Here is a 115,343-nt window from a genome sequence, read left to right as displayed (position 1 = left end):
AATTTCAATATATGCGATAAATTCTGTAATTTTGCCACGCTTTCAATACATGAATAATAAAATACAAAATAATAATGGCAAAAACAAATGAACAGAAGAGCTCTCTGAATGTTGATGACGCTCTTAACAATTCACAGGCTTTCTTCTTGAAACATCAGAGAGGTCTTTTATACGTAATAGCAGCAATCATCATATTTATTGCAGGCTTAATACTTTACGAAAATTATGTTGCTGCACCACGTGAAGACAAGGCCAGCACAATATTGGCCAAAGGTCAGGAATATTTTGATGGTGGCGCATTCGACAAAGCCCTCAATGGAGACGGAGCCGGATTCCCTGGCTTCACAAGAGTAGCAAGCGATTATAGTAGCACAAAGGCAGGCAACTTAGCTAACCTTTATTCAGGTTTATGCTATGCCCAGATGGGTAAATGGCAGGACGCTGTGAAATATCTTGACGAATTTGATGGCAGCAGCGATCAGATGATTACTCCGGCAGCCGAAGGAGCTCTGGGCAATGCATATGCACATGTAAATCAGCTTGACAAAGCTGTAAAATATCTTAAGAAGGCAGCTAAGGATGCTGACAACAACAGTCTTTCACCTACATTTTTGATTCAGGCCGGTGAGATTCTTGAGAGTCAGGGTAAGAAAGACGATGCTCTCGTATTGTACAAAGAGATAAAGCAGAAATACTTTAACTCTATGCAGTATCAGGAAATAGACAAATATATAGAACGTGCTTCGACAAAATAATGGCAACAGAATTACATCATTTATCAGATTACGACCTAAAGAGTGTTCCTGACGCTAGCAACATGTGCTTCGGTATTGTTGTAAGCGAGTGGAATGATGAGATAACAGGAGCTTTGCTTGATGGTGCACTAAATACACTTAAGAAGCATGGTGCCATCCCTGAGAATATTCATGTAAAGACAGTACCGGGAAGTTTTGAACTTGTTTACGGTGCTCATCAGATGATATTAAATGGCGGTTACGATGCAATCATTATCTTAGGTTGCGTAATTCGCGGAGGCACTCCACATTTCGATTATATATGCCAAGGCGTCACATCCGGCATATCACGTCTTAATGCCACAAGTGAGATACCTATCATTTATGGTCTTCTCACTACCGAAAATCTGCAACAGGCCAAAGACAGAAGTGGCGGTTGCCTAGGAAACAAAGGTGACGAATGTGCTGTAGTTGCTATCAAAATGGCTAAATTCTAATAGACATAATATATTATGAAAGAAGGTCTCATACTTTTTGTATGGGACCTTTTCTTTTATATCAATGCTTCTTTCGTATTTTCTTTGGCGCTGACGGTAAAGTGAACCAGAACGTCGAGCCTTCCCCTAGTTTAGATTCTACCCCGATACTTCCGTTCAGTTTTTCAATTATCATCTTACTGATAGCCAGTCCTAGTCCTGTACCGGGTTTGAACGAGTCAAGTTTCTCAAAACGTTCAAATACCAGACTCTGTTTAGACTCATCTATACCAATGCCTGTATCCTTTACATAGCAGTATAAACTATCCTTTTCTATTTTATACCCTATATTGATAAAGCCCTCTTTAGTAAATTTTATCGCATTATTCAAGAAGTTCACTATCACCTGCTGCACCCTTATTGCATCTGTGCGAATAAGAAAAGATTCTGGTATGTCATCAATCACAAGCTTCACCACATTCTTCTTATCCATATTAAACTTAGCCGCCGCCACCGCGTTATTTATCACTTCAGACATATTTACCATGTTACAATTAAAGTCAAGCACCCCTGCCTCTATTTTAGATAAATCAAGTATATCATTAAATAACTGCATGAGCAGTTCCTTGTTAGTCTGAATATTCTGATTGAAGAATTCTCTATCCTCTTTACTTAAATAATCCGAAGATACTAACAGATCAGCATATCCCACGATAGCATTTAGAGGAGTACGTATCTCATGACTCATATTAGCTAGAAAGGCTGTCTTCAGATTATTCGATTCTATAGCCTTCTCCCTCGTTTCTACGAGATTCTGTTCAATTTGTTTCTGTTTATCAATATTCTCTGCCGACCCAATAATATAAGTAGGTTTACCGGCAGCGTTTCTCTTGTCCACTATACCACGCATCTTATACCAGATATAACCTGTCTTTAGTATATTAAAACGCGCCTTGTTCTCTTTCAGTGTCTGCCTACTATAATCCTCCATCAAGTAATGCATGTTGTCATAATATGTATTGATATCATCAGGATGGATAAATTTATGAATATCTTCAATATCATATGTTTTACCAAACACATGCAGTTCATTCTTCACCAGATCCAATGCCCACGGGAACACATCCGAAGCCTCCAGCACCACATGCAGTATATGGTTCAAATGCTCAAGTTCAGAATTAGTGATATCATTCACTATTCTTAGTTTTCTCTGCGCCCATGCATATCCCAAAAGCAATATAAATACTATTATACCTAAAGATGTGCCTAGTATTATACGCACACGGTATATTTCATAAAATGTTTTCGGTTTGCCATACACCACTGCATCAACAGGTATCAAGTCTACATCAACCTGCTTCTCCAGTAAAGCCGGATAACTAAGATAAGCCTTTGCGTTCCTAATCTTTATGATACTTCCCCACGGTATATACTTATTATTATCATACTTATTAACGACATCCACAGCTTCGGCTGCGATGTCCTCTGCAGAATTATAAAAGCCTCCACTAAGCAACGACTCCTCAACATCATTATAATCAGACATAGTAAACACCGGAACTGACGAGTAAGCACATATCATTTTCTTTATATAATTGGCATTTTCCGCATTCATATCGCATCCGCTCCAGCCATAAAAAATTATTCCAGTTCTCTTGTCAAGTCTCTGAAGAGTGTCAAGCAGTTGTCTGGTAGTATGCTTATCCCTTTCAAAAGAGATGAACTTAAGTTTGGGAAAATAGCGTTCTGCATTTTTTTGCATATCATATCTTGCGAAAGTCGATGCTAGACACCTGTCAGATATAAAAAGAATCTGTTTCATTCCTGGCTGTAGCTTCTTTAGAAGTTGGATAGTCTCTTTTGCATAATATACATAGCTCAACCCTAATACCTTAAACCCCTTTATAGTCTCTGAAAACGGTATCTGATTGTTATCAGCAACATCCGTACTGTCCATAAACACATTAAAGGGAAGCACCCTGTTACGTGCCGGTACAACTATGCATGGTATCTTTCTCCATCCTGTCGGCATATAGTGTCTGTATAATATCCATCCGGCATCACCTAGTATAATAACTATCTTAGGTTTTTCTTTTGGTATATCCCCTAAGAATAAATTCCACCAGTCAGTCCTGCTCCTATTTTTTTTAGACGCAGCCTCTGACATATTCTTCAGATAAAATCTCTTTTTGTTATAATCGAGATATTTTATAATGTTTCCATCTATACCATTAGCCCACTCATTAGTAGCACGATAAAAATTAAGAAAGAGCACATAACCATGCTTATTATATCCTACCTTATCCTCTTTCTCATGGGGCAAAGCTGTTGCCTCGAGAGTAAAAAGCAAAGATATTGTAAGTAAAATAAATGATTTTTCCATGATCTCGTAATTAGAAGTTAACTCCACAAATATACACTATTTTTTCATTTTAAGCAATATTACGCCCTTTTTTTTCCGTTAAACGTTGATTTCCGGGATTTAATAATTATCTTTGCGTATTAATTAAATACAAATAATATGAAGCTAGTTTCATGGAATGTAAACGGACTACGTGCATGTGTAGGCAAAAATTTCAATGACACATTCGCACAACTTGACGCAGACTTTTTTTGTCTTCAGGAGACAAAGATGCAAGCAGGGCAGTTGGATATATCCTTCCCCGGGTATGAGTCTTTTTGGAACTATGCCGACAAGAAAGGCTATTCCGGCACAGCGATATTTACTAAGCACAAACCTGTTAGCGTAAGTTACGGCATTGGCATAGATAATCATGATCACGAGGGGCGTGTTATCACCCTTGAGTCGGAAATGTTCTATCTGGTATGCGTATATACGCCAAACTCTCAGGATGAACTGCGCCGTCTGGATTACCGCATGCAATGGGAGGACGATTTCCAGGCATATATTAAGTCGTTAGATGCCAAGAAGCCCGTCATAGTATGTGGCGATATGAATGTAGCTCACAACGAGATAGACATCAAGAACCCAAAGACAAACAGGATGAATGCCGGTTTCACAGACCAAGAGCGTGAAAAGTTCACTACCTTCCTAGGCAGAGGATTTGTTGATACCTTCAGGCGCTTATATCCTGAGCAGGTAACATATTCATGGTGGTCATACAGATTCCATGCGCGCGAGAATAATACAGGATGGCGACTCGATTATTTTGTTGTCTCAGAACGTCTAATGAAGTGTGTGGCTGATTCTAAGATTCATTCTGAAATTATGGGGTCTGACCATTGCCCAATAGAACTGGATCTCCTTTAATTGAAGGGATGTAGTTATTGACTTGTGAAAGCATATCTCATATTCCACATCGAAAATTTGATGAGGGTTGAATGATTCTGGAAATCTGATTAAAAACCACTAAGAAAAGCGCCGTTGAGTTTTTAACCAATAATATCAATGGTGTATAATTAATGAGACCTTTGTAATATAATATTATTTATGCGTGAAGACGAATCGCATAGATAATGGTGTTTTTGCGTTTTTTCTTTTGGTTCTGTTTCCTTTTGTACACACAAAAGAAAATGAACTATAATAAAGAAAAAGAACAATATAGCATCAAAAAAAGCAATGTCCTGCCATTTGCAGGAAAAAAAGTATCACTTTACCACTATATAAGTTAAAAGGCTGAATATCAATATGATAACATCTATATAATACCCACATAAATGTCACAAAATACCACTGTAATACCACCTAGAAGTGACTTAATACAGAAAAGGTTTACATCGTTTTAACAAAAAATCGATGGAAAAGAAGAAGAAAAAACGTGAATATCGTAGCTATTCGAAAGAATTCAAGCTGCATGTATTAAAAGACAAGTATGAGTATGATTTGTCCTATCAATTTACTGCGCGTAAATATGATATATTATCTCCTCATACATTAACTTTATGGGAAAAAGAGTTTCCTTTAGATGATAATACTGTTGTAATGACTATATTTCATTACTCAAATCTGTTAATGCCAATATAAGTATGACTCAGGATTACAAGCCAACAGACAATGCTATTGCAGAACGTGTCAATGGCATCATAAAGCAGGAATGGATTTATCGTATGAAAAGGCCCAAGAACATGGACGGGGCCATGCATATATTAAAAGATATCATATACTTCTATAACAATAAGAGGCCACATATGAGTAACATGATGAAGACACCGGCAGAGAAAAGGAGAAATTATGTTGGGTGTTAACGCTCTTTGGAGGCTTCACGCCTCCAGCCGCTTGACAAACCACCGTGGTGTTTTTCATAGTTCTTATGTTGGATATATGGTATTTTTATTTAACTTTGTAAGCAACAAAACATACATAGAACAATATGTAAAACATTTTCTTTGTGTTAAGCAAATCAGGAAGGCTTTTATATTTCTGTAAAGTGTTTCAGTAAGGCTTTTAATAATTTGTATAGTAATTCAGTAAGTATAACAACAAAGATGTATACCTAATTCAGGCATAGTCAGAGCATAGCTTTTGCATTATAGGAGTTATCCTTCAATATCTTAAGAACATAGCTTTTGCATTACAGAAGCTATCCTTTGACAAGGTAAAAGCTATGCTCTAAATAAAGTTACTCAAGAGTGGTATTGTAGTGGTATTATAGTGGTATTTTAGAACACGTAAAAGTCCGATAAACACAGGGCGAGTGGTATAGTGACATTTATTTAAAAAAATCTAAAATTAGAAATGACCAATCTACCTATTAAGAGTATATCGAGGTCGTGAAATTCTTATTTTGTTTGATAATTTTTTGTACTTTTCTTAAAAAGTTTTATCTTTGTCCGGAATTATAATTCATTTTCGCAGTTTTCCATTTAAAAATATACTATGACAATAGTGCTAAGACGTAAATTTGTATTGATTATATTACTTCTAGTATGTTCAATCGCATGGAGTGCGGATGGGCGGATAGACAGACATATGTTTATGCTTTCCAATCTGAATACAGATAATGGATTGAGTAGCTCTCGAATATATTCTGTGCTTGAAGCGTCTGACGGAGCAATGTGGTTCAGTTCGAAAAGCGGAATAGATCGTTTTAATGGTCATGACGTGAAGAACTATTATCTCTCAACTGAAAATAAATTAAGTGATGCCAGCGGAAGAACTATACGTATGGTAAAAGACTTTAATAATAATATATTTGCCTATGATAACAAGGGCAAAATATTTGTATATGATTATAAACAGGATGATTTCAGACTCAAGTATAATCTAAACAATGTAATTCCAGGTAGCGTAATCCTTAATGATGTCTATATTGGAAAGGATGGGACATTATGGGTAGCTCTCAATAGAGGGCTATTTAGACTGTCTGCCCGTGGAACTGGTAACTGGATAATTAAAGGTGTATACGCTAACCATGTAAATTCTATTGGCGACAGATTGATTATAGGTACAACGAATGGGGTATATGTGCACAACTTTATACGCCATTCTACAACGATGCTTATAAAGTCATTGTCGGTACAGACATCTTTTTTGGATAAGAAAACACACTACCTGTGGCTAGGTACATTTCATGAAGGGGTGAAAGTATTTGATACACGTTCATTACATTTAGTACCTATGCCAGGACTTGCCAAGGTACCGCAGACACCTGTACGTTCTATAGAACTAATGAACTCTACAACCATGCTTCTAGGTATAGACGGTGCGGGGATATATGCCGCATCGCGAGATGGGGCAGACTCATGGTTACTGTTCGACTCTGATGACAATACCGGTAGCGCACTGCATGGCAATGGCATATATGATATATGCAAGGATAGATTTGGCAATATTTGGATTTGTTCATACTCAGGAGGTATTGATATGGCAATCCCGGTTGGGAAGGTAATGGAAATAATTCAACACGAATATCTTAACCAACAATCATTATTAAACAATAGTGTAAATGATGTATTGCAACTCCCAGACGGCAATGTTTGGTATGCTACCGACCGTGGTGTGAGTGTGTATAATAAATCTACTCATAAATGGATGCATACACTTTATAATAAAGTAGCACTGACATTATGTAGAGGTGCTGATGGTAAAGTCTTGGTAGGCACTTATGGCAATGGGGTGTATTCGGTGTCGGAAAGTGGAAATGCAAAACAAATTTATTCGACAGTGAACGGTGTACTGAAGACCGACTATGTCTATAGTTTGCTGACCGACCGTGAAGGCGACTTATGGATAGGCTGTCTGGACGGTCCGCTTGTGCACATTGGCAAACGTGGAACAGAATATTATCCTATTCAGGTAGTGCAGTGTATGACAGAAATGCCTGACAGAAGGATTGCTATTGGTACTGCAAATGGTTTTTATACAGTAGACAAGAGGACTAAAAAGATGCATTTGTACTTTACATCGAAAGAGTTTCCTCACAAAGATATCAACTATTATATACAGTCGATGCTTTTTACCGGTAATAGTGAGGTATGGCTGGCTACTGATGGTGGAGGTATATACATATATAATATGCGTACGCACAGTGTGAAGAATATCAATACCAAAGAGGGGCTCCCGTCTAATACTGTATATTCATTATGTTTTGACAGGTTGGGTAGGGTGCTTGTAAGTACCGATCTTGGATTGGCCCTTGTATTCCCAAAAAATAAAGAAGTGGTCAATATCAATTTTCTAAAGGGACTAGAGCGTGAATATAAAAGAATGTCGATAGCTTCGCTTATGGATGGCAGGGTAATTTTTGGCAGTAGCAGCGGTGCCGTTATTATTGACCCCGGACAAATAGACCGTTTAAGTTACCGTGCCCTGCTCAATTTTACAAGGGTAAAATTGCTCGGTCAGAATAATAATAATTCTGCAGAATCTAGAATGCATATGTATAAGATGCTGAAAGAAGGAGAGATAAGAGTAGCATACGATCAGAACGCCTTGGAATTTGACTTTGAAAGTATAAACTTCAAGTATCAACATGATATAGTCTATAAATATATACTAGAAGGCTTTGACAAAGAATGGAGTCTACCTACTTCGGAGCAGAGCATACACTATACCAATCTGCCTCCTGGAGATTATATTCTACACGTTAAGAGCTTCAGTAGAAATGATGGCCGTATACTTGGTCAGAAAAGCTTGAAAGTGGTAGTAGCCCAACCATGGTGGAACACATGGTATTCATGGGCATTCTATATCTGTATATTAGGCACCATTGTATATTTTGGATGGAATCTTTATCACGACCGTCTGCAGCGCAAATATTTTGATGAAAAGATTAACTTCTTTGTTAATACCGCCCATGACATACGTACACCGTTAAGTCTTGTGCTTGCGCCACTTGGAGATATAGCAGAAGATAAAAATTTGAGTGAAGAAAGTCGTAATTTCTTGGAGATAGCACGAAATAACGGTAAGAAATTGCTGAATATGATAACGCAATTGTTAGACTTTCAGAAGTCTGATCGTTCAGAAACACCTATTTATGTAAATAAGATTGATCTGAAAGTACTACTTGAGGCACAAATGGATAAATTTCGCTTGATAGCCAACCAGAAACACATTGATTTCTCATTAGCAATTTGTTCTGAAAGTCTTTTTGTATGGTTAGATGTATCAATGGCAGACAAAATATTCGAAAATTTACTTTCGAATGCCTTTAAGTACACCCACGAAGGCGATAAAATCAAACTGGAGGCATGGGAGGATGACAATTACATACATATAAAAGTATCAGATACAGGTATAGGTATACCCAAATATGCCCAAAAACATATATTCCAGAACTTTTACCGTGCAGATAACGCAATAAATTCAAAAGAAACAGGTAGCGGATTAGGTTTGATGCTCACCAAACGTCTTGTAAATAAGTTGAAGGGTAAACTTTCATTTGAGAGTGAAGAGGGTAATGGTACATCATTCTTCTTGACATTCCATAAAGGGTATAACCATTTTTCAAAGTCGGTAAGTGCAGTAGAGTCACCAATAGATACCAATAATATAGTAGTAGCTCCCGAAACTATCGATGATGGGCACAATATAAAACCGTCTGCCGACAAAGACACCGTACTCTTTGTAGACGACAACGATGAGTTAAGGCGATATATCCGTATCTCATTCAGCGGATATTATAATATAGTAGATGTACCAAGTGCCGAAGACGCATTGCTATACTTGAAAGACGGCTTATGTGATATAGTAATTTCAGACATAATGATGCCTGGGATGAATGGCGATGAACTGTGCAAGACAATAAAAGAGAACGAAGATATGTCATGGTTGCCGGTTATACTTCTCACTGCAAAATCGGGCCGTAATTTTATGATAGACGGATTAGGACTTGGTGCCGACGATTATATTACCAAACCCTTTGATACCGTAATACTAAGAAGCAAAATAGACAGTATGCTGCAAAACCGCCGCCGACTTGGCAAGTACTATTTAAAACATTCAGTAGAACTCGCAAGAACAGCAGATGGCGAAGTAACAGATATGTCGGATGATAATGACATAAGCGAATCACAACAGATAAATGAATGCGATCGTGAGTTTGTGGATAAAGCAACACGCATAGTACTAGAAAATATTTCGGATACAGCTTTTAATATTGATAAGCTGTGTTGTGAAATGGCCATGAGCCGTACTCTATTCTATGGCAAATTGAAGGCATTGACATCACAACCTCCACAAGACTTTATACGACTTATACGATTAGAACATGCTGCGGCACTAATTAAACAAGGAGAAACTATACTTGACGTTTCGGTTATGACAGGATTTATAAATTCTAAATACTTTAGCACAGTATTTAAAAAACATTTTGGAGTGTCGCCAAGCAAATATAAATAGAATTTACTGTAAAAATAGACCATTTAAAGGTTTTAAAACTGAATACTGTCAGTTTTGAAACCTTTTCTGTTTGTATTCAAACCTATAATATTTTGTTAATATTTACTTTTGTAGCCTAAATCCAATAACGAAAAATATATAAATGAAGTACTTTTTTACACTTATTCTATTATCGCTATTATCTATTCCTATTTATGCCCAGGATTATCAGCTGGTGTGGAGTGATGAGTTTAATAGCAATACACTAGGTAAAAACTGGAACACAGAAGTTGTTCCTACACCTTCTAATAATGAACTGCAGTATTATACATCTCGTAAATCTAATGTGAAAATAGAAGATGGTAATCTGGTAATATCAGCCAGACGTGAGAACTATAAAGGACGTTACTTTACGTCCGGTCGTGTGAATTCTAATCTGAAAGTGAGTTTCAAGTATGGAAAGATAGAAGCACGCATCAAATTACCTAAATTGGCAAATGGACTTTGGCCGGCCTTTTGGATGATGGGTGAAGACATAGGTAAAGTGGGATGGCCGGCTTGCGGCGAAATAGACATTATGGAAGCTGGTTTTTCTGACGGCATTAAAAAAGGTACACAAGAAAAACTATATTCTGGTTGCATACATTGGGGACCGAGCATTCCTGAACACAAGATGTGGACATCGGGTGCAGTGACAGATAGTACCGGTATTACAGGAGACTATCATATATTCACTGTCGTTTGGGATGAAGACAGTCTTAAGTTCTATCTTGATAATTCCAAAGAACCATATTATCATGCTACAATAAGCAAAGGTACTGACCAGAGCGCATACTTTCATAAACCATTCCATATACTATTCAATCTGGCTGTGGGTGGAGATTATCCAAATATACTAAATCCCGAGGGTATAACAGCGCTCCCTATGGCTGGGAGCGAAGCTAAGATGTATATAGATTATGTACGTGTATATAAGATTAAAAATAATTAGAATCTAAATATTAACAATTAACTTAATATAAGCCTAAATTTATAAATATGAAGAAAAGTAATCGAAAAGTCTTTTGTATGTTATGTCTATGCTCCATGATCCTGCCTACTCAGGTTCAGAAGATGTGGGCAGCAGAGGTGCCTGGCATCTCAGTATTACAGCAAAATCAAAAGGTGTCTGGTATAGTAACAGACGGAAAAGAACCAATAATCGGTGCCAGTGTAGTGGTTAAGGGTCGCGGACAGGGCACAGTTACCGACTTGAACGGACGTTTCAGCCTGGATGTAAAACCGGGTACTGAATTAGTAATAAGTTATGTGGGTTTCAGATCAATGACAGTAAAAGCTTCTAATGATATGAATATATCACTTAAGGAAGATAGCAAGGTGATAGACGAAGTTGTAGTAACAGCTTTGGGTATTAAGCGCGACCGTAAAGCACTTGGATATGGTATAGGAGAAGTCAAAGGCGAAGAGTTGACCAAGGCTAAAGAAACAAATGTGATAAATTCGCTGGCAGGAAAGATTCCAGGCCTTGTTGTCAGTCAGACAGCCGGTGGAGCATCCGGTTCTACCCGCGTTATTCTTCGTGGTAGTACCGAAATGACCGGAAATAACCAGCCACTTTATGTTATAGATGGTGTGCCATTGGACAATACAAACTTTGCTAGTGCAGGCACTAACGGAGGTTTTGACTTAGGTGACGGAATATCAAGCGTGAACCCGGATGATATTGAAACAATGTCAGTATTAAAAGGTCCGGCTGCTTCTGCTTTATATGGAAGTCGTGCTTCGCATGGTGTGATTCTTATTACGACTAAGAAGGCAAGCAAGGATAGATACAGTGTAGAATATAACGGTTCTTTGACCTTCGACACCCAACTCGCAAAGTGGAATAATGTGCAACAGACATACGGTATGGGTAGTAACGGAACATATAGCATAGATGCAGTATCCAACACTAATAAAAGTTGGGGACCTAAAGCTGACGGTACTAATATGCTGAAATACTTTGATGGCGTATCACGTCCATATAATATAATACCGGATAATACATCTGATTTCTTCCGTACCGGACTTACAGCTACTAACTCAGCCATTATCGGAATGAACAGTGGTAAGACTGGTTTGCGTTTCACATATACAGATATGCGCAACAAAGATATAGTACCGAAAACTCATATGAGTCGCGATATCTTTAATCTTCGTGCTAATACATCAATGGGGAAAGTTGACTTTGACTTCAGTGCCAATTATACACGTGAGTATGTAAAGAACCGTCCTGCTTTAGGTGACAGCAAATCGAATATCGGAAAAAACTTGATGACTCTCGCTACAACATACGATCAGGCTTGGTTGAAAACATATCAGAATGCCAACGGCGAATACTCTAACTGGAATGGCATGGACCCATATAATGTGAATCCATACTGGGATGTATACAAAAATTCTAATACATCAAAGAAAGATCAGTTCAGAATGACAGGAAAGGCTGTATGGAATATTGATAAGCACTTAAAACTGCAAGGTACTGTTGGAGCCGACCTTAACTGGTTCTCTTTTCAGGACTTCAAAGCACCAACAACACCAGGTTTCGAAGCCGGTAGAATGCAGATTAGCGATTATTGCAATCGTATGTACAACTTTGAAGTGTTAGCACTTTACAATAATACATGGGGCAACTTTGACTTCAATGCGACTCTTGGTGGTAATGTATATAAGGTTAACAATCTTACAACAATAACCACAGCTCAGGATATGCAGATACCAGATGTCGTGGCGCTTATGAGTTTCAACGAGATTAGTCTGGAACAGAATAGTTACCGTAAACAGATAAATTCACTGTACGGTTCTGTAAATGTGGGATGGAAGCACCTATTATATTTAGATGCAACTCTGAGAGGTGACCAATCTTCTACTTTGCCAACAAGCAATAACGTATATGTCTATCCATCTTTCTCAGGAAGTTTTGTATTCTCTGAATTACTCAAGTTAGGTAATATTCTACCTTATGGAAAGCTACGTATGTCTTTTGCTCAAGTAGGTAGCGATACAGATCCATATCAGTTGGGATTAGTTTATACAAAGTCAAAATTTACTTATCCCGGTTATACTATAGGATCTATCAATAATAACACTATTCCAAACAAAGACTTGGAACCAACAAAAACAAACTCTTTTGAAGTAGGTCTTGAAACTAAGTTCCTGAACAACCGTATCGGACTAGATGTTACATATTATACCCAGAAGAGCAAAAACCAGATTATGGGTATGGCCTCTTCATGGACAACCGGTTATACATACCGTCTTATAAATGCAGGTGAAATAGACAATACCGGTCTTGAGATAGCACTTAACACACGTCCTATTCAGACTAAGGATTTCTCTTGGGATGTAAATATCAACTTCTCAAAGAATACCAATAAAGTTAAAAAGCTTGTTGACGGCATGGACATGTTCGAACTAGAGAAAGCAACATGGCTTGATGTACAGGTAGCTGCAAAGGTGGGCGAGAACTTCGGTTCCATCGTAGGTCCGGACTTTAAACGCAACACTGCCGGACAAGTGCTTATAGACCCTCAGACCGGTCTTCCTGAATATGATAAGAGTAATCATGTGTTAGGTAATGCATCATGGGATTGGACAGGAGGTCTTACGACAACACTTGCATATAAGAGTTTCTCACTATCAGCTATATTTGATGTGAAAGTAGGAGCCGACCTTTACTCTATGTCAGCACGTGCTGCTTATGAATCAGGCAAGAGTCCTGAAACATTAGTTGGTCGTGACGCATGGTATAAATCAGAAGAGGCCCGTCAGGCAGCAGGTATTGCCAAAGGTTCTCCTAGCTGGAAGCCGACAGGCGGATATGTTGCACCTGGTGTGATAGACAATGGCGATGGTACATACCGCGATAATAATATCTATATCAATCCTGAAGATTACTGGATGAGCGTATGCCGTAATGCACCTTCTATGTTCATTTACGATAACTCGTATATAAAATGCCGTGAATTGACATTCAGTTACAATGTACCACAAAGATGGCTAAAGAATGTCGTTAAAGGTCTTACTGTATCTCTTGTAGCCCGTAATCCATTCATCGTATGGAAGAATATTCCTAACATTGATCCGGATTCAAACTATAATAACACTACAGGTATGGGATTGGAATATGGTTCATTGCCATCACGTAAGAGTTATGGATTTAACGTTAACTTGAAATTCTAATGCAATCATTAAAGTAGATTAAGGAGAAATAACAATGAGAAAATATCAATTATATTTAGCAACAATATTGACAGCCTTTACCATGATTTTCACTTCTTGTAGCAATGATTACATGGAAAATATGAATACAGATCCTTCAAAGGCTTCAACTATAGATCCGAATGCTCAGCTTACCACTGGCGAGTTACAGACTTATGGAGACTTGGGTATGGTAGAGCTTTACCGTAACTACCTGTACGCTTTCGACCAACAACTTATGGGATGCTGGAATACAACTAACTTCGGTGGCCGACATACTGTTGACAATAGTGAAATGAGCAGAATATGGACTTCGTTCTATCCTTCTGCAATTAAGAACATAACAGATGCGGAATATAGAACAGAGAAAGATGAGCATAAAGTGAATGTCAATTCTGCTCTGCGCATATATCGTGTATATCTGATGTCTATAATCACCGATATTTATGGTGATGTTCCTTATAGCGAGGCCGGAAAGGGATTTATCAGTGGTATATCCAATCCTAAGTACGACACCCAAGAAAGTATCTATAATGATTTTTTCCTTGAGTTGGATTCGGCTGCTAGCAAATTTGACGCGACAAAAGATAAAATAACAGGCGATGTCATTTATAATGGTGATGTAAATAAATGGAAAAAATTAGCTAACTCTTTGAGATTGAGATTCGCAATGCGTATTTCTAAAGTCAATCCTGAAAAAGCACAGAAAGAATTTGAAAATGCGTTGCAGGCTGATGGTGGAATTATGAGCAGTAGCAGTGATGATGCTCTTATTAAGTATATGGCAATATCATTCAGTTTTGGTCAGGAGGCTTACACTGATTACCGTGGAAATGCAATGTCACAGTTGCTCTTTGGTAACGACCCGGCCAATAATCCAAGTTATCTGTGCTCTACATTGTTTAATAAACTATACAATACCGGCGACCCTCGTACATTTATGATAGCACGTTGCTATTATGATGGACTTATGAGTTCTACCAGTCCTGATAATCGTGTAGATCTTACCGATGAGATGATATCCAAAAACATCGCATTCAAGCCTCGTGATCCGGGTGCTTTCTCATGGGATCCATGGCCATCAGGTTATGATAGTGATATTCTAAAAGAATTGTCTAAGACCAATCCTTCAGTATCTTCAAGTGTAGCTCGTGAAGTAGAACCAAAATTGGCTAACAACTTTCTTAAGGGTAATAATCCTGGTGTAGTTATGACTTCGTCAGAGGTTAAATTCTTATTGGCCGAAGCTAAGTTGAATGGCTGGAATGTAGGTGGTGTTACTGCAGACGACATGTACAGACAAGGTGTTCGTGCAGCAATGGATTTCTTAACAAACAATTATGGTTGTGCACAGGTATCAGATGATGCATTCAATACTTATATGACAAACAACGGAATAGGACATACAGACGATCAGAAGAGAGAATCTATCAATACTCAGGCATGGATACTCCATCTTACTAACCCGGCTGAATGCTGGTCAAATGTTCGTCGTTCAGGATATCCTAAACTGAAATCTCCTAATGATTATGGATTTGGACAATATCTTACAGGTGGTGTAGATATTCCTGTTCGTCTTTGCTATCCGGTATTGGAATCTTCTTACAACAAGTCCGGCTACGATGATGCCTTGAGCCGTATGGGTGGAAAGGATGATTGGCATACTAATGTATGGTGGGACAAGTAATTACGAATTAACAATTAAAATTTAATAGCAATCAATATGAAAAAAATATATTTTATGCTGTTGGCAATCATGGCGATGAGTTTTACTTTCACGGCATGTAGTGATCAGGATCCCTTCTCAACGGCTACCGTCAATGATGACCCGAGAATACTCGATCCTATATTCCCCGATCGGGTAAACGGTGCATTGCCTGTTATCTCCAACATCAATCGTGATGGTAAACTTAATATCAAGTTGACAGTTACTCCTGCAGATTATACTACAGAAGACTGGTTGCTTGATAGTGTGAAAGTGCAAACAGGAACAACGATAGACACTACTCTGTTGGCAGGTACCTATAATCTTAAAGTGATAGTTTCTACTACAGCAGGGAAGTCAACCTCACGCGAAGGTCTTGTACAAGTAAATCCTCTAGATGGTGATCCATATAGTGCTCAAGTAGGATACGAAAGAATTATCGCTCCCGGAACAACAGCCCGACTTTTGGGTAATAACCTGAATAAGGTAAAAAGTATTGCCATTGGTGGTAAGGTAATAACAGATATTAATTATGTACCTAATGATAAAGGTAATTATATTGAATATAGTGTACCTGCAGATCTGACTGAAGGTGATTATCGCGTAATATTAGTAGGTAATGACAATAATCAGTATGGCGCAAATACTGTAAAAGTAAGTAAGGCAGCGCTCATTACTTCAGGAGCTTCGCGTGCTAATGCAGGAATGGATTGTACTATAAGTGGTATCAATCTTGATAACATAGTATCACTCACAATAGGCGATCAGACTATAACAACGTTTACTAGTCAGTCGGCAACATCTCTTACCTTCCTTTGCCCATCGTTAACAGATGGTGACTATACAATAACAGGAAAGACTAAAGGTGGAACTCCTGTTCAGTTCTATGGCAGCAATGGCATTTCCGCACAACAGACACTGACAATCTCTTCTGAGATAACACTATGGCAAGGGCATCATTATGTATCATGGGATTTGCCTGATGGTGATCCTCACAAGACATTTAACCTGATAGGACAAGATGTATTTGCCAAAATAAAGGCCGGATCTATTCTACGTATCTCATATTCAATAGCCCCTGATGCAGCATACCATAAGATGGGCACTGATTCAGGTTGGTGGGGTGACTTACCTGGAACATCACAATTTGAAATGTCTTCAGATGGAGTAAAAGAAGTAGTTCTTACACAGGCTGTTCTGGATATGATTCAACAACAGAGCGGATTCTTATGCGTAGGTTCTGGCTACTATGTAGATAGAGTTTCGGTACAGTAATTATTCTAATAAGATATTATGTTAATCAAAAAAAGTATATTCTTATTTATAACAATAGCAACGGCTGCCTGTAAAGTACAGGCAACCGTTCCTGTAATAGCGAAAGATGCTAAACTTGAAGCAAAGGTTGAGAACCAATTAGGCAAAATGACACTAGAAGAAAAAATAGGTCAGATGACAGAACTGGTACTTGATCTTTTCGGTAGTAACAAAAATGGTGTATTCCAAATCAACGAACAGCGTATGGACTCTCTGTTCAACCGCTATAAGATAGGGTCTATACTTAATGCTCCAAATACAGTAGCACCTACAGCAAAACAATGGGAACAATATCTGGCAATCATTCAGAAACATTCGTTGAAGCAAATCGGTATTCCATGTATCTATGGATTAGATCAAAATCATGGCTCTACTTATACTCAGGGTGGCACTTTATTTCCGCAGAACATCAATGTAGCGGCTACATTCAATAGAGATATAGCACGCAGATGCGCAGAAGCCACAGCCTACGAGGCACGTGCAGTGAGTGTGCCATGGAGCTATAGTCCTACGGTAGATTTGGGGCGCGATCCACGTTGGCCGCGTATATGGGAGAATTTCGGAGAAGATTGTTATCTTAACTCGGAAATGTGCAAGAATATGGTATTAGGTTTTCAGGGCGAAAATCCAAATAATATAGACCAAAGGCATATTGCTGTTTCGTTAAAGCATTATTTGGGTTACAGTGTGCCATGGACAGGCAAAGACCGTACACCGGCATATATCTCTCCGGCCGACCTTCGCGAGAAGTTTTTCGCTCCTTTTCTAACGGGTTTGGAAAATGGCGCGTTGTCTGTTATGGTAAATTCAGCATCAGTAAACGGACTGCCAGTACATGCCAATCATGAACTTCTTACCACATGGTTGAAGGATGAGACTGGCTGGGATGGTGTGCTTGTTACAGACTGGGCTGACGTAAATAACTTATGGCAGCGCGAGATGGTGGCAAAGGATAAGAAAGACGCTCTTCGAATTGCTGTCAATGCAGGCATAGATATGATAATGGAACCTTATAATCCTGATGCGTGCGATCTCCTCAAAGAGTTGGTAGTAGAAGGTAAGGTGCCTATGAGCAGAATAGACGATGCCGTAAGACGAGTATTAAGAATGAAATATCGTCTTGGACTTTTCGACAATCCTACCCATAAATTAAAAGACTATCCCAAATTTGGTGGCAAGGAATTTGCAAAACTAGCTTTCGACGGTGCTACAGAGAGTATCGTACTGCTTAAGAATGAAAAAAATGTACTGCCATTATCTACAGGCAAGAAAATTCTGCTTACCGGTCCTAATGCCAATCAGATGCGTTGTCTTGATGGTGGATGGAGCTATACATGGCAGGGCAATCTTACAGATCAATTTGCCCAACAGTATAATACTATATATGAAGCCTTCTGTAATAAGTATGGTAAACAGAATGTTATTCTGCAACAAGGTGTAACATATAATGAAGGCGGAAAGTATTATGAAGAAAATACGCCTGACATAGATAGTGCCGTAAAAGCTGCCGCAGATGCAGATGTGATTGTAGCCTGCATAGGTGAAAATTCGTACACAGAAACCCCCGGTAATCTTACAGACCTGACACTATCAAAAAATCAAAGAGACTTAGTTAAGGCACTTGCTGTTACCGGCAAACCAATTCTGTTGGTGCTTAATGAAGGCAGACCACGTATCATTTCAGATATAGTGCCTTTGGCAGATGGAGTAGTTGATATATTCCTTCCGGGCAACTATGGCGCAGATGCTTTGGTAAGTCTGATTTCGGCAGAATCTAACTTCAGTGGCAAGTTACCCTATACCTATCCAAGCGAGATAAATTCGCTTGCAAATTATGACTTTAAAAAGAGTCAGGAAGTGGGTACTATGAATGGTGCTTATGATTATGATGCTAAGATCACTCAGCAATGGGGCTTTGGTTATGGCAAGAGTTATACTACATATTCATATAGTAACATGCATACTGATAAAAGTCATTTTAAGAATGGTGATGTTATAAATGTATCAGTAGATGTTACAAATAAAGGTAAAATGTCAGGAAAGGAAAGCGTGCTTCTTTATAGCAGTGATATTATAGCCAGCATGACTCCTGACGGCCGTAGGCTTCGCGGCTTTGATAAAGTGGAATTGCTGCCGGGCGAAACAAAAACCGTAACAATTCCATTAAAGGCAAGCGATCTTGCATTTGTCGGTTATGATGGCAAATGGGTTCTTGAACAGGGCGATTTCCGTCTTCAGATTGGCGATCAGACTGTTCCAATTACTTGTGATGCTACTTATCAATGGTCAAACCCCAATAGAGACTAATATATTTTGTTATTTTCAAATCCGGTATGTTCTATTAAGAGCTTATCCGGTTTTGAAAATACATTCTTAATTCCTTGCTTGTCATCCGTCGCTTCGTATCACTTCCCTAAATAAGCTGGCTTTGAACTGAACCGCAGCAGTTATACATTGAATCTAATGTAATACTAATAAAAACCTTTGAGACTGATACTTTTGAGACATTTCTCCCTCTGTCTCCCAGTTTTCGCAGTACAGCAAACATTATGTGATAACTTCTATTTCTTCTTTTTTAGTCTTGCCCTGTATTCACGTGGCGACATTCCTAATATTGACTTTACAAACCTACCGAAAAATGATATGTTGGGGAAGTCCATATCCACTACAATATCCTTGATAGACATGTCTGTATACTTCAACCGATATATGATAGCCTCGATAGTATAATCGTGAATATACTGCATAGCCGTCTTTCCCCCCGCCTTACTTATTACTTTAGATAGATATTTGGGAGATACATTCAGCATATCACCGGCCTTTTGTACTGTCCTGATCTTACCATCATTGGCAGAAAGCAACTCGATGAAACGACGGAATAATACTCCATTCTGAGTTTTGTCTGCAGTCACATTGGGTAGTTCAGACATCTTTATATTATCGTCAGTCATCTTGAAAAACTCCATTACAATGGCTTGGAAAAGTAATCTTATTATATCGTTATTATATTGTTGATTGCCTTCTTTGTTGAGGTGAAATTTAGTCAACTCATAATAATGTTCTATTATCTCACATTCTTTATCTGATAGATGCCGTTTTGGCGATTTATCCAGAAATCCAGAGATATTCCATATCGCATCTTTTAGAAATAGTGAACTGTCTATTACAGCAGTGGCAAAAACCAATATTTTGAATTTCACATCCTGACTCATCATATAGTCTTTAATGTGATGCCCCGCCTGACATAATATGTAGTCTTGTGATTTTAAGAGATACACCTTATCATTAAGTGTAAGCTGAAGTCGGCCTTCTTCGCAGTATACAAAGACATTGAATTCGAGATTGATATCCTCGTAATCGGCCAGTGATGTCTGTGTAATATTGTCTATCAATATGATACCATCATCGTTGTATTGCAGTCCGTCTTCTTGTTGTACTCTTCCGAAAGTTATTTTATTCATACCTTTACTTTGTTGATTACTTTGCAAAGTAAATATTTTTTTTGTAATTATCACTGTCTTGTTTTCTCCTTTTACTGTTTTATTATGATATTTTCTTTATCTATTGCACTATTTGCACAATTAAAGAATATTTTAGAACACTAAATAGTGTCTTGTTTGCTCTATTTTTGCAGCCGAAATAAAAAAGGAAATTTATGAAAACAAAATTCAATGTAGTATTACTTTTTATGTTACTTGTCTTGAACTCATGCAAAAATCAGAACAATAACAATGGCGAAACGCCTGTAAGGGTAAAGGTTGAGACAGTAGGAGATTTTGTGGATAACAATTCTCAGTTCTATTCAGGGACAGTAAAAGAGGAAAATGGAGTAGCTTTGAGTTTCGTCAATGGCGGCACTATTGAGCGAATGGCTGTAGACGAGGGACAAGAGGTGAAAAGAGGACAGCTTATTGCTGTATCAAATGCCTCGCAGGCATATTATCAATGGCAGGCGGCGCATACACAGACATTACAGGCTCGGGACTACTACAACAGACTGATGCAGTTGAAAGCTACAAACAGCGTACCTGCAGTGCAGTTGGTCGATGCTCAGAGCAAACTGCGCGAGGCAAAGTCGCAAGAGGCTATTGCCGGCAAGATGATAAGAGATTGTCGCATCAAGGCTCCCTTTGCAGGTTATATATCAGAGAAGACAGGCGAGGCGGGGTTGAATGCTGCTCCGGGTATGAGTATAGCGAAACTTGTGAAGATAGATCATGTGAAAATTAGTATATCCGTGTCCGAAAAAGAAATGGCTTACATGAAAGTTGGCAAGTTGGTAAAGTTACAGGTTGATGTATTGTCAGGCCAAGTATTTTCGGGTCGTATTTCTCAGATTGGTGTTGAGGCTGATATTCTTTCACACTCATATCCTGTAAGTATCACCATTAATAATCCGGGTCATAAACTACTGCCGGGTATGATATGTAAGGTGTATGTAGGCGCATCGCATAATACAGGTATTACCATTCCTTTTAAGTCAGCTCAGATGGACAACGACAATAGATATTATGTATGGATAGTGAAGAATGGCGAGGCCAGGCGTAGAGGTATCATGATATGCGATGAAAATGAAAAGGGCATCGTTGTTACTGGCGGATTGTCGGCAGGCGAAGAGCTTATCGTAGAAGGAATGCAGAAAGTAAGTGAAGGTTCGAAGGTAACAATTATCAAGTAAGAAAGGTCGCTATTATGAAAAAAACGATGCAAGAATGGGCTATGCGTTATCACAAGATTGTGATACTGATTGTTAGTTGCCTTATGGCACTGGGTATCTGTGGACTAGATAATATGAAAAAGAATGAGTTCCCTAATTTCACCATCCGCCAGGGCTTGGTTATTGCTTCATATCCGGGTGCAACATCAGAGGATGTTGAGCAACAGGTTACCAAACCTCTTGAGAATTATATATTCTCGTATAACGAAGTGAAACGTAAAAATACGATATCCACAAGTCGCGATGGTGTAAGCATTATCCAGGTGGAGCTGAATGATGATGTCAAAGACAAAGATGCCTTTTGGAGTAAGTTCCGCCATGGTTTGGATGCATATGGCCGGCAGTTGCCTCAGGGTGTTGTAGGTACAGAGGTTATAGATGATTTTGGCGAGACATCCGCCATGCTTATTGCCATGGAGAGCAAGGGCAAGACTTACCGTCAACTGAATGACTACATGAAACAGCTAGAGGATAGTCTGCGTACAATCGATTATATTGGTCGGGTGCAGGTTTACGGCATGCAGAAAGAGCAGATAAGTGTAACTGTGGATAACGACAGACTCTCTCACTACGGTTTGACCACCGAACAGGTAGCCGACGCACTCATGAAGAAAGGGTTCGTATCAGGTTTGGGCCGCATTAAAGACGGCTCTACCGAGTATCCACTCTATGTAGACCTTCGAATGCAGAAGGTATCTGAACTGAAGAATGTACAGATTATCAACAATCCTGTAACCCATTCGTCTGTAAGACTGATGGATGTTGCCGATGTAAAAAAGAGTTATCCACAACCCGATTCGTATATAACTTATAATGGTACAAAGACTCTTCTTCTGAGTATAGAGATGAAGAAAGGTTCGGATATTACATCGATGGGCGAGGAGGTGAATGAGAAACTGTCTACAATTAAAAAGGTATTACCTAAAGATGTAAAGATAGAGAAAATCACCGATCAGAGCAAAGTGGTGGAAGATAGCATCTATTCATTCTTTGAAGAACTGCTCATAGCCGTAGTTGCTGTCATCGCAGTAGTGCTGTTGCTTATGCCTCTACGTGTGGCCCTTGTCGCATCTGCCACTATTCCGGTTACAATTGCCATATCCCTAGGCGCATTATATGCTTTTGGTATAGAACTCAACACTGTGACTCTGGCGGCATTGATAGTCACACTTGGCATGATTGTTGACGACTCGATAGTGATAATAGACAATTATATCGAACTGCTTATTTCGGGCATGTCCCGCTGGCATGCTGCGGTAGAGAGCGCACGGCATTTCTTTAAGTCCATCCTCTCGGCCACACTGTCTATCAGCATTACTTTCTTCCCTCTTATAATATTTATGAACGGCGGACTGACTGAATTCTTTGAGAGTTTTCCGTGGGGTATCACCATCATACTTTTCATATCTATGTATGTAGCCCAATTGGTAGTACCTATATTCCAGTATTATTTTATCAAACCCGAAAAACTTTCGTTGATAAACAAGAGCGACCGTAAAAATAAATTTTCAGTTTTAGAGTGGTTGCAGGCTAAATATAAGTTATTACTCGACCAGTGTTTCCGCCATCCTGTCATTACAATAAGTTCGGCGGTGTTAAGCGTCGTGGTTGGTTGTGTGATGCTGTCTGAAGTGCCGCAACAGTTGATGCCCGATGCAGAGCGTAATCAGCTTGCTGTAGAGATCTGTCTGCCCACAGGTACAGCTCTTAGTCGCACAGCTGCCATATCAGACAGCGTCAGTAATATGATGCGCCGTGATAGTGGCGTGGTTTCAATTACTTCGTTTGTTGGTACATCATCGCCCCGCTTTCATATAGATTACGCACCACAGTTGGGTGGTAGCAATTTCGCACAGTTTATCGTCAACACCACCGACAATAAGATGACAGAGACACTCGTGGATAAGTACAAGGCCAAGTATGCAGGCTATTTCCCGGATGCTAATATCCGCATCGTAAAACTTACATTCAATGATGATGCACACCCGGTAGAAGTGCGACTCAAAGGCGATAATCTTGATTCTCTTTCTAAGGCAGCCGACATTATTGCCGCGCGAATGCGTAAGATGCCTGAATTACAACTGGTACGTACAGGCTTTGAAGAACCATTACACTCGCTACATATCCAACCGGATGATCAGCAGATGCATATGTTGGATCTGACCAATGCGGCACTCGAACAGACTATGATGATGCGTTATAGCAGTGGATTAAAGGTCTCTACACTCTGGGAGGGCGACTATGGCATAGATGTAGTGCTGAAGTCACAACGTTCAGACAGTGCTACTGTCAATGATGTAAAAAACGAACTTATACCCGTACATTATGGCTTTGGCAATGCACCCCTAAGACAGATGGCCGGCATTAAGAGCAAGTTGGAATATGGACAGATTACCCATCGCGGCGGTTTGCGTTGCCTAACAGTATCGTCAGAGGTTGCCGGTGAAAACAATGTGATAACAACCACCGAGCATCTTATCAAAAAACTTGAGAACGTACATTTGCCAGCCTGGGTAAGTCTTTCATACGGAGGACGTTATGCCGGAGACGGTGATCAGATGCCCGGCATAATAATGGCCTTGATTACATCCGTGGTGATCATCTTCTTTATACTGTTATGGCATTTCAAGCGTATTGGCATCTCCCTGCTTATGATGTCATGTCTGTCGTTATGTGTTTTTGGCGCGGCGGTAGGTCTTATAATTCAAGGTGTAAACTTCAGTATAACTAGTGTGCTTGGCATAGTCAGTCTTATGGGCATTCTGGTGCGTAATGGGATAATACTTTTTGATTACGCACACGAAATCCAACAGAAAGAGCATCTCACTACAGCCGATGCAATCTATTATGCCGCACTCAGACGTATGCGCCCTATATTCCTTACATCTGCAGCAGCCTCAATGGGCGTAGTTCCAATGGTTATCAGTGGCAGTTATATGTGGGCGCCAATGGGAGCTGTAATCTGCTATGGCACAATGGTCACAATGTTGTTCATACTCACAGTGATGCCGGTAGCTTATAAAATGGTAGTAAAATGAAAACAATGAGAAATATCGCTTTGGCTTTGGCATTGATAATGCCATTAGCCTTGCTCGCACAGCGGAGTTATACAGCTGATGAAATTAGTAAGATGGCTATCAAACATAATATATCTGTTCGTACTGCGGATAATCAGATTCAGCAGGCAGCCGAAACCCGTAAAGACACTTATACAGGCTTTTTGCCCAAGGTAAGTGGTTCGGCTATAGGATTTGCAGCAGACAAGCATCTGTTAGACCTTGATCTTGGTCTTGCAAGTTATTCAGCACTTAAGAATGGTGTTTCGGCAGGCATATCTGTTATGCAGCCTATTTATGCGGGCGGACGTATAAGCAACAGTTATAAACTATCTAAGTATGGTGAGGATGCTGCAGAAATTCAGAAAAATATTTCTATACGGCAGGTAGGATATAATGCACAGAGATATTTCTGGCAGGTAGTAAACTGTAAGGAAGCTCTTCGCACACTTGATGTCTCTGATTCACTTTTGAGCAAACTGCATATCGATGTATCTTCGGCAGTTAAGGCGGGACTAAAGAACCGCAATGACTTGTTGAGAGTAGAATTAGAGCAGAATAAGAATGAAAGTGCCCGTATAAAACTTAATAATGGTCTGAAGCAGTGTCTTCTGTTATTGGCCCAGTATATTGGCAAGTCACAGACAGACATTGACGTATCTTCTGTAATAGAGATTGGCAAACTGCCCGTATTGTTCCCTATGGACATATCGTCATTGAGCAAGGTGGAGCAGCGGCCAGAATATAAACTGTTAGAAAAGAATGTGGAAATCAGTCATACCAATCTGAATATAGAAAAGGGCAAGTCTTTACCAACCTTTAGTATAGGAGCGACATATTCGTATGATAACTTTTTTGATAAAGATAATTTATCGGGTGCAGTGTTTGCAACAGTATCTATCCCAATATCCAACTTGTGGGAAGGCGGTCATAATGAGAAGAAAGCGAACTTGCAACTACAGAATGCAAGAGAAACATTGCAGGACAGCAAAGAATTGCTTGCCATAGATATACAAAAGGCACACGATGACGTAATAGAATCATGGCAGCAGATCAAAGTGGCTTCAAAGTCAATAGTGCAGGCAGAAGAGAACTTGCGTCTGAATTATAATACATATCGTGTGGGAACAACCACAATGACAGATATGCTTGAGGCCCAGGCAGCATTACAGAGTGCAAAAAACGAATACATACAGGCATATGCTGCCTATCAATTATGTATCGTCGACTATAAAAATAAGACAGAATGAAAATGTTGTATCTATTCAGTATTTTTACATAATGTGTATCTTTGCTTTGAAAGCCGTTGAATATTTAACGGCTTTTTTTATATATTGATATTGAAATATATTTATTTATTATTTAATATCTTTTGTAATATCAAATTTAAATATTACTTTTGCGACTTGTTTACGAATGGCAAAGACAATATATCTTAATAGTTAAAAATGAATAAAGATTATTGCAACTTCCATTATTTATAGACCTTTTATACTGTTTAATACAGAAGAAAAGCAATGTTTGTTGACGATAATTCTGAAAAATCATTAATCAGAGAACTGAAAGAAGGCTCATATCGTGCATTTAATTCGATATACGAATTATATTCACGTAGATTATTCGCATACTGCCTCTCATTTTCTAAATCAAGAGAAATAGCCGAAGAAATAGTACAAGATGTTTTTGTAAGACTATGGACTTGTAGAGAAAATATAAGACAGGATGAGACTCTGTGCTCATTACTTTTTGTAATGTCAAGAAACAAGTTGATTAATTCTTACAAGGCTAGAATTAATTCTCCAATGTTTGAAGATTATGTATATTGCAATACCATATCATTTGAAGATAAAGGTTTTCGGAAAATAGAATTTGATGAATTCGAGAATTATGTTAAGAGGAAAATAGAAGAATTGCCAACTACTCAAAGGCGAATTATTGAAATGTCGCGTATAAGGCAGATGAATAATAAGGAAATAGCCAAAGAACTTGGTCTTAGTGAGCAAACTGTAAAGAATCAAATGTCTTTAGGCTTAAAAACGTTGCGTAAAGAACTGAGCCGACACAGTTATTTGCTGCTCTTGTTATTATTAGTTAATTAACCAACTTATTATGGTATTTTAGAATAGATATATGGTCATACATTATATATAGGACAAATGGATGAATTACAAAAAAAATATCTGGAAGATAATTTAGATCTTGATTCTCTCAAAGAATTGAAAGAGAAAGTTGCGGAACAGACAGATTCGCAACTAGAAGACTCTATGTATCAATATTGGATGAACGATTACATTGATGAGGATAAAGTAGACAATAGCGATATTTTAAGGCTAAAAAAGAGAATAGACAATATTAATGGGTATAATAAATCGACCAAAACAATAATATTACGTGTTATTTCAGTAGCAGCAGCGATACTTCTTCCTATATTTATATTTTTCACTATCTATTTATATAATAATAAAACCACAAAAACAGATTCCACGATGGTAGTAGCTACTGCTTCAGGCGAAAAAGCTTCTATTACTCTTCCTGATGGAACCAAAGTGGCATTAAACGAAGATACAAAATTGGAGTATAAACCAGGAACATATAATACTAGCGAGAGAAATATAAAGTTTAATGGCGAGGCTTACTTTGAAGTTGCCAAAAACAAAGATTGTCCTTTTATAATCAATACAGGCCGTCTAATAGTAAAAGTACTTGGTACAAAATTTAATCTCTCAGCACGTAAAAACAGTAAAGAAGCAGAACTGACGCTGAAAGAAGGTCGTGTGGAGTTTTGTTCTGTCATGACATCACGTAATGTTATCTTACATCCTATACAGCAAGCTATTCTTAATTATCAGAATGGTCATATTACTGTAAAAGAACTTGATGCTATTGATAATGTAGTAGCATGGAAATCCAATGAAAAGATCTTTGATAATGAAAGTCTTAGCAATGTTATACGCTATATTAATAAGCAGTATAATGTAAATATTATAATAAAGAGTAATTATAATTCAAAAGATTTATTTACAGGCACAATACCTACCAACGACCTATATAGTGCCATAGGGATAATAAAAGAATCGTATCATTTGAAGAGTTTTACTGATGGTAAAAATATACTAATGACCGGGAAATAGATTTTTATGTTGCATAACATAAAAATTTATTGGTACTTTTACACTTAAACTTTGTCTATAATATAAACCGCCCCCAAAAACATAATGGGGGTGGGCCTAACATTATATCTATTAACTAATAAAACCATTACATGAAAAAGCATTTTAGAATTAAACAATTCATTATTGTAATGTTTCTGTTCTTATTCTGCTGTGTTGGAGTGCAAGCTCAACAGCAGAGGGTCAGTCTCAATCTGAAAAATGTTTCGCTTAAAAAAGTCTTTAGCGAAATAGAAAAGCGTACAGATTATCGTTTTTCTTACAGAAATGCTGTTGTTGATAATCAGAAAAATGTTACCATCAACAAGACCAATTCTTCCGTTTCTGACATCCTGGAGGAAGTATTACAGGGGCATAATCTGGAGTATTCTGTCATTTCTCCTAAGTCGATTGTAATATCAGACAAACAGCACAAAAGAATTGCCAATGGGGCAGTTCGTAAGGTTACCGGTACTGTGAAAGACGACAAAGGTGAACCTATAATAGGAGCAAGTATAATAATTAAGAATACAAGTAAAGGTTCTATCTCGGATATGGATGGAAATTTCTCTCTTGAGGTTCCTGACAATGCAACTATTGTATGCTCATATTTGGGATATACGACAAAAGAAATTTCTGTCAATAACCGTTACAATTTTAATATTGTAATGACCGAAAGTAATAAGATCCTTAATGAAGTTGTCGTCGTAGGATATGGTACTCTTCGCAAGGGCGATGTTACAAGTTCTGTAGGTAGTGTTAAAAGTGATGCCTTTATCAAAGGTTCTGTCAACGATGCAGGCCAACTTATTCAAGGAAAAATTGCCGGTCTGGCAGTAACAAATTCGAGTGGCGATCCAACATCACAGACCACTATATCATTGCGTGGTAATACGACAATCCTAGGAGCAACCACATCTCCTTTGGTATTAGTAGATGGAGTGCCGGGCGACCTTAACACAGTAGCTCCTGAAGATATTGAGAGTGTAGATGTATTGAAAGATGGTTCTGCAGCCGCTATTTATGGCTCTCGTGGAACAAATGGAGTAATCATGATTACCACCAAGAAAGCTTCAGGAGATAATATAAACCAGATTGAATATAGCGGTTATGTAAGTACATCAACTATAACTAAAAAACTTGATATGTGTACGGCTGCCGACTATCGCCAACAGATAGCAGACGGATTGCGTGATGCCTCTTGGGATAAGGGTTCTGATACAGATTGGCTTGATCAAATAACTCGTACGCCATTCAGTCATGTTCATAACTTATCTTATAAGGGTGGAAACAGAACTACTAATTATATATTCAATCTCAATTACCGTAGCCTTGAAGGAATTTTCAAACGCTCTAACAAGAATGAATTCCAGGGCCGTGCAGAAGTTAATCATAGTATGCTGGACAATAAACTTAAATTTAATTTTACCCTTATTGGTAATCAGACAAACTATATCTCTACATCAGATGGAGGCAGCTTCAATACATATTGCTATCGGCAGGCTCTGATACATAACCCTACAGAGGCAGTTACCAATCCTGATGGCAGTTGGAATGAAAATACCGGTATATTCGAATACGACAATCCTGTATCTCGTATATATGAAAGTGATGGACGTCAGGATATTACGCAGACCAGATTTAATGCTAGTGTAACTTACAATCCAATTCCTGATTTTACTTTCAAGGCTCTGTTCTCTTATGACAAGATACATCAGTATGGTGGATATTATGAGACAAAGAAACATATATCGAATCTTAGAGATGGAAAGAATGGATATGCATCAGTTGGTGCAAATACAAATCTTACAAAACTGATGGAGCTAACGGCCCAATATCGTAAGACTATCGGCGATCATACTATATCAGCATTGGTTGGATATAGTTATCAGGCTACAGACTACAGCAATCAGTATGAACAGAATTATGATTTCCCTACCGACTTATATAGTTATAATAATATAGGTGCCGGCAACGCTCTCAAAGAAGGTCTGGCAACTATGTACAGTTACCGGCTGGAAACTAATCTGATTGGCTTCTTCGGTCGCCTTAACTACAATTATAAAAACCGTTATCTACTAATGGCAAGCCTCCGTCATGAGGCAGCAAGTCAGTTGGCCGGCACAAAGCAACCATGGGGTAATTTCCCTTCTATATCTCTGGGATGGCGTATTACGGAAGAGTCTTTTATGAAAGAGCAGAAAATATTCAACGACATAAAGTTGCGTGCAGGTTATGGAGTTACCGGTTCACAGCCTAACGAATCTTTCTTAGGCAAGTCAATGCTTGGATATGGTGATTATTATCTTTATGATGGTAAATGGGTAAAAGCTTTACAACCTACACAGAATGCCAATCCTGAACTGAAATGGGAAGAGAAACATGAGTGGGATATAGGTGTGGATTTCAGTATGCTCGATTTCCGTATTAATGGTTCGATTGACTGGTACAACCGTCAGATTAAAGGTCTTCTGTATGATTATACAGTACCTTCACCACCTAATCTTTATACTACTACGCGTGCAAATGTAGGCACAATGAGCAATACAGGTCTTGAAGTTATGCTTAATGTTATTCCAATCAAAAATAACAATATGCAGTGGAGTAGTACTGTTACATTCTCAACCAATAAGAATAAGTTGAAGAGTCTTTCAAATGATTTATATAAGGCTTCTACAGATTATTTCTTGACAGGATGGATTCAGGAACCTGTAAAGACAGAATCCCATATAGTGAAAGTAGGCGAGCCTATTGGCGAGATCTTTGGATTCAAAGTCGTCGATGTAGATGAAAAAGGAAAATGGATTTATGAAGATAAAGATGGAAATCATGTAGGTTATGATAAATTTACCCATTCTTTTGAAGATAAGAAAGTCCTAGGAAATGGACTTCCTAAGTGGTATCTTGGATTCAGCAACAGTTTGACGTATAAAAATTGGGATTTTGCTGTAAGTATGCGTGGAGCTTTCAAATTCCAGATAATCAACTGTGCACGAATGTTCTACGAAAATCGTAGTCGTCAGGACTGGAACAGATTGAAATCAGCTTACGACAAAGTATTCGGCAAAGCCGTATTAAGCCCATCTTGTTCAGAAGAGTTCAATAGTTATTATGTTGAGAATGGTGATTATTGGAAGATAGATAATATCACCTTAGGATATAAATTTGGCAACATATGCAAGTACATAAAGAGTCTTAGAATATACGGATCTGTAAACAATGCCTTGACAATTACCGGTTATAAAGGTGTAGACCCGGAAGTATCAACATCAGGACTGAACCCGGGATATGACAACCGTGATCAATATCCACATATACGTTCATTTACGGTAGGTGCAAACATAGTATTCTAATAAAAAAAATGAGTCATGAAAAATAAAATATTTATAATCAGCCTTGTGGCTGCTTCATTGATCAGTTCTATATCATGTACAGAACTTGATGATAAAAGTTATAATAGTATAATTGCTGATGGCTTTCAGCCTACCAGCTCAGATATAGGTTCTTTATTGTCATCAGCATATGTTCCATGGCGAAAGACATTCCTTCTTTGGAATGGAGTGGCAAGAGCTGAGATGTTATCAGCCGACGAAGATGTCATACCTGCAAGACCTAACGGTTGGGTAGATGGTGGCGTATACAAACGTATGCATCAGCATAAATGGACTAGTGAAGATGATATTCCTCTTGAGTCGTGGGTACGAACATACGATGGTATAAATTCATGCAACAGGGTTTTATATCAGATAGAGTCGGGGCAGATTCAACTGGGCGACAAGCAGACCTCTGTAGTCTCTGAATTGAAAGTGTTAAGAGCATCTTATTATTATCTCTTAGACGACTTGTTTGGCAATGTTCCTATAATAACAAAATTTGATGTACCCGCAGGATTCTTGCCAGAGCAGAGTTCACGTAAAGAAGTTTACGAGTTTATTATAAAGGAGATAACAGATAACATACCAAATCTTAGTGAAGAAGTGAACACTGAGTATTATGGCAGATTCAACAAATGGGCTGCGTATACACTTCTTGCAAAGATGTATCTTAATGCTCAGGTATTTTCGGATGGTAATTATACAGAATGGCAGAAGTGTATTGATGCATGCGACAAGGTAATAGGTTGTGGCAAATATACGCTCGAAACAAAGCAAAGGAATGTATTTGTAACTGACAATGAAAATTCAAAGGAGATAATATTTGCACTTCCTTTTGATGCTACATATGTAACAGACTGGAATGCATTTGATTTCCATATGTACACTCTGCAACCGGCCAATCAGAAGACGTATAATTTTCAGTCCACACCATGGGGCGGCGTATGTACAATTCCTCAGTATATCAGCAGCTTTGACAAAGATGATGAGCGTCTTGCCAACTGTTTCATAAAAGGGCAGCAATACGATACTTCAGGTAATCCTTTGAATTGTACAATGGGAGATATGGCAGGTAAGCCTCTTAATTATGTTAATGAAGTGCCCAGTATTGATGCATCACAGGAGACAAGTGGCTATCGTTGGGGAAAGTTCGAATATGCTAAAGGTATAACAAACCGTCTTAGCAATGATTTCCCTATATTGAGATATGCTGATGTCTTGTTGATGAAAGCTGAGGCATTGCTGAGATTAGGAAAGTCGGACGAAGCAGCTGATTTAGTAACACAAGTAAGACAAAGAGACTTTACCGATCATCCCGAAAAAGCTGTTGTGACAGGCGATCAACTTAATGGTCCATGTGTATATGATTATGGTCGTAGAGATACTGAAAAGACCACACATGATAACACTCAGATAAAGTATGGCCGTATGTTAGACGAACTTGGATGGGAGTTTACACAAGAAGGTAGAAGAAGACAGGATATGGTCAGATTTGATGCATTTACTACGCTTTCATGGTTCTCTCATGATGCTAGTGATAAGACAAAAAATCTTTATCCTATTCCTAACAAACAGATATTAGCAAATGGTAACTTGAAGCAGAATCCAGGTTATTAGTGTTCAGGTTAATAATTTAATACAAGTGTTTATATGAACCTCGAAAGTATGAAATCGCTTTTGAGGTTCATTTTTATTTCCCCCAAAAATTCCTTACTTATCCTCTGTCACTTCGTGTCACCTACCTAATCAAGAGAGATAGTAATAAGTTAGACTTCTCATTATATTTTTTGCATTTTATTAATTACTAGTTAGTGTTATATTAATAGTTTGAGACTGAGACTTTTTACTTTAATAATTGCATGTAATCCAACTATATTAATATATCTCAATTAAAATTACTATAACTTATTATTAAGTTAGTCTCACAATTTTTAATTTTAGCCCTATTGCGTGATATTTAATTTATCACTATCTTTGCCACATAAATATATCTATGTAAATGAAAAAAACAATATTACTATTTCTGCTGACTGTTGTTTCGCTCAGTTCTTCAGCATACGATTTTCTTCGACCTGTTAAAGGACAGATACCCGGAGGATATAATTTCTGGGTATATACGCCACAAGATTATTTTTATTCACTCGAAAAAACTCCGGTAGTAATATTTCTGCATGGTGCCAGCCTTTGCGGACATGATCTTAATAGAGTGCGCCGCTATGGTCCGCTTGATGCAATCGTGAGAGGGCGGGATATAGAAGCTATAACCATCGTTCCTCAAAACCCCGGTGGGGCATGGAGTCCTAAAAAAGTAATGCAGGTTTTAGATTGGGTAAAGTCTAATTATCAGTGTGATAGCACTCGCGTATATGTGTTGGGTATGAGTCTTGGCGGCTTTGGCACAATGGATGTTTGTGGCACTTATCCTGACAGGATAGCGGCCGGTATTGCCATGTGTGGTGGTACATCTCTAAAAGATGTAAGTGGATTGGGTGAGTTACCCTTTTGGATAATTCATGGTACAGCCGATAGGGCAGTCCCTATCAGACAGTCTAAAGTCGTAGTAGAGAAGTTGCAAGAGTCTCATAATGACAGTCGTCTGCGTTATGAGTGGTTAGAAGGCGGCAATCACGGTACACCGGCCCGTATCTTCTATCTCAAAAAGACTTACGAATGGTTGTTCTCGCATAGTTTGGTGGATAAAGACCGCCCCGTCAATAAAGATATCAACATTGGGATGTCTGATATTCAGAGGGCTTATGGTGATATACATTCGGGTACTGATGATCCTGAAATAATAGATGGCCCGAGTATAACGACCGGACATGAATACTAATGTTTGACACCTGAAGTGAACCCGGAAAGTTGGACAAACCCAACTAAACATTATAAATATGTCAATCAAACATTCATTTCCCCTTTATTCCTCATTTTTGATTAGGGAGGTGCAACGAAGTGACAGAGAATAGGTAACTATCAAGAGATAAGTAACTATCAAGAGATAAGTAACTGCCAAGAGGATAAGTAACTATCAAGAGATAAATAACTGCCAAGAGATAAGTAATCAACGAACTATTAATCGAATAGTAGTATATCTTTGCATGTACTAAGTTGCCCATACACTATATATAATGTATAAATAAACATCTTATATATATTATAATATCTGTTATTATTATAAGCATCAATAATAATATTAGAATTATGAAAACAAACAAAATGCTGAGTAATAATCTGTTGTTAGATAAAAACATCTATACTGAAAAGCACAGAAATAAGAATTTGCATGAATTCATCGCCCCCAAATCTGTTGCGCAGTAGAGATATCATTTTAGATTTCCTCTTGTTGAAATTGTCTATTGATATATCAAGCATTGCAGCTGCCTCAGCATTCTTTAGACCCTGTTGAAAATTCAGTTCAAAGATCTGCCTGTATTTATCCGGCAATTCGTTAATAGCATTAAGTAACATATCAATTGTTTCCTGCTCAATGATCGCTGTTGAGACCTCAGGTTCTATTGTTTCTAACTGATTAAGATATTTATTCTGAGTATTACCTTTTCGTAATACAGAAACACATTTGTTATGAAGACAAGTGAAAAGAAAAGCTTTCAGTTGAGACGGTGAGACAAGAGTAGGTAAGGAATGATATACCGTAAGTATAGATTCCTGAACACAGTCCTCAGTCATCATGGCATATTTTTTGCCAAGTATTCTGGCTGCATAAGACATGAGCGAAGGCCACGCTTCGCGATAAAGACTGTCTAGATTATTTTCCTTAAAATCATCGAATACCTGTTGGCTAATATTCATATTGGTTTCTATCTTATACAAAATTACATCTTTTTCTCCTTAAATCAAAAGAAAAACGAAAAAAAAGCTTATTTTTGTTACATAAATCTTCATTCTTTGCGTATTAGCTTTCAAAGTGACAACTTTATCATTAAAAATTAAAATTGTATGAGAGACAAAAGAAAAATTAGGATTCTTACCTTGGGAGCTATGCTATTGGCTATGCCATTAATGAGTCATGCTCAGTTGCTCAAGGGAGTAATCAAAGGTTTTACTGTTGATGAAGCAGGAGTCAACTACTCACCTGATGGCTATGCAATCAATGCGAAGATGAATGATCTGAAAATCCAGAAGGATGGAACTTTCACCTTCGACATGGATTTTCAAGGACCGACGGCAGATGTAGGTATTGATTTAGGGGCCAATGGTTATTTCGGTGCACATTTGGTTAAGGGCAAGACAGTAGAAATTGCTATCGAAAAAAAAGGTGCTGAATACGACGTAAAGTTCAGCGGTGCTGACGTCAAGATCAACTATTTGGTTAATCAAATAACCAGATCGTTTGATAGCATGAAGTATTGGGCTCCTGATCCATCTGAAGACAAACCAAATGCAACTTATCGTGCTCTTTTGGAGACTGAGTATGCTAAGGTAAAAGCTCTCCTACCTACAATTAAAGATAATAAGGTTCGAGATTATTATACCAGATTGTCTGAAGGCAACTATAAGTGGACCAAGATACGCCTTATCATGGATGCATCCGAAGATGGGGCAAAATATCAGGATAATGAAGAATTTAAGCAGGCCATAGCCGGCATAGATATAAACGACCCAATAAACTACCAGACCAACCTGTCACTGACAGCTCTCAATAATATGGTGAAAGCTCCGTTAGAAGGAAATAATGAGGCATTCTGCCGTGAGCAAATGGCTCTTGTAGATAAGATTGTAACTCTACCGGGATTGCGCACATCAATGGTAAGTATGATAGGTCAGCAGTATTTTTTATACGGCAATGGTGTTGGCGGTGATCAAGAGTCTTTCATACGTGATTATCTGAAGTTTGCCGGCAATGACTCTATCGTGGCTAAGGGTATGATTCAGCAGTTCAAAGACAAACAAGAGTCAAAAAGACTCACAAAGTCAGGCAAAGCTGCCCCAGATATCACTCTTAATACACCCGACGGCAAGTCAGTGCAACTATCCTCATTGCTAAAGGGCAAGTTTACATATATAGATGTTTGGGCCACATGGTGCGGACCTTGCGTAAAAGAGATTCCACATTTGGAGCAACTTGTCAAGAGATTTGCAGGCAATGATAAACTACAGTTTATAAGTATATCTGTAGATGAAAATACCAAGGCATGGAAAGATAAACTAGCCAAAGACAAACCTCAGTGGGCACAATTTGTATTGACACCCCAAAACAACCAGATATTCTCAAAAGACTGGGGCATAACAGGCATCCCTCGTTTTATCATGATAGATTCGAAAGGCAACATCTTCAGTGGAGATGCTTCACGGCCTTCTGACGAGAAAACAGCAAAGACCCTTGAAGAAGAGTCTAAATAACTTTAATATAAAATATGAGTCAACCTTTAGAGCAAGAAAGAATTCCTTATCTCATCTGTAAGTATCTTATAGGTACTATCACAGATGAGGAGGGCAAAATGCTTACTGCATGGCGTTCGAAAAACGCATGCAATGAAGAAACGTTTCAGCATCTGATGAATATGGAGAACTTCTCTATGGAGTTGCGAAATAGAAATCAGGTAGACTATCACGGTCCACTCGAAAGCATGAAATACCAGTTGGGCATTAACGAAGGAGTCATTAGCCAAGAAACCATTAACGAAGGAATTATTAGCCAAGGAATCGTTAACGAAGAAACCTTTTCATCCGAAGTCACTGTTAAGAAGCCTTCGCGCTTATATCGTGTGATGACTGCAGCGGCAATTCTCCTCCTGTTGATAGGTTCTGTATTGTTTTGGCAGAACAGAGCGCATGAGGATAAAAACGTGAAAAAGGTGGCTGTTATGTCCAATCAAATAATTCCCGGACATACGCAGGCCAGACTTACTCTTGATGATGGCACAACGGTATTTCTTACCGATAATACTATCCTGAACAAGAGGAAAATATCGATGGCCGATAACAAGTCCCGCAGTAAGATGAACAATCTTTCTACTCCTCGTGGTGGCGAATTTAAAGTTAAACTTGAGGATGGCACTGAAGTCTGGCTTAATGCAGAATCAAAACTGTGTTATCCTAAGAAATTCTCTGCCAAAGAGCGTAGGGTAGAAGTATCCGGAGAAGCCTATTTCAAAGTTGCACATATCAACGACAGACCGTTCTATGTAGTGAGCGGCGGTCAGGAGGTCAGAGTATACGGCACTGAGTTTAATATTCATGCCTACAATGATGAATCGATCGTTTACACCACACTCGTAAAAGGAAGTATCTCATTGAGAACCTTTGGTGGCAGCAATAACAAAATTATGCTTACTCCGGGCAATCAGGTCATCTTTGACAAGGTAGATGCATCTGCACAAGTGCACGAAGTTGACCCCGATGTGGTTACAAGTTGGCGCAGGGGCGCATTTGTGTTCCAAGAGCAGACCATGGAGCAGATAATGAAAACTCTGAGCAGATGGTATAACTTCAAGTATGCCTTTACCGACAAGAAATTAGCAACCACCGTATTTATGGGAAGTATTCCCAAATATGGCAGTTTCAAAGAAGTTACAGATATATTCAAGAAGATAGGTGGAGTTCGCCTCCGCCAGAAAGGTGATATTGTCTTGATATCGCCTGAAGATAATTCTAAATGATTATTGTATGAAAAGAGAGATTATAATTTTTTCGTTGTTCCTGATCTTTTTGGTGGCTTTGCCATCGGGGATAAAGGCGCAAACGTTCAGCGTCAGTTATAAAGAACAGACGATAGAGCAAATTACTAATGACCTGCGAAAGAAGACAGGTTATCAGTTTGTGTACAAGAAGGAGGTTGCTGATCGAGTCGGACCTATTACTTGTCATTACAAGAATGCGACTTTCAAGGAGTTGCTTAACCGTATCTTCAATGAAGAAGCCGGACTGGATTATGAGATATCCAATGGCACTGTTATCATCAAGCAGGGCAAGGCAGATCAACCTTATTACAAGAAGTTGATTTATGGTGATGTTTCCGATTCTCATGATGAACCGCTGGCCGGCGTCACAGTCATGGTAAAAGGTACAGGCACTGGAGCAACAACCGATTTGGACGGACATTTCTCTATCATCGTGGAAGGTAAAAATGCGCAGTTGGATTTTTCATATATAGGTATGAAAAACAAGACAGTGGCTATTAATCAGCACACAGACAAGTTGCTGATGGTTAAACTTGACACAGACGATAATCTTCTGAACGAAGTACTTGTCACCGGATATCAGAATATAAAGCGCGAAAATGCCACAGGTTCATATCAGATTATCAGTGCCAAAAATTTGGACGAGAGATACACGAAGGATGTTACAAGTCGTCTGGAAGGACAGATACCCGGACTTACCATTTACAATAATGGCAATACCGATGATGGCCTTGCATCTATGGTGATACGTGGTGCAGGATCATTCCAGGCCAAGACCTCACCTCTGATTGTCGTAGACGGATTACCTATCGAGGGATCTATTGAGACTGTCAATCCTTATAACATCGAAAATATCACTGTGTTAAAGGATGCATCGGCAGCCGCCATCTATGGTGCTCGCGCTTCTAATGGCGTGATCGTTATTACAACCAAGAGAGCACATGATGAAAGATTGTCGGTCGACTTCAATGCCGACCTTATCATCTCTGATAAGCAAAACTATGATAATAGAAGATGGGCCAGTGCCAGTCAGGCGTTGGATTTGGAAGAAAACAATTTCAACTATGTAGCAGGACATGACGAACTGTACAACGATTTAAAAGGCAGATTTGCCGTTAACCCCTACGCTCTGTCAATGGCTTCGCGTGTAATGTTGCAGCACAAAATGGGCACTATGGATGATAAGACATACAACAATATCATGAGCACATGGCGTCAAAACGACTATCGTAAAGAGTGGGAGAATGTAATGCTCCGCTCACAGGTACAACAGCAGTATAATGTGTCTATACGCAATAAGGGCAAACTTCTTAATTCAAATATTGTTTTGAATTATTCGGGAGATAATATGGGTAAAACTCTTGAAAACGATAACACCTACCAACTTAGTTATCTTGGTGATTTGTCGGCTGCCAAATGGTTAGACCTTACTTTTGGCGTAAATCTTATCAGCGAGCGTTCTAAAGTACATGCTTCCAGTCAGTATAACGATATCAACTCCTTTGCCCCATACATGAGTATGTATAATGCAGACGGATCTCATTCAGCCATGGAGGCAGGCACTTATCTTGGCGAACCAAGTCTGCGCGATCCGTCTTTGGGATTGGAGTCAGAGACATTCAACCTGTTGGACGAATCGAAACTTAATTTTACAAAATCTCGTAGAAACAATATCCGAACCTTTGTAGATGCCAATTTCAAGATTCTTCCTGAGTTCAGCATTTCCACAAAGTTCCAGTATGAGGACATCATCTATAAAGGAGAGACCTATCTTGAAGGCAATTCTTATGTGATGAGACATCTTTACAACCTCACTACAAGCGGAGGCAAGCACTATCTGCCCGAAGGTGGAATGTTGCGCAGCACCAATGATAATGGTGATTTCTATACATTCCGAATTCAGGGCAACTATTCTAAAGTATTTGCCGAAAAACATTCATTCGAAGCTATCGCAGGTATGGAGTACCGCCAGTCGCACGACCGCTCTACTAATAACCTTTTGGTGGGCTACGACGACCAGTCGCAGACCAATCTGAACTATCTCGTAAACTTCTATGATCTCAACCAACTCACCTCTTCTGATTTAGGTGCCAATTATAGCCCTGCAGGTTCTTTACCTACAGCCGCCGACTATGCCACTACCGATATTCTGCATCGTTTCTATTCGATGTATCTCAATGCCAATTACACTTACGACAGCCGTTATTGCGCATCATTCTCTTATCGTGTGGATAAAGCCGATTTGTTTGGTGCAGATCCTAAGTTCCGCGGTCGTCCGCTGTGGTCGGTTGGTGCCAGTTGGAACATCGACCATGAACCCTTCATGAAGTCTGTAACTTGGGTAAATGCACTGAAACTCAGAGCCAGTTATGGTCTGACGGGTAACATAGACCAAAATGTATCTTCTTATCTTACAGCAGCCATCGCCGTCAATGATATTAACGGCAAGAAGGGAGCTACACTCAACACACCTCCAAATGATCAGTTGCGTTGGGAGAAGACAGCTTCTTGGAATATCGGCCTTGACTTCTCGCTCTTCGATCATCGCCTTAGCGGTTCGCTCGACGGATATAGCAAGACCAGCAGCGACCTCTTGGCTCTTACCGATGTTGACCCTACTACCGGATGGTCATCGTTGAATATCAACAATGGTAAGGCTCGCAATACGGGTATAGAACTACAGTTAGACGGTGCGATAATTGCCCCGCAGAATATGAATGATCTTGGCATATCAGCTTCGTTCAACATCGCTTACAACAACAATAAGGTTCTGCATGTAGACCATCTGCCGTCATCCGGCATGGAAGCCTTGACCACCTTGCATGAGGGCCGACCTATAAATTCGCTCTATTCTTATCGCTTTGCCGGAATGAAGACCGACGACAGTGGTGTTCAGTCTTATGGTTGGTATGATAAGACAGGCAACGTACATACCACAGATATTGGTTCAGGCGAGTTTGGCGTAGACGATATAGTCTTCTCAGGTGGATTAGACCCTCGTGTAACAGCAAGTTTTGTACCTGAGATCACATGGAAAGGATTCTCACTTTCAGGCATGTTCGCCCTCTACGGAGGTCACTATATGCGTGCAGCTATGGAGGATTGGGGGCACGGCGGTACACAGTATGGCTATAATTCAATGGACGAACCTTTACCTGCTGCCTATCTCAACTACTGGAATGCAACTGATAAGAGCTCTGCCATCGCCAATGGATATCTTGGCTTCAAGACTATTGGAACGCCCGGATACATAGACCAGACCGTAATGCATGCCGACTATCTTAAACTTAGAAATGTAGTTTTGGGTTATCAATTCTCTAAACGTATATGCGATGTTATAGGTGTCAGGGGCATGCGTCTGCGTGTTCAGATCAACAACGTCGCTACTTGGGTGCGCAACAGTCAGGGCATCGACCCCGAGGCTGTAAATCCTGTTACCGGCTATGCCACCGCTAAGGCGCGTAAAAGTTATACAATGAGTGTCGGCATTAATTTATAATATAATAAACAGAATATGATGAAACATATTAATCATAAAATTATATACGCATCCCTGGTTTGCCTGATGACATTGTCATTCAGCAGTTGCAACGACAAGTTGGATATTACACCAAAAGGGAAGAGCACGCTTGGTTCGGTAGACGACCTGGAGATGCTGTTCAATCAGCAGTACGACTTTGGTCTGCCTTTTACCGATCTGGGCTTGATATGTAATGAAAGTTATGGTCAGACGGTCAACGTGCCTACGGCGCTGAGTCAAAAGAGTACGATGCTCTACTCTATGATAGCATGGGATGAGTCGGTAGATCGCGCATCCCTGACCCTTACCGATAGCCGATATAACAATGCCTACAAGTACATCAACTATATGAATACCATCATAAATAAGATGCCGGGCGCAAGTGGCGATGAAAACAAGAAGAAAGCTCTTGAGGCTGAGGCTCACATTATGAGAGCTTATATCCATTGGCTTCTGGTCAATATCTATGCACCTCAGTATGATGAGGCTACAGCCGCTAAAGATGGCGGAATAGCTTATGTCACCGACCTGAATGTTACAGACGTAAAGAGCAAGGAGACTGTTGCGCAGGTATACGATAAGATTCTGGCAGACTGCAGCGATGAGTATATCAATGCCCTGCCTTTACACTCCAACGATGTGCTCCGCGGCGATCAGGCTTGGGCCAATGCCGTAAGGGCCAAGGTTCTTATGCAGATGAAAAGATATGCCGACGCTATTCCTTATGCAACTAAGGCTTTGGACATAAACCCTACAATCGAAGACCGTTCGTCGGTACTTACCAAACTTGATTGGATTTTGCCTAAACAATCCAAGTCCAACCTTCTTTATATGGGAGGACTTCTATTCACCGAAACAATTTCGCCCGAAACAATATCACTCTTCGAAAGGGGCGACTATGTAAAGGACTACGCTTTCATGAATGGCCAGACTTCTCCAGGCGGTGGCGGCGATGATGATTCTGACGCAAAGATGCAGGCATGTGCCAAGATCCTCAAGAAGAACGCTACACGAACAGGTTTTCAAGATGGAGATCCCGACGACGATTATGTTCCTGTCAATTCGGCCAATCCGAGCTGGAGTCCGCTTTACGGCATGATGCTGTCGGGTGTGATGGGCGCAGATACATATTTCAGTATGCAGTCTTTTGTCAACGGCTACGGTATCACTAGCGACAGGATGTACTATACCTTGGCAGAGTGCCTTATCCGTACGGGTAAATATAAAGAAGGCATCGACTTAGTCAATAAGGTACGCAAAAATCGTATTGGCGAGTCTTACTATACAGATCTCTCGGCTACAAACGAAGCCGACGCCATGGCCCAACTGCAAAAGTGCAAGTGGATAGAATGCCTTGCTACGTACGAGAACTTCTTCGACTGCAGGCGTTGGAATACCGAACCTGCCTACAAGAGAACTATCACTCGCAATATGACCGACCTTAACGGTAATACCTATTCGTTCTCTATCGCTCCAAATTCAAAATTGTGGATATTCCCATTCCCACAAGATGCTGTACGCAAAAATCCTACACTAACACAAAACTATTAATATATGAAGTACGTTAAATTTTTATCCTTATTATTTATCGGATTGGCGTGCACGTTGTCTTCCAAGGCTCAGATGCTGAAGGTCTGCGTAAGAGATAATTCTCTTAAGGCAGGCGCCATGATGATTAATAATAAGGATATTTCACCCATTAAGTTTGATTCAAAAGGTGTGTGGACCTATCAAAACGATTCTATACATACACCCCGTCAGATTACTATCATGTGTGGAAAGGGAGGCCTTGCACCAGTCGTAATACAGACAGGCAAGTCGCAAACAGTAACGTTATCTCTCAAGAACGGACGTACCGAAGTTTCTTATAGTGGAGATTTTCAGGTAGAGTCACAATTTTATTATCTCTTCATGAATTTCGAACCCGAAAAGAACGAACGTGATGGTCATAATTTTTCTGATATGGACGACGACGAACTCAGAAAGATGGCCGAGAAGACTAAGCAAGAGCAGATTACCTACGATGAAGCCTACCGCCGTTTAGATCGTAGATATAACGAAATCTTAAAGTGTATCAGCAAGGTATCAGATGCCGAATCACGTGATAAATTTACGAAGATGGCAAATACCCATCGCCTTACCAACCTGTTGACTCTTACCGAAGATAAAGCATGGTCTGAGAAACGCGACATCCATAAAGATGCCTACTATCAGAAGCTGCTCAGTCAGATTGATGTCAACGACACCTTTGGCCTCGACGAGATTTACAGATTGCCTCAGACGTTTGTCAACTTCTATCTTACCACCTCTGCCACGGCAGATAATCTTACAGCCTATGGCTTGGATTATATTAGTGTTGTAAATCAGTATGTCAAAAATCAAGAAGTTAAAGACCGCCTACTTTTCAATATGGCTGTTGATCTGTTTTCCACATCATCCGATTCGCCTGCTAAGAGTTTTGAGATCGACACCTTCTGGTCTGCCTTCAGCAAGGCGGCAAGTAAGAAGATCGTGAGCAACTTGCAGTATATCGTAGATTCACGTAAGAATGCCATTGCGGGCGCAAAGTGTCCTGATGTTACATTAAACGACATAAAGGGTGCTCGTCATCAGTTATCCGATTATTTTGGCACCTATATATTTATCGACATCTGGGCTACGTGGTGTGGACCTTGTTGTGCTGAGATTCCATTCATAGAGAAGTGGGTAGAGCATTACAAGGATAATCCAAAGATTCGTTTTATCAGTATCAGTGTTGATGCCAGTTATGCGGCATGGAAGACCAAACTGGAGCGTGATAAACCTCAGTGGTTGCAGTTCAATTGCGATAAAGAGGAAAACAAGGCCATCACTGAGCAGTGGGGCATTGTAGGCATACCTCGTTTCATCATTATTAATCCTGACGGAACAATCAGACAGGCAGATGCCTTCCGCCCAAGCGACAGTGAATTCCAACAGAAACTGGATAAGATCATTTCTGAGTAAAAAAAATAAGGTACTTTCCTGACAGACGGATAAGCTATTTTTGTTATAGCACTTCTCTCTCTCCGTGTCTTGGAAAGTACCTTTTCTTCGTTTTTAGTTCATTCTAAAACGGTCCGTGCCCTGTGCACGAAGTCACTCCAATTGTAGTGGCAATGGCCGTAAGAACCGTAATAAGCAGTCGGAGCATTTTACCCCATGGCATCTTTACTTTCATCTTTACTTTAGTTTTTGTGGTTTATGGTGCTTTTTTATTAGCACCATCGTAGTTTTGTTTCTTAGGAATAGACAGTGTGGGTTCAAACCACACCGTCTTTGGTTCACTCAGTGCATTGCTATTTAGTGACTCCGCCTGCGTTAGGAGCGCCCTTGGCTTTTGCAGCCTCTTTCTCGCCGATATTCTCATTGCGAGGTGCCTCCTGCACCTTAGCGCCGCCCAACATCGCTCTTTGGCGTAAACCTGTGGCATCCCTTTTAGTCTCAGGCTGGAAGTTGATGTGCAGATCTCTCACATTCTTAGCCACCGAATATTCGTCGATAGTCTTGCTTCCAACTCCGCGGATGCCAATCTTGAACGAACCCAGTCCGTCAAGTTTCACACGCATGGAGTTCTGCAACTGAGTGGCCATCGTCTCGACCAACTCTGTTAGAACCGCCTTGATATCGGCAGCCTTGATGGTACAGTTGGCCTGCATTATCTTGGCCAAGCCCTCGGTGTCAATTACTCCCACGTGTACGGCACGGGCGAAGTATAATCCTGCAGTGCGGCTGTTTTTTCTTTTGTCTTTGTTTAATTTGTAAAGTACCGGCATAATTTGTTGTGTTTTTTTTGATTGTGATGAATGAACTTCTTAATGTCGATTTTCGACCCTCAGCTTCTTTCATTCCGTTTTGGGATCTTCATCCCATGTTTGTGTTGTTGTCTTGTTTTTATTCTCCCCTCTGCGAGTAAGGGGAGTCCCCCGAAGGGGGGAGGGATACGTACAACAGAAGAGTAATCATTTACCTTTCCGTCTTCCCTTGGCAGGATTATCAGGTGCTCTGACCAGTTGCGCCCCATCCAGCAGCATCGTCTCGTGACTTCCGTCAGCCGCCAAAGTATATTCAGGCCAGAAAATAATCCTCAGCGACCTCACGTTGCGTTTCGGGTCAAAGTCCTCGGGCGAGGAAACAGGTTCGTTGGTGATGCTGATTTTGAACGTTCCGAAACCGTCCAACTGCACACGCTGTGAGTCCTGTAACAGCAATTTCATTGTGCACACCAATTCGGAAATTACTCCGAGCACGTCGCTCTCTTTCAGCGAACAGTTAGCCTGTATCAGTCGTGCAACCTCTCGAGTTCGCCAAGTCCCCGTGTGTTGTGCCAGGGCGTAATATTTGCCTGAGGCAGAAGTGTTTGGCGCGGTGATGCGCTTCATCTTGTAAATTATTGGCATTATGAAATTTCTTGAATATTGCTTCGTGTATTGAAGCCTGTGGCTTTCTTCTGTATCAGAAGCGTTTTCCTCATCGTGAGGAGCGTTTAATGTGTTTTCCATAGGTCGGCAGTATTGTCCGGCGAAGGCGGTGTCAGCGAGCGTTTGGAAAACTGTCTGCGGCAGTTGATCAGTCTGTCCGACGGCGTCGTCGCCCCTTGTTCTCATTGACGGTTGCAAAGGTACGGCAAATCTGTGAAACCTCAAAACTTTTAGGGCACAAAAATGATTTGTAAAGAAAGTAGAGCATAAAAAATGGCTCTGAAATGCCTATAAACAAAGGCGTTGTAGCGGATAGCATAAATTTCGTTTTGCAGAATCCTAATCATGGCCCCGTCTTATTGGCTTGATTCCAAACGGTAAAAAAAGTCTCGGTCTCAAGTCTCAAACATGTGGTTTCAAATCCCATTAATAATCCTCCTGTAGCTTAATTATAATATATAATATTATTATATATTATAATTATATTATTATTACATTATTATTACATATAATATTTTTTAGAAGCAAGAAATTCAAATATAGTTTTTTGAGACTTGAGACCGAGACTTTTATAACTTTTCATTTCAATGAATGAGGAAAATAATTAACATTAAGTGTAAAAATAATGTCAAATAATTATGCATCCTAATACTTTTTCTGCAATAAAAAGTCTCAGTCTCAAGTCTCAATATTATGAATTGACAGTGTCTTTTTTTTGATTTCAGTAGATGTTTTACTTTTTTCACTGAATTGCTAGACTGAAGTTCTTCTGACAAAATAGGTAATTATGAAGACGCTGCGGAGTTTGCCTGGCGGTAATAAGGCGTTTTTATTCTATTTAACGTGAGTTAGACGAATTATAAGTACTCAAAAAGTTGGTGATCAGCGAAAAAAGTTGTACCTTTATAGTATTGAAAGACAAAGGATTACAAACAATATTCGCTATGATCACCGAGGATAAAGTTACTGAAATATTTTGTATTGCAGATGATTTGGCTTCGCCGATTTTCAATTCTGCAAGTTTGTTGGTGACAAAGGCTATATCAGCAGGAACTTGTTTGAGAGGCTTTTCGTTGACGGCATACAACTCATTACTAAGTTGAAGAATAACATGAAAGGAGCTATTATGAAAGTCTCAGACAAGTTACTCTTAAGAAAAAGGCTATCATTGAGACTATTAATGATGAACTTAAGAACATTGCACAAGTGGAACATTCAAGACATCGGTCTTTTGATAATTTTATTGTCAATACACTTGGAGCATTGGCTGCATACTGCCTTTTCCCTAAGAAGCCTACAATCAATGTTGAAAGAACTGTTGACAGACAATTAACTTTGTTCTAAATTCGTCGAACTCACGTTAAATTGGTCATCCATCCAATCAAACATCACCTGATGGAATAGTTCATGATTTCCTTCTTGGCAATGCTCTTCTGCCCCATCTTCTCTTGTAAATCTATATACTGTCTTTGGTGATTGTATTGAATCTGTCAATTGTTGTAATTGGTCTTCTGACACAAAGTGATCAGCTTCACCTATTGTCAGCAATACAGGACATTTAATTTTATCAGCAACACCACGCAGAGTGTATTTCTTCATCTCATCAAACACCTCATAGCGATGTTTTTTTCCCATCACCCATATACCGTTGTTGAGCAACCATCTTAGGCTAGGATTCTTTTCTTCAGCCATAGCCAGTAATGCTTCTTTCTTTTCGTTAGGCAAAGTTTCAAGCACCTTCAATTGTGGGTTCTGATTTAGTGTAGACTCGTATGTATCATAAAACACATTGAAAGTAACAACAGCCTTTATTCTTTCATCAAATGCAGCTGCTCTTGGAGCAAAATATCCACCAAGGCTCATACCAAATAGAGCCACAGCATCCTTATCCACATCTGCGCGTTTTGAAATAAAGTCTACAGCTGCTCCTACAGGAACTTCCGTGTCGTGGCGCATAATGAGGTTTTGAGTGCGCAAAGCTTGTCCCTGACCTGGGAGTTCGAATATCAGACAATTATATCCTCGGTCTATTGCTGGAGCTGCAGCGCAGAAATAAAGTTCCTGCAATGTAGAGTCATATCCGCCAATAGCCATCAATGTTGGTTTTGGTGTCTTTGGATCATAATCGTGCGAGCCAAAGAAATAGCCTTTCAGATATGTATCCTGATAAGGTATCTCCACTATTTCATAATATGTTTTGAATAACTTCATCGCCTTTTCAAAAGTAGCCACACTCTTTTCAAAGTTCAGCATTCGTCGTGGGTCTGTTCCGTCAAGGAAGAATTCTGCTGTACGATAATAATTATGTGCTCTTAAAAAAGCTTCTTTAGCACTAGTCTTATGTTTTCCCTCCAAACACTTCTCGGCTCTTAATGCAGTCTTATCAGCTGTTTTTGAAAACTCCTCATACCAACTATTAAAGTCACCTTCTTTTATGCGTGCTGCTGTAGCCAATGCTTCACCAATACTGGCGCCGTGATAGCGCGAATAACTAACTGCTCTCAATAACTCGAATGAGAATGCCTGATCATTAAAATATAGTTTCATAGCGTTCCTAATTAAAAATAATTATTTGATGTTATCTGAATGTGCATTGCACAATCTACATCTGCAAATTAAATACATTTTTCTTATTTATGTACATTTCCTTAACTTAATTTAGAAATGATGCTACGTAAAGAACATCGAATATAGCAAAAGTAACATCATTTTTTCACGCTCAGATATGGAATATTGATTATACATTAATGATTAATTTTGTAAGACATAGTGAACCTGAAATTGAAGTCAGTACCAAGTACTACGTTTTTTTGTGAATCAATTTGTTTTTAATATTGACATACACTTTTATTTGTTTTTTTAGTAATTCCGCAAATATTTTAGTAACTTTGTAACACATTAAAGAAAACATACTATGGCTAAGAAACAAAATTTGAGCTATCAAGATATAGAGACTTCATTGGAAGTTCTCAAAGAGCGTCGTATACATTCATCAGAAGTGGGGTATGTAATACTCAAAGCCTTCGGAAAAAGTGATGCAGATATACGCCGATACCGTGAAGGCAAGGGCATACTATCTACCTATAAAGGGTTACTTATAAAGGGACTATTCGGTTATAAACCGGTTAATTCTACTGAGCTAACATCTGCATTAGAGGGTATGAAACTTGATCCTAAAGTAATAAAAGCTGCTCCAAAGATCGTTGCTGTAAGTGATGGCGAAACAATTCTGGCTTATGATATGCGCGAAAAAGAATCTTATGAGAATCCTTTGGCTCGCCTTTATTGTGATTTTGCTTTTTTCTATCCGCTATGTGGAGTGGAACGTTTCGTGTCTGTGGGTGAAAATCCGGCCGATGTAAAAGCTGCTGAGAAACTTGCCAAGTTGCATGATGAACTGCGTGCTTACAATGAATTCAGCAGCAAGAGCGAACTACATGATTTGAATATATTCATAGCCAGACTGCTTTTTTGTTTCTTTGCTGAAGATACAGGCATATTCGAGAATAATCTTTTCACAGGCTCTATAGTAAGATACACCAAAGAGAATGGCAGTGACCTTGCCGATTATCTTGATGCAGCATTTAACGTGATGGACATTAAGGAACGCAATGAGGATACAATGAAGATTATATCGCAGTTCCCTTATGTCAATGGCGGACTTTTCTCAAAGCATATCCAAATACCGAAGATGGGATATAAGGCTCGGAAGATTATCATTGAATGTGGCGAACTGGACTGGCAAAATATCAATCCTGATATTTTTGGTTCAATGATTCAGGCGGTGGTAGACCCAAGTGTGCGTGCCAACCAAGGCATGCATTACACCAGTGTACCTAACATCATGAAGGTGATTAATCCTTTGTTCATGGACGAATTGAGAGAGGAATATAATAAAGAAAATGAGGAGTACCGCCAGAACAAACAACTGAAGGAGATGGGGGCATTGAGTAACAAGGATTTTGCCACTAAATGTCAGTCGATAGTGAAGAAAAGTAATGCTCTGCTAAGCCGTATGAGCAAGATGAAATTTTTTGACCCTGCCTGTGGTAGTGGTAATTTTCTTATTATCACCTATAAGTCATTGCGATTCCTCGAAATGGATATTCTTAAACTTCAACAGGAGTGTGAAGGTGAGGGTAACATCAGTGCAATAATGGGCTCTTGCATCAATTTGCGACAGTTTTACGGCATAGAGTTGCTTGATTTCCCTCACGAAGTTGCTATGCTGTCTTTGTGGTTGGCTCAACATCAGATGGACAACAAGCTCTTTGAGACGTTTGGTGTTAATACGCAAGCTTTGCCTTTGCATAATATTACACAGATACAGTGTGGCAATGCCTGTAGGCTGGATTGGAATGTAGTTTGTCCACATGAGAAGGATGATGAAGTGTTTGTGTTTGGTAATCCACCGTATCTGGGAAGTAGAAATCAAGGAGTTGATCAAAAAAGCGATATCAAATATGTTATTGGAGATAAAGGCAAAAGCCTAGATTATATTTCATGTTGGTTCTATTTGGCTAATAAGTTTATTGAAGGATATAATGCCAAATATGCATTTGTGAGTACTAACTCAATTTGCCAAGGAGAACAAGTCGCAATACTTTGGGAAGATTTACTAAAAACATCACAAATATTCTTTGCATATCAGTCTTTTAAGTGGTCAAATAATGCCAAATATAATGCGGGGGTTACTGTCGTTGTTATAGGTGTTGAACCTAAAGAAATTCATTCTACAAAAACCATATATAACGATAGTAATAAAGTTGAAGTAGAAAAAATAAATCCATATTTATTACCAGGATCTTCTTCGTATATTCACAGAAACTCTAGTCCATTAAGCGCTGATTTTCCGGTACTTAGATTTGGTAGTATGGCAAATGATGGAGGACAATTAGTTTTAGATACTTTCGAAAAAAATGATTTATTACAAAAATATCCACAATTAAAATTCATAATACATAGTTTTATTGGTTCGCAAGAATTCATTAATGGACAGGAAAGATGGTGCTTATATATGAATGATGATCAAGCTCGCATATTTTCAAATATAGAAGAAATAAGTAAAAAATTAGATTTAGTTCGTGAACATAGAAATAAAAGTTCTGAAAAAAGCACACGTCTATTAGCTGCATATCCTAATCGTTTCTACTTTTCAGCCTATAAAGAGACAGAATCAATTATTATTCCTCGTGTTTCTTCTGAACGGCGTGAATATATTCCAATAGGATATTTAAATAAAGATACAATAGCTTCAGATTCAGCTTTCGCCATTTATGATGCTGAGACATGGCTATTCGGTATTCTTGAAAGCAAAATGCACATGGCATGGGTACGCACAGTTGGAGGAAAATTGAAAACCGATTATCGTTATTCTGCACAATTATGTTACAACACTTTCCCCTTCCCTAAGATTACAGACGAGAAGCGTGCGGAACTTACAAATGCTGCTGAAGAGGTACTTATCACCCGTGCAGGTTATCCGGAAAAAACACTTGCCGAGATGTACGACCCAGATAAAATGCCACAAGATCTCAGAGAAGCGCACAATGCTCTTGACGATATTGTGGATAGCTGCTATCCGGGTTATCCATTTGCCAATGACGAAGCTCGACTGGAGTGCCTATTTAGGCTTTACGAAAAGATGACCTCTAAATAAATCATGCTATGACAAAGAAAGAAGCAATCAAACTATTTGAGGAAAAGAAAGTCCGCATGGTGTGGGACGACAAAGAAGAGAAATGGTATTTCTCCATTGTAGATGTGGTGGCTGTGCTGACCGAGAGTAAAGACTATCTCACTGCACGTAAATATTGGAACAAGTTAAAGCAACGCTTGAAAGAGGAAGGAAATGAAACGGTGACAAATTGTCACCAGTTGAAAATGCATGCTGCCGACGGCAAGATGCGACTTACCGATGTTGCTGATACAGAACAACTGTTTCGTCTTATACAGTCTATTCCTTCGCCCAAAGCTGAACCATTCAAACTGTGGATGGCAGAGGTAGCACGCCAACGTCTTGACCAGTTGCAAGACCCAGAACTCTCAATCCATCAAGCACTCGAAGATTACCGGCGGTTGGGTTATTCAGATAATTGGATAAACCAACGTCTGAAGTCAATAGAGATACGCAAAGGCCTTACCGACCAATGGAAAAGCCACGAAGTGAAGGAAGGTCAGGAATTTGCTACACTGACAGACATTATTTATAATTCGTGGGTCGGATTGTCAGCCAAAGAATACAAACAGCTAAAAGGATTGAAGAAAGAGAATCTACGCGATAATATGACCAACGAAGAGTTGGTATTGAATATGCTTGCCGAATTGTCAACCACAAGCATCACCAAAGTAAAGAATCCACAAGGCTTAGCGGAAAATTCAAAGTGTGCTGCTGAGGGAGGAAATGTAGCTGCTGTGGCACGTAAGGAATTGGAGTCGAAGACAGGACGTAGTGTGATATCGCCCCTTAGCGCAAAACGTTTTTTTGAGAGTCAACTGCCTAATAAGGATAAAGAAAATGAAGAAGACAATGGAGAATGAACAAAATATAATATTCTATAACACCGCCGATGGTAAGGTAAAGGTGGCATTGATGGCTAAAGACGGTCAGGTGTGGATGAACCAAAATCAGATGGCTGAACTTTTTGCCACCTCAGTTCCGAACATCAACATCCATATTAATAACATATTGAAAGATAAAGAGTTATATGAAAACTCAGTTATTAAGAATTACTTAATAACTGCCACAGACGGTAAAAAATATAACGTAAAATTCTACTCTCTTGATATGATATTGGCTGTCGGATTCAGAGTAAGAAGTAAGCGAGGTACTCAATTTAGGATTTGGGCAAACCAGCACCTGAAAGAATATATGATTAAAGGATTTACCATGGATGATGAACGACTGAAAAATCCGGATGGTAGACCAGACTACTTTGATGAATTGCTGGAAAGAATCAGAGAAATACGCGCTTCTGAAAAGAGATTCTATCAAAAAGTAAAAGACTTACTGAAACTAAGCAGTGATTATGATGCAACCGACAAAGCTACAGAGATGTTTTTTGCTGAAACTCAAAATAAACTTTTATATGCTGTTACTCACCAAACTGCTGCCGAGATAATAGTTTCGAGAGCTGATTCATCTGCCCCCAACATGTCATTGACATCATGGAAAGGTAAAATAGTGAGAAAGGGAGATGTAGTTATCGCCAAAAACTATTTGAACTCAGATGAGATAGACTCACTGAACAGACTCACTGTGCTATTTTTGGATTCAGCAGAAATGAGGGTGAAAGAGCGTAAAGACCTTACGTTAGATTTCTGGCGGGAAAATGTAAACGGCTTATTATCATTTCAAGGTAAGGATATACTTAAATCGAAAGGGAGTATTTCTAACGCAGAAATGGAAAAGATTGCCGCCACCAGATTTGACGAGTTCGACAAAAGACGGAAAATCGAGGATGCAAAGAAAGCTGATCAAGATGATTTGGATGAACTGAACAATTTACTAGAGAATATAAAGGACCATGCAGAATAATAACAATTTCGTAGATATCAAATATGCTCAGACCGGGCGGTCTGCCAATGTAGATGCTTTAGGTATGCGCGAAATGCAAGCTAAGGCATATCAATTTAGAGATAAACGATTCTTGCTTATAAAAGCTCCTCCGGCAAGTGGAAAGAGTCGCGCATTGATGTTTATTGCACTTGACAAATTAGCTAATCAGGGTATTAAGAAAATTGTTGTGGCTGTACCCGAAAAGAGTATTGGCCGGTCATTCAGAAATACCAATCTGATCAAATCAGGATTCTTCGCCGATTGGAAAGTTGCACCTTATTTTGACTTGTGTTCGTCGGGTGTAAACGAAAATGATAAGGCCGGCAGATTCTGTGAATTCATGTATGGTTCTGAAAGTAAGATTCTGGTTTGTGCTCATGCCACACTCCGCAATGCCATGAAACAGCTTGATGACGCTGACTGGAATGATTGCCTGCTAGCTATTGATGAGTTCCACCATACGAGTGCTGATGCGAATAGTGGATTGGGCGATATTGTGCGCCGTGTGATGAACAGCTCTACAGGACATATTGTAGCTATGACAGGCAGTTACTTTCGTGGAGACGGAATACCTGTATTAAGAGCCGAAGACGAAGCAAAGTTTTATCCCGTCACTTATAACTATTATCAACAGTTGAACGGATACAATTATTTGAAAAATCTTGTACTTGGCTATCATTTTTATAAAGGGGTATATCTCGATCATCTCACAGAAGTGCTGGACACACACCATAAGACCATCATACACATACCTTCTGTTAATAGTAGAGCATCTACGGCAAGAGGCAAGTACTCTGAAGTGGCAGAGATAATGCACCTGATAGGTGAAGAAGTGAAGCACGACTACAATAATGGTATATATACGCTTCGTACAAAGGATGGGCGACTGCTGAAGGTGGCAGACTTGGTGGATGATGATGCCAAAACACGTGATAGAGTTTATGCTTATCTAGATAAGATTAAGAAGGCAGATGATATGGATATCATAATTGCTCTCGGTACTGCCAAAGAAGGTTTCGACTGGGAATGGTGTGACACCTGTCTTACTATTGGTGTAAGAGGTTCACTGACAGAGGTAGTGCAGATTATTGGTAGATGCACTCGCGATAGTGAAGGCAAGGAAACAGCGCGTTTTATCAATATGATAGCCATGCCTGATGCAGATCAGCCTGACGTAAAGGTGGCAGTAAACGATTTTCTGAAGGCCATAACAGCTTCTTTGTTAATGGAGCAGGTTATGGCTCCAAGTTGGCATTTTAAAACTACTAAAGAGGATAAAACAGACCAAGATGACGACACTGTCCATACAATAGTTGTTGAGGGACTTAAACCTCTCTCAAGTGTTAAAACCAAGCAGATAGTAGCAGAACAGCTAGACGACCTAAAAGCTAGCATACTGCAAGATGACTTGGTGGTGAAAGCTATCAGCGGAAGCACTACAGCTGAAGCTATCACACAACATCTGATTCCGAAAGTGATACGTGAAAAATATCCTGACCTGACAGAATCTGAAGTGGAGGAGGTTCGTCAACGTGTACTACTTGATACAATAATAAAGGGTAATGATATTGTGGATGAAAAGGGTAATCCTATAGACATTACTGATATTAAAGTCAATGATGATGAACAGGAGAGCGAAGGAAATCGTCTGCTTAAACTGACCAACCGTTTTATTAATATAGACAAATTAAGTATCAATCTGATAGATACCATCAATCCGTTCCAGCGTGCTTATCAGGTACTGTCGAAAACAGTGGATGCGCCTACACTTAAGATTATTCAAGATACGATTGCTGAACAGAAATTTGATATGCCAATAGAAATGGCTATCAAGCTTTTTAAAGGTCCATTGAGAAGGTGGATGGCAGAGCATGATGGCCAACAGCCTTCGGTTAATGATCCTAATCCGAAAACATGTGAATTAGCTTGTGCGTTGCAAATAATTAAGAATCTCAAAATACGTAAGATGATGGGATTGGATTATGAACCTGAAAAAGAAGAATAACTATGGAATGGCCTAATGAATTATTGAAATTATTTGATGATCCAATTCTGGATAATGTCCGCCCTAAGGCAGCCGCAATCACAGCAGATGACAGAAGGGTTAAAACTCTTCTGGAGATAGCAGATTGGTCGGAGGCTAACGGCAATCGAATACCGCAAAACGACGGTGATTTAAAAGAGAAAATTATGGCTCGCTCTTTAGCAGCATTGAGACGAGATAAAAGTGCCGGATTGGAAGCTTATGACCGTTTAAACCTATTGAAGGAGGACTAAAATGGATATTGATAAAGAACTTGATGAAATATTGAATGATCCAATATTGGATATATCAGACAAAGAGAAATCGCTCTTTGATATACCTGCCGATATGAAAAGGGTCCAGGTTGAGAAAAGTAAACCTGATTATGTTGCTCAACGAAAAGTTTGCGAAAACTTCGGAAATTATCAGGATCTATTCAATCAAGTACATGCCGATCTGAAAGCAGGTAGACGCAGCTTGATTAAGGTGACAAAAACTTATAATTTTAGTGCCGGACATTTCTATGTGATTGAAGGACAAATACTATTGCTGGAGCAAACAGGTGAATTGAGTAAGTCAACAAATGGCTTGATGGATGGCCGTACTCGTTGTATATTCGAAAATGGAACTGAATCTGATATATTACTTCAGACACTTCGTAAAAGTGTGGTAGGTAATGGCTATGCCATCACTGAAACGCAAGAGGAAACTGACCAATCAATGATGGCTGATTGCCGTCTATCTACTGAAGATAAAGTGACCGGATATATCTATGTGTTGAGTTCACTTTCACAGGTTCCTGAGATTGCTAATCAGAAATATCTTTATAAGATAGGTTTCACCGTAAATACTGTAGAAGAAAGAATCACAGATGCAGCAAAAGACCCTACTTATCTTATGGCACCTGTAAAAATAGAAGCTTCTTACAAGATAGTAAACTTGAACAGTCATGTATTTGAAACATTGATTCATCAAGTGCTTGATACTGTTCAGATGCAAATAAGTATAACAGATAACGCCGGTAATGTATGTCATCCAAAAGAATGGTATGTGGTACCTCTGCCTGTAATTGATACAATTATCAAGAAAATATTGGATGGGAGTATTACTAAATATTCATATAATTCGCAGATGATGTGTTTGGAAAAGACAATTGTCAAGTCAGAGTCTGTATTTGACACAACGGGTATGAAGGTTTTGACGCTGAACATTAAGAAAGTATTCTTTGATGAGATTATGAAAGGCGAAAAGAAAATAGAATACCGTGAATTGAAGCAAACGAAACTTAATAAGTATACTTATATAGATGAAACAGATGGCAAGCGGTATCTTAGACGTTATGATGTCATTCGTCTACACGTGGGATATAATAAAAATAGCGAGAGTGCAATAGTAGAAGTGACTGATATCACTTATAACGAAGGGATGGTGGAATATCATTTAGGTAGCATTCTTGAACATTTAATTAATGAGGTATAACTCTTGTGAATGCAATTCTTAATATTTTGGTAAATACCGAAGTGAATGTATTAATTTATATATTGTGATTATTTCTCAATAAATATTAGGTTTTTAAATATTTTTTCGTTAATTTTGTGCTTCATTTTGAAAATGAAATTGCAAAATGCTTTTGTGTATTGTAATTCGTGTAGTAGAAATGCAATAACAATAATAAACAAATAAACTCTTTATAGATGCCAATATTTGCGATATATAAATACAAATTAACTGTATTAGAGGGCAGAAAAGATATCTTTGAGGATGCAGAAGTTAAAGCAAGAGCTAAACGAGCCCCTTATAAAACTCCGGAAGAATGCTTCGGGAGTTTTTTCGTAGCAAAAAGCAACGTAAAAATGACGGTGGTGAAGTCGTCGGGTAATGGTGATAATATGACTAGCGAGTTAGAATCTTACGATAATGAGATTTTGGCTCTTTGGAATAATGTGATCCTTATGACAATAGAAAATAATAAGGTGAAACACACGATCAACCATAAACAAGATTTTACGCATGAGCATCATCCTTTTTGCCACATAGTTATAGATAATCGCCCGGGCAGGCAGTTTATCGCAATTGAGAAATCATCGGCTTTCGACAGCAATCCGGATAAAGTTAAAACAATATTCGAGAGAGCTTTTTGCATTAATCTTAGTTCATATGGTATTGGACTAGAATTGCACAAGGAACATAAGGACAAAAACCAGTTTTGGACGGTTGTAAATGATGTAAGAAGTAAGTTTAAGGATGTAGTGAAACAAGTTCGTTTAGATTTTTCATCAGAAGATGAACTTCGAGAACCTAATCCATCGGATATAATTACTGTAGTTTCGGCTTTGGCAAAGAAGTCTGAAAGTCAGGCTGCTGTTACTCTGAATGCGGAAGGGGAGGGCGAAGTAAAACTGGATGACTTGTATGATGACCTTACTAATATGGCTAATATATGTATGACACAGAAGGGTTATGACCTGACTGTGAAATTTAGAAAATTCGGCGTATATAAGTATGGAATGGATATAATGGCACAGTTTGGTGTAGAAGATGGCGTGATAGAAAAATTTGAGATTGGAGAAAAAGATTTTAACTATGAGAGCGTGGATGGAAACTTTGCGCTTACGGTATGGTTAGATCGTATACACGAACTACTGAAAGACTATAATGATGAAGAACCAATTCAGCAAAAACGAAATAAAGGCCATAGAAGGTAGGTATGAAGACAATATAATCTATAAGGCTTTTCGTGGTCCGTGTCTTCATCTAGGTCAGAGGGCTAAAACTTTTACCTTGTCTCCCTGTGAACTTTTTTATCATTGTATGTTCACAATAGATAGTATTATTGGTTATACAGATCTGGAGGCAAGGAGTTATTGTGACTGTCTTTGGGAGGATTTACAACTCTATTTTAACGATAAGTTAGATGGTGCTGAAGATGCTGACATCTGCCTAGCTGTAAGTTCTATTATACAAGGTGTGGTAGAAATTCTGGTGAGAGGTGAAAACGTTAAATATTCTACGGCGGTAGGATTGCTTAAGCGCTCTATAGAGAAACATGATAATAAGATAAACACAATCCTTGACAAAGAATTCAGAAAAGGGTTCGGATATGTAGAAAGTCGTAAAGTAAAAGACTTTATCACAGATTATTTCGTAGGCAGCGTATCTATATCTAGTGATATAGACGAGTTGCTGGATACTGTGGATGGAGATACAATGTCTGGAACAGAACCTCTTGCTAAGTCGCCAATAAGAATAGCAGATGGTAAGAAAGAATATGTAATTGCGGTGTTAGAAGCTATGTTCTATAACGGATATTTTAAACTGGAAAGTGGAAATATAAACCGTGACATGGCAATAAAAAATATCATGAAGTACGGACTAGGAACTGAAGCAAAGGCTATATCACAGGCTATTAATAAATTTAATATCAAGCACAGTCTTAATGAAATCTTTAGTGACTTGGAAAACACTATGGATAGCAGACATAAAAAATAACCTGAATTCTATAAATTCAGAATAGTGTTAATAGTATATTATACAGAAAAGGTAGGTTTCTTCTGAAAAAAAATAAGCATCTAAAGCCCCAAAAGTATTTACTATGAGGCTCTCAATTGTTTTATGCCTTGAGTTTACAATTTATGCTGTTTCCTTAAGTTTGTAATTGAGAGTCTCTATAACGCTTATTTCCTTAAAATATTCTGTTAACTACCTTGATGATGTCGTTTTTTATGTTGATAACCTTTGAAATATATTTTTTCATCAGGGTATAAAAAACTTTTTATAAATCATACATTGTACAGAATTTTTCAGTAACTTTGTTCTCTGCAAACATAGTGATATTTATTTGTTATATTTGTTTGTTAATTAATGCAAGATGGCATCAAATATCTATATTTGTCGAATAGTAGAATGATTAAAATATATTAATTAAAATATTAAAATAGATGAAATCAAGTTTTAAAATATTAGGTGTTAGAGCCGATCTTCCTGTTGATCATCTATCGGAGAAAGAAATAGAAAGAGTAAAAAGAATACAAAAGCGTTTTTTTGGAAATACCAATTGGCAATACTTCTATGATGGAGTAACGTATGGTGCTGATATTATCAGGGTGTCTAATACTATTAATGATGATGAAGTATTATATGGCTCTAATAATATGTCCGTTTCTGTATCTTCTATTGTTGGCAAGAATGGGGCAGGTAAGAGTACTATACTAGACCTTATAATTAGAATAATTAATAATGTAGGAGCTTCCATTATCGGCGAAAATTATGTATACTCGTCTGCCGAGCATTTACATTATGTTGATTATTTATATGCAGACCTAATGATTTTACAGAGCGAAAAAATTAAAGTAATAAAGTCGCGTGGTCGTTTGCTTAGTATTGATATATACGAAAAAAAAGAAAATGACAATAAAAATACAAATTTTATCAAAACAGCTGAAAGTGTACAGCTGATTATTTCAAATAAAAAAGACGTAGACCAGCCTTTGAATCCCAAGCCAGACCTGCGGACTGAATTGTCGGAGTTGTTCTACACCTGTATTTTTAATTATTCCATTTATGCCTACAACTACCGCGACTATATGAGTGAGGAAACCGAAGGCAAAAGACTTTCACATATTATGGGAGAGAATGAATATAAAAAATTACCAGCCAAGTCACAATACAGATTCTGGCATACTGGTCTTTTCCATAAGAACGATGGCTACCAAACACCTATTGTGCTGAACCCAATGCGTGAAGAAGGTGTATTGAACGGCGCTAATGAAAATGAAAGAGCAAGAGACCGTTTGCTTTCCATGATTTTTTATCAAGATAGCGATGGCAAATTTCCGTTTCGTGACATTAACAAAAGCTTAAAGATCGTAGGCTTATCTTTATCATTCTGCAAATATGACTGGAATAAAAAAAATATTGAGTCAAATCTAAATATAAGACCAAATACTAACCTTTATGCTAATTTGGAAACTATATGCAATGATATCAAAGAATATTTTATTAATTTAATAGGACCAGAAACTAACAAAAACAAAAGAGCTTACAACTATTTAGCTTATAAGACAATTAAAATTTTCCGCACGTATAATATATACAAAAGCGCAAAACGTTTTCTGGATATGAAACTGTATGACAAGACAAAATTAAAAGGTTATCTTGACAACTTAATACTTGATGAAAGTCATATAACAGTCAAACTCAGACGGACTGTAAATTATCTCAGGTCTGGTATGTACTTTCCTTATAAAAAAGGGAGCGTTTACGATTTTGCTGTATTGGATAATATGACCAATGAAGCCTTGGAGAAACTTAAAAAAATATTCCCTAAAGCGACAAAGTCAGATTTGGTTCCACCACCAATCTTTGAAACAGCTTTTCGTTTAGTCAAGAATGAAGATATCAAAGATGATGGAACATACGATGACAAAAATGTTATACCATTTGAAGGGTTGAGTTCTGGTGAAAGACAGCTGACTTATACCATTAGTAACTTTGTCTATCATCTAGTGAATGTTAATTCAGTTTGGGATAGGGATGTTAAGCAAGGTAAGGAAGTAAATTCAGATATAAAATACCGTTACATCAATGCAATATTTGATGAAGTGGAGTTATATTATCATCCAGACTTGCAACGATGTTTTTTATCGTATCTTATTAATGCACTAAAGAACATCTCGCTGAACCACATTGAAGGTGTGAATATACTAATAGTGACGCACTCACCTTTTATTATAAGCGACATACCAAAGTCAAATATTATGTTTTTAAAACTTCCAGAAGATGGTGGTGATGAAGATTTTGGAGAAACACTTTGTTCAAATATATATGATATGCTTAACAAAAGTTTTTTTATGAAGTATACTGTCGGTCAGCTGGCACAAGAAAAAATTACGGATTTTTTTAACAAATATAGAGAACTAAAGAACAATTCTAAGTTAGTTTTGAGCAAAGAAGATTTAAAGGCGTATCAGTATCTTGTTGATCACATTGGAGATGAACATATACAAAAGAAAGCAAAACAGGCTCTGCTGAAAATGTGGCTAGTATCAGTTAAAAAAGAAGAACTACAGAAACGTATAAATGAGATCGATTCAGAAAAAAGTCAGATTGAGAAAAAACTGAAAAATCTAAATGAAGATGAGAAAGATTGAGTATAAAGACAGAGACACTCTTGCCGACGAGTATATCAAAATATTCGACAAACTTGTTGAAAAGCAAACTAAGTGGACAGAACTTCTTGGGGAAATGGAGAAGAAGCACATTATAAAACAAGGGGACTTCGATTCTGACATTAAGAAAATTATCAAGGCTGATTTCAGAACACTTGCCAAGATTTACTTGAAATATATTAGCTTAGGGGTGGATGCAAAAATGGAAAAGAAATTGAAGAATCTATTCAATTATAAAACAAACCAGCCTAAAATAGCGAAATTCTTCATGCAGCATAAGGATGATTTAGACCTTAGCACATGCTATTATTGTGACATGTCGTATGTAAATAGCTACGGTCTAGATATTTCTGATGAAGCCACCTTGTTGGATTTCCTAAATACAGCGAGCGAGCAGATGTTGCACCAGCGCTTGGGCGGGAATAAGAAGACCCCAATATCAATCGTGAGTAAAAGAGATGAACGTAAATTTGTAGATGCGAAGGATTTTGAAAGCAGGGGCGTTTATTTTAAGCCTAAGTTTAATAATATGTTGAAGAAATTTGCAAACGAAGAGAAAAACCACTTCGATCTTGACCATGTCCTTAATAAGAGTTCTTGTCCTATTGTAGCTTTGTCTCTCTTTAACTTTGTTCCGTCTTGCCAAGTCTGCAATGGGAAGTTAAAAGGTAGCAAAGTTCTTGGCATAAAAGATATTGATGAAATGTGTTTATTTAGTCCAACTTGTGATGATTACAAGTTTGACGAGAGTGTTTCAATAACCGTTGCTCCCCTCACCCCAACGACTTCTTATGTTGACAATAAGAATGACTATTCAATTGAATTTGACTGTTCAAGAGAAAAGAAGTACGAGGAAGAGGTTGACTTTTTCAAACTGAAAGATCGCTATAATTACCATAAGATAGAAGCTCTGAGATTGATGGATTTAAAACAGAGATTTACCGATACCCACATTAAAGAGATAGCCAAATTGGTATACGGCAACGATGATGAGAAGACTATCAGACAAACGAAAGATGACATTTTTCAGTATTACTTTAAGCAGAAATATCACCGTACATTCAGCAAAATGTACAAGGATATACTGAGTTGAGGTTATTTCAAGTATGTTGATAAAAACAGCAGATATTAATTTTTAGGGCATATAGTAAACTATTGAGTATGTCCGGTAATTAGGATAGGACACATCCACAAGGCATTCAAGAAAGAAACTGTTATAAAAAATGTCAATGATGCAATTAAGAAGATAATACAAATTGCAAATACAAGGTATAAAAACAATTGAAAGCCTTATATAGAATACGTTTAGTACTTTAGGCGCTTGTCTTTTATTTCATAAGAAATAAGCCTTTTTCTGTAGAACATACTATTCACACAGTATTGAATTCGTCGAACTCAAATTAAATAATAGATTAGGTAATCCCGATAGTAAGGTTACCTAATCTTCATTAAAAATATATCATTGTAATTTTGCCGGTGCAATCTCGAAAGAGGTTGTACCGGTTTTTTATTTGTCAACGGGATCACAATCCTCAAGACATCGTCCAAGGGATGCGGATGACTGGCCAGCTCCAAATCTCGGACAAACATTCTAACATAAATAATATAATTATGAAGGAAATACAAATTTTCAAGAATGAAGACTTCGGTCAAATTCGCATTATTCTTGATGACAACGGCGAACCGCTATTCTGTCTGTCGGATGTATGCAAAGCTCTGGATTTGGAAGCTCCTAATGTAAAACGTCGTATTAGCGACGGTATGTTTTCAAAACATAGCGTGAAAGATATACGAGGAAGAAAAAACTTGCTGATCTTCGTAAATGAGGATGGGCTTTACGACACTATTTTTGATTCGCGAAAACCTGAGGCTAGAAAGTTTCGAAAGTGGGTAACTTCAGATGTTCTTCCGTCCATCCGTAAGCATGGAGCGTATGCAACGGATGATACTATAGAACGCATAATGAAGAATCCTGATTTTGGCATCTCTCTACTCTCTGCTCTGAAACAGGAACGGATAGCCCGACAGAATGCAGAAGGCGAACGACTGATGCTGACACGTAAGATAGATGAGATAAAACCGATGGCAGACTATTGTGCTATGGTGCTCACTTCGAAGCAGACGGTTACAATAACTCAGATTGCTCAGGATTATGGATACAGTGCCCGTGCGTTTAACGAACTGTTGAGAGATATGAATGTTCAATTCCGCCAGAATGAGCAGTGGATTCTGTATGCGAGTTTTAAGACAATGGGCTATGTACAGAGTAATACTGTAACATATTTAAAGTTTGATGGTTCGCAAGGAGCCAAAATGTACACACGCTGGACGCAACAGGGACGACTATTCATCTATCATAAACTGAAAAAAGAGGGAATACTTCCACTTATAGAGCGGGATAATTATTCAGCACCTCTATAATATTTATTGGGGTGAAAATTGAAAGAGAAAGTAAATTTAAAATAATAATAAAATGATTACAACAGTAATTGCAAGAATTGCGGGTGCTACTCCCGCTGAGAGTTTTCAGGGACGTGACGGACAGTGTATTACAAAATGTACGATTATTATCAAAACCATTGAGGCTTATCCGCAGACTTTGGCGCTGACTGCATTTGGCGAACTTGTACCTTGGGCGCAACAAACAGGGCGCACGGTTGAGGTTGGCGTCGGGATGTCGAGCCGCGAATATGAGGGACGTTGGTTCTCTGAACTGAGGGCTATCGGCATGAAGTATGCACAGTTGCCTGTGCCTGAGGCAGTGCACTGAATGACTGATGAGGAGATAATAGATAGAGTATAATGTTGTATTTATATTTACACAAGTAGAATTATCATGATGAAGATATTAGGAAAGAACGAAAAAACTGTGTTCGCGGCTTATTTTACGACCATGGATTTGAACGAACGTGATGTGGTAGTGAACTTTAGATTTCCAATGGAATTTGGAATGCTGAGGGCTGCCGACCGGGCGGAAAAAGAGATGCGCATGGCCGGTGAATGGTTGGCCGGTAGTTTTGATTGTTACAACATGGCTGAAAGACTACGGTATATGATGCCGCTACACGAGGGTAAACGTAAGGTGTTGCACCGCACTCGTATTGCGGAACTTACACTTGGTGGTGGCTGCTTCCGGATAGAAATGGTGTTGAAGAGGATGGATGACTTTATTTTAATGGCTGATTCAGTAGATAAGGCTGTTGATGAAATAGTTGGTTGGATGAGGATGAATGCTTATTCGGTTAGGCTACAATAAAGGGCTCTACTCTTTAATTAATCTTCCGGTTGTTACTTATCCTCCGTCACTTCGTGACACCTCCCTAATCAAAAGGGAGGAATAGGAGAGACCAGAAGGGGGAGAAATACGTACATCCGAATTACTATTACTGCGGGCAAAAAGCCTGATAACGTTCTAAAAAAAATAAACAAATGGACGAAATAAAAATCGAGACTGATAGCATAAGTCTCTGTGGTACGACCACAATAAATAAAGAGGGAATAGTGAAATTTAAGGCTGACGAAGCGCAAGCCGACAAACCTAATCTGCCAAAAAAAGTGCAGAGAATGGGACGCATGGAATATCTGATTGACGGCGGACTGACGTTCACCCCCTCGCAGATGCTGAAACATATGCAGATGGCGCCTATGAGGGAGAAAATACACGACAATGGTACTCTGAGAGTGGAGATGACGAGTCGTTCGTTTCTGGTACACGTAAAAATGCCTTTGACCATGGAAAACATTGAAATAGAGGATGCTCTGGATGACGAGATGGATAGCGCTGTGGAGGTAATCATGAAGAAAAGAGAGGAGTTGAAATGTTCGATATTGTAAGTAGATTTAATAGCAAACCTATTCTTTGTACAAAAGAAATATTACACAATACCTTGTGTTCGCAAGTGGTGGTGCAGACGTGCAGGGAGATAGCTGATATTGTAAAGACGAAGATAGAAGAGGTGGAGCGGCAGATAGCCGCTACCACCGAACCGGGCGACCTTGCGGCTCTCGAAAAGGACGAGAAGGCGCTGTGGGATGAGGTGGCCCGGTTGAAGAAACGCTTGCCTGCGTTCTGTTTTCAAGCGCACTATACCGACGGCAAGAGGCACAACACAAGTGCCGAGGAGAGCGGATTCTGCATGTTTGATGTGGATGATCTGGACGACCCCAAGGCCACATTTGGTGAGACGGCCGAGAAGATAAAAGGCATCGGTGTGGTGCTGGCTCACATCACCCCGTCGACCCGCGGACTGAGATATGTGTTTCGCACACCTAAAGGCATGACTATCGCACAGGCGCAACTGTGGTTTGCCGGTCAACTGGGCATCGAACAATACGACGGGTGCACGAAAGATCTTGCAAGGATTTCGTTTGCAGTGCCCGAGGCGTATGTGCTGATGATAGACGAGGAGAGGCTGTTTGGTGAAAACGAAAATCAGCATACAGAGACTAAAACTGTGGATGAACGAGCTGAAGCAAAGCAACAGAAAAACGATGTAAAACCGAAAAAAAGTCTCAAGTCTCAGGTCTCAACAGAAAAAACAGCAAGTGAGTGTGTGGAATCAGCAAAAGAAATGGTAGACGAACCCAACTTCAAAGGCATACCTTTTAAGTTGATCATTGACAGACTGCTATTGGCACAGGGTGTAGACGGCGAACCTGCTGAGGGTGAGCGTAATACCACACTTTACAATCTGGTGCGTCAATTACGATATATCTGCGACTTCTCACAATCAAGATTAATGCAGGTAGTGCCAAGATGGGGAATGAGCGAAGAAGAGGTGGCGCAAACGGTACAATCGGCTCTGTCGACTGTGCGTCGCACAGAACTGCCGCCACATCTGGGACAGACGCTACGCCTGCTTACATCACAGCAAATGGAGATGAATGCGGCTACAGCTGATGCTGCGGCAGGTATAGAACAGGCCGACGCAAAAATCATAGTCCCATCATCTGCCAATGATAAGACACCCCCTTTACCAGAGCATCTGCCGCGATTGTTAGACCTGCTTACCAAGAGTTATCCGCAAGAATACCGCGCCGCCATCCTGATGTCTGCTATGCCTATCCTCGGCACTCTGGCCACACGTGCAAGGGCAAGATATTTTGACGGAGCTGAGCATTTGCTGTCGTTCTTAACGTGTATCGTTGCGCCACAGGCGAGCGGAAAGAGTTGTACACGAAAGTTGGTCGATATGTTGCTCGGACGACTGCAAAAGCAAGACAACGACGAGCGCGAGAAGGAGCGCCGATGGATGGAAGAGAAGAAGGCGCGCAAAAACTCCAAGCAACAGCCCGAAGACCCTCGCGCAAAGATCCGCATAGTGCCTGCCACCATATCCAACGCCATGCTGTTCAAACGGTTGGACTGTTCTGAGAGCGAGCATCTCTTTACTTATGCGGAGGAAATAGACACGCTATCCAAAGGCAGAAAGAGTGGGGCATGGAGTCAGAAAGACGACATCATGCGACAGGCATTCGACAACTCTATCTGCGGTCAGGACTATATGAGCGACAACTCGTGGAGCGCAATGGTCAAGGTGTTTTACAACACGCTGACGTGCGGTACTCCTGTGGCGGTACACCGATATTATAACGACGTGGAGGGCGGACTGGTGAGCCGTGTGTGCTTCTCGCAACTGCCTGATATGCTAGGCGCTCAGATGCCTATATTCGGTAGACTGACGAAAGACGAAGAGGCAGAAGTGGCAAAATGGGTGGAGAAGTTGATGGCTCTTGGTCGGGAAACTCCCGAAAAAGAATCGGAGGCCATAGGCAATGCGGATGAACCGGACAATGCATCGGGCAAACTGCCTCAATCAGACCCCGTGGAGTTCGACATCCCCCGTGTAAAACAGGCCATATGGGGCTGGCTCGAAGCTCGTCGTCTGGAGTATCTGGAGACACAAGAGAACCCCGCGCTCGACATCTTCCGCCGCCGCTCGGCTGTAATCGGATTTAGGGCAGGACTACTGGCCGTGCTGCTTTCTGATGAAGAAGAGACCGACGAGGCCATAGAATTCGCCACATGGGTGGCAAGTTATGCGCTTGCAGAGCAGTTGGACCTGTTCGGCGAAGAGATGAACCACCTGATGATGGAAGGTGAAAGTCTTTGTTCGGCGAAGGAAAAAACTACTTATTATCAACCCTTATTGGGTTCACTGCCTGATGAGTTCACGGTAGAGCAACTTGTGCTTCTGCGCATGCAGGCGGGCTATAAGAGTCCTGTAAAACAGGTACTATGGAGATGGAAACAAAACGGACTGGTAGAAAAAATCGGTAAAAACAAATTTAAGAAACTACAATGGAAATAATAATTACAAGAATAGCCAAGAAGGCTGAGTACACGATAGGCAGGTTGACAATAAACGGCCACAGGATATGCGACACGCTAGAGCCGCACTGCATAGACTGGAACAAGGATGAAAAGGTGCTAGGCAAGACGGCCATACCCGAGGGGCGATACAGAATACTGATGAAGCTATCGAGAAAATTCGGTATGAAAATGCCATATCTTATGGATGTGCCTAACTTTGAGGGTGTAATGATACATCAGGGCAATACGCCCAAGAACACTCAGGGCTGCATTCTCGTAGGTTATAACACCATCCGCGGTTTGGTATTGAGGAGTAGGCAGGCGATGGAAAATATCCAAGACTATCTTGATACTGCCATTGAGACTAAGCAGGAAATTTGGTGTGTGATTAAGTAATCAGACATTGCTTGGATAGCGACTTTAATGAATGAAGTAGGCACATTATTTATAAATGTGTCTACTTCTTTTTAATGTATTTGGGTTGATTTGTAAATCACAAAATCCATATGAAATGAATATTATTGTTGTTCTTTTGTTATATAATCTTGAAATAGTTTATAAATTATCAACCTTATATTTTAATACTATCTAATATTTGCATTTTTTCGATTGTTATTCCATTAATTTATTTTAGTTAGACAATGCTTTTAAAAACTATTTTTAATTAGATACCGTACTATTAAATGAATTTGAATTGAAACATACTATGTTTTATGTGAAATTTATTTTTCTTGGTATGACCATAAATAAAAGTAGGGTTTCAATAATGACAGATTTAAAACTTTTATTTAACTTTGCAGCCGATCCATCAAAGGCATCTCTACAGATATTCATCTATTGGTTAAGTGCTCTTGATATTCCCATGTTTAACTAATGGGTAGAAAACATAAAGTTACTGAAAATCAGTCACTTGATCAAATTTTACATACTAAGCTTTGTTGATGTATTCCATTGATATAAGATAGTTAAGTAATTATTTAACGAAGTATTGATATTAGTGAGCTTTATGGAAAAAGATGTATTAAATATAGACAGGGACATCACAGACTGAGAATACACAAACATTACTATACAATAAATAAATGAAAACGGAACTCGAAATTGCACGTGAATGCAAATTGGAACGCATTGAAAAGATTGCGGAAAGGATTGAATTACCAAGTGAGGATCTGGAAAACTATGGCAAGTATATTGCCAAAGTACCATTGAAACTTATTGACGCTGACAAAGTTGCCAAAAGTAATCTTATTCTTGTTACTGCTATAAGCCCTACTAAGGCCGGCATCGGAAAAACCACAGTATGCATTGGCTTATCAATGGCAATGAACAGACTGGGCAAAAAATCAGTATTGGCTCTTCGTGAGCCAAGTCTTGGTCCTTGCTTCGGCATGAAGGGCGGTGCTACCGGTGGAGGTTATTCACAGGTGTTGCCAATGGATAGAATTAATCTGCATTTCACAGGTGATTTCCATGCAATTACTTCTGCTCATAACATGATTGCGGCATTGCTTGATAATTACATTTATCAACACCGCGAGGAAGGTTTCGCTCTAAAAGAGGTGCTCTGGAAAAGAGTTCTTGATATCAACGACCGCAATTTGAGATGTATCACTACAGGTCTTGGCCCCAAGACTAACGGCGTTGTTGCAGAAAGCGGATTTGATATCACTCCTGCAAGTGAGATCATGGCTATACTTTGCTTGGCTAAAGACGAAGAAGACCTGAGACTTAGAATTGAGAATATTTTACTTGGAGTGACATTCGACAACAAACCATTCAAAGTGAAAGATCTTGGTGTTGGTGGAGCTATCACTGTTTTACTGAGAGACGCTTTATCACCAAACCTTGTACAGACAATAGAAGGAACAGCAGCATTTATTCACGGTGGTCCTTTTGCTAATATCGCCCATGGATGCAACAGTATTCTAGCAACAAAAATGGCAATGACATTCGGTGACTATGTTGTAACAGAAGCCGGATTCGGTGCAGATCTTGGTGCAGAGAAGTTCCTTGATATTAAATGCAGAAAAGCAGGAATACAGCCTAAACTTACTATTATTGTGGCTACTATTATGGGACTGAAAATGCACGGAGGTATGCTGGTTGGAGATTCTAACAACGGAAATATCGACAACGTAAAAGCCGGACTTGAAAATCTGGATAAGCACATCAGTAACATGCGCAATATGGGACAAAGCGTAGTTGTTACCTTAAACAGATTCAGCAACGATAAGGAGGAAGAAATAAATATCGTGAGGCAACACTGTAAAGCATGTGGAGTAGGATTCGCTATGAATGAGGCTTACATGAAAGGCGGTGAAGGATGTTTGGAACTTGCACAGTTAGCCATAGACACAATATCAAACAATCCTTCTGGAGATATTAAATTCACATATAGCGAAACTGATAGCATAAAAGACAAGATTACCAGTGTCGCAAAGAATGTATATGGTGCTAGCAACGTGGTATTCAAAAAGTCGGCAAAGAAAGCTCTTGAGCGCGTTGATGAATGGGGCCTAAGCAATTATCCTGTATGTATTGCTAAGACACAATATTCACTAAGCGACGATGCAAAGAGATATGGTGTGCCAAAGGACTTCACATTCACTATTCGTGACCTTGTCATAAACACCGGTGCCGAAATGATTGTGGCTGTAGCTGGAGACATTATGCGCATGCCCGGATTACCAAAGCATCCACAAGCAGAAAGAATTGATATTCAAGACGGTCTCCTTGTGGGACTTGAATAATATGCTAATCCGGGAAATAAATAAGTCCAACTCATGTGTTTCAATGGGTTGGACTTATTCATTATGGTTTAGCGGACGGCGATTAAGAAATCGCCCCCGATAATACTTTCTGTCTACTGTAATGAAAGAGTCTTAGCACTTTCATTGCCGAAAAGGTAGGATGGTTGATAACCTCCCCAGTCTATTACTATCTTCTCTATAACGATGCCCGGATCTAACGGACTGATAGTGAAAGAATGCACGTCGCCGGCGGTGTCGCTGATTGGCAAATCTACTACACTCTCTACAACTCTGCCTACTACAACAGGGTAGTACTTGGAATTTATGTTTTGAGGCTTCTCGTTCATGTCTTTGTTGAAATTGACCGTTAGAGGTGCTCCTCCGTCAATACTGACATTGTACTTCAGACCACCGCAATTAAGGAAGTCGAGCGTGGACTTAACTATTATATGAGCCTTGACCTTGGCTATGCCACTCTTGTTGGTTCGGAATCTGTAAGTTAAACTGCCACCTTTGACATCACTCGTGTATGGCATCATTGCTATACCGCTTAATGTGCGACCCATGTATGGTATTACCGTCCATTTGGCTTTGCCATCGTGTTTGGCAAAGTAATGCTCGGCCTCGATAGATACAAAACCTTTGTCGCCCGCAAAGACATATCCGCCGTCTTTATCACCTATTGAGATGTAATTTACCTTCGGCATCATGTCGTGTGGGAACATATCTGCCCACATCCTGTAGCCGATGTGTTTCTGTGTCATCATGCCATTCCATTTGCCCCCTGCTATATCATGATTGTACTGATAGCAAAGCAACGAGTCGCGGTGGAATGCATTTTTGCACTCGTCGGCCCATTTGTTGGCATCGGGATTGCCTGCCTTATACAGACTGTCGTTCATGGCCTGGGCGTAATACATGTAATGCAGATTGCTCATGGCTTGGATGGGGAATAGGATGATTTCGCGGTAGGCATCACGCTGCTCCGGTTTTAAGTTGATGAACAGACGCAGAGCTTCGTTCTCGAGTTTGGTGTATTGATTTACGACCTCTGACCATTCGCCGGTATGGATATTATAGGTACGCGAGGTCAGCATCTCGGCTGTGCAGCGGCCGTTCATCTTACAGCATAAGTTGAGTAGGCGTGCGGCCTCGTCGGCATTGCTCTCGCCGAACTGCTCTGAACAGAACTTGCGTGTGTGGTCTGTGATGTTGTCGGCCCTGTATTGTTTGGGATTCCAAGCCATATCCATAAACATCTGTATAGGATACTCCATCGGTTTGAGATCGCCCACATTAAGAATCCACAGGCGGTCTATGCCATAATCGTAAGCCAGGGTGAGCTGCTCCCACATATTCTGAGTAGGGGTGACGTTGATCCATTTGCTGTTGCGTGGCGCACCAACATAGTCGACATGATAGTAAAGACCCCAACCGCCCTTTCTGTTGCGGTCGGCAGCCTTAGGCACACGGCGCACATCGCCCCAGTTGTCATCGCAGAGTAGCAATGTGACATCGTCGGGCACTTTCATGCCTGCATCATAATAGTCCATCACCTCTTTATATAAAGCCCAGACCTGCGGCACATCCTTAGCCTTCTTGCCACGTTGCTGTTCTATGATCCTACGTTGATTTTTGATGATATCCTGTAGCAGACCGATATTCTTGCCATTACTCATTGGCATATCTCCATCGCCGCGCATGCCAATAGTGACAAGGTCTTCGGTATTCTTATTGCGAGCCACACCACCTGCCCAGAAGGCATCGAGGTTGGCCTTGTTGGTCGTATAATCCCATGCTCCGCCCACATCTGCATGCCTTTTAGCACCCTGAGGTTCGACGTTGGGATTGTCAGTATGGTTATGCCACTCTTTCTGCGAACGGCACATCGGTTCGTGATGAGATGTTCCTATTATAATGCCCATATCGTCGGCCGTCTTGCTGTTGAGCGAATCGTCAGCATAGAAAGCCCATCCCCACATGGCAGGCCATATGAAATTGGCTTTAAGACGAAGAAGAAGTTCGAAAACACGTGAATAAAAACGATGATCGCCAAAGTCGGTGCCATAAGTATTCTTGACCCAAGATGTTAGGCACGGCGCCTCGTCGTTGAGGAAAATGCCACGATAGCGTATGGCAGGTTCTCCCTCTGAGTAAACGCCCTCATTGATATATATGCGGTCGTGATGGTCAACAGGCACATCAGCCCACCAATACCAGGGCGACACACCGATCTGCTGCGACAGTTGATAGACGCCATAAATAGAACCACGGCGGTCGCTACCGGCAATAATAAGTTGATTGCCAATAGATGTAATAATATATTTTTCGCGCTTGCCACGTAGCATGCTGCCATCTATCTTACCTTGTTTAATCAAAAGGTCGATGGCACGAGAATGGCCAATTGTACCAATGATGATACGTGAAGAAGCATCGGCAGATGTGCTGACGGTAGCGCCACACACCTTGTGAATATCGGTGCAAAGATTGCCTACTGCTATATCCACACCCTTAAGATCATTAGGGTCGAGGCATATTGAGACGCAGTTCTTAACATTCAAAAGTAAGTCTCCCGAAGAGAAGTTTACCAACCTATCGGGAGACTTAATCTCTTTATCATTAATTACTTTACCATACGAATTTATGCTTAAAAGCAAAAGCAGAATGCAAATAAAATTTTTCATCGCTATATTTTGTTTCTTTCTGCCTGCAAAATTAAGCCTAAATAATATAATCCTCTTACTATTTTGTTTCAAAAAACTTTTGTTTTGTAACAAAGTAAGGAAAATATAGTATTTCTGTACCGAATTGTATCGTAATTGGGATTATTCAGCTTTAAGTTTTCTATATCCGTACACAGCATTAGGACCAAGCTCCTCTTCGATGCGTATCAACTGGTTGTATTTGGCAATACGGTCTGTACGACTCATAGAACCGGTCTTGATCTGTCCTGAATTGGTAGCAACGGCAATATCTGCGATGGTGGTATCTTCGGTCTCGCCCGATCTGTGAGATGTGACCGTAGTATATCCATGGCGGTGAGCCATCTCGATAGCATCAAGCGTTTCTGACAGTGTACCGATCTGATTAACCTTGATAAGAATAGAATTTGCAGCACCGCTGATGATACCCTTCTCAAGATATTTAACATTGGTGACAAACAAATCATCGCCTACCAACTGGCATTTGCCGCCGAGAGCCTTTGTCATCTTGGTCCATCCTTCCCAGTCGTTCTCGTCAAGACCATCCTCGATAGAGTCGATAGGATACTTTGAAATCAAATGTTCCATATAAGCAATCTGCTCATCATCAGACAACTTCCTGCCGTTAGGATCTTTCTTCATTCCGTTGCTCAGTTGACTGTAGTCGTAATAGAACTTACCATCCTTTTCGGTTGAGAACTCGCTTGCGGCACAATCTACAGCAATAGTGATGTCCTTGCCGGGTTCGTATCCTGCCTTGGTGATAGCATCGACAATGCTTTGAAGAGCATCTTCTATACCCTCAAGTTTTGGAGCAAAACCACCTTCATCACCAACAGCCGTACTTAATCCACGACCCTTGAGCAATTTATGTAAAGCGTGGAAGACCTCAGATCCCATCCGCACTGCCTCTTGTTCAGAAAAGGCACCTACGGGTCTGATCATAAACTCCTGGAAGGCGATAGGCGCGTCGCTGTGTGCACCGCCGTTGATGATATTCATCATCGGGACAGGCAGAACATACGTATTTGTGCCTCCAATATATCTGTATAGAGGCAAACCAAGATAATTGGCAGCCGCATGAGCCACGGCAAGAGATACACCCAGTATGGCATTAGCACCAAGATTAGACTTCGTGGCTGTACCATCCAGTTGGATCATCTTCTTATCTATAGCACGCTGTTCGAGCGCTGACATTCCTATTATGGCATCGGCTATTTTGCCGTTAACATTCTCTACCGCCTTAGTAACGCCCTTTCCGCCGAAGCGTGTCTTATCTCCATCACGCAGTTCGAGAGCTTCATTTTCACCTGTCGATGCTCCTGACGGTACAGATGCTCTGCCCGTTATGCCCGACTCTAATGTCACGTCAACTTCAACTGTTGGATTTCCTCTTGAATCGAGAATTTCCCTTGCATGAATTTTTTCAATAATCATAATCTCTAATATTTTATGTGTTTATATAAATAACTAGCCCCTTATCATAGTGAGCAACATCTTATCTTACTTACAACTGGCTCTTAATCTGTGCTATCCAGCTGTCTATTCTGGCTTCAGTCTTGTCGTCCTCGTTTACCTCATCAAGAGCAAGGCCAACGAAACGGCCGTCTATCACCGACTCTGAATCGTCGAAAGTATAGCCATCGATTGGAACCTCTCCAATAAAATTAACGCCCTTGGATTTTAACCCGTTCCACAGTTCAATCATTGCCCCGCAGAAAGACTCGCTATAAGAGTCGGAATCGCCACAGCCAAACAGGGCTACAGTCTTGCCGTTAAGATCCATTGATTTCAACTTTTCAAGACCATCAATCCAGTCGTCTTGTAATTCTCCATCTCCCCATGTAGAGGTGCCAAGAATTAGGTTATCATTCTGCGCTATGACGTCATCGCTTAGTTTGCTGACATCAACAACGCTACTATTTTCCAGTCCCAGTTTAGAAGCTATCATTTTAGCGATACCTTCGCAAGTACCTGTAGACGAACCATAAATTACAACTGTTTTTTTCATAACCTAAAAATTTAAATTATTACTAATTATCCACTTCGCAAAGATAGTAATATCTATAAGAAAACGATAACTTTTGTTGCTTTTGACGGATAAAATAAGTTAAATGTTATGATAACGCATCTATTGAGCATAATATTAAGCTAACTTATTGTTTTCCAATACGAAAAAGACATAGATGGAAAGAAAATCTCATTCACTTTTATTACCTTTGCACACGATATGGAAAAATTACCACAAGATCCCTATATACTTTTCTCGGCTGTTAATATGCTACTTAGAGATAATTATAAGTCGCTGGACGAACTTTGCGATGACATGAACGTAGACCGCGCAGAACTGGAAAACAATCTGTCGAAGGTCGGTTTTGAATATAGTGAGGAAAATAATAAATTCTGGTAAAATATAAAAAGATATGAATTATGGTTGATATACGATTGAAAGTATTTCGCAGTGTAGCGCAAAACCTCAGTTTCACTAAGGCTTCGCAAGAACTGTATATCAGTCAGCCGGCTATAAGTAAGCATATTCAGGAACTGGAAGCTGAATATCATGTGCGCCTGTTCGACCGGCTGGGCAACAGGATCTCACTTACTCATGCGGGGCAGTTGCTTTTAGACCATTGTCAAAGGATTTTCAGCGATTATCAGCATCTGGATTTTGAAATGAACGCGCTGCGCAAAAAATACAGCGGCGAAATACGAATTGGAGCCAGTACAACAATATCTCAATATGTAATGCCCGAAATATTGGCAGATTTTGTACAACAGTATCCTCAGACTTCAATATCTGTGTTGAGTGGAAACTCTCGCGATATAGAGGCTGCATTGCAAGGAGGCAAAATCGACATAGGTATGGTGGAGGGCATAATACGTCAGCCGCAGTTGAAATATTCTGCATTTATGAAAGACGAACTTGTAGCTATCGTAAGTGCGGAGAATGTTTTAGTCGATAAAGACGAGATAACGATATCCGAACTGCAAAACACTCCTCTGGTATTGCGTGAACACGGCTCAGGCACTCTTGATGTAGTGGAAAATGCTTTGCAGAATAAGGGACTGTCATTATCAGACATGAAGATAGTGATGTACCTTGGAAGTACCGAGAGCATAAAAGGTTTTATAGCACATTCGAATAGTATGGGCATCGTATCTGTAAGGTCGGTAAGCAAAGCTCTTCTCAATGGCGAATTCAAAGTGATAGAGATAAAGGGACTAAAGATGGAAAGAGAATTCTGCTTCGTAGAAAAGAGAGGCGAGAGTTCGGGAATGCAGACTGTATTTAAAAAGTTTATAACTTCAAGTTATAGGCTATAGTTATAATATATATACACCGCACTGATATTCTTCATACCTTTGCAGTCTGAAAAATCAAACTAAAAAGGAAAGAATATGTTAAGTGAAAACAGAAGCAGCATGCTTCACGGTGTCTTATTAATAACCTTGTTCTCTTGTGCGGCATTTTATTTAGGCGATATGCCTTTTGCAAAGAGTATATCGTTCAGTCCTATGATTATAGGTATCATACTTGGTATGCTATACGCCAACAGTCTGCGTAATAATCTGCCTGATACCTGGGTGCCAGGAATACAGTTTTGCGCTAAGCGTATATTGCGTATAGGTGTAATATTGTATGGATTTAAACTAACATTTCAGGATGTAACAACTGTGGGACTGCCGGCTATAATAATAGATGCAATAATAGTGACAGTAACAATAAGTGGTGGGGTTATGATAGGCAGAATGCTCAAGATGGACCGTGGTGTGGCGCTTCTTACCTCAGTAGGCAGTGGCATTTGCGGAGCGGCAGCTATTCTCGGAGCAGAATCGGCCATTAAGATAAAACCCTACAAAACAGCTGTTGCTGTATCTACGGTAGTAATATTCGGCACAATATCAATGTTTCTCTATCCAATACTTTACAGAAATGGTGTTTTCGCTATATCTCCCGAGCAGATGGGCATCTTTACAGGTTCTACCATTCATGAGGTAGCACACGTAGTAGGGGCAGGTAATGCGATGGGAAAGGCTGTATCTGATTATGCCATAATCGTAAAGATGATAAGAGTGATGATGCTGGTTCCTGTGCTACTTGTTATAAGTTGGGATGTTGCCCGTGCAGCAGCTCAAAAAGGAGTAGAGCAGGAGAGTGGTCGTAAAATATCCATACCATGGTTTGCAGTACTGTTCCTTGTGGTAATAGGTTTTAATTCGCTCAATTTGTTGCCTGCCGCTTTGGTTTCATTTATCAATACATTTGATGTGTTCTTACTCACCATGGCGATGACGGCGCTCGGGGCGGAGACAAGCATCGATAAATTTCGTAAGGCAGGCATGAAACCCTTTCTATTGGCTTCAATACTCTATATGTGGCTCATATTCGGGGGATATGCGTTGGCAAAATATCTGGTGCCTATACTTGTATAAATATAATATTACATATTTAGAAATTCTGCGGCAGACTTATTCATACTTATTTTTGTAATGTATGAAAGGTCTGCCGCAAACGTTATATTTGCAAAATATAAAATGGAGATACTATTATCTTTATACGTTTTATGTTGAGGTTTCGGCTACTAATAATATAAAAAATATTCAAATACAGATGATTATTATACGATAGTCTAAAACGTCCTTATTTAATAATATTAACCTTTAAAAAGAAAAATAATGTAAAATAATGCAATTGTAAAATAAATTGTATATATTTGCGGCGTAGTTATGGTCTTAATATTCAAAAACTATGAAAAAAGTAATTGTCTTTACAGTTTTTACTGTCTTGATGATATTGTCCTCATTGACAGTAAGAGGCAGAAATTTGAATTCTGATACCATACCAGATGTGATAGATATAGTTGGTAATAAATATTATCCACCATGCGAATTTATTAACGAAAAGGGTAAACCTGATGGCTTTTGCGTTGACGTACTAAAAGAGGTTATGAAGAGAATGCATAAAAGATATACCATCCGATTAATGTCACGCGAGGAATTACAGAAAGTTGCAGAATCAGGAAAAACAGATTTGATTTTGGAAATGACATACAACAACGTCAAAACAAAATCTATATTTTATGGCTCTGTTTACAGCTATGCTAAAGATGGCGTTGTGTATAATAAGTTGAAAGAACCTATTCTATATTATAAACAACTGAAAAATAAACGTGTGGCAGTAGAGAAAGGTTCTTATCTTGAATATATGCTACGCTATTTGAACCTGAACATAAAGGTCTTGCCTGTAGAAGATCTTATGCAGGCAACATATATGCTAAAGCACTTAAAATGTGATGCAATATTATGCAATATAGAAACAGCCAGGTATATAGCAGATCACAACAACTTTGGCTGTGCTGATGTGGGTTTACCTCCTGAAAAATTGTGTTTGTCGGGTACTAATTATATGCTTTTAACAAAAGTATGTCTTATAGTATACGACTTGAAGAGTGAGGGTATTTATGATAAAATTCATTCTAAATGGTTTGAGCGTGATAAATCGATGTTCTATCTAAACATAATCTATAGAGTAGTTACAGCTTTTGCTGTAATCATATTTCTTTTTATAGCGTTTAACGCCTTGTTGCGCTATAAAATAAGGAAAGCCAAACGCCAGTTGGAGCGTAATCAGCATAGTCTTGCAATTTCACTTCACGCAGGTGAAATAGGGATATGGGGATACAATATAGAGAAAAGACGATTCTATAATATATTCTGTGACTATTTCCCTGCTGATGGGCGTCTTTACGAAGATGAACTTAAAATGTTCCACCCTGATGATGTTAACATTTTTGCAGACGCTATACAAATGTCTATAGAAGGTAATCCGCCAGAGGGTTCTATATGCGTACGTATGGATAACACAGGGAATAAAAATTGGCGCTATATTGAGAAAGAACTGCATTCTCTGCGTGATGATAAAGGTGAGGTGGAAAAGATTATTGGAACACATAAGGATGTGACCGAAAGCATAAACAAAGAGAACAAAATCAAAGAACTGCTTAAAGATCATGAAGTAATGTTCAACAATACTTCTATAGGTATGCAATACTTTGATGCAGATGGCTATCTTATGAAAATAAATGATGCTGCTTGCAATATATTCGGTGTCAGCGATAGACAAGCTTTCCTTGACTCACGACCGAATCTTTTTGAATATCCACAACTAAAGGGATATATTAATAAAAATGATTTACATAAGGATAATTTTATTCTATATGATGATTTTGATAAATATAAAGAATTTAAGAATTATGGTTTGAGAGACAAAACAGGAGTACACTATATTGAGACATTCATTAGTCCTGTATATACATCTGATAACAAACTGTTATGTATCGTTGTTAACAATAATGACCTGACAGAGCGTGAGACTTTAAGAAAACAAGTTGAAGATTATGCTTTCAGAATGAAGTATGTGCTGAAATCCAGTGGTATTCTTACATGGAAATATAACCCTGAAACCCATAAACGAACTTCGCTGGATGGTAATCTTGTTATTCCTGAAGATATGGAATGGAAAGATATTGTGCAATATGTCGCTGACGAGGATAAACAAAAATTTATTGATTTATTCCTTGCGATGGATCAACGTCATGCAAATTCTTTTAGTACTCAGATTAATTTTGATAGATTCTATGTGGATTATCGACCGGCATGTTATAGTGTTGAGGGTACTCCTTTTAGAAATAAAGAAGGAGAAATAGAATATTATATAGGTCTGAGTATAAATATAACAAGACTTATTGATATACAGAAACAATTGGAACATGAGAAGGAAGAAGCCCAGAAGGCAGATAAGCTGAAATCTGCTTTTATAGCCAATGTCAGTCATGAGATACGTACACCTCTTAACTCTATAATCGGCTTCTCTGATTTGTTGCAATATACAAATGATGAAAAGGATAAAAAGACCTTTGTAGATATAATAAAGCTTAACAATGAAAGGTTGCTTAAGATAATTGATGACGTGCTAGATTTGTCAAAAATAGAATCGGGTACAATGCCATTGAGTATAGAGTCTGTTGATATAGAGGCTATATTCAAAGAGTATCATGAAGTATTTGCACGGCAACTTGTCGATTCTAAAGTAAAGATGATATTTGAATCTACTAATACAAAATGTTTTATTGATACAGACAGGGTGCGCTTTACACAGGTTCTGACCAATTTTCTTACTAATGCAGTGAAATATACATCGGAGGGATATATACGTATGGGTTATGAATGTGTTAATAATGGACTTCGTATCTTTGTAGAAGATACAGGTATCGGAATTCCATATGAAAAGAAAGATCTTGTGTTTAATAGGTTTGAGAAATTAGATTCGTTTGTTCAAGGCACTGGTCTGGGACTATCCATATGCAAAGATATTGCGAGTCTGTTTAATGGGGAGGTCGGAGTAGAATCTAAACTTGGCAAAGGTTCTACATTCTGGATGTGGATACCTTGCGAGTGTAGGTGCTAAACAATTAATAAATTGTGGTTAATATGAAAACCGGTGGCAAGACTAATATTTATCTTGCCACCGGTTTAAGTATATCTTAATTAGAAATCTTTATTTAATTATAATCTGCTCAACGTTATTGGTGTTGTTCTCAACCTGTTTCACATCTGTATTATTTATTGTACGCTGTGCTTTCTTAACAGTTGATGTATGACCTAATTTATAAGTAACGGTGAAGTTTATCATACGTAAGTCTATATGAATATTATTACGGGTATTAAATCCTGTACCTTCAGAGTAACTTTCGATATTAATATTTTTACCTGATAGAGGCGATATTGCCATTGCGCTGATACTCAGTCGTTCATCTTTCATAAAAGAACGACTTAAAGATACAACGGCAATGTTATATCCTGAACTCCAACCCTGTATGTTATAGCTCTTTGTGCTGTTAATAAGATTCAATCCCAGACGTATATTCAGAGGCATTGTTTGCTGTAATCCTGCCATGCAGTTTCCTTGCCATCCATTGTTACTATAGCCAAGTTGATTGCTCTTCATGTCGGCATACTCCAAACTTCCATTTATCATGAACCGTGTTGCTGTTGTAGGACTCCAACTGATAAATGTATTCAGTCCTGTCTGATGGTTCTTGACAACATTGCCATATGTAGTGTTAAGAATGTTGTTACTGTATGAGCTGTACTGTGCTATCGAGTTGTTGCAAAGGCTCTGGCGTAGAGTAAGATTTAATATGAATTTAGGAGTGAAGTAGTTGTATACAGCGCTTATAGTGTGTGATTTTTCACAATTAAGATCTGTATTACCATAAGATATCGATGTAGGGTCTGTACGATTAATATAAGGATTTAGCATTGATATTCCAGGACGGCTTATTCTCATATTGTAAGTAAGACCTATGTTGCCTGTTGTACCAAGATTATATGATACGCTTGCCGATGGCACCAGATTGCCATAATTAAGTTTAAAGTTTTCGCCATTGTCAGAGAAATATTTAACATTCTGCCAAGTATGTTCATATCTCAGTCCTGCTTTCATATTCATCTTTGCAGTGTTGAAGTTATATTCTGCATAAGCTGCAGCTATATCATTGATATGTCTATAATCAATACTGTTGGTGTTATTCTTTGTGTATACATTTCCTAATACGTCAAAGTAGTCGGATACAGATGAATTGTTTCGTCTGATATATTTCAGTCCCATATCTATTGTACTCTTGGTGTCAATAGGATTAGTGAAATCAACTTGTGCTGTGTGCTCAAGAGTATTGGTGTGTGCGTCTGTATATCTGTTGCCTAGATTATAATATGAAGTTCCTGTTCCATCAAAAGTATTTAATGTCTTATTTTTGTCAGGTGTAGAACTTATCATATAGGATAGAGTAAGCATGCGACCTTTGTGATGAGCAAATTGCCTCTGATAGTCAATACTTCCGTTTATAGAGTATCTGTTGTCTTTATTATTAGTCAAACTCTTATAGCCAAATTGGCTGTCACTGCCTAAACCAATAACATCAGTATTCCCGTTATTGTCTTGATTATGATTTAATTTTGAAATGCCAAAAGTAGTAGAAACAAGTCTAAGTGAATCAATCTCATAACTCATATTAAGATTGACCATGTTATAGTGAATCTTATTATCTAATGAAGTATTAGAGTTTATGGATGATGTCCCTGATTGAGACACCTGTTGGCGCGTCATATCAGATGTTACATTGTTGGTGTTGACATTTTGTGAACTAAAATTCATAGATGCAGAGAACTTGCCTTTCTGCATAGCTGCATAGACACCTCCTCCATAAGTAGGCATTGTACCACCATTGCCGGTAAGGGTGATGTTATAATTATCATTCTTCTGAGATCTGGCTGCCTCACTACTCATGATAATGTTCAGTACACCTCCTGTACCCTCAGCATCATACTTTGCTCCGGGATTAGTTATTACCTCTATATTCTGTACAGCAGAAGCAGGCATCATCTTAAATACTTGAGATGGATTGCTGCTTATCATAAGATTTGGTTTTCCATTGACATAAACCTTAAAATTACCACTACCGTTTACTGTGATATTATCTTGTCCATCAACAGTAACCATAGGTACTTTTCGAAGCATGTCTAGTACGGTACTTGATTTTGAATCCACATCATTGCTGACATTATAAGTCATCTTGTCAGCTTCCATCTTTATAAGTGGTTTCTGACCCTTTACTACGACACCGTCAAGAGTCTTTACATCATTACATATCAGTATAGTGCCGAAATCAATTGTGTTGTTGTTAAGGTTGATTTCGCGTACGATATCTTTTCTTCCCATAGAACTGATGTACATCATATATAAACCTTTCCCATTTACTTTCTGACTAAATTTTCCCTTTATGTCAGTAATACCTGCCGAGGAAGGCCTTTCTGTTTTGTGATCGCGAAAAATTCTAACAGTCGCGTAAGGCTCCGGCTCATGAGTGAGTGAATCTAACACAATTCCTTTTACAATAGTAGTCTGAGCCAAAGAATTAATGGCAAAACAAAAAACTACAACAATAACAAGCAATACCTTTTTCATCTTCTTTTTATTATTATGATGCAAAGGTATTACTTATTATTGCTAATACCAAGTTTTTTGTTACTAAACGTACATTTTATTTAAATATATATATCACAAAGCTATATTTTTATATTTTATTCTTTTCGTTGAAATTTGATACCATAATGTGGAAACAGCTCCTTTGGATATACTACTGGTGCATATTGCCCACCAGATTGCAGACAGTCCCATACCAAATGATATTAATAGCAAGGCAATAGGAATACGCAATATATTGCCTACAATACTTATACCGGCCGGTATCATTGAGCGGTTGGTACCATAGAACATTCCCTGATGAACTATCTCAAGCATCATGAATACCATCGAATATCCGTCTATTCTCATATATTCAGCTCCTACTGTATAGGCTTTGACATCAGGTACAAATATCCTGAATATATCTTCTCCAAAACCAACGAATAGTACTGTACAGAATAATCCGATAGACAGACAGAATAGCATCGCTACATTGTATGATTTCTTAACACGGTCCATTCTGCCTGCTCCAAAGTTTTGAGCGACAAATGCACTTAATGCTTCACTCATGCCCTGAGCAGTGTTCCAGCATATTGCTTCAATATCACCTCCCGTAGTGTATGCTAACAACCCTACTGCACCACCTTCTCTAGATGCCATACCTGTAATTACAAATCCAAGAATTGCAAATACAATATTAAATGAAGCCACTGGTGCGCCTATCTTGGCTATAGTAAGCATTTTATTCCATACTGGTTTTACAATAAAATGGAAGTCGTCGAATAGTCGGCTTTTTACTTTCAACTCATATATAAATGCTACAAGCACTGTTACTGCGGCAATCCAAGATGCAAGTGCTGCACCTGCTATACCCATTTTGAATCCATAAATGAATAATGGATCTAGTGACATATTAACTAATAACCCAAGTCCGTTGATATAAAAGGTTATCTTAGTTCTACCTGCAGCATTGAATATTCCCGAACATGCCATAGATATAAGTAGGGCAGGGGATGCTGACATAAAGATACGCATATATGTTGTGGCCTGTACAACAATACTGGGCGAGACATCGAAGAGCTTGATAAATCCATCAGCCCATATCATGACAACTGCTGTGACAACAATTGAAATAATTCCTGCTAATGTTATATCCTGTGAAGCCATTTCCTTGGCTGCCATCTTGTCTTTTTGCCCAAGTCGCATTCCGACAGCGACCTCAGCACCGACCCTTGTCATAGTGCCGATAGCAAGGAATAGCCACATGACCATACCTGCTGCTCCAGTAGCAGCCACGGCATCAGTGCTCCAATGCCCAAGCCAGGCAACATCTGTAAGGTTATAGGCAAGTGATATAAATGTTGTAGCCATAATTGGTGCTGCAAGAGCAAACAATTCACGCCCTACACTACCTTTTGTTAGATCTTTTGTACCATTCATATATTACTTACTCCATACCTCCTTAATTCTATTCAGAGCTTTAGACAGCAATTGTCGTGGACAAGCTATATTTATTCTCATAAAATTGTCCCCATCGCAACCATATAAAATTCCTTCATTTAATTGCACTTTTTGTTTCTCAATCAGTTCTGTATATATTTGATGTGATGACTTACCAAGAGCAGAACAATCTACCCACACAAGATATGTACCTTCAAGTTTTGTCACAGGCAGTTTTGGCATCTCCTTTTTGAAGAAATCGCACAGATACATATAGTTGCCATGTAGATATTCTATAAGTTCATCAAGCCATTCCTCACTGTTGTTGTATGCAGCCTGTAGAGCTATAACTCCAAACGGGTTGACATCACAAACCTCATTGATATTGATAGCTTTGTCTATTTTATCTCTTATCCCCTTGTCTGCAACTGTGATATTTGCAATTTGCAATCCCGCAATATTAAAAGCTTTACTAGGCGATGTACATGTAGCGGAATTCATAAGAAATTCATTGCTGATGGATGCAAAAGGTATATATTTATATCCTTTATAGACTAATTCGCAATGTATTTCATCTGCAATTACGAAAACATTGTGTCGCAAACATATATCTCCAATCTTCTTCAATTCTTTACGGGTCCAAACTCTTCCTGCCGGATTATGCGGATTGCATAAAAGCATTACTTTTACTCTCTTGTCTGAAGCTTTAGCCTCAAGGTCTTCAAAATCAATAGAGTATGTGCTGTCATGATAATAGAGTGGACTGGTTACAGTCTCACATCCATTATTTCGTATTGATGAAAAAAAACAGTTGTATACCGGCGTTTGTATCAAGACCCTGTCACCAGGCACTGTCATTGCCTTAATTATTGCCGATATGGCAGGCACAACTCCAGAAGTATATATTATCCATTCTTTCTGCATTTGCCATCCATGTCGCTTATTAAACCAATTTGTAACTGCATTATAATAGTTGTCTGGGACTTTTACATATCCAAATATTCCATGCTCAACACGTTTGTTCAATGCTTCGGTTATTGCCGGAGCAGTACGGAAATCCATATCAGCCACCCACAGAGGTAATATATCAGCATCAGATGACGAATCCCATTTGTATGAATCCGTTCCTCTACGTGAGATTATTTTATCAAAATCAAATCTCATGTTCTTTAATTCCAAAGTGTCAGTTTGCAGTCGGCAGGTGCTTTAATATTCTCGTCTATGATTATCTCTCCATAACTATCAGCCTTGATGCATCCACTACTAGGATTTTTCACGCTCTTTACAGCACTCCTTATTGTTGCATTTACAGTACTGGATTCAAAAGCAAGATCAGCATCATCAGCCATCGTACAGTTTTCCATTATAAGATTATGTGCATAACACAATGGTTGAGTTCCTGATATTTTACAGTTTACTAGATGCAGATTCTTTGAGTGCCATCCCAAATATTCGCCATTAATCTCAGAATCATAGACAGTTACATCCTCAGAGTTCCAGAAGGCATCCTTTGTGTTAAGCACAGAGTTCCGTATTACTACATTTTTACAGTACTGAAACGAATAGTTTCCGTTTAGTTTAAGATTATCAATTTCAATATCTTTGCAGTGTGACATGATATAATCTCCATTACTGGCTGTAACATTTTTAAGTTTTATGCCACGACACATCCACAAAGTTTCTGCAGCATCTGGGATATTGACATTTTCAAGTTTTATATTATCCATCTCGCGGAACATCTTTGGGGCATCAATCTGAGTGTCACTCATCTCTAAGTTTCTTGAGTACCATAGAGCGGCTCTTGCTCCTTCGGTGAAATGACAGCCTTTTAATACAAATCCGTCGTTGTGCCAAAATGGGTATTTTCCCTCGAAAGTGCAGTTTACTGCTTCGATATTACCACATTCTTTAAGGGCTGATTCTCCTTTATGGATTATAACGTTATCCAATTTTAGATTTCGAGTAGCAAATAGAGGTCTTTCGCCTCCAAATTCCTTTTTACAAATAACTTCCATTCTTTATAATTATTATATATTCTTGCAAATAAAAACCTATTGTCTTTCCATTCGAATGCAAAGTTAGTGCCAATCTGATATATTGTCAGTAGATATTTTACAGAATAAAGTACCAATATTACTTAATAAAGATGTATAAACAAAAACCGGCATCTGTATTTATACACGGATGCCGGCTTTTTTATTGTATTAAATAATAATTATCTTATTTCTTTCATTATATTGGCCGGTGCACGGTCTGCATCTAATTCTTTTTTCATATAGTCCATATATGGAGCAACATGATCAAAAAACTTATAATAGCCTTCGCAGAGATAGTTTAAGCCTGATTCACAATCTTCAGTTTGAATGAAACGATTTTTCGGACATTCTCCATTGCAGGCAAACAGATATTTGCATTCCCGGCATTTGCGAGGCAGTGAAGTGCTTTTAGACAGACCAAATGATTTCTGACGTTCGCTGTACATCATCTCAACAAGAGTTTTCTCGTTTAGATTACCTAGTTTGTATTCAGGATAGACAAAGTGATCGCAACTGTATACGTCTCCATTAAATTCTATTATTCCGGCATGGCCACAGGTCTTTGCCATCGAACAAATACCTGGTGCTACTCCAACCCAGTTTGCGAGGGTCGCATCGAATAGTTGTATGTAATATTCGCCTACATCATTGTGTACCCATTCATCAAAAATAGTGCATAGAAAATTACCCCATTGCTCAGGCGTTACTGATTCAGGTGTGAGTTTACCATTTTGATCACGCTCAACAATAGGTGTAAATTGGATGTAATGGCAGTTGATATCTTTGAAAAAGTGGTAGAACTCTAGTGGGTGTTCTACATTGTTATCATTAATTACAGCCATGGCGTTCCATTCTACTTGATGCTTGTTGAGCGAACGTATGCCATTCATTACTTTATAGAATGATGACATCCCAAGCTTGTTACGGCGATATTTGTCGTGAAACTCTTGAGGGCCATCAATAGATATTCCTACAAGCCAATTATTATCGTGTAAGAACTGGCACCACTCATCTGTTAGCAGTGTTCCGTTTGTCTGTATGCAGTTGTCTATATTTCGGCCACGCGAATACTGTTTCTGTAGTTTTATAACATTCTTGTAGAATGATAACGGGCGCATGAGTGGTTCACCTCCATGCCATGTAAAGAGTACATTAGGCATTGTCTGAGATGTAATATACTCATCTATAAATTTTTCGAGAAGAGTATCGCTCATTACTTTGTTGGTATATTCGTGATATAAGTCAGACTTCTCAAGATAGTAGCAGTAGCGACATGAAAGATTGCACATAGGACCTGCTGGTTTTGCCATCATATACAGCGGATGTGCAAAAGGTGTAGATATATTGCTCATTTGTTTGATCTATTTTATAATCTGTGTAGTTCGTATATTAATACGACTTGTTAGCGTCATGATATTAACGTGCTAACTTAGATTATATTGTAGTCAAATACAACCATTGTGCAATATTGTACAGTTTACATATTATTAGATATAATACTCAGATGTATCTATTAATCCTGATCTTATGACAGATTTAATAGCTTCGTGTGCAGTGTTAACGCCTAGTTTCCTGAAAATGTTTTTGCGATGAGTATTTATAGTATGAATGCTTGAAAATCTTTCAGTTGCAATCTCCTTCGTAGTCTTGCCTTGTGCTATTGAACGTACTATTTCAATCTCTGTAGGTGTAAGTTTTGACGGGATATATTCGTCTTTCTTTTTATGGGAAAACATGATTTCAGTAACACGTTGGCATATATATCTTTCGCTACATAGTGCGTATGATATAGCCTCTTCTATTTCTTTAAGAGGTGAATCTTTGAAAACTATACTTATATTACGACTGCTGTATATTACACTCTTAAGAAACGATTCTGTTAGGTCTTCACTTATTAATATCCAGAAAGCATCTGGAAATCGTTCGTTAATAATAAGGAGGTTATTCACATCTGAAAAATCGAATAATGTATAATCTATAATAACAATGGCCTGTTCATAAGTCTTGAGCTTGTCTATCAGTTCTGTTTTATCAGGTGTATGCATGATTTTTGTGTCTGGTACATCATTGAGCAGATGTTCAATACCATATTGTGTCAGTTCTTGATTGTCAGCTAATATTATTACGGCCATATTATTCTAATTAATTATTTATGTATGCAAAGGTATTGATATTTTGTGTTATGTGAAATCGCATAATAAAGGTAATTTAGCTACCATATTTGTGGTAAGATAACTAGTACGATTATGGTATAATATAGCTAAATACCACATTTGTGCTATAAAGAATAGCGCAACTCTGGTATTTATTCTTATGTTCTTTCTATTTATCTTTGCACAAAATAAAAAGACTTACTATTATGGGAGAAGACAGAATAAATACAATATTACACAATGTGAAAATACTTTCGGAAGTATCAGAACCTGAAAAGAGAATACTTCCTAATAATAATTCACCATTGCCATCAATAGAATCGCTTAAGCGTATTGTTGAATTGGTTAAAGCTATTGCTTTTCCCGGTTTTTTTGACGATGAAGAAGAGAGCAGTAGAGTACGATCATATTATATAGGAGTGAATATGGAATCACTGTTCTCGTTACTTAGAAAACAGATAGCGAGGGGATTTATATTCTGCAACGAGATCGAAGAAAAAAATGTGTCAGAGAAATCTTCAGAACTTGCAGCCTCATTTATAAATGCAATACCGAATATAAAACGTCTCTTGTATACAGACGTTGAGGCTATATATAATAATGATCCAGCCGTATCAAACCCGGGTGAAGTAATATTTTGCTATCCCGTACTACAAGCTATGGCACATTATCGTGTTGCTCATGAACTTCATAAAATGGGTATACCAATAATACCGCGCATCATAACAGAACTGGCACACTCTGCTACAGGTATTGACATACATCCAGGCGCACAGATTGGGGAATATTTCAGCATAGACCATGGAACTGGAGTTGTAATTGGTGAGACGTGTATAATAGGAAATAATGTAACACTGTACCAAGGTGTTACACTTGGTGCTAAAAGTATAAAATTAGATAAGGATGATAATTCGGTTAATGCACCTCGACATCCGATATTAGAAGATAATGTAACGGTATATTCAAATTCTACTATACTCGGTAGGGTTACAATTGGTCATGATACTGTTATTGGCGGTAATGTATGGATAACAAATAGTTTACCTCCTTATTCAAATCTTACCCAAAGCAAATATATCTCAGCATCATTCATTGGCGGACTGGGAATCTGATATAATACATGATCTGTTTCTTATTGCATAATTGTCTTATGCATAGTTACATTATGTCGTTGTATTCTGTAGCAAGGCCACCTTCGCTAGTTTCCTTATAAAGAGAAGGCAGGTCATGTCCGGTCTTTCTCATTACATTCACCACTTTGTCAAAAGATACTCTATGCTTTCCATCTGAAAAAGAAGCGTAAAGGTCTGCATCCAGTGCTCTGGTAGCAGCAAATGCATTTCGTTCTATACATGGTATCTGAACAAGTCCGCATACAGGATCACATGTCATACCTAAGTGATGTTCCAATCCCATTTCAGCAGCATATTCAATCTGGGATGGACTTCCTCCAAATAGCTGACAAGCTGCTGCTGATGCCATGGCACAGGCTACACCAACTTCACCTTGGCATCCAACTTCTGCTCCTGATATTGAAGCGTTCTGTTTAACGATATTTCCAAAAAGTCCAGCCGTGGCAAGCGCATGTATTATGCGAATATTACTGAACCCATGTGCTTTATGAAGGTGGTATAATACAGCCGGAACTACTCCACATGCACCACAAGTAGGAGCTGTAACTACAGTTCCACCAGATGCATTTTCTTCACTGGCAGCTAGTGCATATGCATATACTAATCCACGAGATTGTAGGCTTGACTTATAACCACTAGCTTTTACATAATAAGTAGATGCTTTACGTGGAAGATTTAGAGATCCAGGAAGAACACCTTCATGAATTAATCCGTCTTCTACACATTTTTGCATAGCATCCCATACTTTTGCTAAATAATCCCAAATATCTTTTTGTTCACACTCGGCAACATACTCCCAATAGTTTCTTCCGTATTTATCACACCAGTCCATTATACTGCCCATAGTGTTAAGACTGTATGTTTCTGAAGTATCAAACATATCTCCGACCTTTTTCCCTTCAGATAGAGAACCACCGCCAATGCTATATACAGTCCATTCATTAATCACATTACGCTTATCATCAAGGGCTGCAAAATGCATTCCATTAGGATGAAAAGGTAAAAATACAGATGGCTTCCATATAATATTGACTAGGGCTACAGGTTTTAGCACATCTTCTATTGCAGAATCTGTCATGTGACCACTGCCCGTAGCAGCAAGACTTCCAAATAAAGTTACTTCGAAATATCGGGCATTCATATTTTTAGATAAGAAAATCTTCGCAGCACGTTGAGGGCCCATTGTATGACTGCTTGAAGGTCCTTTACCTATCTTATATAATTCTGTAAGTGATTTCATTGTCTGTATATTTTGTGCAAAAATACGACTATTTTTATATTAATCGTTATAAATCTACCAAATTGTTGCCTCTTTTTTTAGATGGAAGGTCTAAATATAGATATATGTATACTACAACAGTATGATGATTAAAATATTTATAATATAAAAACCCTGCCTCTAAAGAGAACAGGGCTAATGAAAGGAGGAGTGGTACCACCAGGAATCGAACCGGGGACACAAGGATTTTCAGTCCTTTGCTCTACCAACTGAGCTATGGCACCTTTTTCGTTTGCGGGTGCAAAGGTACAAATAATCTTTGAACCCGCAAAACTTTTTATCTGATATTTTTATATAGATACCACATAACTTTTGTAACTTATTATTTGCGTTACATAAGTATAGTCTGGTATATATAATTTAATCTTTGAGAGGATTCCACCCTTGGGCTTTAAGTTCAAACTCATTTTCATCTCTTGTTACAAGATTCATACCGAATTTGTCTTCAGTTATGTGGCCAATGATCTTAACACCTTCCATCTCCTTTATTGCATCGTGGTCTCCAATAGGAACAGTAAATAAGAGTTCATAATCTTCTCCACCATTGAGTGCGCATGTAGTAACATTCATGTTCATCTCTTCGGCCATAACAGCAGTCTGATAGTCTATAGGAATTTTATTCTCAAATATTCGGCAGCCACACACACTTTGTTTGCATATATGAAACAGTTCGCTGCTTAATCCATCACTAATATCCATCATAGATGTTGGACGTACACCAGCTTCTCTAAGTTTTTCTAATATATCGCCACGTGCCTCTGGCTTAAGTTGGCGTTGTAAAAGATATTCTTTCCCTGCAAAGTCAGGTTCGAAATGCGACAACTCCTGCAATGCTTTTTTGTCGTCTTTCTTTTTAGCCTCGTCCACTTGCTGGTAATATACACTTTTTTCTCTTTCGAGTAGTTGCAATCCCATGTATGCAGCTCCTAAGTCTCCGCTAACACATATTAGGTCGGTGTCTTTGGCTCCATTCCTGTATACAATATCCTCTTTCGCGCATTCACCTATACAAGTTATGCTTATAGCCATTCCTGTATATGATGATGTCGTGTCTCCTCCAACGATGTCTACATTCCATTTTTCACAAGCCATCTTCAGTCCATCATAAAACATTTTTATGTCTTCAATAGTGAAGCGTTTACTTAGTGCAATGCTTACAACCATTTGGAGAGGTTTCCCATTCATAGCAAATATATCGCTGATATTAACCATAGCAGACTTGTAACCTAAATGTTGCATGTCTATATATGTCATATCAAAATGGACTCCTTCCATTAAGAGGTCGCTTGTAACAAGGACCTCTTTATCGGGATAGTGCATTACGGCGCAGTCATCACCAACACCATATATGCTTGATTCGTTCTTTAATTTTATATCTTTGGTAAGTTCGTGAATAAGTCCGAACTCACCAAGTTTTGATATTGCTGTCATCTATGCTCTTTTAATCATTTCTCTCATTATTTCTGTCATAAGTGGCTGTGCATTGTTTGCTGCAACCTGAACCTCCTCGTGACTTACTTCTACCGGACTGTCTTCTATTCCTAAGTCGGTGATGATGCTTATTCCGAAAGTCTTTATTCCGCAATGATGGGCAACTATTACTTCAGGCACAGTACTCATGCCTACAGCATCAGCGCCAAGTCGGTGGTACATCTTATATTCTGCCGGTGTTTCAAATGTAGGACCTTGTACACCAATGTATATTCCGTGTACTACACGTATTCCCTTTTCTTTAGCGATCTGGTCTGCTTCTGAAATGAGAGCCTTATCGTATGTCTCATGCATATCCGGGAAACGTGGACCTGTTGGGAAATTTTTTCCGCGCAGAGGATGCTCTGGGAAGAAATTTATGTGGTCTGTAATGATCATTAGGTCACCGATCTTGAACTCTGGGTTCATTCCTCCTGATGCGTTTGATACAAAGAGCGTTTTTATGTTAAGCTCATACATCACACGTATTGGGAATGTAACTTCTTTCATGTCGTATCCTTCGTAGTAGTGGAAACGACCTTCCATAGCCATAATATCCTTACCTCCAAGTTTACCGAAAATCAGTTTTCCAGCATGACCTTCTACTGTAGATACCGGGAAATTTGGTATATCTTGATATGCGAACTCGTAAGTATCAGTTATTTCTGAAGCTAATTGTCCTAGTCCTGTTCCCAGAATTATTGCTGTTTCTGGACTCGTTTTCATCCTTTCTTTTAGCCAGGATGCTGTTTCTTGAATTTTTTCGTACATAACCTATAATGTTTTCGTTAAACGTGTCTTTTTGTTCTAACATAAACTTTACCTCAATAGGCAGTGTGTATATGTTGCGCTTCACCTCTTCACTAAGACCTTCAAGGCCTTTTATGCGTGTGGCGTCTTTTTCTGTAGTTATTATTATCTTTGGTGATGGCAAAGCGGAATACCTGTTGTTGAGATCTTCCACATCTTTATCAGTAAACTGATGGTGATCTTGGTATGTCATCTGATTTATATTCTTCATATAAGGCTTCATGTCTTCCAAAATCTGTTGTGGAGACGCTATGCCTGTTAATAGTAATATATTGTCTTCAGATATACTTTCGATAGATTTGCTTTCACCTTCGTAAATAGGCATTAAATCTTTGTATATCAATGTCGTAAAGAATAGCTGCTGATATGGATAAAGATCCATCGCTTTTGTTATTACTCTGAATTCCATTGGCTTCAGATCGGATGGACATTTTGTTATTATAACCATATCTGCACGTGATTTACCGTCTTCAGATTCTCTTAATCTGCCCGCCGGTAACAGTTTGTCTGAACTAAGCATCCTATGATAATCAACCAACAGAATATTTATGCCTGCTTTTACATATCTGTGCTGGTATGCATCATCCAGTAATATCACATCTGTGTTTTTAGTGCTATTATTACCGCATATCTGTTCTATGCCATGACATCTGTCCTTGTCTACAGCTACAGTTATGTTAGGAAACTTTTGCTTCATCTGGTATGGTTCGTCTCCAATTATACTCATTTCTGTGTCATCATCTGCCAGAATAAATTCTTTACTCTTACGCTTGTAACCTCTGCTTAGCACTGCTATGTTGAAGTTGTCTTTGAGAAGGCGTATAAGATATTCTACATGTGGAGTCTTGCCTGTACCGCCAACTGTAATGTTTCCTACTGATATGATTGGTATATCGAAACTTCTGCTCTTCAATATTCCTATATTAAAGAGGAAATTACGTATACTTACTCCAATACCATATAGCCAACTTATAGGTAACAGACTTTCTCTTATTTTAATGAATTCATCCATCTTATAGAATATCGTTTATTATCTGTTATTTTATATTTACAGCAAAAGGAATTCTAGCCTGAACCCTGTCTGTCTTATTTAATTTTTTAACTAGCATAAGTGGTTCATAATATTCGCCCAATGTACTCTTAAGGTTTTCATCAAGATAGTTACTACCTTTTTTTAGTGATGAATTAAGTATTTGGTCTATCCAACTTACTTTTTCCGGATAACTTTCTGTATAATATCCGCTCTTATCTATTTTAGCCAGTTTCGCTGCTTTTGCTATTGCTGCGTCAATGCCGCCAAGTTGGTCGACAAGGTGTAATTTAATCGCTGTCTCGCCCAACCATACATGTCCTTGTGCTATTTTCTCAACATCTGTAACTTTCATATTTCGACCATTTGCTACGCGTGAACGGAATAGTATGTATCCTCGGTCTATACTAGCCTGGAATGCCTTTGACTCATCTACATTAAACGGGCGACCTATAGAACCGAAATCACTTCCGCGATTGGTCTTTTCAACGTCAAATCTGACGCCTAACTTTTGAGTAAGTAGACCGCTTATATCAGGGATCATACCGAAAATGCCTATGCTTCCGGTTAGTGTTGTTGGTTCAGCAACAATCCAGTTGGCACCGCAACTTAGATAGTATGCTCCAGATGCAGCCATGCCTCCCATTGATATCACTACAGGTTTCTTTGCTTTCAGCATTTCTACTGCGTGCCATATCTGTTCGGATGCAAAAGAACTTCCACCACCAGAGTTTACACGTATAACAACGGCTTTTATATCATCGTCATTTTTAAGTTTCTCAAGGTCAGCATCTACTTTTTCAGAACTAATACAAGGAGAACCTCCTTCTGTAATGTCAGAACTTACAACGTTACCATATGCATAATAAACAGCAATTTTGCCACCATCGTTATTGTCAGATTTGATGTTTGTCATTTGGTTTAGAGACAACTGGTTAATAGCATCTTTACTATTTGTATTAAGCAATTTCTTTATTTTGTCTTTTACCTGTTCATTGTATAAAAGACCATCAACCATCTTATTACTGACGTATTCTTTAGCGTCGGCAAGTGTTATATAATTGTCTGCAAAACTGTTCAATTTATCATTTCTGATGCCTCTGCTTTTTGATACATCATTGCATACCGTATTCCAAATGCCTCTGATGTATGCAGATACTTGTTCGCGGTTAGCGTCGCTCATCTTGTTAGCAGTATATGTTTCAGGCATACTCTTGTAAGTACCAACCTTGAAAAGTTGAACTTTTACGCCCAATTTGGCTAGCATGTCTTTTATATAATATGGTTCTGCTGCAAGACCATGCCAATCAATAAGTCCTACAGGGTTAAGGTATACCTTGTTAGCTACAGAACATACGTAATATGCACCTTGAGTATATACGTCTCCATAAGCAATAATCCATTTTCCACTTTTCTTGAAATCATTAAGAGCATTTCTCATAGCCTGAAGTGATGCATATGAGTCAGGTGAGAAAGTACCGGCTTCTATATAAATACCCTTTATTTTATTGTTCTTTTTTGCATTGTCTATAGCTTTAAGAACATCATCAAGTCCGATAGTATTAGTGTCATCAGATAATTCAGATAAAAAATTATCCTGAGATCTTTCTTCCATATCACCCGATAATTTCAATACAAATACCGAATTGTCTTTTACTTTTTGGGAAGACTCACCGGTTGAAATCATACCTACGATGCTAATCAGTGCAAAAATTCCTGTTATTACTACTAATGCTACTATGCCGGTTATGGTGGCAAGTGTATACTTGAAAAAATCTTTCATTTTTAGCTGTGTTTTGTTTCTACGAATTATAAAATGCAAATATAATACTTTTTTATCATATAAAACATTATACAATTAAAAAATGTGCCTTGAATGATATAATGGCTACTAATGTTCATTATTATATGATGATGTTAGAATACTCCTACTTAAGTAGATTTATCCGACAATTGGCGTGATTCTTATGTAAGTCATATATTTTAATTTACAGTATTCTTGATGTTCTAAAAATAAATGTTATTAGAGCTTTAATTTTATTGCTTATACATTAGTTTTTATCAGGCTATTTACAGGATACACCACGTTGAATTTTATAGATCATAGAAAAAAACTGTTTAAAGCAATTATACGAATTACATTATAAAAAAACATTTTCAAACCTCAACCTCACTAAAACAGCATAAGTATATGTATATAAATAAGTTATATGCAGTGAGGTTTTGTTTTGTAACCTCACTAAACCTCACTGTGTCTTTTTCCAAAGGTGGTTGAATGATTAATTAATTTGGTTCTTAATGATACATTAAATATAGTTGCAAGGATATCTCTTGTATAGCAATATCTTGTGCTAGCAAAAGCATAGATGTAAATAAACAAAACAACTTGTTTTGATAGACAAATCAACTTGTTTTGTTGAGTAAAATAAGTTGATTTGTCTATTGAAATAAGTTGTTTTTAAAAGTCTAGATATAGCTCTGCAAATGATTCTCTATATGTCTTTGTGGTTATATTTACTTATTATCTATACAGATTATTCAAATCTTTACGGAAACACTTTACACAATTATAAAAGTATTCCTGATTTACCTATCATATATAATATTTTGATATTAGTGAGATTAACCTCACTAAACCTCACTGCATATAACTTATTTATATACATATACTTATGCTGTTTTAGTGAGGTTGAGGTTTGAAAATGTTTTTTTAACAGGAAACTACTTAGCCACCAAATTATGTTACACACCATGATAAAACTAGAGTTAAATACAATGAGCTCGGTATAAAACCGAGCTCATTTTTTAGAGAGAATAAGAAGAATGTTTAATCTGTCTTCACGTCATGTTTATCCATTAAACATCCGAAATTCATATTAATTGATTACTTATAAATAAATTCAATAATCGTATTTCCTGTTTTCGTCCATCCAATCATTAATTTTACGTGTCTCGTCATCATTAGAACGTTCCTTGTACAAGAAGCCCCTTGTTTTCTTTATAACCCCATCTTCTTCAAAAGTGTACCATAAATCGTAAACTTTCATATCGGGATAATATTTTCCACCGCCACTTATAAGTTTAAATTTATCCCACGATTTTAATGTACAACTGTTGTCATCATTGATCGTAATAGTAAAACAAAATCCCGGACGATAATCAGTAGCGCCCTTTGACCATTCATTTTTCTGATGATACATTCTCACTGTTTTTCCATCGTATACAGCCTGAAGATTTCGAGGAGATTTATATATAATGGAATCATTTGGATTATCAGCCGGTTTGATAACTCCGTCCATATAATATAATCCAGAATACTTATTCATTGTATTTAAACGCACTAGAACTACAGTGTCCTCTTTAGCTAATTGATACATTGTAGTTGAGTCCAATTTGAATGCCAGCATATATAGCGAATCAACATGAAGTGACGCAGGGTTTATAAGTATAGGATATGTAGCGTATACGTCACCTTTCTTTACAACTACGTCTTTTTGAGGAAAACTGTATGTGCCTTTTTCGAGATATTTGTATAGAATATCATTAGAACCTAATTCTTTCTTATTATACTCTGTTACACATTCAGGAGATTCTTCAATACCAACAGTTACATCATCATTAATAGGTCTCGAACCACTTATAGCAACAGAAGCATAAACCGTATCATTGGCATAACCAATATTAAGTGGACGGTCTATAATTTTGTTCTTTGCTCCTACTAAATAGACACTTTGAGGATACAAATCTTTTTCCATTGGAATAGTTTGATCGCATCCATACAGCACAAAGGCTGATATAATTATCAATATATAATTAATTTTTTTCATATTATTATTTATTTAAAATCACCATCCTGGATTTTGCTTAAGTTTTCCATTCTTACTTAGCACATTACGATCCAAAGGCCAAAAATACATTTTGTTAGTAAATTCGCGTTTCATACATTTTTCTGTATTCCAAATACGTTCTGTATAGAATTGAGTGCGTTGAGATTCACGTGCACTAACATCTAATCCTCGTATGGGACGGTTGTATGCATCGTATGCATCTTTCCATCTACGTAAATCCCAATAGCGCTGACCCTCAAATGCAAATTCGATAAGGCGTTCGTGCTTGATAAGTTTACGCATATTGTCCTTGTCGGAAGCGTCAGCAGCTGTGATACCCGGCTGACCTGCACGATAGCGAATCATATTGAAATATTTAACAATCTGATTAACGTCACGAGTGAATATTTGATTACTAGTTTCATCTTTATACGAACCTTCAATTTCATTCAGAGCTTCAACATAACCTAATAATACTTCAGCATAACGTATTATAGGATATGTTTTTGCTTTTAGTACACCATTCCAGAAGATACAGTCATCTTGATTAATATATTTCCTATTTGTGTATCCGGTACGGTTACGGCAGTTGTTATCATTAAGGTTAGAGCCACTTCCTCCATAATAGTAGTCACAGATATAATTACGAGTACCACTTGAAAGACCATCGCGATGAGATGTAGTTGGCCATATACAAGCATTGAAGCCTATACTGGCATAAAAACGAGGCTCACGTCCGTCGTCGCGATGCGCACGTTCTGCAGAAAGCAAATAGTCTGATGAAAATGTTTTATCAGCGCCAACAGCATCTCCTGATTTCTCTGTTTCTGTAGCTTGGCTGAAATCACGTCCATCAGCCATTCGATATTGATCTATCATATCAAGAGTAACACTGAATGTTGCGTTTCCACCAAGTTTATCAGGATTAATAAGACGATAATCCCCATTTCCGGCCATTCCATTAGGGCAATAGTAAATATATTCTTTCATTATATATGGCTGATAAGTTCCATCAAACAATGTCTTGTAAGACTTATAAGGATCTATATTACCCGCGCCATCAGGGAAATCTGCACTTGATACAGTTGAAGGCAGAGGTAACGTACCTGTTCCCTTACTGTTGTCTATTTTTAATACTGTATTTAATGCATATCTGTTTAAATCTATGACACTTTTAAATGATGCAGCGGCTTTACCCCATTTAGTATTATCAGCTGTTTGATTGATAAAATTACGTCCATCAGATGTTTTCCAATCTGAATAATAACTATTTCCATTAACCAAGGGACTCGCAGCATAAAGTTCTGTTCTGGCCTTGAGAGCCAAAGCAGCTCCTCTAGTAGGCAGATATTGTTGAGACTCTATTCTCTCTATAGGCAACATGCTGGCAGCTTTATCAAAGTCTGCACATATCTTTGTTACACAATCATCATACGTAGAACGCTCTATTGAAGCCGCAGATACGTCTTCGTCAGTTTCAAATGGAATATCCGGTAAAATAACTACTGGGCCATACATTCTTACTAAATAAAAGTAAAAATAAGCTCTAAGGAAATAAGCACGGCCCATAAAATCATTTTTTTCCATCGTAGTAAGCTCCGTATTCTTATTTATATTTTGCAATACGATATTAGCTTTGCGTATGCCTTGATAACATTGTGGCCATGGATTGAATTTAGAATCAGTCTCTTTTACTTCATCGTAGAGTATTGAATTACCTGGAAGTACAAATGGAATTATAGCTTCATCAGAACCTAGTCCACTAGGAAGAGCCGGGGTGTATCCCCATTCACTACCTGTTTGTACTGATTCATCATATAATAGAGCAGCAGCACCATTAAGATATTCTTCAGTACGAGTACGAGAAAGAAATATGGAATCTAGTGTGGTCTGGTCGTATACATATTTTTCAATGTCTAGATATTGCTCACACGAACTAGACAATAAAATAGTGACAAATGCTGTTACTATTATGGCAATTTTGCCAACGAAACCAGTTCTTATTTTATTTTTATCAAAAATATTCATGATATTTGTATAGTTAGAATGAAACATTAAGTTGTAGTGTGTAAACTCTTTGATTTGGATATGCAGTACCATTACTTCCGGCTTGTGCAGGGTCAAGCAGTTTCTCTTTTGAGAATATTGCCAAATTATCACCTATCAGACTTAAAACAGCCCTGTTTATTCCGCATGTTCTTAAACACTTGTTTCTGAATGTATATGACAGTTGGACATTCTTTAGACGAAGGTAACTGCCATCAGCCAGCCAGAATGTAGAAGACATGCTGTTATTACTATTGCCGTTATATGAGAGTCTTGGATATTTTGCATTTGGATTTTCTGTTGCAGGATCGCCAGATACATCTCTTGAAATCCAACGATTTGCGGGATCTGCAAAATCCGTAATAACGTTACCGACTTTGCCCTTTGAGAATGGTTGGTACATATTATCACCCCTGAAGTAAGTTACTCTGCTTACGCCCTCAAAAAGAACGCTGATGTTGAAGTTCTTCCAGTTGAATTCTGTTGCGAAACCATATTGGATCTGTGGTACATAAGAGTATTTCAATGGAACCATATCATCCCAGTTTACAACTCCATCACCATTGACATCCTTGTATTTGATATCACCGGGTAGATAACTACCGAACTCTTGGTGAGGACTATTGTTTATGTCGTTCTGATCTTTGAATAATCCTAATGATATAAGTCCACGGTTAATACCACTCTGGTATCCTCTTGCAGACTGGTAAGGATATTTCTTTATATCTTCTTCAAAATTTATAATTTCATTCTTTGATTGTGTAAGGTTTGCACGTAAAACAAGATACTTATCGTTGTTACCTAAAGGCTGAGTATAAGATATATGTCCATCAATACCCCAACTCTTCATCTTTCCTACGTTTGCCCATGGTAATGTAACCAATCCCATTTCTTCAGGAATACTTTGACGTTGTTGATAAATACCGGAACGAACATCTTTATAGAAGTCTACTGTCATGTCAAAACGCTCATTAAAGAATCGTGCATCTATACCAAAGTTATATTTGATTGCTTTCTCCCAACGTAAGTTGTTCGACCCGACCTGAGTTTCTGTAACACCATTACCATTGTTCCAAATGCCAGAACCCGTCTGCCCGATCAATGTAAGATAAGGGAAACGTACAGAATTATCAGATGTTAAACGGTCGTTACCTACTATACCATAAGATGCACGGAATTTAAGATAATTTACGAAAAACTTATGGTCGCGATACCAATTATACTGCGTTGGTGCCCATCCTAGAGAAAAAGCAGGAAACCAACCATATTTTTGTCCTTTTTCAAAAGCCTCAGAACCGCTATAACCAACATTTACCTCTGCCATATAAGTATCATTATATGCATATGTAAAACGGCTGGCATAACTATTATATCTCTTTGGAATAGCAGTAAGCAACTGATTATAACTTGATGAAATATAGTCACTCCAGTATCCATTGATAAGTCCGCCTACACGATGGACTTTATTAAAGACACGATCATAATTTATTCGGAATTCAAAATAGTATTTTCTGTCAGTATATGTCTCGCTACTATATGTAGGATCTTTATACTCTGTCATCTTTTCAAGGTCAAGAGTTCCATCTCGTTTACGACCGTTGGCATAATAAATAGCTGGAGATTTCTCGCGAGACTGTAATAAAGAACTGTTAGTGTCAATATTTACCAATCCTGTAAATGAAAGTCCTGGAGTAATAACTTTTAAGTCCTGATCCAGTTGCATTGTTATTTTGTTGTTGTTTTGAAATCTTGTTTTATAACCGGTCATATTTAATAGAACATAAGGACTGACAGTAGATTTATCTGTTCCATAACCAGGAGCCTCTCCTGTTGTATACATTAAAGGAACTGTAACAGGTGTCAGATTAGACTGAGCTTCCCAAAGTAACTGACTGTTGTCACCATAACCAGGGAAATTTTGTGTTACGATTACACTCTCCTCATTCAATGATAGTTTTGTAGTAGGAGTAACGTTCACATCTACATTAGCACGGAAATTAAATTTGTTATAATCAACATTAGTGTTGTACATATGAGCACTCTTGTCCTGTTTGAAAATAGCATCCTTCTTCATGTAACCGGCAGAAATATAATAACGAGCTACTTGACCACCACCTGATGCACTTAGAAAATACTGACGATTCCAAGTATAGTCTCTGAGTATAACATCACGCCAATTTACATCAGGATGTAGATCAGGATCTTCATGATTAGCAAAGAGAGAAAGGTCTACATCAGAATATATAGGAATACCTCCACGTGATACAGATGCTTCATTAGCCAATGATGCATAAGTTGCAGCATTTACATATTCGGGCATTCTTGGAGAGTATGACAGACCGGCATTGGCTTTAACTTGCAAGTTCAACTTTCCGGCTTTACCTTTTTTTGTACTTACTAAAATAACGCCATTGGCTCCACGTACACCATAAACGGCTGTTGATGAGGCATCCTTGAGAATAGAGAAACTTTCAATATCTTCAGGATCAAGAGTATTAATATCACCTTCAATACCATCAATTAATACTAACGCACCTTGTCCGGCTCCAAATGTGCTAATACCACGAACCCAGAATTCAGAGAAATCGCTACCGGGTTCTCCACTGCGGTTTACAGATATAATACCTGGAACACGACCACCAAGCATATTAGAAATCGAAGTTCCGGGAACTTTCAGCTCGTTAACGTCTACAGACGTTATCGCACCTGTAACATTAATCTTTTTCTGTATTTTTCCTGATGATGTTACCACAACTTCGTCCATCATTCCAGAACTTTGTTTTAAGGCAATTCTCATCCTTTCATTGTTCTTGCTAATTGGGATTTCTTGTTTGTCATATCCTATATAAGATATAACAATAGTACTATTTGGCGTAATACCAATCAAACTGAAATGACCATCCATGTCGGTGATTGCAGCATGCGTTGGCTTATTTTTTACGGAGATAGTTGCCCCAATTAGAGGTTCTCCTTTTTCATCCATAATCATTCCTGCTGCTTTTAATGTTTCTTGAGCAAATCCTTTGCCCATAGAGACAATCAATAGCAAAAGAAGCAGTAATATATGTTTATTTTTCATATTCTATTTTTTTATAATATAAATTTTACTGTGCTTAAATCATGTATCATTCTATTGTTATTTTTCGGATGGTACCGGAATTTTCTTCACCAATATAGAAGTTCTCATCCGAATCAATAGTAATACATTCCGGACCATTTAAATATGCATCTGTTGGATTACCATTAACATTACCACTGGCATCAAGATGTCCTGCTACGAGTGATACAAGACGACCTTTGATCTTCAGAATACATTGAGAATCATGACAACATACAAACAGTTCACCATCACTATTTACAGCCATACCCATCGGTCTTCTTAGTACAGCATCAAGAAGTCTATCACCCAAGGCAGTCTTGTTTCCAGGTTGGAAACCAGCATAACGTTCAGCCTGCCATTTGCCTGTCTTGTCTTTCCACATTTTTACAATACCATTTTGATCATTGTAAGAGACATAGAAACAATCGTCGTACCTGCTATAACATAGGTAATGAAACCATTGTCCTGTATTTATACCATTATATACACTAGGAAAATCAGAAACTTTTAAAACCTCCTCATAGTTTTTATTCTCTAAATCAACAGACCATAATCCGTCACCATCCATTACAAAAACATGACTATTGTCATTTCCGAAAGCCAAAGAACCTTGACAATCTCCGGAGAAAGGAACATTTACGCCTAAAGAATTAATTGTCCACCCATCTTCACGTTTGGCTGTGTATATTGCACCACCATTACGAGACATAATAGCAACTTTCTCACCGGTATTATCTACTGTCAAACCACCTAAATAACCTATATTAATAAGTTGTGTCATGACATTGTCTTCCAATGATACAAAATATGTCTTATCATTCCAGCCACCGGCTTGGAATAGAATATTGTCTGTTTTCTTACCTTTTACAGCTACAATATTGGAGCAATACTCAAGACGGGCCTCTCCTAATAACCCTGTCACAAATTTTCGTTCGTCAAATTTACCTACAGTAGTTTTCACAGACTGTGTTTGATAGTACTTAAACTTTGCATTATCAGAGTTGTAAGATTTGCCATCAACGATGACAGACACTTTATTGTATCCAGCCATTTGTTTTGGTACAAGTCCGAATGCTTCGCGACCATCGCTACTAACTAAAACAGCCTTTTTGTCTCCAAAGAAGACCTTAATCTGAGATGTGTCAGTAGGAAAGTTACCTTTGATTATGAATGCGTCATTGATCCTTCCCCAATCAGGGATCATCGAGTCGAAGGATACCGGCTTGCTCGGATCATAAAAATTACCCTTTTCAGGCCATTTTTTAATATCCTCATTTGCACATGCTGAAAACAACAAACACATAAGGATAAAAAGAACACTAAAATTGTTTTTTTTCATGGTTTTTTAATACGGGCCCTTTTTGTTAATCATAGTAGTAGATAGTATCAGAGCCCATTAATACTATTATTGTGTTTTATTCATTTATTTTTCAAAAATACAGTATATGTAAAAGAATCAAAAATAGGAGCGTAACACATTTTTATTATTGCGTAACATTTTAAGTATAATCGGGCAACTTGTTACATATCATAACATTTTTATTACAAAATATTTTAATATATCTATTAAAAACAATATTGCTGTTTCATTTATCAGAGTTATTAATAGATTGCATGAATGCAATCAAAGAACTTTGAGCCAAGATGAAAAGCATAAATATGGGCTTTTTATCTATTAAAATATTGTTTTTGTATAGGTATAACGCAATATATAATTGCTGGATTCTTTATACTGAATAATAGGTTCTTATAAATCTTGTATTTTTTACAATAATAAATTTTAAATAAAAATATGCAAACGTATTAATAACTGATATACATACTATTATTTATGTAGTAATATAACAAATAAGGGCGTATCAAAGTGATACGCCCTTATTTGTTATAAAAGACTTGTAAGTACAAGTATATGTCCAGCTTACTTTAGGAGTTCAGCCAGTTTTGCTGATAATTCCTCACCACGAAGATCTTTTGCTATTATTTCACCCTTTTGGTTAATTAGAACTGTGGCAGGTATTGAACGTACATTGTATGCAGCTGCACCTTTGCTATTCCATCCTTTGAGATCTGACATTTGCTTCCATGGAATACCAAGAGCCTTTATAGCTTTTACCCATGCCTCCTTGCTATTGTCTAGCGATACGCCAACAACCTCAAATCCTTTTGGGTGATATTCTTTGTACGCCTTTATTACGTTCGGCATTTCTGCACGGCAAGGGCCACACCAAGAAGCCCAGAAGTCTATAAGTGTAAGCTTGTTTTTCTTTACGAAATCTGATACTTTTACTATTTTTCCGTCAACCCCGGGTAATGCAATATCTGTATATGGTTGACCTGCTGCTGTTTTTGCTTCTGCTTCACGTTGTGCTACAATATTTTTGTAATATGGGAAATCACAATTTTTAGATTTCATAGTCTCTATGATTGTCTTTTGATTTTCAGCTCCGAGTGCTTCGTAAAAATATCCAAATAGCATATCGCTAAAAGAAGAAGGAGTATGTTCACAAATAAACTTTGTTCTGAAAGCCTCTTGTACATTATCTATAGAGTCAAGTTTTGCTCTTTCTATTTTCTTTGCGGCCTCACTTGCAGTACTATCGTTCACAATTTTCCAAGATTCCTCTTGTGGTGTTGAAAATTCCTTATCTAGTTTGCAAAACTCTCTCCATAGTTCTGTACTTTTACTACCGGTAACATCTGCTGGTTTCTTTGTTGAGTCATTGAATAGTTCTACCTGCATATCAATGTTTTCAAGAATAATGTCATTTATTGACAAGGGTTTTCCGTCTTGCATTAAGACCAGAAACTTTAGAGCAGCTGCATCTTGTTTTCCTGTGAAGGAAAACTTTTTGTCTTTTACAACAGTAGAGTCTGTTGGGATAAGGTTGATATATTGCATATTTGCAATGTATACTTTATCACCATCTTTGGCAAAGTTGGCTTTGCCTGAAATTTTGTAGCCTGCGCTTTGAGCAAAAGCACAAGACAGCATTAGTGCTGCTGTAGCAGATAAAATTAATCTTTTCATTTTTAATTTAATATTTGTTATTTAATTGTAGCAAAATAATCGTCTATGTCACTTGCATATTGTGGTACTTTGGCAATTCGTCCTTGAGGGTCGACAATAAGATAAAAAGGTACTCCTGTTATGAGATATTTTTCCAATAGCTGTTTTCCGCCATCTGCTGTAAGGCAATATTGTTTCCATGGCATGTTTTCTTTTACCATAGCATTTTTCCATTGATCATCTTTGCGGTCATCACTAACACTTACTATGGCAATGTTTGGATATTTCTTAGCAATAGCTTTTATGTCAGGTATAGCACTACGACATATCCCACACCATGATGCCCAAAAGTCCACTAGTACATATTTACCTTTAGGTATAATGTTTACAAGTCTATTTGCTTTCTTGTTTGTGTCAAATAATGGTAGATCAAGAACCTTCTCTCCAACTGCAGTCTGTTTTGCAAATTCACAATTATGACGGAATTGTTCTAGGCGGATTGGATCATCAGGGACAGTACTTATTATATTCTCTATTTCTTGTACATGATTTTTTGTAAGTCCGGAACCTCCTTTAATAAAGTCGTTCGCGAATTTAACTGAGAGAGCAGAGTGGGGGTGAGCTTTAGCCCATTCAATAGGATTCATTTTAGATAAGTTATAGTCATTGAAATCTGCTTGAGGCTGTCCTCCCGTTACTTTAAAGCACTTCCCAATTGGGGCATCATTAGATATGCTGTCGTAAGTTGTTGCCGTAAATGTCATATTAGTGTTACTTACAAAAACAGTAGTATATGTCCAGTGTATTTTGCTTGCGTCAGAGTCGTTACCTAGTAAATACAGATTATTAGTAGTCAGTGTACACAATCTGGGGTGATCTAATTTACCTTTCAAGATAAATTTCCCATTTTTTACTGTGTCCACAGCGATTTCTTCATTAATAGTGCCTTCAGCAGTAATCAAACCAACCACAACACCATTTTTTATTCCAGGGATTTCACTCTTTATTGTGAAACCTTTCTGTGCCATACAAGATATGGATACAGATAAAAGAAGACTTACTGTTAAGTATTTTATCATATATTTGTTGTTATTTTGCGTCTCTTACAAATCTTACACTCATCATATTATTTGTAGTTGATGTGTGGCGATATACTTTTCCTGAATTATATTCTATTTTTCTTAAAAAAGCTGTTCCTGTTTTCTCATCATAAGTACTTGTCCAATAATATCCGAAGGCTTCAATAAAATAGAATTTTAAATTGTATGCGGTGCTGTTACCGTCTAAAAACCCACCGTATTCCATGTTTAGCTGTGTGCCATCTTCCTGATGCATGAGTGTAGCCTGATAACTGCCTCTCCATCCATCTGCGTCAGCATCGCTTTTACTCATTCCAAGTGCAATCTCCAATTTTTTCCAGTCTTCGTCTGATGGCAGTCTCCAGCCATCAGGTGCTGCTTGCTTTGCTCCTTCATAAGAATATAGATAACCATACTTACTAACTGTCAAAGAATCATTTATGGAATTTTCGTCGCCAATGATTTCTTGAGTGCTATAAATACTTCGTGTATTGTCATCACCGGTATTGTATTTTGCGTTATCAGTCGTCCATTCTAAGTCTCCGATTCGCACATAGTGATATTCTCTTCCGTCTCTTACGTCTGTAAATACTCCTTTAGAAGCAGGTTGCACATTAGGAATATTGTTGTTATCATCACTACTACAGCTTGTTATAAATAATAAGGAGGTCAGTAGTAATAACGTTAATTTATTTATTTTCATATATCTATCTGTTTATTTATTAGAAAATATAACCAAGATTAAGTATGATTTGTCTCATGGCCAGATACTTTTGGATTATTGTATCATTGTTGTACATATCTCTCACCTCTTGTTCGTCCTTTTCAACTACAAGTTTTGCAAAAGCTTGTGCATCTTCATCCTTACTAGGGAATGTTCCATATGATGTATATCCCCAAAATAAGTGATTACATATGAATCCATTCTCTTGCATTAATTCAAGGTTTGAGTCATCATTATCAGGTGTGGATGATGCTTGTGTTTCATAAAGACTAGCAGAAAACTTTGTGAAAGGTGTTATAAGGCTAGCGTCCTGAATAGATATTTTAGCAGCCAATATAGATGCTAATAGATCCTTCGCAAACTGCTTAGACTCATCTTCGTCCATATCAAAAGCAGTTTCTAATGCAACAGCCGTAGCTCTGTTACCAACAACAGTTGTCTCTTCTGAATCATAAGTATAGGCATTATCTTGAGCAGTATATTTTGTTATACCATTCACAAGTAACCATGAATATGGTTTAAGTTTTGCACTTAAATGTGGCAATACATATTTATCTATAAAATCAATAGCAGCCTTTTTCTTATCAAGGTCTTTAATATAATTGTATTTATAAGCAACCGTAATTTGTGATGACATTACATAAGGTACGTCAATGGTTTCTGTTTTATATATAACTTCGCCGTTAGCTTTTTTACCTATTGAATCATTTCTCAATGTATCATTATAAAGTAAGTAACATCCGTTATCCTTATAGAACTGCCTTTTAAGTATAGATTCTTCATCAGTAGCTTTGTTATCTACAGCAAAATAGTTCTTTTCCGGAGCTTCTGGTGTTATATAGCCTTCGCTATCAGCACAAGAAGCTAGGGACAAAGACAATACGCTGCAGTATATTAAAGTTTCAAATATTTTTATTGTTTTCATTTCTTTCATATTTTTATTCCACAGTTTCAACTTTATAAGTTCTTTCTCCTCTCATATTATTAGGCATTCCAACATTGGCATTTAATGTTTCATGAGGTATTGGAAGAACATATCCCCAGTCATTGGGCTCAAGAGTAAATGTATGGCAAGAAGTTCTTACGCTAGATTGACGATCTACATAGTAGTAATAATGATGTGTTATTATCTTTGATTCCGGATATTTCTCGCATATAGCATAACGGCGAAGATCAAACCATCTCTGTCCTTCAAGGCATAATTCACGTTCGCGCTCATCTCGGATCAGTTTAACAAGATCTTCACCGCTGGCAGTAACTTTATAATCAGTTCCCGGTTTGTAGCGGTATTGACGTAGTGTATTTATTAGTGTACGTGCTTCTTCTTCGTGTCCCATGTAGGCTTCAGCTTCAGCTTTGATGAGATATGCTTCAGATGATCTGAATAAGAATTTATCAGACATGTCGGACATTCTCTTGCTCCATGGACTTTCATAGGCGTTATAGTAATAGTCAGGCATATCTTCTGTTTGTGTCAGATTAGCATTTACCATATCCAATTTCTTATATCCATGAAATTTGCCGTAAGTCCAGAAAAATTTAGTCTTTCTCAAGTCATTGTCTGAGTAAAGATTGTATATGCTGTCTGTAATAGTAAAACTTTTGTATTGGTCAAGAGTTATATCGCACAAAGCACTACTTCCCATAGAAAAAATGTTCTCAACAGACGATGTTGATACAATACCTTTGTTTTGCTGCAATGAGTTTAGCTGTAAAAGGTCAGGATGACTGTCTATCACTTTTTGTGCATATTCAGATGCCTTCTTCCAATTTTGCATATAAAGATATACTCTGCTTAAAAGAAAGTTGACTGCAGTAGAGTCTGCTCTATATATTGATTTTTGACTTCCGTATTCTGTCAATTCAGTTTCTGCCGTCTGAAGGTCACTTAGTATTAAATCATAACATTCCTGTACAGTGTTCCTCTGAAATGACTTGTCTTCAACAGTTTCTGATGTCTTTATTGGAACCCCTAAATCAGTGGATGCCGTATTTGGTGTATAAGCCTTACCATAAAGATTCACTAAGAAAAAATAGTAATATGCTCTTAAAAATCTAGCTTCCCCATCCACTTTTTCTTTCCCTAGCTTATTACTTTGTGTAGCTTCAGATAAATCTTTAGCAGAAAAAATGATATTGTTTGCAACATTTATATGTTTATATATCTGTTCCCAGTTATCATTTTCTTTATTGAATCCTGTATACGAATCGTTCTGTCCGGATCTTGCCTGCCATGTAAAATAACCGAAGACTCTTTCCTTTCCATCATATTGCATGTAGTCACCACTATAAGTGGTAGTATTTTCATCAAGTTCATCGCCTAGGAAATGAATGAAGTATTGATTATCTCCGACATTTGAAAGGTAATCACTTTGAAATTGAGGTAAGTATCCGTCTCCAATAAGTAATTCATCAAGATCCTCCCAAGAACGCACATAATCAGTATCTTGAGAATACTCTTTCAGAAAGCCAGAACAACTAGACATCATCATAGTTGCGGCTATAGTATATAAATATATCTTTAATTTCATGTCTGTCAGTTTTAGAATTGTATATTCACTCCTATTGTGTAATATGGATTGTCGGAAAGTTGAACTTCTGCAAATCCAGCCTGAGTTGGTGTCTGTCCTTTTAGTTTACTATTGCAGAATGTATATAAATTATTACCGGATGCTGTGATAGACAATCTCTGCAACCCTAATTTAGGTAATACCTTTTCTGGCAGTTCATATGTAAGACTCAGACTTGCCAGACGTATGTAGTCTGCGTTGACAACTCTAATGTCTGAATAATCGTACATCGTATATGAATCAGTCGCAATCTGTACGCCTTTGTAATTACTTCCTGCAGACCAGTGCTGATCATACTTGTAAAAGTTTAAATCAGTTTTGCTTAATATCGATGGTATATTAGTATAAGCTTCATCTCCAGGTTTAACCCAGCGATTTAGTAAGGCTCTGTTCAGATTGTATTCAGGATAAATGTTACCTGGTCCGGAAACATCTACATTAGCACCTTGTGCAAAAACCTTAAATAATCTAACCTTATTTCCTAAAGCATAATCCGTTAATATGCCAAGTCTCCAATTCTTATAGCTCAAAGTACTGCTTATACTTCCGGTAATATCTGGATCTCTTCTTCCTGACTTAGCAAGAACTTTCATAAAGGTCTCGTACTTACTTAGTCCAAGTAGTTCGTTTGATCTATCCTGCCAGTCGTCGAATAGTGGACCTCCATCTTCTGGATTTAGTCCAATGAATCTATAAGAGTAGAATGTCCCTATTGATTGTCCATTTATTATTGCAGTTCCATTAAGATAATCATTCAACGTATATGAATCTTCTCCGGGAGCAGTCTTCATAGTATTTATTACCTTAGATAAAGATGCTGACAAAAGCCAATTCCAATTCTTATTTTGGATAGGAGTTGCTGTTACAGAAAAGTTATAACCTTTATTTACTATTTCACCAGAGTTTACAACATAAGAAGTATAACCATTTATATCTGAAATGGTTTTATTCATAAATGCATCAGTAGTCTTTTTATAGTAATATTCAAGCTCTACCATTAGTCGGCTGTTGAAGAATGATGTTTCTATTCCTGTACTGAAAGAGTGGGTCTTTTCCCATTTTAGGTCAGGGTTGGCATTATTAGCTGTCGTAGAAGTCATTTCACCATAGTGTGTATCATAAGATCCTTTGGTAAGCGTCAGTACAGGACTTTGCCCCTCAAGCATGTTACCTTGTTCACCATAAGAAATTTTCCAATTAAGAGCATCTATCCATTTAGTCTTTATTTTTGCTATTTCTTTTATGTTGGCAAGTCCCGATGCCGACCAAACAGGAAGAATCTTCTCATTAGATCTATCTCCAAATTTATTAGAACCGTCATATCTCGTATTTGCATTAAGAGTGAAGTACTGCTTATAACTATATGATAATGTACCATATACAGAAAGTAAGTTAGTCTTAGTATCTGTTATATTAGGCACATTAGTACCAAGCCATAATAGGTATGTACTGTATTTCTCAGGTATACTTGTTACGAATTTTTTACCACGGTCTGCATAGTATCCACGTTGCGTATATTTGTTTCCATTATAATGTGTGGAATTTGCTTCAAAACCAACAGCAAGATTAATATTGTGCTGAGATTCTGATCCAAAATATTTATTGATGTTACCCTGTATACGTGCAGTCCAGTTATTCTGATCAACATTATTATTAGATAATTCACCACCAAAAGGCATCTGGCTGTCAGTATTAGGTTCTACTCCATATGGCGTTTTCCTTAAGTTACCTGCATACCAGCTCTTTTCACCATACCATCCCTCGATATTTGTATTCGTAGTGCTATAAGACATAATGCCGTTAAAGAAAAGCCAGTCTTTAGGCGTATATCGTAGGTTTATGGTCGCTTTCATACCGTTCTCAGTCTGCTTCTGGTAGCTATTGTCAAGTTCGTTGAGTATATTATAACTCATAACTCCTTGAATTGTGTTAGCTCTTCTATTATAATAGAAATAAGAACCGTCGTCGTTATATGCAGGTACAACTCTACTAGTTCGGTAAGCATAATCAATTGGAGAAATATCGTCTTGATTATACCTCTTGTTAGTGTGATACACATTCAATTGCATTGACGCTTTAAACTTCTCATTTATTGTAAAATCAAGGTTCGTAGAAGCAGTGTATCTTTTATTATTGTTATTATTTATTACATCGTTGTCATCGGTGTATCCCAGTGACGCATAATATCTGAATTTGTCAGAACCACCAGATATATTTGCAGAGTGGTCTGCCGAAAAAGTATCGCTAGTTAGTAATTTAAACCAGTCTGTGTTTTGAGTCTCAGATCTTGCGACAGCAGCATTAAACTGATCTTGCGTATATGTTCCATTATACAGCTTATTAACAGCATCTTCGTATCCGAAATAAGTCATGTCACTAGGATATGTATAATGTTTACCAACAAGATATTTAGAAATATCAGTACGTTCCTGTGAGTTCATCAGATCAATCTTCCTATCTGTGTATCTTGGTCTGCGACGATAAGTTCCATTGAAATTATAAGATATAATAGGTCTTCCTGCACGTCCTTTCTTTGTCGTAACTACTATTACACCATTAGCAGCACGTGTACCATATAGGGCTGTAGCTGCAGCATCTTTTAATACATCAATACGGTCAATGTCCTGAGGATTTATTCCTGATATTGCATTACCAATTCTGTTTACATAATCAGGATCGTTTATAACGTCTGCAGATAAGTTTACCGGATCACTTACGATAATACCGTCAACAACCCATAGTGGTTCACGGTTTCCTATGAGTGTTGATGTTCCGCGAATACGTATTTTAGGTACAGCATTAACTTCAGCGCTACTGCTGGTAACTACAAGATCTGGTATGCGTCCCTGTAACATCTTATCAAGGCTGGAAATACCAGGTCTCTCAAGATCTTTCATGTTAACAGATGTAACAGAACTTGTCAGATTCCTCTTGTCTATCTGCTGATATCCTGTTACTACTACTTCGGCTGTGGTCTGAGTATCGTCATCATTCATTATGATTAGAGGTACAGAACCTTCTTTACCTACATTTTCTGTAACAGATTTACATCCGATGAAAGAACATACCACTTGCAAGTGATTTGATTTTTTAACATGCAATTCGTAATGCCCGGTTTCATCAACAGATGTTCCGATTTTAGTGCCTACAAGTCTAATTGTAGCACCTACGAGGGGTTCTCCGTTTGCGTAATTTACCTTACCGCTGATTACAATATTTTCTCCTTCTTTTGGCTCTTGTGCATAAGCATTGCTAAATGTCAATGCTGTAAAGAAAATAATAAGTAATAGCGGGAACAATCTTTTTTTACCCATACTAGTTTTTATTTTGTGATAAATACATAATTTAGCGCAATTGCTGTACGATTTGCAAAATTAATAGTTTTTTTCTATTTTCTCTTCTTTTTTCTTACTTTTTGCATAAAATATTAATAATCTGTCATTTTTGTGTCTTTTTGCCACTCCTTATGTTAAAATCGATTACACTATGTAGTATCTTTATATGAATGCCAAAAATCATGGTTATAAAACCATTTATTTCAATATAGTGATGCTAAAATATTCTAATTTTGCACATTATTTATATTAAATAGCATTTTATGAAATCTATATCTATTAAATTATTGATGTCTGCTTTTGCCATTTTCTGCTTTATGCCAATTTTGGGTCAGGAGAAATCATGGTTGGGCATTCATGAAAAACCATTGTCTTTGTTAAATAAGAATTTTAACAACCCACCTTCTGAATATGCAAGTCATGTAATTTGGGGATTGGAAGGTAATATTGACAAGAAGATGATATGTAGTGATTTGGACTCTATTAAGGCGCGTGGTTTTAAGGCTGTAATTTTGGAGGCCGGATATCACTTGCCATGTAAGTATCTATCTGAAGGTTGGTTCAAAATGGTCAGTTTGATAGTTAATGAGGCCAAAAAACGTGCAATGAAAGTTTGGA

80 protein-coding genes and 1 tRNA gene (1 of these 81 cut by a window edge) are annotated in these 115,343 nt (G+C 38.3%); 49 read left to right on the top strand and 32 right to left on the bottom strand.

Going from position 1 to position 115,343, the window contains the following annotated elements:
• Positions 1-74 precede the first annotated feature (74 nt).
• On the top strand, positions 75-755 hold the full coding sequence (locus tag XYLOR_RS07140; RefSeq protein WP_036878102.1) for a tetratricopeptide repeat protein: 681 nt from the start codon (positions 75-77) through the stop codon (positions 753-755).
• Positions 755-1,231: a 6,7-dimethyl-8-ribityllumazine synthase gene (gene ribH, locus XYLOR_RS07135; RefSeq protein WP_036878101.1), complete on the top strand. Its 477-nt coding sequence runs from the start codon at positions 755-757 to the stop codon at positions 1,229-1,231. Before XYLOR_RS07140 ends, ribH begins: the two co-directional genes overlap by 1 nt.
• 61 nt (positions 1,232-1,292) lie before the next feature.
• Here the strand turns inward: ribH and XYLOR_RS14195 are convergent, their stop codons facing one another.
• On the bottom strand, positions 1,293-3,593 hold the full coding sequence (locus tag XYLOR_RS14195) for a sensor histidine kinase (RefSeq protein WP_036878099.1): 2,301 nt from the start codon (positions 3,591-3,593) through the stop codon (positions 1,293-1,295).
• A gap of 138 nt (positions 3,594-3,731) precedes the next feature.
• Between XYLOR_RS14195 and XYLOR_RS07125 the strand changes: the two genes are divergently transcribed.
• The 9 genes from XYLOR_RS07125 (at position 3,732) to XYLOR_RS07085 (ending at position 19,557) form a co-directional block, all read left to right on the top strand.
• Positions 3,732-4,481, top strand: coding sequence for an exodeoxyribonuclease III (locus XYLOR_RS07125; RefSeq protein ID WP_036878097.1), 750 nt, complete (start codon positions 3,732-3,734; stop codon positions 4,479-4,481).
• A 486-nt stretch (positions 4,482-4,967) separates the two neighbouring features.
• Entirely contained in the window at positions 4,968-5,195 is a 228-nt protein-coding gene (locus XYLOR_RS07120) for a transposase (protein ID WP_036878096.1), read from the top strand.
• A gap of 2 nt (positions 5,196-5,197) precedes the next feature.
• Positions 5,198-5,416 carry an integrase core domain-containing protein gene (locus tag XYLOR_RS07115; protein ID WP_051508922.1) on the top strand — a complete coding sequence of 73 codons (219 nt, stop codon included), beginning with the start codon at positions 5,198-5,200 and terminating at the stop codon, positions 5,414-5,416.
• 631 nt (positions 5,417-6,047) lie between these two features.
• A complete protein-coding gene (locus XYLOR_RS07110; protein WP_245601967.1) occupies positions 6,048-10,013 on the top strand; it encodes a hybrid sensor histidine kinase/response regulator transcription factor in 3,966 nt (1,321 codons plus the stop codon).
• A 142-nt stretch (positions 10,014-10,155) separates the two neighbouring features.
• Positions 10,156-10,983: a glycoside hydrolase family 16 protein gene (locus tag XYLOR_RS07105; RefSeq protein ID WP_036880871.1), complete on the top strand. Its 828-nt coding sequence runs from the start codon at positions 10,156-10,158 to the stop codon at positions 10,981-10,983.
• 122 nt (positions 10,984-11,105) lie between these two features.
• Positions 11,106-14,213 carry a SusC/RagA family TonB-linked outer membrane protein gene (locus XYLOR_RS07100; protein WP_374057301.1) on the top strand — a complete coding sequence of 1,036 codons (3,108 nt, stop codon included), beginning with the start codon at positions 11,106-11,108 and terminating at the stop codon, positions 14,211-14,213.
• A gap of 34 nt (positions 14,214-14,247) precedes the next feature.
• Complete coding sequence (locus XYLOR_RS07095) at positions 14,248-15,918, top strand: SusD/RagB family nutrient-binding outer membrane lipoprotein (RefSeq protein ID WP_036878093.1); 1,671 nt, start codon at positions 14,248-14,250, stop codon at positions 15,916-15,918.
• 36 nt (positions 15,919-15,954) lie between these two features.
• The gene (locus XYLOR_RS07090) at positions 15,955-17,211 is read left to right on the top strand and encodes a hypothetical protein (RefSeq protein WP_036878092.1); all 1,257 of its coding nucleotides are present in this window, start codon (positions 15,955-15,957) and stop codon (positions 17,209-17,211) included.
• Positions 17,212-17,229: 18 nt separating this feature from the next.
• Complete coding sequence (locus XYLOR_RS07085; RefSeq protein WP_036878091.1) at positions 17,230-19,557, top strand: glycoside hydrolase family 3 protein; 2,328 nt, start codon at positions 17,230-17,232, stop codon at positions 19,555-19,557.
• A gap of 254 nt (positions 19,558-19,811) precedes the next feature.
• Here XYLOR_RS07085 and XYLOR_RS13340 read toward each other — a convergent pair whose 3' ends face one another.
• Positions 19,812-20,711 carry a helix-turn-helix domain-containing protein gene (locus tag XYLOR_RS13340; protein ID WP_051508921.1) on the bottom strand — a complete coding sequence of 300 codons (900 nt, stop codon included), beginning with the start codon at positions 20,709-20,711 and terminating at the stop codon, positions 19,812-19,814.
• Positions 20,712-20,905: 194 nt separating this feature from the next.
• On the opposite strand from XYLOR_RS13340, the gene XYLOR_RS07075 reads away from it, so the two are divergent.
• The 8 genes from XYLOR_RS07075 (at position 20,906) to XYLOR_RS07040 (ending at position 34,379) form a co-directional block, all read left to right on the top strand.
• Positions 20,906-21,928 carry an efflux RND transporter periplasmic adaptor subunit gene (locus XYLOR_RS07075; RefSeq protein WP_036878089.1) on the top strand — a complete coding sequence of 341 codons (1,023 nt, stop codon included), beginning with the start codon at positions 20,906-20,908 and terminating at the stop codon, positions 21,926-21,928.
• A 14-nt stretch (positions 21,929-21,942) separates the two neighbouring features.
• Complete coding sequence (locus XYLOR_RS07070) at positions 21,943-25,005, top strand: efflux RND transporter permease subunit (RefSeq protein WP_084608548.1); 3,063 nt, start codon at positions 21,943-21,945, stop codon at positions 25,003-25,005.
• Positions 25,002-26,273: a TolC family protein gene (locus tag XYLOR_RS13605; RefSeq protein ID WP_084608547.1), complete on the top strand. Its 1,272-nt coding sequence runs from the start codon at positions 25,002-25,004 to the stop codon at positions 26,271-26,273. The genes XYLOR_RS07070 and XYLOR_RS13605 overlap by 4 nt, the downstream gene beginning before the upstream one ends.
• Positions 26,274-26,540: 267 nt before the next feature.
• Complete coding sequence (locus XYLOR_RS07060; RefSeq protein ID WP_036878087.1) at positions 26,541-27,122, top strand: RNA polymerase sigma-70 factor; 582 nt, start codon at positions 26,541-26,543, stop codon at positions 27,120-27,122.
• Positions 27,123-27,179: 57 nt separating this feature from the next.
• Complete coding sequence (locus tag XYLOR_RS07055; protein WP_036878086.1) at positions 27,180-28,154, top strand: FecR family protein; 975 nt, start codon at positions 27,180-27,182, stop codon at positions 28,152-28,154.
• 131 nt (positions 28,155-28,285) lie between these two features.
• A complete protein-coding gene (locus XYLOR_RS07050; protein ID WP_211242074.1) occupies positions 28,286-31,525 on the top strand; it encodes a TonB-dependent receptor in 3,240 nt (1,079 codons plus the stop codon).
• Between the two features lie 15 nt (positions 31,526-31,540).
• Positions 31,541-33,163, top strand: a complete 1,623-nt coding sequence (locus XYLOR_RS07045) for a RagB/SusD family nutrient uptake outer membrane protein (RefSeq protein ID WP_036878082.1) — start codon at positions 31,541-31,543, stop codon at positions 33,161-33,163.
• A 382-nt stretch (positions 33,164-33,545) separates the two neighbouring features.
• Positions 33,546-34,379 carry a carboxylesterase family protein gene (locus XYLOR_RS07040; RefSeq protein WP_036878081.1) on the top strand — a complete coding sequence of 278 codons (834 nt, stop codon included), beginning with the start codon at positions 33,546-33,548 and terminating at the stop codon, positions 34,377-34,379.
• Positions 34,380-34,783: 404 nt separating this feature from the next.
• Here XYLOR_RS07040 and XYLOR_RS07035 read toward each other — a convergent pair whose 3' ends face one another.
• Positions 34,784-35,356, bottom strand: coding sequence for an RNA polymerase sigma factor (locus XYLOR_RS07035; protein WP_036878080.1), 573 nt, complete (start codon positions 35,354-35,356; stop codon positions 34,784-34,786).
• 147 nt (positions 35,357-35,503) lie between these two features.
• On the opposite strand from XYLOR_RS07035, the gene XYLOR_RS07030 reads away from it, so the two are divergent.
• From XYLOR_RS07030 to XYLOR_RS13335, 5 genes are read left to right on the top strand one after another with little or no spacing between them, the layout of a single operon-like run.
• On the top strand, positions 35,504-36,907 hold the full coding sequence (locus XYLOR_RS07030; RefSeq protein ID WP_036878079.1) for a TlpA family protein disulfide reductase: 1,404 nt from the start codon (positions 35,504-35,506) through the stop codon (positions 36,905-36,907).
• A gap of 14 nt (positions 36,908-36,921) precedes the next feature.
• On the top strand, positions 36,922-38,166 hold the full coding sequence (locus tag XYLOR_RS07025) for a FecR family protein (protein WP_036878078.1): 1,245 nt from the start codon (positions 36,922-36,924) through the stop codon (positions 38,164-38,166).
• 7 nt (positions 38,167-38,173) lie between these two features.
• A complete protein-coding gene (locus XYLOR_RS07020; protein ID WP_036878075.1) occupies positions 38,174-41,686 on the top strand; it encodes a SusC/RagA family TonB-linked outer membrane protein in 3,513 nt (1,170 codons plus the stop codon).
• A 15-nt stretch (positions 41,687-41,701) separates the two neighbouring features.
• Positions 41,702-43,258 carry a RagB/SusD family nutrient uptake outer membrane protein gene (locus XYLOR_RS07015; protein WP_084608546.1) on the top strand — a complete coding sequence of 519 codons (1,557 nt, stop codon included), beginning with the start codon at positions 41,702-41,704 and terminating at the stop codon, positions 43,256-43,258.
• Positions 43,259-43,261: 3 nt separating this feature from the next.
• Complete coding sequence (locus XYLOR_RS13335) at positions 43,262-44,692, top strand: TlpA family protein disulfide reductase (protein WP_084608545.1); 1,431 nt, start codon at positions 43,262-43,264, stop codon at positions 44,690-44,692.
• 103 nt (positions 44,693-44,795) lie between these two features.
• Here XYLOR_RS13335 and XYLOR_RS13800 read toward each other — a convergent pair whose 3' ends face one another.
• The 3 genes from XYLOR_RS13800 to XYLOR_RS13330 form a co-directional block, all read right to left on the bottom strand.
• Positions 44,796-44,906, bottom strand: a complete 111-nt coding sequence (locus tag XYLOR_RS13800; protein WP_154655695.1) for a smalltalk protein — start codon at positions 44,904-44,906, stop codon at positions 44,796-44,798.
• A 118-nt stretch (positions 44,907-45,024) separates the two neighbouring features.
• Positions 45,025-45,501 carry an HU family DNA-binding protein gene (locus XYLOR_RS07005; protein ID WP_036878072.1) on the bottom strand — a complete coding sequence of 159 codons (477 nt, stop codon included), beginning with the start codon at positions 45,499-45,501 and terminating at the stop codon, positions 45,025-45,027.
• A 186-nt stretch (positions 45,502-45,687) separates the two neighbouring features.
• The gene (locus XYLOR_RS13330) at positions 45,688-46,227 is read right to left on the bottom strand and encodes an HU family DNA-binding protein (protein WP_154655694.1); all 540 of its coding nucleotides are present in this window, start codon (positions 46,225-46,227) and stop codon (positions 45,688-45,690) included.
• 797 nt (positions 46,228-47,024) lie between these two features.
• On the opposite strand from XYLOR_RS13330, the gene XYLOR_RS13960 reads away from it, so the two are divergent.
• Together XYLOR_RS13960 and XYLOR_RS13325 are read left to right on the top strand one after the other, a co-directional pair.
• Positions 47,025-47,249, top strand: a complete 225-nt coding sequence (locus XYLOR_RS13960) for a hypothetical protein (protein ID WP_211242073.1) — start codon at positions 47,025-47,027, stop codon at positions 47,247-47,249.
• Positions 47,201-47,479: a transposase gene (locus tag XYLOR_RS13325; RefSeq protein WP_374057287.1), complete on the top strand. Its 279-nt coding sequence runs from the start codon at positions 47,201-47,203 to the stop codon at positions 47,477-47,479. Before XYLOR_RS13960 ends, XYLOR_RS13325 begins: the two co-directional genes overlap by 49 nt.
• Here the strand turns inward: XYLOR_RS13325 and XYLOR_RS06990 are convergent.
• The gene (locus XYLOR_RS06990) at positions 47,476-48,693 is read right to left on the bottom strand and encodes an alpha/beta hydrolase family protein (RefSeq protein ID WP_036878070.1); all 1,218 of its coding nucleotides are present in this window, start codon (positions 48,691-48,693) and stop codon (positions 47,476-47,478) included. The genes XYLOR_RS13325 and XYLOR_RS06990 overlap by 4 nt on opposite strands.
• A 367-nt stretch (positions 48,694-49,060) precedes the next feature.
• Here XYLOR_RS06990 and XYLOR_RS06985 point away from each other — a divergent pair, with 367 nt between their 5' ends.
• The 17 genes from XYLOR_RS06985 to XYLOR_RS06905 all read left to right on the top strand — a co-directional run bounded on the left by XYLOR_RS06985 (position 49,061) and on the right by XYLOR_RS06905 (position 70,957).
• Positions 49,061-51,805, top strand: a complete 2,745-nt coding sequence (locus tag XYLOR_RS06985; RefSeq protein ID WP_051508918.1) for a DNA methyltransferase — start codon at positions 49,061-49,063, stop codon at positions 51,803-51,805.
• A gap of 8 nt (positions 51,806-51,813) precedes the next feature.
• Positions 51,814-52,686 (top strand): BRO-N domain-containing protein, encoded by an 873-nt coding sequence (locus XYLOR_RS06980; RefSeq protein ID WP_036878068.1) that lies wholly within the window; start codon positions 51,814-51,816, stop codon positions 52,684-52,686.
• Positions 52,664-53,683 (top strand): virulence RhuM family protein, encoded by a 1,020-nt coding sequence (locus XYLOR_RS06975; RefSeq protein WP_245601965.1) that lies wholly within the window; start codon positions 52,664-52,666, stop codon positions 53,681-53,683. Before XYLOR_RS06980 ends, XYLOR_RS06975 begins: the two co-directional genes overlap by 23 nt.
• Positions 53,673-55,709 (top strand): DEAD/DEAH box helicase, encoded by a 2,037-nt coding sequence (locus XYLOR_RS06970; RefSeq protein ID WP_036878067.1) that lies wholly within the window; start codon positions 53,673-53,675, stop codon positions 55,707-55,709. The genes XYLOR_RS06975 and XYLOR_RS06970 overlap by 11 nt, the downstream gene beginning before the upstream one ends.
• 2 nt (positions 55,710-55,711) lie before the next feature.
• Positions 55,712-55,981 (top strand): hypothetical protein, encoded by a 270-nt coding sequence (locus XYLOR_RS06965; RefSeq protein WP_036878065.1) that lies wholly within the window; start codon positions 55,712-55,714, stop codon positions 55,979-55,981.
• Between the two features lies 1 nt (position 55,982).
• A complete protein-coding gene (locus tag XYLOR_RS06960; RefSeq protein ID WP_036878063.1) occupies positions 55,983-57,206 on the top strand; it encodes a GIY-YIG nuclease family protein in 1,224 nt (407 codons plus the stop codon).
• 215 nt (positions 57,207-57,421) lie between these two features.
• Positions 57,422-58,432 (top strand): hypothetical protein, encoded by a 1,011-nt coding sequence (locus XYLOR_RS06955; protein ID WP_036878061.1) that lies wholly within the window; start codon positions 57,422-57,424, stop codon positions 58,430-58,432.
• A complete protein-coding gene (locus tag XYLOR_RS06950; RefSeq protein WP_154655693.1) occupies positions 58,383-59,216 on the top strand; it encodes a hypothetical protein in 834 nt (277 codons plus the stop codon). The genes XYLOR_RS06955 and XYLOR_RS06950 overlap by 50 nt, the downstream gene beginning before the upstream one ends.
• Before the next feature lie 449 nt (positions 59,217-59,665).
• Positions 59,666-61,876 (top strand): AAA family ATPase, encoded by a 2,211-nt coding sequence (locus XYLOR_RS06945; protein ID WP_036878057.1) that lies wholly within the window; start codon positions 59,666-59,668, stop codon positions 61,874-61,876.
• Positions 61,863-62,987: a hypothetical protein gene (locus XYLOR_RS06940; protein WP_154655692.1), complete on the top strand. Its 1,125-nt coding sequence runs from the start codon at positions 61,863-61,865 to the stop codon at positions 62,985-62,987. The genes XYLOR_RS06945 and XYLOR_RS06940 overlap by 14 nt, the downstream gene beginning before the upstream one ends.
• A gap of 518 nt (positions 62,988-63,505) precedes the next feature.
• Positions 63,506-64,315 (top strand): phage antirepressor, encoded by an 810-nt coding sequence (locus XYLOR_RS06935; protein ID WP_036880854.1) that lies wholly within the window; start codon positions 63,506-63,508, stop codon positions 64,313-64,315.
• 52 nt (positions 64,316-64,367) lie between these two features.
• The gene (locus XYLOR_RS06930; RefSeq protein ID WP_036878053.1) at positions 64,368-64,664 is read left to right on the top strand and encodes a DUF3127 domain-containing protein; all 297 of its coding nucleotides are present in this window, start codon (positions 64,368-64,370) and stop codon (positions 64,662-64,664) included.
• Between the two features lie 66 nt (positions 64,665-64,730).
• Entirely contained in the window at positions 64,731-65,150 is a 420-nt protein-coding gene (locus XYLOR_RS06925; RefSeq protein ID WP_154655690.1) for a hypothetical protein, read from the top strand.
• 173 nt (positions 65,151-65,323) lie between these two features.
• Positions 65,324-65,728, top strand: a complete 405-nt coding sequence (locus XYLOR_RS06920) for a hypothetical protein (RefSeq protein WP_036878050.1) — start codon at positions 65,324-65,326, stop codon at positions 65,726-65,728.
• A complete protein-coding gene (locus XYLOR_RS06915; RefSeq protein WP_036878048.1) occupies positions 65,713-68,205 on the top strand; it encodes a DUF3987 domain-containing protein in 2,493 nt (830 codons plus the stop codon). The genes XYLOR_RS06920 and XYLOR_RS06915 overlap by 16 nt, the downstream gene beginning before the upstream one ends.
• Positions 68,196-68,603 (top strand): DUF5675 family protein, encoded by a 408-nt coding sequence (locus XYLOR_RS06910; RefSeq protein ID WP_036878047.1) that lies wholly within the window; start codon positions 68,196-68,198, stop codon positions 68,601-68,603. Before XYLOR_RS06915 ends, XYLOR_RS06910 begins: the two co-directional genes overlap by 10 nt.
• A gap of 686 nt (positions 68,604-69,289) precedes the next feature.
• Positions 69,290-70,957: a formate--tetrahydrofolate ligase gene (locus XYLOR_RS06905; protein WP_036878045.1), complete on the top strand. Its 1,668-nt coding sequence runs from the start codon at positions 69,290-69,292 to the stop codon at positions 70,955-70,957.
• A gap of 113 nt (positions 70,958-71,070) precedes the next feature.
• On the opposite strand, the gene XYLOR_RS06900 is transcribed toward XYLOR_RS06905, so the two are convergent.
• From XYLOR_RS06900 to fldA, 3 genes are all read right to left on the bottom strand, one after another.
• The gene (locus tag XYLOR_RS06900) at positions 71,071-73,641 is read right to left on the bottom strand and encodes a glycosyl hydrolase 115 family protein (RefSeq protein WP_036878043.1); all 2,571 of its coding nucleotides are present in this window, start codon (positions 73,639-73,641) and stop codon (positions 71,071-71,073) included.
• Between the two features lie 141 nt (positions 73,642-73,782).
• Complete coding sequence (eno, locus tag XYLOR_RS06895) at positions 73,783-75,096, bottom strand: phosphopyruvate hydratase (RefSeq protein ID WP_036878041.1); 1,314 nt, start codon at positions 75,094-75,096, stop codon at positions 73,783-73,785.
• Between the two features lie 70 nt (positions 75,097-75,166).
• On the bottom strand, positions 75,167-75,670 hold the full coding sequence (gene fldA, locus XYLOR_RS06890) for a flavodoxin FldA (RefSeq protein ID WP_036878039.1): 504 nt from the start codon (positions 75,668-75,670) through the stop codon (positions 75,167-75,169).
• A 219-nt stretch (positions 75,671-75,889) separates the two neighbouring features.
• Between fldA and XYLOR_RS06885 the strand changes: the two genes are divergently transcribed.
• The 4 genes from XYLOR_RS06885 (at position 75,890) to XYLOR_RS06870 (ending at position 81,127) form a co-directional block, all read left to right on the top strand.
• Positions 75,890-76,069 carry a DUF4250 domain-containing protein gene (locus tag XYLOR_RS06885; protein ID WP_036878037.1) on the top strand — a complete coding sequence of 60 codons (180 nt, stop codon included), beginning with the start codon at positions 75,890-75,892 and terminating at the stop codon, positions 76,067-76,069.
• A 20-nt stretch (positions 76,070-76,089) separates the two neighbouring features.
• The gene (locus XYLOR_RS06880) at positions 76,090-76,983 is read left to right on the top strand and encodes a LysR substrate-binding domain-containing protein (protein WP_036878036.1); all 894 of its coding nucleotides are present in this window, start codon (positions 76,090-76,092) and stop codon (positions 76,981-76,983) included.
• A gap of 75 nt (positions 76,984-77,058) precedes the next feature.
• Positions 77,059-78,093 (top strand): YeiH family protein, encoded by a 1,035-nt coding sequence (locus XYLOR_RS06875; RefSeq protein WP_036878034.1) that lies wholly within the window; start codon positions 77,059-77,061, stop codon positions 78,091-78,093.
• A gap of 316 nt (positions 78,094-78,409) precedes the next feature.
• Entirely contained in the window at positions 78,410-81,127 is a 2,718-nt protein-coding gene (locus XYLOR_RS06870; protein ID WP_036878032.1) for an ATP-binding protein, read from the top strand.
• A 90-nt stretch (positions 81,128-81,217) separates the two neighbouring features.
• Here XYLOR_RS06870 and XYLOR_RS06865 read toward each other — a convergent pair whose 3' ends face one another.
• The 6 genes from XYLOR_RS06865 to XYLOR_RS06840 form a co-directional block, all read right to left on the bottom strand.
• Positions 81,218-83,686, bottom strand: coding sequence for a TonB-dependent receptor (locus tag XYLOR_RS06865; protein WP_036878030.1), 2,469 nt, complete (start codon positions 83,684-83,686; stop codon positions 81,218-81,220).
• A 93-nt stretch (positions 83,687-83,779) separates the two neighbouring features.
• Positions 83,780-85,126, bottom strand: coding sequence for an MATE family efflux transporter (locus XYLOR_RS06860; RefSeq protein ID WP_036878028.1), 1,347 nt, complete (start codon positions 85,124-85,126; stop codon positions 83,780-83,782).
• Between the two features lie 3 nt (positions 85,127-85,129).
• The gene (locus tag XYLOR_RS06855; RefSeq protein ID WP_036878026.1) at positions 85,130-86,290 is read right to left on the bottom strand and encodes a MalY/PatB family protein; all 1,161 of its coding nucleotides are present in this window, start codon (positions 86,288-86,290) and stop codon (positions 85,130-85,132) included.
• Between the two features lie 5 nt (positions 86,291-86,295).
• Positions 86,296-87,141 carry a DUF3737 family protein gene (locus XYLOR_RS06850; RefSeq protein ID WP_036878024.1) on the bottom strand — a complete coding sequence of 282 codons (846 nt, stop codon included), beginning with the start codon at positions 87,139-87,141 and terminating at the stop codon, positions 86,296-86,298.
• A 200-nt stretch (positions 87,142-87,341) separates the two neighbouring features.
• Positions 87,342-88,505: an anaerobic sulfatase-maturation protein gene (locus tag XYLOR_RS06845; RefSeq protein ID WP_036880852.1), complete on the bottom strand. Its 1,164-nt coding sequence runs from the start codon at positions 88,503-88,505 to the stop codon at positions 87,342-87,344.
• 144 nt (positions 88,506-88,649) lie between these two features.
• On the bottom strand, positions 88,650-89,294 hold the full coding sequence (locus XYLOR_RS06840) for a response regulator transcription factor (RefSeq protein ID WP_036878023.1): 645 nt from the start codon (positions 89,292-89,294) through the stop codon (positions 88,650-88,652).
• A 227-nt stretch (positions 89,295-89,521) separates the two neighbouring features.
• On the opposite strand from XYLOR_RS06840, the gene XYLOR_RS06835 reads away from it, so the two are divergent.
• The gene (locus XYLOR_RS06835; protein ID WP_036878021.1) at positions 89,522-90,427 is read left to right on the top strand and encodes a serine O-acetyltransferase; all 906 of its coding nucleotides are present in this window, start codon (positions 89,522-89,524) and stop codon (positions 90,425-90,427) included.
• Between the two features lie 46 nt (positions 90,428-90,473).
• Here the strand turns inward: XYLOR_RS06835 and XYLOR_RS06830 are convergent, their stop codons facing one another.
• From XYLOR_RS06830 to XYLOR_RS06755, 16 genes are all read right to left on the bottom strand, one after another.
• Positions 90,474-91,688, bottom strand: a complete 1,215-nt coding sequence (locus XYLOR_RS06830) for an L-serine ammonia-lyase (RefSeq protein WP_036878019.1) — start codon at positions 91,686-91,688, stop codon at positions 90,474-90,476.
• A 190-nt stretch (positions 91,689-91,878) separates the two neighbouring features.
• Positions 91,879-91,951, bottom strand: a tRNA-Phe gene (locus XYLOR_RS06825).
• Positions 91,952-92,087: 136 nt separating this feature from the next.
• A complete protein-coding gene (gene thiL, locus XYLOR_RS06820; protein ID WP_036878017.1) occupies positions 92,088-93,158 on the bottom strand; it encodes a thiamine-phosphate kinase in 1,071 nt (356 codons plus the stop codon).
• Complete coding sequence (locus XYLOR_RS06815; protein ID WP_084608544.1) at positions 93,159-93,968, bottom strand: purine-nucleoside phosphorylase; 810 nt, start codon at positions 93,966-93,968, stop codon at positions 93,159-93,161.
• Complete coding sequence (lpxK, locus tag XYLOR_RS06810; protein ID WP_036878014.1) at positions 93,853-95,019, bottom strand: tetraacyldisaccharide 4'-kinase; 1,167 nt, start codon at positions 95,017-95,019, stop codon at positions 93,853-93,855. The genes XYLOR_RS06815 and lpxK overlap by 116 nt, the downstream gene beginning before the upstream one ends.
• Before the next feature lie 25 nt (positions 95,020-95,044).
• Positions 95,045-96,820: a signal peptide peptidase SppA gene (sppA, locus tag XYLOR_RS06805; protein WP_036878013.1), complete on the bottom strand. Its 1,776-nt coding sequence runs from the start codon at positions 96,818-96,820 to the stop codon at positions 95,045-95,047.
• A 1,117-nt stretch (positions 96,821-97,937) separates the two neighbouring features.
• Positions 97,938-98,864: a BT_3044 domain-containing protein gene (locus tag XYLOR_RS06800; RefSeq protein ID WP_036878012.1), complete on the bottom strand. Its 927-nt coding sequence runs from the start codon at positions 98,862-98,864 to the stop codon at positions 97,938-97,940.
• Positions 98,865-98,882: 18 nt separating this feature from the next.
• Positions 98,883-100,892 (bottom strand): RagB/SusD family nutrient uptake outer membrane protein, encoded by a 2,010-nt coding sequence (locus XYLOR_RS06795; RefSeq protein WP_036880851.1) that lies wholly within the window; start codon positions 100,890-100,892, stop codon positions 98,883-98,885.
• A 13-nt stretch (positions 100,893-100,905) separates the two neighbouring features.
• A complete protein-coding gene (locus tag XYLOR_RS06790) occupies positions 100,906-103,989 on the bottom strand; it encodes a SusC/RagA family TonB-linked outer membrane protein (protein ID WP_036878010.1) in 3,084 nt (1,027 codons plus the stop codon).
• A gap of 46 nt (positions 103,990-104,035) precedes the next feature.
• On the bottom strand, positions 104,036-105,349 hold the full coding sequence (locus tag XYLOR_RS06785; RefSeq protein ID WP_036878009.1) for an IPT/TIG domain-containing protein: 1,314 nt from the start codon (positions 105,347-105,349) through the stop codon (positions 104,036-104,038).
• Between the two features lie 579 nt (positions 105,350-105,928).
• Positions 105,929-107,038 carry a TlpA disulfide reductase family protein gene (locus tag XYLOR_RS06780; RefSeq protein WP_051508916.1) on the bottom strand — a complete coding sequence of 370 codons (1,110 nt, stop codon included), beginning with the start codon at positions 107,036-107,038 and terminating at the stop codon, positions 105,929-105,931.
• Positions 107,039-107,055: 17 nt separating this feature from the next.
• The gene (locus XYLOR_RS06775; protein WP_036878007.1) at positions 107,056-108,096 is read right to left on the bottom strand and encodes a TlpA disulfide reductase family protein; all 1,041 of its coding nucleotides are present in this window, start codon (positions 108,094-108,096) and stop codon (positions 107,056-107,058) included.
• 10 nt (positions 108,097-108,106) lie between these two features.
• Positions 108,107-108,799, bottom strand: coding sequence for an FISUMP domain-containing protein (locus XYLOR_RS06770; protein ID WP_036878005.1), 693 nt, complete (start codon positions 108,797-108,799; stop codon positions 108,107-108,109).
• Between the two features lie 19 nt (positions 108,800-108,818).
• Positions 108,819-109,745: a hypothetical protein gene (locus tag XYLOR_RS06765; RefSeq protein ID WP_169730559.1), complete on the bottom strand. Its 927-nt coding sequence runs from the start codon at positions 109,743-109,745 to the stop codon at positions 108,819-108,821.
• 13 nt (positions 109,746-109,758) lie between these two features.
• Positions 109,759-111,351, bottom strand: a complete 1,593-nt coding sequence (locus XYLOR_RS06760; protein WP_036878000.1) for a RagB/SusD family nutrient uptake outer membrane protein — start codon at positions 111,349-111,351, stop codon at positions 109,759-109,761.
• A gap of 11 nt (positions 111,352-111,362) precedes the next feature.
• Positions 111,363-114,704, bottom strand: a complete 3,342-nt coding sequence (locus tag XYLOR_RS06755; protein WP_245601963.1) for a SusC/RagA family TonB-linked outer membrane protein — start codon at positions 114,702-114,704, stop codon at positions 111,363-111,365.
• 284 nt (positions 114,705-114,988) lie between these two features.
• On the opposite strand from XYLOR_RS06755, the gene XYLOR_RS06750 reads away from it, so the two are divergent.
• A protein-coding gene (locus XYLOR_RS06750) for a glycosyl hydrolase family 28 protein (protein ID WP_036877998.1) crosses the window boundary here: on the top strand, positions 114,989-115,343 show its beginning. It continues 2,984 nt past the right edge of the window; 355 of the gene's 3,339 nt are visible here — the first part of the coding sequence; it begins with the start codon at positions 114,989-114,991; the stop codon falls past the right edge of the window.

The organism is Xylanibacter oryzae DSM 17970 (assembly GCF_000585355.1).
GTDB lineage: Bacteria > Bacteroidota > Bacteroidia > Bacteroidales > Bacteroidaceae > Prevotella > Prevotella oryzae.
Note: the sequence above shows the minus strand (reverse complement) of the source record. Positions and strands in the feature narration are given on the sequence as shown.

Excerpts from the sequence above, each read along its gene's own strand:
- XYLOR_RS07140 (WP_036878102.1), top strand. The coding sequence starts at position 75 with ATGGCAAAAACAAATGAACAGAAGAGCTCTCTGAATGTTGATGACGCT.
- ribH (WP_036878101.1), top strand. The coding sequence starts at position 755 with ATGGCAACAGAATTACATCATTTATCAGATTACGACCTAAAGAGTGTT.
- XYLOR_RS14195 (WP_036878099.1), bottom strand. The coding sequence starts at position 3,593 with ATGGAAAAATCATTTATTTTACTTACAATATCTTTGCTTTTTACTCTC.
- XYLOR_RS07125 (WP_036878097.1), top strand. The coding sequence starts at position 3,732 with ATGAAGCTAGTTTCATGGAATGTAAACGGACTACGTGCATGTGTAGGC.
- XYLOR_RS07120 (WP_036878096.1), top strand. The coding sequence starts at position 4,968 with ATGGAAAAGAAGAAGAAAAAACGTGAATATCGTAGCTATTCGAAAGAA.
- XYLOR_RS07115 (WP_051508922.1), top strand. The coding sequence starts at position 5,198 with ATGACTCAGGATTACAAGCCAACAGACAATGCTATTGCAGAACGTGTC.
- XYLOR_RS07110 (WP_245601967.1), top strand. The coding sequence starts at position 6,048 with ATGACAATAGTGCTAAGACGTAAATTTGTATTGATTATATTACTTCTA.
- XYLOR_RS07105 (WP_036880871.1), top strand. The coding sequence starts at position 10,156 with ATGAAGTACTTTTTTACACTTATTCTATTATCGCTATTATCTATTCCT.
- XYLOR_RS07100 (WP_374057301.1), top strand. The coding sequence starts at position 11,106 with ATGTGGGCAGCAGAGGTGCCTGGCATCTCAGTATTACAGCAAAATCAA.
- XYLOR_RS07095 (WP_036878093.1), top strand. The coding sequence starts at position 14,248 with ATGAGAAAATATCAATTATATTTAGCAACAATATTGACAGCCTTTACC.
- XYLOR_RS07090 (WP_036878092.1), top strand. The coding sequence starts at position 15,955 with ATGAAAAAAATATATTTTATGCTGTTGGCAATCATGGCGATGAGTTTT.
- XYLOR_RS07085 (WP_036878091.1), top strand. The coding sequence starts at position 17,230 with ATGTTAATCAAAAAAAGTATATTCTTATTTATAACAATAGCAACGGCT.
- XYLOR_RS13340 (WP_051508921.1), bottom strand. The coding sequence starts at position 20,711 with ATGAATAAAATAACTTTCGGAAGAGTACAACAAGAAGACGGACTGCAA.
- XYLOR_RS07075 (WP_036878089.1), top strand. The coding sequence starts at position 20,906 with ATGAAAACAAAATTCAATGTAGTATTACTTTTTATGTTACTTGTCTTG.
- XYLOR_RS07070 (WP_084608548.1), top strand. The coding sequence starts at position 21,943 with ATGAAAAAAACGATGCAAGAATGGGCTATGCGTTATCACAAGATTGTG.
- XYLOR_RS13605 (WP_084608547.1), top strand. The coding sequence starts at position 25,002 with ATGAAAACAATGAGAAATATCGCTTTGGCTTTGGCATTGATAATGCCA.
- XYLOR_RS07060 (WP_036878087.1), top strand. The coding sequence starts at position 26,541 with ATGTTTGTTGACGATAATTCTGAAAAATCATTAATCAGAGAACTGAAA.
- XYLOR_RS07055 (WP_036878086.1), top strand. The coding sequence starts at position 27,180 with ATGGATGAATTACAAAAAAAATATCTGGAAGATAATTTAGATCTTGAT.
- XYLOR_RS07050 (WP_211242074.1), top strand. The coding sequence starts at position 28,286 with ATGAAAAAGCATTTTAGAATTAAACAATTCATTATTGTAATGTTTCTG.
- XYLOR_RS07045 (WP_036878082.1), top strand. The coding sequence starts at position 31,541 with ATGAAAAATAAAATATTTATAATCAGCCTTGTGGCTGCTTCATTGATC.
- XYLOR_RS07040 (WP_036878081.1), top strand. The coding sequence starts at position 33,546 with ATGAAAAAAACAATATTACTATTTCTGCTGACTGTTGTTTCGCTCAGT.
- XYLOR_RS07035 (WP_036878080.1), bottom strand. The coding sequence starts at position 35,356 with ATGAATATTAGCCAACAGGTATTCGATGATTTTAAGGAAAATAATCTA.
- XYLOR_RS07030 (WP_036878079.1), top strand. The coding sequence starts at position 35,504 with ATGAGAGACAAAAGAAAAATTAGGATTCTTACCTTGGGAGCTATGCTA.
- XYLOR_RS07025 (WP_036878078.1), top strand. The coding sequence starts at position 36,922 with ATGAGTCAACCTTTAGAGCAAGAAAGAATTCCTTATCTCATCTGTAAG.
- XYLOR_RS07020 (WP_036878075.1), top strand. The coding sequence starts at position 38,174 with ATGAAAAGAGAGATTATAATTTTTTCGTTGTTCCTGATCTTTTTGGTG.
- XYLOR_RS07015 (WP_084608546.1), top strand. The coding sequence starts at position 41,702 with ATGATGAAACATATTAATCATAAAATTATATACGCATCCCTGGTTTGC.
- XYLOR_RS13335 (WP_084608545.1), top strand. The coding sequence starts at position 43,262 with ATGAAGTACGTTAAATTTTTATCCTTATTATTTATCGGATTGGCGTGC.
- XYLOR_RS13800 (WP_154655695.1), bottom strand. The coding sequence starts at position 44,906 with ATGAAAGTAAAGATGCCATGGGGTAAAATGCTCCGACTGCTTATTACG.
- XYLOR_RS07005 (WP_036878072.1), bottom strand. The coding sequence starts at position 45,501 with ATGCCGGTACTTTACAAATTAAACAAAGACAAAAGAAAAAACAGCCGC.
- XYLOR_RS13330 (WP_154655694.1), bottom strand. The coding sequence starts at position 46,227 with ATGGAAAACACATTAAACGCTCCTCACGATGAGGAAAACGCTTCTGAT.
- XYLOR_RS06990 (WP_036878070.1), bottom strand. The coding sequence starts at position 48,693 with ATGAAACTATATTTTAATGATCAGGCATTCTCATTCGAGTTATTGAGA.
- XYLOR_RS06985 (WP_051508918.1), top strand. The coding sequence starts at position 49,061 with ATGGCTAAGAAACAAAATTTGAGCTATCAAGATATAGAGACTTCATTG.
- XYLOR_RS06980 (WP_036878068.1), top strand. The coding sequence starts at position 51,814 with ATGACAAAGAAAGAAGCAATCAAACTATTTGAGGAAAAGAAAGTCCGC.
- XYLOR_RS06975 (WP_245601965.1), top strand. The coding sequence starts at position 52,664 with ATGAAGAAGACAATGGAGAATGAACAAAATATAATATTCTATAACACC.
- XYLOR_RS06970 (WP_036878067.1), top strand. The coding sequence starts at position 53,673 with ATGCAGAATAATAACAATTTCGTAGATATCAAATATGCTCAGACCGGG.
- XYLOR_RS06965 (WP_036878065.1), top strand. The coding sequence starts at position 55,712 with ATGGAATGGCCTAATGAATTATTGAAATTATTTGATGATCCAATTCTG.
- XYLOR_RS06960 (WP_036878063.1), top strand. The coding sequence starts at position 55,983 with ATGGATATTGATAAAGAACTTGATGAAATATTGAATGATCCAATATTG.
- XYLOR_RS06955 (WP_036878061.1), top strand. The coding sequence starts at position 57,422 with ATGCCAATATTTGCGATATATAAATACAAATTAACTGTATTAGAGGGC.
- XYLOR_RS06950 (WP_154655693.1), top strand. The coding sequence starts at position 58,383 with ATGATGAAGAACCAATTCAGCAAAAACGAAATAAAGGCCATAGAAGGT.
- XYLOR_RS06945 (WP_036878057.1), top strand. The coding sequence starts at position 59,666 with ATGAAATCAAGTTTTAAAATATTAGGTGTTAGAGCCGATCTTCCTGTT.
- XYLOR_RS06940 (WP_154655692.1), top strand. The coding sequence starts at position 61,863 with ATGAGAAAGATTGAGTATAAAGACAGAGACACTCTTGCCGACGAGTAT.
- XYLOR_RS06935 (WP_036880854.1), top strand. The coding sequence starts at position 63,506 with ATGAAGGAAATACAAATTTTCAAGAATGAAGACTTCGGTCAAATTCGC.
- XYLOR_RS06930 (WP_036878053.1), top strand. The coding sequence starts at position 64,368 with ATGATTACAACAGTAATTGCAAGAATTGCGGGTGCTACTCCCGCTGAG.
- XYLOR_RS06925 (WP_154655690.1), top strand. The coding sequence starts at position 64,731 with ATGATGAAGATATTAGGAAAGAACGAAAAAACTGTGTTCGCGGCTTAT.
- XYLOR_RS06920 (WP_036878050.1), top strand. The coding sequence starts at position 65,324 with ATGGACGAAATAAAAATCGAGACTGATAGCATAAGTCTCTGTGGTACG.
- XYLOR_RS06915 (WP_036878048.1), top strand. The coding sequence starts at position 65,713 with ATGTTCGATATTGTAAGTAGATTTAATAGCAAACCTATTCTTTGTACA.
- XYLOR_RS06910 (WP_036878047.1), top strand. The coding sequence starts at position 68,196 with ATGGAAATAATAATTACAAGAATAGCCAAGAAGGCTGAGTACACGATA.
- XYLOR_RS06905 (WP_036878045.1), top strand. The coding sequence starts at position 69,290 with ATGAAAACGGAACTCGAAATTGCACGTGAATGCAAATTGGAACGCATT.
- XYLOR_RS06900 (WP_036878043.1), bottom strand. The coding sequence starts at position 73,641 with ATGAAAAATTTTATTTGCATTCTGCTTTTGCTTTTAAGCATAAATTCG.
- eno (WP_036878041.1), bottom strand. The coding sequence starts at position 75,096 with ATGATTATTGAAAAAATTCATGCAAGGGAAATTCTCGATTCAAGAGGA.
- fldA (WP_036878039.1), bottom strand. The coding sequence starts at position 75,670 with ATGAAAAAAACAGTTGTAATTTATGGTTCGTCTACAGGTACTTGCGAA.
- XYLOR_RS06885 (WP_036878037.1), top strand. The coding sequence starts at position 75,890 with ATGGAAAAATTACCACAAGATCCCTATATACTTTTCTCGGCTGTTAAT.
- XYLOR_RS06880 (WP_036878036.1), top strand. The coding sequence starts at position 76,090 with ATGGTTGATATACGATTGAAAGTATTTCGCAGTGTAGCGCAAAACCTC.
- XYLOR_RS06875 (WP_036878034.1), top strand. The coding sequence starts at position 77,059 with ATGTTAAGTGAAAACAGAAGCAGCATGCTTCACGGTGTCTTATTAATA.
- XYLOR_RS06870 (WP_036878032.1), top strand. The coding sequence starts at position 78,410 with ATGAAAAAAGTAATTGTCTTTACAGTTTTTACTGTCTTGATGATATTG.
- XYLOR_RS06865 (WP_036878030.1), bottom strand. The coding sequence starts at position 83,686 with ATGAAAAAGGTATTGCTTGTTATTGTTGTAGTTTTTTGTTTTGCCATT.
- XYLOR_RS06860 (WP_036878028.1), bottom strand. The coding sequence starts at position 85,126 with ATGAATGGTACAAAAGATCTAACAAAAGGTAGTGTAGGGCGTGAATTG.
- XYLOR_RS06855 (WP_036878026.1), bottom strand. The coding sequence starts at position 86,290 with ATGAGATTTGATTTTGATAAAATAATCTCACGTAGAGGAACGGATTCA.
- XYLOR_RS06850 (WP_036878024.1), bottom strand. The coding sequence starts at position 87,141 with ATGGAAGTTATTTGTAAAAAGGAATTTGGAGGCGAAAGACCTCTATTT.
- XYLOR_RS06840 (WP_036878023.1), bottom strand. The coding sequence starts at position 89,294 with ATGGCCGTAATAATATTAGCTGACAATCAAGAACTGACACAATATGGT.
- XYLOR_RS06835 (WP_036878021.1), top strand. The coding sequence starts at position 89,522 with ATGGGAGAAGACAGAATAAATACAATATTACACAATGTGAAAATACTT.
- XYLOR_RS06830 (WP_036878019.1), bottom strand. The coding sequence starts at position 91,688 with ATGAAATCACTTACAGAATTATATAAGATAGGTAAAGGACCTTCAAGC.
- thiL (WP_036878017.1), bottom strand. The coding sequence starts at position 93,158 with ATGACAGCAATATCAAAACTTGGTGAGTTCGGACTTATTCACGAACTT.
- XYLOR_RS06815 (WP_084608544.1), bottom strand. The coding sequence starts at position 93,968 with ATGTACGAAAAAATTCAAGAAACAGCATCCTGGCTAAAAGAAAGGATG.
- lpxK (WP_036878014.1), bottom strand. The coding sequence starts at position 95,019 with ATGGATGAATTCATTAAAATAAGAGAAAGTCTGTTACCTATAAGTTGG.
- sppA (WP_036878013.1), bottom strand. The coding sequence starts at position 96,820 with ATGAAAGATTTTTTCAAGTATACACTTGCCACCATAACCGGCATAGTA.
- XYLOR_RS06800 (WP_036878012.1), bottom strand. The coding sequence starts at position 98,864 with ATGAAAAAAATTAATTATATATTGATAATTATATCAGCCTTTGTGCTG.
- XYLOR_RS06795 (WP_036880851.1), bottom strand. The coding sequence starts at position 100,892 with ATGAATATTTTTGATAAAAATAAAATAAGAACTGGTTTCGTTGGCAAA.
- XYLOR_RS06790 (WP_036878010.1), bottom strand. The coding sequence starts at position 103,989 with ATGAAAAATAAACATATATTACTGCTTCTTTTGCTATTGATTGTCTCT.
- XYLOR_RS06785 (WP_036878009.1), bottom strand. The coding sequence starts at position 105,349 with ATGAAAAAAAACAATTTTAGTGTTCTTTTTATCCTTATGTGTTTGTTG.
- XYLOR_RS06780 (WP_051508916.1), bottom strand. The coding sequence starts at position 107,038 with ATGAAAAGATTAATTTTATCTGCTACAGCAGCACTAATGCTGTCTTGT.
- XYLOR_RS06775 (WP_036878007.1), bottom strand. The coding sequence starts at position 108,096 with ATGATAAAATACTTAACAGTAAGTCTTCTTTTATCTGTATCCATATCT.
- XYLOR_RS06770 (WP_036878005.1), bottom strand. The coding sequence starts at position 108,799 with ATGAAAATAAATAAATTAACGTTATTACTACTGACCTCCTTATTATTT.
- XYLOR_RS06765 (WP_169730559.1), bottom strand. The coding sequence starts at position 109,745 with ATGAAAACAATAAAAATATTTGAAACTTTAATATACTGCAGCGTATTG.
- XYLOR_RS06760 (WP_036878000.1), bottom strand. The coding sequence starts at position 111,351 with ATGAAATTAAAGATATATTTATATACTATAGCCGCAACTATGATGATG.
- XYLOR_RS06755 (WP_245601963.1), bottom strand. The coding sequence starts at position 114,704 with ATGGGTAAAAAAAGATTGTTCCCGCTATTACTTATTATTTTCTTTACA.